We start from the raw sequence: 112,740 nt of genomic DNA, 5'->3' as shown, positions 1-112,740 counted from the left end.
GCCCTTCGTCGAGCTTGCGCAGGCGGGTGTCGAGATTGCCGCGCAGCGGTTCGATGCGCAGGTCGGGCCGCAGTGCGCGCAGCAACGCGACGCGGCGCAGGCTGGAAGTGCCGACCACCGCGCCGTGCGGCAGTTCGTCGAGCGAGGCAAAACGGGGGGAAACGAGCGCGTCGCGCGGGTCTTCGCGTTCCAGCACGCACGGCAGCACGAAGCCTTGGGGAAGGTCCATCGGCACGTCCTTGAGCGAATGGACGGCGATGTCGGCGCGCCCTTCCTCGAGCGCGAGCTCCAGTTCCTTCACGAAGAGGCCCTTGCCGCCCACCTTGCTCAGCGTGCGGTCGAGGATCTGGTCGCCGGTGGTGGTGAGGCCCAGCAGGCTGACCGTGTGGCCTCTTTCCTGCAGCAGCGCCTGCACGTGTTCGGCTTGCCACAAGGCCAGCCGGCTTTCGCGCGTGGCGATCACGATATTGCTCAAGGCCGTTCCCAAAAGTACATCTTTCAAACCGCCGGAATGCTAGCATGTTGCGCCGCAACAACGCAGGCGGCGCACCCATTCAAGACCAGGAAAAAAATCGAATGAAAGCCAGCAAGACAACTGCTCCTCCCAAGCGCCGCCAGGCCGAAGACCAGCCGCTGATCGACGATATCCGACTGTTGGGCCGCATCCTCGGCGACGTGATCCGGGAGCAGGAGGGCGAAGAAACCTATGCGCTTGTCGAGAAGGTGCGCACGCTGTCGGTGGCATTCCGCCGCGACGCCGACCACGCCGCCGACCGCGCGCTGAAGAACCTGCTCAAGGGCCTGAGCGCCGCGGAAACCGTGCGCGTCATTCGCGCCTTCACTTACTTCAGCCACCTGGCCAACCTGGCGGAAGACCGCCACCAGATCCGCCGCCGCACCGAAGCCGAGCGCGCCGGCGAAACCGCCGAAGGCGACCTGCAGACCGCGCTGGCCCGCATCCGCAAGGCCGGCGTGAAGCCCGACGAGATCGTGGCCTCGCTGGCCCACAGCTATGTGTCGCCGGTGCTCACGGCGCACCCGACCGAAGTGCAGCGCAAGAGCATCCTGGACGCCGAGCGCGCCATCGCGCAGCTGCTCACCGTGCGCGACGAAATCAAGCTGCGCCAGAGCGCCTACGCCGGCGGCAAGGACGCGCTCTCGCCAATCGAGTTCGCGGAGAACGAAACGCAGATGCGCATCCGCGTCACGCAGATCTGGCAGACGCGCCTGCTGCGCTTTTCCAAGCTCACCGTGGCCGACGAGATCGAGAACGCGCTGAGCTACTACGAAGCAACCTTCCTGCGCGAGATTCCGCGCGTGTACGCCGACCTGGAGAAGGCGCTGGCCCAGGGCGGCCACGCGCCTTCGGTGGCGCCCTTCCTGCGCATGGGCCAGTGGATCGGCGGCGACCGCGACGGCAACCCGAACGTCACCGCCGAGACGCTCAACTACGCCCTCAGCCGCCAGAGCGAACTGGCGCTTCGCCACTACCTCACCGAAGTGCACTACCTGGGCGGCGAGCTGTCGCTGTCGGCCACGCTGGTCGACGTGACGGTCGAGATGCAGGCGCTGGCCGAGCGCTCGCCCGACACCAGCGAACACCGCAAGGACGAGCCCTATCGCCGCGCCCTCACCGGCGTCTACGCGCGCCTGGCGGCCACGCTGCGCGAGCTCAGCGGCGGCGAGGCGGCGCGCCACGCGGTCGCGCCGCAGAACCCGTACGCCACCGCCGAAGAATTCCTGGCCGACCTGCGCACCGTCGAGGAATCGCTCGACGAGAAGCACGGCAGCGTGCTCGCGGCGCCGCGCCTGCGTCCGCTGATCCGCGCGGTGGAAGTGTTCGGCTTCCACCTGGCCACGGTCGACCTGCGCCAGAGCTCCGACAAGCACGAGGCCGTGATCGCCGAGCTGCTGGCCACCGCGCGCATCGAGCCCTCGTATGCCTCGCTGGCCGAAGAGGCCAAGCAGACGCTGCTGCTCAAGCTGCTCGACGACGCCCGCCCGCTGCGCGTGCCCGACGCCGACTACTCGCCGCTCGCCAGGAGCGAACTGGCCATCTTCGCCGCGGCCCGCGCCGCGCGCGCGCGCTACGGCGCGGCGGCCATCCGCCACTACATCATCAGCCACACCGAAACGGTGAGCGACCTGCTCGAAGCCCTGCTGCTGCAGAAGGAAGCGGGCCTGCTGCGCGGCGCGATGAACAGCAACGCGACCTGCGACCTGATCGTGGTGCCGCTGTTCGAGACCATCGAAGACCTGCGCAACGCCGCGCCCATCGTGCGCGCCTTCTATGCGCTGCCCAACATCCAGGCGCTGGTCGAACGCTCGGGCGCCGAGCAGGACGTGATGCTCGGCTACTCCGACAGCAACAAGGACGGCGGCATCTTCACCAGCAACTGGGAGCTGTATCGCGCCGGCATCGCGCTGGTGGCGCTGTTCGACGAGCTCAACAAGAAGAAGGCCAACCCGATCCGCCTGCGCATGTTCCACGGCCGTGGCGGCACGGTGGGACGCGGCGGCGGCCCGAGCTACCAGGCCATCCTCGCGCAGCCGCCCGGCACGGTGCGCGGGCAGATCCGGCTGACCGAGCAGGGCGAAGTCATCGGCTCGAAGTACGCCAACCGCGAGATCGGCCGGCGCAACCTCGAGACGCTGGTGGCCGCCACGCTGGAGGCCACGCTGCTGCCGCAGGGCAAGCTGGCGCCCGCCGCCTTCCTGTCGGCCGCGGGCGAGCTTTCGGCGGCGAGCATGGCCGCCTACCGCAAGCTGGTGTACGAGACACCCGGCTTCGGCGACTACTTCTTCGGCTCCACGCCCATCCGCGAGATCGCCGAACTCAACATCGGCTCGCGCCCCGCCTCGCGCAACCCGAGCCACAAGATCGACGACCTGCGCGCGGTGCCTTGGAGCTTCAGCTGGGGCCAGTGCCGCCTCACCATTCCGGGCTGGTTCGGCTTCGGCTCGGGCGTCGAGCAGTTCCTGGCGGCTGCCGGCAACGCCGCCGGCAGGAAGGAGCGCCAGGCGCTGCTGCAGCGCATGTACGAGCAGTGGCCGTTCTTCCGCACGCTGCTGTCGAACATGGACATGGTGCTGGCCAAGAGCGACCTCGCGCTGGCCTCGCGCTATGCCGAACTGGTGACCGACCGCAAGCTGCGCCAGAAGGTGTTCTCGATGATCGATGCCGAATGGCACCGCACGTCGGACGCGCTCACGCTCATCACCGGCGCGAAGCAGAGGCTGGAGGGCAATGCCGAGATGCAGCGCTCGGTGCGCCACCGCTTCCCGTACATCGACCCGCTGCACCACCTGCAGGTCGAGCTGATGCGCCGCTACCGCGCGGGCGACGGCGGCGAGAGGCTGCAGCGCGGCATCCACATCTCGATCAACGGGGTGGCGGCGGGGCTGCGCAACACGGGTTGACAACGCAGCGGCGCTTCGCTGTCGAAAGGGGCGCCTTGTGCGCCCCTTCCTACGTGAACACGCGGCAATGAGGCACCCGTAAGGTCATTTAAAGGCGTACGGTCGGGCACGTTCAAAGTTCTCGCAATTGCGCGGCAGCTCGAAGTCGTCAAAAGGAGCCCGTTGCCATGCCCGTCCCGCAGTCCCTTACCCATTCGCAGATCGATTTCGTCGGCAGCGATTTCGAAGCGCTGGCTTCCCACATGCGCCACTGCGCGCGTGCCCACGGGCGATGGTTCTCGGTGCGCAGCCACATGCAGCGCGTGCGCGCGCTGGCTGCCGGCCGGATCGTGACGATGGCCTGCGTGGCAGTCGTCCTGGGCGTCGGCCTGCTTTCCCTCACTTGAGCGCCGCAGCCGTTGTCGACCGCCTCGAGGGGCTCAGTCACTACGCCCGTACCCTCCTGCTGGGCCCGCACGACCCGGTAGCGCCTCCGATCCGCGCCGAACTCTTCGGCGCACAACGCTTCGAACAGCACGGCCACAGCCTGGCCCGCGCCCAGGTGGTGGAAGACGACCACCGCAGCACCCACCAGGCCGCGGCTTTTTTTCCGCGCGTGGACGAGAACCTCGCCTCGCTGCGCAGCGCCTTCGACTACATCGCGCTGACATCGTTCAGCGGACGCTACGTGTCGCCGGCCGCCGAATGGCTGCTCGACAACTTCCACCTGGTCGAGGCGCAGCTGCAGCAGATCCATGACGGCGTGCCGCGCAGCTACTACGCGCGGCTGCCCAAGCTGGCCTCGCCGCCGCTCGCGGGCTTGCCGCGTGTGTACGGCATTGCCTGGGCCTACGTGGCCCACACCGACAGCGTGCTCAACAAGACGCTGTTCACCGCCTTCCTCAATGCCTACCAGGACGTCGACGAACTGACGCTCGGCGAGCTCTGGGCGCTGCCCACCACCCTGCGCGTGGTGCTGCTGGAGAACCTGCGGCGCATGGCCGAGAGCATCGCCGAGAACAAGGTTGCGCGCGAAGTCGCGCATGCCGCGTGGGACGGCGCGGCCAAGCTCTCCGAGCAGGACCTCGACGTGCTCTACCGCGCGCTGCAGAGCCACGGCCTGCAGGACAACTACCTCACGCAACTGTGGCAGCGCCTGCCAGTGGAGCGCACCGACGACACGCCCGCGCTGGTGCGTTGGACCGAACAGCACTGCCCCAACGGCCCGGCGCTGATCGGCGAGGCGCAGAACGCGCAGGCGGCCGCCAACCTGACGGTCGGCAACATCATCACCACGCTGCGCATGATCGGCCAGGTCGAGTGGAGCGACCTGATCGAGCCGGTGAGCCGTTCGCTGCGCGTGCTGCGCGAGCTGCCGAGCTTCGCGAACGAAAGCGAGATCACGCGCCAGCAGATCACGCATGCGATGGAGCAGGTGGCGCGCGGCACCCAGCGGCCCGAGCGCGAAGTGGCGCAGGCCGTGGTGCGGCTGGCCGCCGCCGCGCCGGCCGAGGACGCCGGGGCCGAGACCGGCCGGGCCGACGGCACCGCGGGCTACTACCTTTTCGGCCAGGGCCGCCCCTCGCTGATCGCCGCGCTGCAGGCAGGCAGCCCGGCTGGCAGCGCCGCGCCGCGCGCGGAGCGACTGGGCCGGCCGCGGGGCCGCCGCGGCTGGCGCCTGCCCGTCTACGTGGGCTCGGTGGCCCTCGGCACCGCCTTGCTGCTGGCCTGGGTGGTGCACGGCCTGCCGCACCGCGAAGACTGGACCACCGTCCTGGCGCTGGTGCTGCTGGCGTGGCCGCTGTCCGAGGCGCTGATCGCGCTGGCCCAGCGCATCATGGCGGAATCGGTGCGCGTGCAGGCGCTGCCGCGCCTCGACTTCGCCGCCGGCATTCCCGAACGGCACCGCGCCCTCGTCGTCATTCCCACGCTGCTGAGCTCGACCGCCGGCAACGCGCAGCTGGTCCACCGGCTCGAACTGCACTGGCTCTCCAACCGCGAAGCCCACGCGCAGTTTGCGCTGCTCACCGACTGGGCCGACGCCGCGCAGGCCCTGCTGCCCACCGACACGCCGCTGCTCGAAGACGCACTGCAACGCATCGCCGCGCTCAACGCCAAGTACCCGCCGGCCGAAGGCGCCGCACTGCGCTTCCTGCTGCTGCATCGCCCGCGCACCTGGAGCGACACCGAGCAGCGCTGGATGGGCTGGGAGCGCAAGCGCGGCAAGCTCGAGATGCTGGTTCGCCTGCTCGCGGCCGGCGACGCCAGCGGCTTCCTGCCGCTCGCGCCGGGCCAGCAGCTCGCCGCCGGCCGCACGCCCTACGTGCTCACGCTCGACAGCGACACCGGCCTGCCGCCCGGCGCGCTGCGCGACCTGGTGTCGATCGCGGCCCATCCGCTCAACGCGCCCGAGGTCGATGCGAGAAGCCGGCGCGTGGTCGCGGGCTTCGGCATCCTGCAGCCGCGCATCGTCACACCGTTCCCTATGCGCAACGAGCGCTCGCCGTACCACTGGATGTTCGCGGGGCAGTGCGGCCTCGACCCCTATGGCAGCGGCGCGTCGGACATCTACCAGGACGTGTTCGGCAGCGGCTCCTTCACCGGCAAGGGCCTGCTCAACGTGCGCGCCCTGCACGCCACGCTCGACCACCGCCTGCCCGACGGCGCGGTGCTCAGCCACGATCTGCTCGAAGGCACGGTGGCGCGCTGCGCGATGGTGAGCGACGTGGTTCTCGTGGAGGACCATCCGCACCATGCCGGCGTCGCGGCGTCGCGCGTTCACCGCTGGGTGCGCGGCGACTGGCAGCTGCTGCCGCTGATGTGGCGCGCCCACCGCTTCGGCATCGACGCACTGGGGCTGTGGAAGATGAGCGACAACCTGCGCCGCTCGCTGGTGGTGCCGGCTTCGTTCGCGCTGCTCGCGCTGGTGATCTTCACGCAGGCCGTGCCGCTGGGCTGGGCGCTGGCGGCAGTGGCTTCGGCGCTCATGCTCGGCCCGCTGCTCGGCGCGCTGGCCGGGCTGGTGCCTACGCGGCGCGCCATCGAGCTGCGCCACTTCTTCGACGTGGGCGCGGTCGAGCTGCTGCGCTCCATGGCGGGCGCTGCATGGCAGTTCGTGCAACTGGGTGCGCAGACGCGGCTGCTGCTCGACGCCTGGTTCCGCGCGACGTGGCGGCTGGTCGTGAGCCGGCGGCACCTGCTCGAATGGACCACGGCCGCTCAGGCGCAGGCGCAGGCCAGCCAGCAACTGGCGCCGTTCCTGCGCAAGGAGGCCGTGAGCAGCGTGCTGTGCCTCGTGCTCGCGGTGGCCGCGCACTGGAGCGCCTACCCGGTGGTCGGCCCCCTGCTGTTCCTGCTGTGGGCGCTTGCGCCCGTGGCGGCCTGGTGGAGCAGCCGCGTCGAAGCGAAGGCGGCCGACCCGCTCAGCGCCGGGCAGCGCACCTACCTCGACAAGCTCGCGCACGACACCTGGCGCTTCTTCGAGCACGTGGTGGGCCCGGAGGACAACCACCTGCCGCCCGACAACCTGCAGCTGGAACCGCAGCCCACCATCGCGCACCGCACATCGCCGACCAACATCGGCATGTACCTGCTCGCCGCCTGCTGCGCACGCGAGTTCCGCTGGATCGACACCGCCGCGCTGCTGGCGCGCCTCTCGGCCACGCTGGACACCGTGGATCGCCTGCAGAAGCACGAGGGCCACCTCTTCAACTGGTACGACACGCAGACGCTCGCGCCCCTGCCGCCCCGGTATGTGTCGAGCGTGGACAGCGGCAACTTCGCCGGCCACCTGGTCACGGTGGCGCAGGCCTGCCGCGCGTTCGCGGCCGAAGGGGGCCAGCCGCAGGAAGCGGCCGCGCTCGAGGAACTGGCCCTTCGCTGCGACCTGCTGCACGACGGCATGGACTTCAGCGGCCTCTACGACGCCAAGCGCCACCTGTTCCACATCGGCCTGCGCGTGGAAGAGAACGCGCTCGACGCCAGCTACTACGACCTGCTGGCCTCGGAATCGCGTCTGCTGAGCTTCCTGGCGATCGCCAAGGGCGACGTGCCGCGCCGCCACTGGATGGCGCTGGGCCGGCCCTTCCTGCTGGTGGGCTTCCAGCCCAGCCTCAAATCATGGTCGGGCTCGATGTTCGAGTACGTGATGCCCGCGCTCGTGATGACCGAGCCCGAAGATGGCCTGCTGCAGGTGGCCAACGTCGCCGCCATCGCAGAGCAGCAGGCCTTCGGCCGCGCGCAGAACCTGCCGTGGGGCGTCTCGGAGTCGGCTTACTTCGGGCAGGACCATTCGCTGGCCTACCAGTACTCGCCCTTCGGCGTGCCGCGCCTGGCGCTGCGGCGCACGCCGCCGGCCGACCGTGTCGTGGCGCCCTATGCCAGCGCGATGGCGGCGCCGTTCGCGCCCGAGGCGGCGGTGGTCAACCTGGAGCTGCTCGAATCGCTCGGCGCGCGCGGCGAGTTCGGTTTTCACGACGCAGTCGACTTCACCGTCTCGCGCCAGACCGAAGGCCAGGACTTCACCGTGGTGCGCAACTTCATGGCGCACCACCAGGGCATGTCGCTGGTGGCGCTGTGCAACCTGCTGTGCGCCGACGCGCCGCGCCGCTGGTTCGGCAGCGCCGCGCTGGTGCAGGCGCACGAGTCGCTGCTGCACGAACGCACGCCGCGCCAGATCATCGGCAGCGCCGACCCGCGAACCCCGCCCGAGCCCGGCCAGGCCGAGCTGGCGCCGCTGTTCCAGCCCCGCGTGGTCGACCCGATGGCGCCCGGCTTCCAGCCCACGCACCTGCTGTCGAACGGCCGCTACACCGTGTCCCTGCGGGCCAACGGCGCCGGCGTGAGCCGCTGGCATGCGTTCAACGTCACGCGCTGGCGCGACGACCCGCTCCGCGACAGCTACGGCACCTTCTTCTACCTGCGCGACGAGGGCCGGCAGACGCTGACCTCCCTCACCGCCCTGCCCGCCCCCGGCGACGGCTGGCGCTACCGCACCCGCTTCCTGGCCGACCAGGTGCAGTTCGACGCCACCGGCCCGGGCCTGCAGGTGCGCACCACCGTGCTCATCAGCCCGGAAGACGACACCGAGCTGCGCAACATCACGCTGCACAACGCGGGCGACGAGACACGCACGCTCGAGCTGCTGTCGTACTTCGAGCCGGTGCTGTCGAACCCCAAGGCCGACGAGGCGCATCCGGCGTTCGCCAACCTGTTCGTCGAGTCGCGCTGGGAGCCGGCATGGCGCGCGCTGCTGATGTCGCGCAAGCCGCGCCTGCACGGCGACGCGGTGGCCGCGGCCGCGCACTTCCTGGCCTCGGTGGACGCCAATGTGCTGTCCGTCGACTGCATGACCGACCGGCGCGCCTTCATCGGCCGCAACCGCTCGCTGGCCGATCCGGCGCTCGATGCGCAACCGCTCGCGCACAACGGCCGGCCGGTGAACGGCCTGGACCCCATCGCCTGCCTGCGCGTGCGCCTGTCGCTCGCGCCGGGCGCCACCGCGCGCCTGAGCTTCGCCACCGCCGCCGCGCAGAGCATCGAGGCGCTGATGCCCGGCATCGACCGCTACATGCAGCCCATGCACGTGGAGCGCGCCACCCGCATGGCCGCCACGCTGGCGCAGGTGCGCCTGCGCGACCTGAGCATCGCGCCCGCGCAGAACGTGGCGCTGCAGGACCTGACGACCATCCTCACCTACACCACGCCGCGCGTCATGAGCGACCGCGGGCTGATCGACCTGCGGCAGATCTGGCGCTTCGGCATTTCGGGCGACAAGCCCATCGTGCTGGTGCACATCCACTCGATGATCGGCATGGGGCTGATCAACACGCTGCTGCGCGCGCAGCCGTGGTGGGGCTTCGGCGGCGTGGCCTGCGACCTGGTGGTGCTCAATGGCGAACCCAACTCCTACCTGATGCCGCTGCAGCGCGAGATAGAGACGCTGCGCTCGCGCGTGGCGCAGCAGACGCAGAACAGCTTTCCGCGCAACGACACGGCCGGCTTCTACCTGCTGCGCGACCAGGACGTGGTGCCCTCCGAGAAGGCCGCGCTCTCCAGCCTGGCGCGGGTGGTGTTCACGGCCGAGGGGCGCTCGCTCGAGATGCAGGTGGCGGCGCTGCACGAGGCCCGAAACGAGGCCCGCAACGACACGTCCCCGGCCGCCGACGATGCCGCCGCCCCGCGCGGCGTGCCGCTGCTGTCGCACACCGCCGCCGCGCCTTCTGCCGGCGCGCCCACCGGCGAGTTCGACGCCGCCACGGGCGAGTTCCACTTCGAGGTCGGCCCGGACCGCCGCACGCCGCGGCCGTGGATCAACGTCATCGCCAACGCGAACTTCGGCTTCCAGGTGTCCGAGTGGGGCACCGGCTTCACCTGGGCCGGCAACAGCCGCATGCACCAGGTCACGCCGTGGTCGAACGACCCGGTGCAGGACCCGGCCTTCGAACACTACCTGCTGCAGGACGTGGCGACCCGCGAGATGTTGCCGCTCACGCCCGCAGGCAGCGGCGACGGCGAGTCGCGCCACCGGGTGCGGCACGGCCAGGGCTACACCGTGTTCGAGTGCCGCCAGGGTCCGCTCATGCTGGAAACCACCTTCTTCGCGGACCGCGACGAGGCCGTGAAGATCGTTCATGTGCGCGTGCGCAACGAGGGCGGCGGCCAGCGCAGGCTGCGCGCGCTCTCGATGGTCGAGTGGCAGATGGGCGCGGCACGCGGCGAGCGCCGCACCGTGCATTGCTGGAAGCCCGAGGACCAGCCGGCCGTGTTCGGCGAACAGCGCGAGTCGAGCGCGGGCTTCGGCGGCAGCGCGGCCTTCCTGCTGCTCGCGGGCCTGCCCGGTGCAACGCAGTGGACTTGCGACCGCAACGAGTTCTTCGCCGGGCGCGGCATCGTCGAAGTGCCCGACGCACTGGGCCAGCGCGCGGGCAGCGGGCTCGACGCATGCGCGGCCATCGGCGGCGAATTCGTCGTGGCGGCGGGGGAGACGGCGAGCTTCAGCTTCGTGCTGGGCCACGCCGACAACGCCGAGGCCGCACTCGCGCTCGCACGCCGCTGGCGCCAGCGCGACGTGCCCGAGGCACTGGCGCAGGTGCGCGCCTTCTGGGACGAACTGCTCGGCCGGCTGCAGGTGCGCACGCCCGATCCGCTGTTCGACGCGCTCGTCAACCGCTGGCTCGTGTACCAGACGCTGGCCTGCCGGCTCTGGTCGAAGGCCGGCTTCTACCAGGCCGGCGGCGCCTTCGGCTTTCGCGACCAGCTGCAGGACGCGATGGCCTTCGCGCTCACCGATGCGTCGCGGCTGCGCGAGCAGATCCTGCTGAACGCGGCGCGGCAGTTTCCCGAAGGCGACGTGCAGCACTGGTGGCACATGCCCGGCGGTGCCGGGGTGCGCACGCATTTCTCCGACGACCTGCTGTGGCTGCCCTATGCGTCGGCGCACTACGTCGAGGTGACGGGCGACGCCTCGCTGCTCGACGAGACCGCCGGCTTCATCGAAGGCCCCGCCATCCCGGACGGTGCCGAAGACGCCTACTACGCCCCGCAGCGCAGCGGCGAGACGGCCAGCATCTACGAGCACGGCGCGCGCGCCATCGACCGCAGCCTGAAGACCGGCGTGCACGGCCTGCCGCTGATGGGCACCGGCGACTGGAACGACGGCATGAACCGCGTCGGCAACGAAGGCCGCGGCGAATCGGTGTGGCTCGCATGGTTCCTGTGCAGCGTGGTGGCGCAGTTCGCGCCCCTCGCGCAGGCACGCGGCGACCACGAACGCGCCGCGCGCTGGACGGCCGCGCGCAGCGGCTGGATCGCCGCGCTGCACGACGCCGGCTGGGACGGCGCCTGGTTCCGCCGCGCCTTCTTCGACAACGGCGCGCCGCTGGGCTCGTCGGCCAACGACGAGTGCCGCATCGACCTGATCGCGCAGGCATGGTCGGTGCTCTCGGGTGCTTCGGACGATGCGCACACCGGACCGGCGATGGCGTCGTTGAAGAAGCTGCTGCACGACGAGCCGGCCGGCCTGCTGCGGCTGCTGACACCGCCCTTCGCCAATTCGCCCAACAACCCCGGCTACATCCAGGCCTACCCGCCGGGCGTGCGCGAGAACGGCGGCCAGTATTCGCACGGCGCGGTATGGGCGCTGATGGCGCAGGCCCACCAGGGCGACCACGAGGCGGCATGGCAGAGCTTCGAGGGCCTGAGCCCCGCCCACCGCGCGCGGCATCCCGTGCGCGGGCCGGCCTACGAACTGGAGCCCTACGTGATGGCGGGCGACATCTACGGTTCCGCGCCTTACCTCGGCCGGGGCGGCTGGAGCTGGTACACCGGCTCGGCCGCATGGCTGCACCGCGCGGCGGTGGAGTCGCTGCTGGGCCTGAGCGTGAAGGGCCGGCTGCTTTCGCTGGCACCGCACGTGCCGGCGCACTGGCCGGGCTTCGAGATCGCGTTGCGGCTGGGCGCGCGCGCGCTCACGCTGCAATGGGGCGATGTGCCGGGCGCCGCAGCGCCGACGCAGCACCTGGCGGCCGGCGAATGGATCGACTGGCAGGCGCTGCCGGCGGGCGCGGTGCTGCGCGTGGCCTGACGGTGCCCGCGCTGGCCTAGACTCGCAACCCACCCCCACACTGCGACCGATAAAGGAAAAGCCATGAAGGGCTCCTGCCTCTGCGGCACCGTCCGGTACGAGGCCACGCGCCTCGCCGGCCCCATCGTCCACTGCCATTGCCAGACCTGCCGCAAGGCGCACAGCGCGGCCTTCACCACCACCGCGCGCGCCGACCGCGGCGACTTCCGCTGGACCGCGGGCGAAGAAGCGATCGGCTCCTTCGAATCGACGCCCGGCAAGCTGCGCCACTTCTGCACCCGCTGCGGCACGCAGCTGATCGCCGAATGGGTGGCGCAGCCGCAGGTGATATTGCGCGTGGGCTCGCTCGACGAAGACCCGGGCGAGCGGCCGTCGATGCACATCTGGACCTCGCACGAGCAACCATGGCTGGACCACGAAACCGATATTCCCTCCTACCCGGAAGCGGCGCCGCCCAAGCCATGAGCACCACCAGGATCCAGTTCCGGCGCAAGCTGATCGTCGCCATCCTGCTGTGCGTGGCCGTCGGCGGCGCGGTGGTGCGGCACTACGCAACGCCCGGCAGCACCACGCGCGACATCGCCACGCTGCTGATGGTGCTGTGGGTGCCGATCATCGGCAACGTCATAGCGTGGCTCATCGGCAAACGGCCGCGCCGCGCGCCCAGGCCGGTGACCGATGCGCCTCCGAGCTTCGACACGCTGGGCACCTTCACGCCGCATGCGCTGGTCGAGCTCACCTTCCGCAAGCCGGCCATCCCGTCGCAGGACGTGCCGGTGGCGCCGGGCGAATACCGCTGCGCGCTGGTGCTCGACAAGGAAGGCTTCTCGGCACGCTGGGTGGTGCCGCCCGGCGACGCACTGGAGCGCGGGCTGCCTGCATCGCTGGCCATCGAATTCCTGTCCCCGGCCCTGGCACGGCCGCGCTTTCCCGAGGGCACGGCCTTCCGCGTGCTGATCGGCGATTCGTTCATTGCCGACGGGCGCGTGCTGCGCGCAGAGGCCTGAGGCCTGCAACCGGGTGGCGATAGCCACCAGGACCCCCGATTGTTCGCCGCAGGGAAACTGACTACTGCCGGCCGGCCCCTTTGTCGGGAAGGCGACGCCTCGCACACTCCAATGCCCTCTTACCAGCATTGGCGCGTGCGCCGCCGGTGCGTCTCCAGGACAGCATTCCATGATGAATTCACCCAGCAGCAACCCGTGCATCGACGACGTCTGCGCAGTGCCGGCGGCCCCGGCAGCGCCAGCGGTGGCGGCCACCCGCTCCGCATGGCTCGCGGTCGGCTCCATCGCGGTCGGCACTTTCGCGATGGTCTCGACGGAGTTCATGCCCATCGGCCTTCTGACCGACATCGCGCGCGGCCTCAACGTCTCCGACGGCACGGCCGGCCTGATGGTCACGATGCCCGGCGTGCTGGCCGCCTTCGCCGGGCCGGCGCTGATCGTCGCCTCGGGCAAGCTCGACCGGCGCACCGTGCTGATCGCGCTCACCACGCTGCTCATCGCGTCGAACCTGCTGGCCGCTTTCGCGCCCAACTTCGCCACCATGCTCGTCGCGCGCCTGCTGCTCGGCCTGTGCGTGGGCGGCTTCTGGACCTTCGCGCCGGCCGCCGCCACGCAGCTGGTGCCGCATGCTGCGCAGGCCCGGGCCATGTCCTACGTGCTGGCCGGCGTGTCGGCCGCCACCGTGCTCGGCGTGCCGGCGGGGTCGTTCCTCGGCACGCTGTTCGGCTGGCGCGCCTCTTTCGCGGTGACGGGCGCGCTCGCCACGGTGGTGCTGCTGGTGCAGCTGTGGCTGCTGCCCGCGATTCCGCCGGTGCGCGCCATCGGCGCACGCGACCTGCTCACGCCGCTCACGCGCCGCATGGCGCAGGTCGGGCTGCTCGCGGTGCTGTTCTTCATCGCCGGCCACTTCGCGGCCTACACCTACCTGAAGCCGCTGCTGCAGCAGGTGTTCGGCCTCGCGCCCAACTCGGTGTCGACGCTGCTGCTGGTCTACGGCGCGGTGGGCTTCATCGGCACCTTCCTGGGCGGCAGCCTGGTGGCACGCAGCGTGCGCGCCACCACCCTGCTGGCGGCGCTGATGCTCGCGACGGCGCTGCTGCTGTCGACGGTGATCGGCACCGGCTTCGTGCCGGGCGCGGTGGTGGTCGTGATCTGGGGCGTGGCCTTCGGCCTGATCCCGGTGGCGCTCACCGGCTGGATGATGGAAGCCGTGCCCGACGCACCCGAAGCCGGCCAGGCGCTGCTGGTGAGCGGCTTCCAGGTGGCCATCGCCTCCGGCGCGCTGATCGGCGGCGTGACGGTCGACAACCACGGCATCTCCAGCGCGATGGTGCTCAGCGGCGCCTTGGTGCTGGTCGCAGCGCTGATCGTCGGCACGCTGGGCCGTGCGCGCGGCGGTGCGCCGCTGGCCGCGATTCCGGAATAATTTCTTGCGCCTAGCGGCGGCCGGGCTTGCCGGCCGCCACGATGGCATCGAGCACCACGCGCAAGGCCTTGCTCACGGGCTTGTCCCGCCGCAGCACGACGGCCAGCGTGCGGTGCATGCGGGGGTTCAGCCGGCTGGTCTTCAGCTCGGGATGGGCGCCGCGCCCCGCCATCGACATGCCCGGCACGATGGCATAGCCGAGCCCCGCCGCCACCATTTCCTTCATCGCCTCGACGCTGCCCAGTTCCATCACGGGTTGCGGCTGCAGGCCATCGGCGGCGAACCAGCGGTCGACCAGCTTGCGCGTGTTGGCCGCGGGCTCGAACAGCACGAGGGGCAACGCACCCAGGTCGGCCGGCGCCACGCGCGCCTTCAGCGGCGCGACATCCGCGCGGCCGATGGCGACGAACTCGTCCTCCAGCACCGGCATGGCGGCCAGTGCACGGCCCGCGGCGGGCAGCGTGACCAGCGCGAGGTCGAGGCTGTTCTCCTCGACCTTGCGCGCCTGGTCTTCGGTGTTGCCCGTGCTCACCACCACGCTGAGCGCCGGGAACTGCTCGCGCAGCGTGCGCAGCACCGCCGGCAGGAAATGCAGGCAGGCCGTCGCGCCCGTGCCCAGCCGCACACGGCCCGTGACGCCGCTCGCATGGTCTGCCAGTGCATCGACCGCGTTCTCCACCGCGCTCCCGATGTGCTGCGCGTGGCGCAGCAGCTCCATGCCCGCCGGCGTGGCCTTGGCGCGCTTGCCGACGCGCTCGATCAGGCGCACCGACAGCCGGCGTTCGAGCTGGCGCACCTGCAGGCTCACGGCCGGCTGCGAGATGCCGAGCCGGTCGGCGGCGGCAGAGAAGCTCCCCGTTTCGATGACCAGCACGAAGGAGCGGAGCTGGTCGAGGTTGAGCGTCTTTTCCAAAGTATTCCTTATGCCCCGTATAGCTCACCCAAGCTTCACTTATCGATGATCGGTCGTCAAGATCGAGCCCATGTCATCGCCATCCATCGCATCCACCGCCGTCGCGGTCATCGACGCCGAGCCCCATCACATGGCCGCCGTGCAGGCCATCTACAGCCACTACGTGCTGCACGACCTGTGCTCCTTCGAGGAAGAAGTGCCCACCGTCGAGCAGATGCGAGCGCGCCGCGCCGAAGTGGCCGCGCGCGGCCTGCCCTACCTCGTCGCGCTGAAATGCGGCGAGGTGGTCGGCTATGCCTACGCCACCGCCTACCGCGCGCGCTCGGCCTACCGGCACACGGTGGAAGACTCGGTGTACGTGGCGCAGGGCATGCACGGCCACGGCATCGGCACCGCCCTGCTGCGCGCCGTGATCGAGCGCTGCACCGCCGGCGGCTTCACGCAGATGGTCGCGTGCGTGGGCAACAGCGCCAACTTGGGCTCGCAGCGGCTGCACGGCAGCCTGGGCTTCGAGCAAGTGGGCGTGCTGCGCGAGGTGGGCTTCAAGTTCGGCCAGTGGGTGGACACCGTGCTCATGCAGCGCGCGCTGAGCTGAGCCTGGCGCATGGCCAAAGAGACCGCCGCGCCCGCGCGCGGGTGATGATGGCCGCGATGCTCGCGAGCCTTTGCATGTACTCTGCGCCATCGCCGATTCGTCGGTCTACTCGACCGCGCTGGCCGACGTGGTGGCGCCGCACCGGCTGGGCGTCGCGCGCCGCCCTCGCCCACCTCGCGGGAACTGTGCGCCGGGCGCAGGGCCGCCCCGGCCTATTCCCCCAGCAGCTCCCCGATCGGCTGCAAATCTTCCACCCGGTCGCAGATCGCCTTGATCACCATGGTGATCGGTATGCCCAGCAACAGGCCCCAGATGCCCCAGAGCCAGCCCCAGAAGATGACGCCCACGAAGACCGCCACCGGGTTCATGCGGCTGGTGCGGCTGGTGAGCCAGGGCATCAGCAGGTTGCCGATGATCGTGTGGATGCCCAGCGAAACGCCGGCCACCACGATGCCCATCTGCAGGCTGTTGAACTGCAGGAAGGCCACCAGCCCCGCCGCCACCAGCACGATCACCGAGCCGATGTACGGAATGAGGTTGGTCACGCCCGCGATGATTCCCCAGACGGCCGCGTTCTCCACCCCGATGACCCAGAACGCCAGGCCGGTGGCCACGCCCACCACCACGCTCACCAGGATCTGCACCAGCAGGTAGCGCTCGATGTTGCGGGTGATGTCGTCCAGCACATGGACGGTGACCTTCTTCTTCTGCAGGCTGGAGCCGGTGATCTTGATGAGCTTGCGGCGGAAGGTGTCGCCCGAACACAGCGCGAAGTAGGTGAGGAAGGCCACCAGCGTGAGCTGCCCCATCGCGCTCAGCAGGCCGACGGTGCCGCTGAGCAGGTAGTCGCGCACGTTGAAGCCGGGCCGCTCGATGATGACGCGCGCCACGCCCCGGCGCGAGGCGACCTTGGCCGAGTTTTCCTCGGCTGCCTTCTCGAGCTGCGCGGCGGCGGCCTGCACGCTCTCCAGCGGCGTGGCGCTGGCGTTCTTGTCGCGGCGCATGGCCTGGCCCAGCTTCTGCGCGGCGACCGGCAGCGAATCGAGCAGCTGCGAAGCGCTGCCCGACAGCGAATAGCCGGTCCAGCCGAGCCCGCCGAACAAGCCCATGAGGATCAGCGCCGCGCCGACCCAGCGCGGCAGCTTCCAGCGATGCAGCAGGTCGACCAGCGGCGACAGCGCGTAGGTCAGCAGCAGGCTCAGCATCAGCGGAATGAACACGGCCTGCCCCCACTGCAGCGCGAACACGCTGGCCAGCACCGCGAGCACCACCAGCGAGGCGCTGCGCACGTCGACGGGCATGTGCAGCATCAGGCGCTCGCGCTCTCGCTTTCGCGCGGGCGAGGAGGCCGGCGCTTCGGGGGACGGCGCGGCTTCCGGCGCGGGCACCGCAGCCGCGGCCAGCGCCGGCTCGGCGGCCGGAGGCTCCGGCACGGGCTTCGGGGTTTCGCCCGCGGATGCGTCGCGCTCGCCGGTCATCGCGCTTCCTTGATCACTTCGCGCACGGCCGCCAGCTGGCGCCGCGACACCGCGACGGGCTCGGGAACGGCGTCGAGCCTCAGCGCCCAGCCCTCGGCGTCTTCGCCGTCGTCGTATTTCTCGAGCGCGCGAATGGCTGCGCGCGCGACCAGCGCATTGCGGTGAACGCGCAGGAAGCGGTGCGGATAGCGCTCCTCGAACTCGTTGAGCGAGCCGTCCAGGATGTGGCTGCGCGTGGCGGTGCGCACGGTGAGGTATTTGTATTCGGACTTGAGGTAGAGCACTTCGGACAGCGGCACGCGCTCGGCGCGGCCCCGGTCCTGGATCAGCACGGTTTCCGGCGCGGCTTCGGCCTGCAGCGCGCGGCGCTCCTTCAGGAAGCGCTCGGCCTTCTGCAGCGCCTGCTGCAGGCGCTCGGCGCGCACGGGCTTGGTGAGGTAGTCGACCGCGTCGAGGTCGAAGGCCGTCACTGCGTGGGCCGCATGCGCCGTCACGAAAACCACCGCCGGCGCGTCGGCCCGGCTGCGCAGCGCGCGCGCCACCTCGATGCCGTCGATGCCGGGCATGTGCACGTCGAGCAGCACCAGGTCGAGCGCCATCGTGGCCAGCTGCTGCTGCGCTTCGGCGCCCTGCGCGGCTTCGGCCACCACCTCGGCGCCGGGCGAGCTGCAGTCGCGCAGCAAGGTGCGCAGGCGCGAACGGGCCAGGGCTTCGTCGTCGACGATGAGTGTCTTCAGTGTGCTCGTGTTCATGATTCAGCAGTCTCTGCGGGAATGGCGATGCGCACCCGGTAGTTTTTCTGGTCCATGCCTGCGCTGAACTGCATCTGCATGTCGTGCAGCAGGCGCAGGCGGTCTCTCACATTGGCCAGGGCAATGCCGTGGCCGCGCGGCAGCGGCTGGTCGGCCCAGCGCAGCGGCGGCAGGCTGTTGACCACCTCGATCACCACCATGGAGCCGCGCCGCTCGGTGCGGATGCGCAGCCTGGCGCCCTCGGGGCTGGGTTCCACGCCGTGCTTGATGGCGTTCTCGACCAGCGGCTGCAGCAGCAGCGGCGGCAGCCGCGCCTTGCTGGCGGCGGCGTCCAGGTCCCAGCGGATGCGCAGCCGGTCGCCGAAGCGCACCTGCTCGATGGCCAGGTAGCGCTCGGCCAGCGCGATCTCGTCGGCCAGCGTGCACGATTCGCGCGGGTCGGCCAGCGCCTGGCGGAACAGCTCGGCCAGGTCTTCCAGCATGGTCTCGGCCTTGGCAGGCTCCTCGCGCACCAGCGCGATGGCGCTGTTGAGGGTGTTGAACAGAAAGTGCGGGCGGATGCGCGACTGAAGCTCCTCGAGCCGGGCCGTGGTGGCGGCGGGCGTCTGCCCCTGCGCGCGCAGCACCATCGCGGCCATCACCAGCCCCGCGAACAGCGCGCCGGTGAGCGCGCTGGCCAGCCAGGGCGCGTTCGACAGCACCCCGGTGAGCCGCAGCAGCCCGCAGCCATAGAGCGCCGCGACGGCACCGAGCGCCCCGCCCGCAGCGTACTGCCAGTGGCGCGGCAGCCGGCGCAGCGGCTTCTTCAGCCCGCAGGCCGCCACCAGCCACAGCAGCGTCGCGGGCAAGGCACCCCCGGTAACGGTGGCCGCCTGCACCAGCCACTCGGCCGGCGAGGAAACCACGAACAGCGTGGCGATGGCCACCACCGCCTCCACGAACACCACCGTGCGCAGCACCACGCCGATGCGGCAGGCGTCGAACAGCGAAGGCACCCCGCGCAAGGCATTGCGCGCCCTCTCCGGCGATGGCGGGGACGTGGTGGAAGAGCTGGCCGATAAAATCGCCGGGTTGCGCATCGCGGACATCAGTTACATCGGGTGACCAACCCATTATTGCCTCCTGGACGGCTCCCATGACCCAAAACCAACTCGACAAGAAATCCGAAGCCTGGTCGGCACTGTTCTCAGAACCAATGAGCGACCTCGTCAAGCGCTACACCTCCAGCGTCTTCTTCGACAAGCGCCTGTGGCAGGCCGATATCCAAGGCTCCCTGGCCCATGCCGGCATGCTGGCCGCGCAGGGGATCATCGGCGTGCAGGACCACGCCGCGATCGAACGCGGGATGGCGCAGATTCGCGCCGAAATCGAATCCGGCGCCTTCGAATGGAAGCTCGACCTCGAAGACGTGCACCTGAACATCGAGGCCCGCCTGACCCAGCTGGTGGGCGACGCCGGCAAGCGCCTGCACACCGGCCGCAGCCGCAACGACCAGGTCGCCACCGACGTGCGCCTGTGGCTGCGCGGCGAGATCGACCTCATCGGCGACCTGCTGGTCGACCTGCAGAAGGCGCTGGTGGACATCGCCGAGAAGAACGTCGACGTGATCCTGCCGGGCTTCACCCACCTGCAGGTGGCGCAGCCGGTGAGCTTCGGCCACCACATGCTGGCCTACGTGGAAATGTTCAGCCGCGACGCCGAGCGCATGGGCGAAGTGCGCAGGCGCGTCAACCGCCTGCCGCTGGGCGCCGCCGCGCTCGCCGGCACCAGCTACCCGCTCGACCGCGAACTGGTCGCCAGGACGCTGGGCATGGACGGCGTGTGCCAGAACAGCCTGGACGCCGTGAGCGACCGCGACTTCGCCATCGAATTCACCGCCGCGGCCAGCCTGTGCATGGTGCACGTGAGCCGCATGAGCGAGGAACTCATCCTGTGGATGAGCCAGAACTTCGGCTTCATCCAGATCGCCGACCGCTTCACCACGGGCTCGTCGATCATGCCGCAGAAGAAGAACCCCGACGTGCCCGAGCTGGCGCGCGGCAAGACCGGCCGCGTGGTCGGCCACCTGATGGCGCTCATCACGCTCATGAAGGGCCAGCCGCTGGCCTACAACAAGGACAACCAGGAAGACAAGGAGCCGCTGTTCGACACCGTCGACACGCTCAAGGACACCCTGCGCATCTTTGCCGAGATGATCGGCGGCATCACCGTGAAGCCCGAGGCCATGGAAGCCGCCACGCTGCGCGGCTACGCCACCGCCACCGACCTGGCCGACTACCTGGTGAAGAAGGGCCTGCCCTTCCGCGACGCGCACGAGACCGTGGCCCATGCCGTGAAGGCCGCCACCTCGCACAAGGTCGACCTGGCCGAGCTGCCGCTGGCCGTGCTGCAGCAGTTCAACCCGAGCATCGAGAAGGACGTGTACGACGTGCTGAGCCTGCGCGGCTCGCTGAACGCGCGCAACATCCTGGGCGGCACCGCCCCGGCTCAGGTGAAGGCGCAAGTGGCGCGCCACCGCGCCCGTCTCGGTTGATCGGCTGATCGCGACCGAAGCGGCACCGTGTTCTACGCCATCCCGCTCGAGAACAGACCGAGCTGGCGCAACCCACCGTGGATGACGGTGCTGCTGATCCTCCTGAACATGATCGTGTTCTGGGGGCCGCAGCGCAGCGAGGAAAACGCGCGGGAGCGCGCCGCCGAGTACTACGTCAAGAGCGTGCTGCCCGCGCTGGAGCTGCCGCCCTTCGTCGAATGGCTGGAAAAGACGGACCCGAAGCGCGGCAAGCTGGCCCGGCGCATGCTGCCGCATGAAGAGGCCTATGCGCAGCTGCTGGAAGGCCTGCAGAACGACAGGAAGTTCCTGGCGAAACTGCGAGCCGACGAGATCGTCAAGCCCGCGAACCCGCGGTACGACGAATGGAAGCGCGACCGCCAGCATTACGAGGCGATGCTGCCCGCGCCCTTCACCGCGCGCTGGTCGCAGGACTACAGCAAGGATGCCGAGTTCAAGCCCTGGACCTGGATCACCGCCGCCTTCCTGCACGGCAGCACCGGCCACCTGCTGGGCAACATGCTGTTCCTCTTCCTGTTCGGCTTCTCGGTCGAACTGGCACTCGGCCGCGGTACCTACCTGACGTTCTATCTGCTGGGCGCCGTCGGCGCATCGCTGCTGGCCGGCTGGGCCTATGCCGGCAAGGAGGGCTACGGGCTCGGCGCCTCGGGCGCCATCTCCGCGCTGATGGGCATGTACGCGGTGATGTACCGCCTGAGGCGCATCCGCTTCTTCTACCAGCTGTTCTTCTATTTCAACTACGTCACCGCACCGGCCCTGCTGCTGCTGCCGGCCTGGATCGCCAACGAGCTGATGCAGCACTGGCTGGGCGGCCAGGGCATTGCGTACATGGCCCACCTGGGCGGGCTGCTGACCGGTGCGGCGCTGATGGCCGGCGCGCTGCTGCTGCGCCGCGTGAAGGCCCCCGAAGCGGCCTCCGCCCCCCAGCCCGACCGCTTCGACGAGCACGTGGCCGCCGCGCAGAAATACGGCGCCGCGATGAAGTTCGACCGCGCCTGCGCCGAATGGCGCGCCGCCGCCGCCCTGCGCCCCGGCGACGCCGGAACGCTGCGCGCCTGGTTCAACACGGCGCGGCTGCAGCCCGCGAGCGACGACTTCCACCATGCCGCGCGCCGCATCTTCCGCCTGCCCGCCACCGACCCAGCCACGCTCGCGCTGCAGCACGCCAGCTACAAGACCTACCTCGACCAGGCCAGGCCCGGCGCGCGCCTCAAGCCCGACGACATGGCGCGGCTCGCGCGCCGCTTCGCGCGCATTCGCGAGTTCGGAGACGCCGACAAGCTCTGCCGCATCCTGCTGAAGACGGCGCCTGACCACGCCGAGCTGCCCAACACGCTCTCGGCCTGCGCCAACGGCCTGCTGCACGCGGGCGAACGCGACCGTGCCGTGAGCCTGCTGCCCGACCTGCTGCGCCTGGCGCCCAACGACATGGTGACGCGCGCCCTGCAGCGCGCCTGAACACGACAGACGAAAAGGGAAAACCGACGATGCCCCAACCGACCCATCACAAGGCCTGGCAGCGCCACTGGCACGACGTATTCGACGCCGCGCTGGGCCCCGATGACAAAGAACCGCCCGAGAACGTCGACGAAGATCTCCGGCTGCAATTCGAGTTCGCCAGCCTCGACGCCGAGGCGCGCCGCCGGGCCTTCTCGGTCTTTCCGCGCCATGAGGAAATGCTCGCGCGGCTGCAGCAATACCAGTCGACGCCGGCGCGCGCCATCGGCCCCGACGAGGCCGTGCAACTGCTGCGCGACGGCCTGGCGCTGGTCGAGCCCATGGGCCTCGATGTGCCCGATGCGAACGGCCCCATCGAAGTGCTCGACACCAGCGCGACGACGCTGCTCAAGGCCTTCTCGGAGGCCGACAGCCCCTTCATCGAACTGCACGACGCGCTCGGCGAGATGGCCCTTCGCGAGACGGGCGAAGCCGGGCAGGACGCCTACCACTTCCTGGTCGAGCCGCTCTATCGGCTGGAGACTTCGTACCCGATCCTGCACTGGGTGCTCTGGCCGCTGTGCGCGCCACCCGGCGCGCCGGACGCCACCGAGGCCGACTACCGGCTGTGGCGCGGCGGCTGGTCGGCGGGCTGGGGCCGGGACCGGGTCTTCGTGTTCGACCGCCGCAAGGAATTCGGCCTAGCCTGACAGCGGCAGCGCGCGCCGCATCGGCAACAGCCGCGACAAGCCCCTCGGCGCCGAAAGGCCTTGTGTGTCCTCGCCTGCCCGCCGGTGGCACCGCACTTGCATCGCCGCTCTGTAAAGCTCGCTCGCGGCCGCGCGTTGCATTGAACTCGCAAGCGCGTGCCCGCTCCATTTGGGACCTCCGTCACTTCCCCTGCGCCATGCACGCCTGCAAAAACTCCCGTTTCCCGTTGCTCATGACCATCGCCGCGGTCTGCGCGCTCGCAACGATCGCCGGCTGCTCACGCACCGACAAGGGCGCGAGCGCCACCGCGAAGGCCGCCGCCGCACCGGAAAAGGAAGTCGGCACCGTCACCCTCAAGCACGAGACGCTGGCGCAGAGCACCGAGCTGCCCGGCCGCACCGCCGCGCCGGTCATCGCGGAGATCCGGCCGCAGGTCGGCGGCATCCTCAAGGAGCGGCTCTTCACCGAAGGCTCGCAGGTCAAGGCCGGCCAGGTGCTCTACCAGCTCGACCCGGCACCGCTGCAGGCGGCATACGCCAGCGCGCAGGCCAGCGTGCGCAAGGCCGAGTCGGCACTGGCCACCGCGCGCACCGTGGCGCGCCGCAATGCCGAGCTGGTGAAGATCGACGCCATCAGCCGGCAGGTGTTCGACGAATCCCAGGCCACCGAGCAGCAGGCCGAGGCCGACCTCGGCGTGGCCCGCGCCGCCGAGCAGACCGCGCGCATCCAGCTCGGCTACACGCGCATCACCTCGCCGATCACCGGCTGGGCCGAGCTGTCGACGGTCACGCCCGGCGCGCTGGTCACGGCCAACCAGACGGCGGTGCTGACCACGGTGCAGCAGCTCGACCCGATGCATGTGCACGTCACGCAATCGAGCAGCGAGCTGCTGCGGCTGAAACGCGAACTCGCCAGCGGCCGCCTGCAGCGCGCGAGCGACGCCGAGGCCCGCATCCAGCTGGTGCTGGAAGACGGCAGCAAGTACCCGCATGCCGGCCGCCTCACCTTCAGCGGCGTCACGGTCGATGCCGGCACCGGCAGCGTCACCCTGCGCGCGGTGGTGCCCAACCCCGACAAGCTGCTGATGCCCGGCATGTACGTGCGCGCCGTGCTGCAGGAGGGCACCGACGCCACCGCGCTGCTGGTGCCCCAGCAGGCGGTGACGCGCGCGCCCGACGGCAGCGCGTCGGCACTGGTGGTCGATGCGGAGAACAAGGTCGCCAAACGCTCCATCCAGGTCGGCCGCGCGGTCGGCACGCGCTGGCAGGTGCTCGAAGGCTTGGCCGCGGGCGACCGCGTGATGACCGAGGGCTCGCAGCGGGTGAAGGTGGGCGACAAGGTGAAGGTGGTCGAGCTCGGCGCCAAGGCCGCCAGCCCGGCATCCGGCCCCGTGGCAAGCGCGCAGCCCGACGCCGCCGACGCGGCATCCGACCCCGTGGCGCGCTGAGGTCCGGCCATGGCTCAGTTTTTCATCGACCGGCCCATCTTCGCGTGGGTGCTTTCCATCGTCGTCATGCTCGCGGGCCTGATGGCCATCCGCACGCTGCCGCTGGAGCAGTACCCCGACATCGCGCCGCCGCGCGTGTCCATCAACGCCACCTACACCGGCGCCTCGGCCAAGACGGTCGAGGACTCGGTCACGCAAGTCATCGAGCAGCAGATGAAGGGCCTGGACAACCTGCTCTACATGCAGGCGACCAGCAACTCGTCGGGCGTGGCGCGGCTGTCGCTCACCTTCGACGCCGGCACCAACATCGACGTGGCCCAGATGCAGGTGCAGAACAAGCTGCAGCAGGCCATGTCGCGCCTGCCGCAGCAGGTGCAGAGCCGCGGCGTCACCGTCACCAAGGGCGGCAACGACTTCCTGATGATCGTGTCGATGTACTCCGGCGACGGCAGCGCCTCGGCGGTGGACGTGGGCGACTACATCTCCAGCAACCTGGTGGACGTGATCAGCCGCATCGACGGCGTGGGCGAGGTGCAGACGCTGGGCACCGGCTACGCCATGCGCCTGTGGCTCGACCCCGACAAGCTGCGCAAATATGCGCTCATTCCCTCCGACGTGAGCGCCGCCATCACCGCGCAGAACGCGCAGGTCTCGGCCGGCCAGCTGGGCGCGCTGCCCGCGGCCGCCGGGCAGCAGCTCAACGCCACCATCACCGCGCGCAGCAAGCTGCAGACAGCCGAGCAGTTCGAGAACGTGGTGCTGCGCTCCACGCCCGACGGCGCCGTGGTCCGCCTGAAAGACGTGGCGCGCGTGGAACTGGGCGCGGAGAACCTCACCGTGCGCTCGCAGCTCGGCGGGCGCCCCGGCGCGGGCCTGGGCGTGGTGCTGGCCGACGGCGCCAACGCGGTGCAGGTGGCCGAGGCGGTGAAGGCCAGGATCGAGGAGCTCAAGCCGCTCTTCCCCAACCAGCTGCAGACCTTCGTGAGCTACGACACCACGCCCTTCGTGAGCGCCTCCATCGACGAGGTGGTCAAGGCGCTGCTGGAGGCCATGCTGCTGGTGGTGCTGGTGATGTACGTGTTCCTGCAGAACCTGCGCGCCACGCTCATTCCGGCCATTGCGGTGCCGGTGGTGCTGCTGGGCACCTTCGGCGTGCTGTCGCTGGCGGGCTATTCGATCAACACGCTTACCATGTTCGGCATGGTGCTGGCCATCGGCCTGCTGGTGGACGACGCCATCGTGGTGGTGGAGAACGTCGAGCGCGTGATGCACGAGGAAGGGCTCTCGCCCAAGGAGGCCACGCGCAAGTCGATGGCCGAGATCACGCCCGCGCTGGTGGGCATTGCGCTGGTGCTGTCGGCGGTGTTCATTCCGATGGCTTTCTTCGGCGGCTCAACCGGGGTCATCTACCGGCAGTTCTCGATCACCATCGTCTCGGCGATGGCGCTGTCGGTGTTCGTGGCGCTCACGCTCACGCCGGCGCTGTGCGCCACCCTGCTCAAGCCGGTGCACAAGGGCGAACATGCGGTGCCGCGCCGCGGGCTGCTGGGGCGGCTTGACCGCTTCTTCGCGGCCTTCAACCGCGGCTTCGACAGGAGCGCGGACCGCTACGAAGGCATCGTCGGCGGCATCGTGCGGCGCGGCAAGCGCAGCCTGGTGGTGTACCTGCTGATCGCGGGCGTGATGGCGCTGCTGTTCATACGCCTGCCCACCTCGTTCCTGCCCGACGAAGACCAGGCCTTCCTGCAGGTGCAGGTGACCCTGCCGCCGGGCGCCTCGAATGCGCGGCTGCAGCCGGTGGTCGAGCAGGTGCAGCAGTACTTCGGCAAGCAGGCCGAGGTGCTGAGCGTGAACGTCATCACGGGGCAGAACGGCGACCAGAGCTCGGCGCGCGCCTTCGTCAAGCTCAAGGACTGGTCCGAGCGCACCGGCGCGGGCCAGTCGGCGGCCGAGCTGGCGCGGCGCGCCAACAAGGACCTGTCGACGGTGCGCGATGCGCGCGTCTTCGTGCTGCTGCCGCCGGCGGTGCGCGGGCTGGGCGCCAACGCGGGCTTCAACTTCCACCTGAAGGACATCAACGGCCTGGGCCACGAGGCGCTGGTGAAGGCGCGCGACCAGGCCATCGAGCTGCTGGGCCAGCGGCCCGAAGTCGCCAACGTGCGCAGCAACAACCTGGACGACACGCCCGAGTTCGCGGTGGACATCGACGACGCGCGCGCCGGCGCGCTGAGCCTGGCCACGTCGGACATCGACAGCACGCTGTCGAGCGCCATGGGCGGCACCTACATCAACGACTTCCTCGACAAGGGCCGCGTCAAGCGCGTGTACATGCAGGGCGACACCGACTTCCGCATGCTGCCCGCCGACATCGACCGCTGGAGCGTGCGCAACAGCCTGGGCCAGATGGTGCCGTTCCCGTCGTTCTCCAGCTCGCGCTGGAGCTACGGCTCGCCGCAGCTGCAGCGCTACAACGGCAGCCCGAGCTACGAGTTCGTGGGCGACGCGGCGCCGGGCGTGAGCTCGGGCGACGCCATGGCCGCGGTGGACGCGGTGATGAAGCAGATGCCGCCCGGCATCGGCTACGAGTGGACCGGCGCGTCGCTGCAGGAGCGGCTTTCGGGCGCGCAGGCGCCGCTGCTCTACGCCATCTCGATCCTGTTCGTGTTCCTGTGCCTGGCCGCGCTGTACGAAAGCTGGTCGGTGCCGTTCTCGGTGATCCTGGTGGTGCCGCTGGGCATCGTGGGGGCGCTGCTGTTCACCAGCCTGCGCGGGCTGAGCAACGACGTGTACTTCCAGGTCGGCCTGCTGACCACGGTGGGGCTGTCGTCGAAGAACGCGATCCTGATCGTGGAGTTCGCCAAGCAGCTGCAGGAGCAGGGCAAGGGCGTGGTCGAGGCCACGCTGCAGGCGGTGCGCCTGCGGCTGCGGCCCATCCTCATGACCTCGCTGGCCTTCGGCTTCGGCGTGCTGCCGCTGGCCATCGGCACCGGCGCGGGCGCGGGTGGCCGCCAGTCGATCGGCACCGCGGTGCTGGGCGGCATGGTGGTGGGCACCGCGCTGGGCATCTTCTTCGTGCCGCTGTTCTTCGCGCTGATCCGCGGCTGGCTGGAGGGCCGGCGCAAGGCCAGGCCCGCGCAGGAAACCGTTGCCGGTACCACGGCTGAACAGGGAGGCCACTGATGACGAAGCGCGCATTCCCCCTGCGCTCGCTGGCCCTCTCGGCCATGGCCTCGGCCGTGCTCGCGGGCTGCGTCAACCTCGCGCCCGAATACACCGCGCCCGCATCGCCGGTGCCGCAGGCACTGCCCTCTTCCGGTGTCGAGGCGCCGACGCCGATCGACGTGGGCTGGCGCAGCTTCTTCGTCGAGCCCCGGCTGCGCGGCACCATCGAGCTTGCGCTCGCCAACAACCGAGACCTGCGCGTGGCGGCGCTCAACATCGAGCGCGCGCGGGCGCAGTACGGCATTGCGCGCGCCGGCCTGTTCCCCACCGTGGAAGCCGGCGCCAGCGGCAGCCGCTCGCGCACGCCGGGCAGCCTGTCGACCAGCGGCGAGGCGCGCATCGGCTCGCAGTACAGCGCCGACCTCGGCCTCACCAGCTACGAGATCGATTTGTTCGGCCGCGTGCGCAACCTCGGCGAATCGGCGCTGCAGAGCTACTTCCAGACCGAGGAGACACGGCGCAGCACGCAGATCAGCCTGGTCGCATCGGTCGCGACCGCATGGCTGCAACTGGCGGCCGACGAGCAGCGCCTGCTGCTCGCGCGCAACACGCTGGAGAGCCAGCGCAAGTCTTTCGACCTGGTGGAGCGCAGCCACCAACTGGGCGCGCAATCGGGCCTGGCGCTGGCGCAGGCGCGCAGCACGGTGGACGCCGCGCGCGCCGACGCGGCGGCGTTCGACAGCCAGGTCGAGCAGGACCGCAACGCGCTCGCGCTGCTGGTCGGCGCGATGCCGCCGGCCGACCTGCTGCCTGCGGCGCCCGCTTCGGACACCGCGGCACCGGCCACCGCCGCACAGCTGCTGGTGCCGCCGCCGGGCCTGCCCTCAAGCGTGCTGCAGCGGCGCCCGGATGTACGCGCCGCCGAGCACGCCCTGCGCGCGAGCAATGCCGACATCGGCGCCGCGCGTGCGGCGTTCTTCCCGCGCATCGCGCTCACCGCGTCGGCGGGCACGGCGAGCAGCACGCTGTCGGGCCTGTTCGCGGGCGGCAGCAAGGCCTGGAGCTTCGCGCCCTCGATCAGCGTGCCGATCTTCGACGGCGGCGCCAACCGCGCCAACCTTCGGGTGGCCGAGGCGCAGCAGAAGATCCAGATCGCCACCTACGAGAAGACGGTGCAGACCGCCTTCCGCGAAGTGGCCGACGCATTGGCCGAACGCCGCACGCTGGCCGAGCGGCTCGACGCGCAGCGTTCGCTGCTGGACGCCACCTCGCGCAGCTTCGAGCTGTCGCAGTCGCTGTTCAGGAGCGGCGCCAGCAGCTACCTCGACGTGCTCGACGCGCAGCGTGCCTTCTACGCCGCGCAGCAGACGCTGATCGGCCTGCAGCTCACGGAGCAGACCAACCGGCTGACGATCTACAAGACGCTGGGCGGCGGCTGGGAAGAGAGTTGACGGGAGGCCTGAGCGGCCGCCTTCACCACAGGTCGGCGCGGGTCTGCGCGAGCGTGCTGACGCACTGGTCGACGGCCTTGGCGCGCTCTTCGCGAAGGCGCTGCCAGTTGTCGGCCTTCCATGCGGTCCAGGCCACCGGTTCGGACTGATAGAAGCAGTTGGCCGGCATGGGCGGAAGTCCGAAGCGCGGGCTCGCCAGTGCCAGCCCCGCGCGGAATTGCAGGCGGTACAGCTCGTCGGTACCCGACAGGTTCTCGTAGATCAGGCGCCAAGGGCCGGGGTTGACCGGCGCGTCGGCCACGGCCGGCAGCCTGGCCGCGGACTCCATGTCCTCGCGCGTCCATCCGGTTTCACTGCGGCCGCGCTGCAGCTCTTTCCACGCCCGGGCGGCATAGACACGGGTGGCGATATCGCCGAGCGCCTCCGGCAATTCCTTCATGCCGGGGTTGCCGGCCCATGCCTGCCCCGCCAGTTCCGAGACCGGGTCGCCCGACAGGTCGTCCTTGGAGAAGCCCTGCGCTCCGACGACGGTGCCTCCTGCCACGGCCGATGCCAGCACGCTGATTGCAACCTGCGCCGCCACCGCGCCGCCCGTATGGTCGCGGCGCACCACCCGAAGCTGGTCGAAGCCCTCGGGGTACGACTTGCCGCGCAGGCGCACTTGCGTCTTGCCCACGGGCACGAAGCCGTCGGCTGCCGCATAGCTGCCGAGCGCTGGCGCCGCAACGGCCGCTTCCTGCGGCAGCTTCGCGGCCAGCGGCGGCTGGGTGGTCACGCAGGCGCTGAGCAACAACGCGGCGCCCAGTGCCACGGGTCGCATCGCCGCGGCGCGCGCGGACGTCTTTTCTTCTTTCCTTCTCATTGGTCCTCTCTGGTTTTTCTCTCTTATTGCGCGGCCGGCGTGGGCCGCAGCAGCCAGCGCACTTCCTGCGTCTGCTCGCTGTTCGGGTAGCGCGCCTCCATCGTCGTGAGGATGGGCTGCGCCATGTCGGCGCGGCCCAGCCCCTGCACCAGCGCGCGGACCGCCAGTTCATACGCCTGCGGAATCGCCTCGTGGCCGCGGAAGCGCTTGTCGAAGCCCGACAGCAGCGCCAGCGTGGCGTGCGCGTCGCCGTTGCGCCATTCGGCGCGCGCCATCGCGATCACCATGGCGGGGTCGTCGAGCGAAAAGGTCTTCTCGCGCTCGCGGCAAACCTTGAAGACCTTGAGCGCCTCGGAAGCCATGTCGCGACGCATCAGCAGCGGAATGAAGCGCCGCGCCTGGTCGAGCATGGTGTCCTTCTTCTCCGGCATCATGGCCAGCACGCGGTGGTAGCGGCGCTGCGCGGCAAGGTCGTCCGACGCTGCCGTGCGCTGCGCTTCGTAGGCGGTGCCCAGCGCGGTGGCCAGGTCGCCCTCGGTGATCAGCTGCGCCACCTCGGCGTCGGTGCGCTGCGCGGCGACCTGCTCCGGCGTGCGGCGGTCGGCCGGGGCGCCGCCGTCCAGCTCGCTGCCCGGCGCGGCATCGAAGCCGAAGGCGTCGTGGTGCTGGAACATCACGTAGCCCAGCAGGCTCGCCATGACCCAGCCGAAATAGATGAATGCGAAGTTGGCGATCGGCAGCACGATGCGCCCGTCGAACATCGGCAGCACCAGCGCCAGCGCCACCTGCGCGCCCGAACTCAGCAGGAAAAGGAAGAAGCACAGCAGCGCATACGGCCAGCCGATGATGCGCATCGTGTCCATCACGTGGCCGGGGTTCATGGCCTGGAAGAAGCTGCCCGACTGCACCAGCACGATCACCGCCGCCGGAAAGGTGAAGGACATGACGAACAGCCCCGCCGTGCCGAGGATGGGCGAGTACCAGCCGAGCCAGCCGATCAGGAAGGCCTGCACCATCGTGATGGCGAAGAGCTTCCACGGCAGGTAGGTCCACTCGTCGCTCGACTCGCGCCCGAAGTCGGCCGAATCGCGGATGCCGCGCGCACCCAGCGCGATGATCTTGAAGCTGTAGCGGCTGGCCGCCAGCATGATGCCGATCTCGATGATGACCAGCGCCAGCGCGTCGGGCAGGAAGAACACGCCCTCGAACAGCAGGCTGCAGAAAGACAGCAGCAGGCCGTAGGCCAGCGGGCGCAGCTGGAACGGAAAGGCGAAGAAACTGTTGAGCCGGTGCCAGAACGGCGGCGGCGGCGGCAACACATCTCGGATGATCATGGCTGTGCCTATTTGAAGAAGTCGCTCTGCGTCATGGTGCCGGCGCCGCCCATCCGCATCACGGTGGCCTCTTCGGCATGCACGAGGCGCATCTGGCCCATCTCGCGCTCCAGTCGCTGGGTGAAGCTGCTCCTGTACTGCAGCACCGTTTCACCCATCTTCAGCACGCTGGTGCCCTTGACGACGGCGCTCCTGCGGTCGGAGGCCACCTGGATGTCGCCGAGGTCGTAGTCGTACTCGATGGTGAGGATGCCGCCCATCTTTTCGCCGGCCAGCCTGAAGGTCTCGAAAGCCTCGCGGGTCGCCTTGCAGGCCTCGTCGCGGTCATGGGAGCGCTCGACCGTGTGGCCCATCACCGTGGTCCTGCTTTCGATCCGCGCCTTGCGGCTGAGCTGCTTGCACAGCAGGTCTGCGTCGCGCGAGTAGATGGCATGGGCTTCCTTGCGGTAGTAGTCGTGCACCATCGACTCGTCGAGCTTGCGGCCGCCGACGAAGAAGTACCACGCGCCCACGCAGAGCGCCGCGACGATCGCGATTTGCTTCATTTCTCTTCCCCGACCGTGTGCGGTCCCTCGATTTTTCGGGGGCAGTATACGGTCACACAAGCACACAAAAGTTTCGAACGCTTGCGTTCAGACGGCCGACAGGCCAGCGGCCTTCCGTCTGAATCCGACCCGGGGAACCGCCCGTATATCAGGCATGCGCCCCCATGCCCGACAATCGTTGGATGACAGTACCCAGCCCCGACGCCGAACTGATGGCGCTGATCGACCGGATCGGCCATCGCGACGAAGCCGCCCTGCGCCTGCTCTACGACCGCACCTCGCCCAAGCTCATGGGCCTGGCGATGCGCGTCGTGCGGCAACGCGAGTGGGCCGAGGACGTTCTCCAGGAAGCCTTTCTGACTGTCTGGCGAGTCGCGGGCGACTATCGCTCCTCGCTCAGCCCGCCGCTGGCATGGCTGGGCCTGATCGTTCGCAGCCGGGCGCTCGACCTGTTGCGCCGGCGCACCACCGACCGCGCCCAGCTCACCCAGGAATTCGACGAGCTGATGGCCGACACACTCGAATCGGACGCGCCCAACCCGGCGGATACCGCCGATGCCAGCGAACAGGCATGGGCGCTGCACCAGTGCCTCAGCCAGCTCGAGGGCCGGCAGCGCGAGGTGGTCAGCCTGGCCTACCTGCGCGAAATGAGCCACGGCGAACTGGCCGAGCAGCTCAAGCTGCCGCTGGGCACGGTCAAGACATGGATCCGGCGCGGGCTGGAGAAACTGCGCGTCTGCATGGGACGCTTTGCATGAACGCGATGACGACGACGAAGGCGGTCCTCCCATGAATCTCATCGCACATCCCGAATTGCTCGAGCTGCTGGCCGCGAGCCATGCCCTCGGCACCCTGCGCGGAGGCGCCCGCCGCCGCTTCGAGGCCCTGGCCCGCGAGCAGGCGCCGGTGCGCGCTGCGGCGCTGGTCTGGCAAGGCCGGCTCGCCAGCATGACCGAGCTGCAGCCCTCCGTCGTGCCCGACCCCGCGGTGTGGACCCGCATCCGCAACATGATCGACGCCGAGCAGGCCAAGATCGCCATCGAACGCCAGCGCGACGCCGCCAATGCGCGCGACGACGACAGGTCCCGGCAGCCGCGACAGGGCGGCTGGCTGCGCAGCCTCGCGCTCTGGCGCGGCGCCACGGCGGCCGGCGCGCTGGCCACGGTGCTGGCCGTGACGGTCGGCCTCAACCTGCGCGACCAGCTGCACAACGCCCCCGCGGTGCAGTACGTGGCCGTGCTGAACGACGACAAGGACGCGGCCTCGATGCTCGTGACCTTCGACCCCAAGAAGAAGCAGCTGGTGCTGCAGCGCGTGGGCGGTTTCAAGGAGAGCGACGACAAGTCGCTGCAGCTCTGGGCCCTGCCGCCTGGCGGCGCGCCGCGCTCGCTGGGCGTGCTCGACAACGCGCCGGGCCTGCGCCTTGCCGCGTCGGAGTCCGACGTGCATGCCGTGCCCACGCTGGCCGTCACGCTCGAAGCCAAGGGCGGCGTGCCGCCGGGCAGCGGGCCGAAGGGACCGGTCGTGTTCAAGGGCGCGCTGATCGAGAAAACCATCTAGGCCGGGCGGCTTGCCTGTCAACGGCCGCGGGCCCTGGGGCGTCGTGGTAGAAAACCCCGCCCGCCCTTCGTACTTCTTCCCGTCCTTCCGATGCCTTCGATGAAAACCGCGCTCGCCGCGGTCGCCCTGCTGACGGCGGCACTCGCCGCCCAAGCCCAGCCCGCATTCTTTCCCCAGGAATCCGAGACGGCCGCAGCCGAGGCCGCCTCCGCGCGCGACTACCTGGCCGCCAAGGAGCGCTGGCACAACGAGCTCGCGGCATTCGCACGGGCCGACCAGGAGCGCTTTCCCGCCCCCGGCGGCGTGGTGTTCGTCGGCAGCTCCACGGTGCGCATGTGGACCCGCCTCTCGCAAGATTTCGCCCGCGTGCCCGGCGGTGTCGTGAACCGCGGCTTCGGCGGCTCCACGCTGAACGACTGCAGCCTGTTCGCGCGCGACCTCGTGGTGCGCTACAAGCCGCGCCAGGTGGTGGTCTACGCCGGCGACAACGACCTGGCCGAGGGCCGCACGCCGCTGCAGGTGCTCGACAGCTTCGCGCGCTTTGCCAACGCGGTGCGCGCCGAACTGCCCGACACGCGCATCAGCTTCGTCTCGGTCAAGCCCAGCCCCTCGCGCGAACATCTGCTGCCGCAGATCCGCGAGACCAATCACGTGATCTCGGCCTACCTCAACCTGCTGCCCAACAGCGAATACATCGACATCTACACGCCCATGCTCGGCGCCGACGGCCGCCCGCGCATGGAGCTGTTCCGCAGCGACAAGCTGCACATGACGGACGAGGGCTACCGGCTATGGCATTCGGTGATCGCGCCGCATTTGCCGAATCCTTGACTCGCCCCCAGGTCAGAGGCCTCAGGCCCGTGCCGGCTCCGTCGGCACGTCGTCCGCCGGCGGCGGCACGTCGGCCCCGCGCGTGAAGCGCGCCACGCAGTACATCCCCGAGAACACCGCCAGCAGCAGCAGGCCGTCGCCCCACCAGGGCCGCGCGGTCTGGCTGTCGCCGTAGAAGGCCAGCACCAGCAGCACCGCCACGAGGTGCGCGCAGAACACCGGCAGCGACGCCGAGCCCATCGCTTCCAGCCAGTGCAGCCGCGGGATGCGGCGCATGAGCCACGGCCCGAAGCGCACCGCCAGGATGCCCAGCGCCACCAGGTTCACCAGCCGCAGCGGGCCGAGCTGCCACTTGTCGAACAGCAGGTTCAGCTCCACGTCGCCACCGAACGGCGCCTGCCCGTTGATGCCGTGGTGGCGCCAGTACAGGCCGTAGAGCGCTATGCCGGCCGCCAGCAGCAGCACCCACACCGGAAAGTTCAAAGGCTTCGCGCCCGGCCCGTTGCGGGTGGCGCCGATGCACAGGCCGGCGAACCACAGGAACTGCCACGCGTAGGTGTTGAACGCGCCCATCTCGTGGAACGGCACCGGCACGCCGAGGTAGTGCACGGCCAGCCCGTAGACCCATTCGCTCAGGCCGAACTGCGCCGCGGCCCACACGGTCGCGCTCACCGCCATCACCCACGACCAGCCGTGGCGCATGGCAAAGGCCAGCACCCACGGGCTCATGAGCATGAAAAAGATGTACATCGGCAGGATGTCGAGCAGCGCCGGCTCATAGATCAGCAGCAGGCCGTAGATGAAGCCCTCGCGCGGCTCCGCGAGGTAGTAGGACACCAGGTTCTTCACCGCCGGCTGGTCGATGTGCAGCCCAAGCGCCGCGATCACGGTGAACAGAAACAGCAGGATCGCCGCCTGGCACAGGTAGACCTTGAGCACGCGGCGCCAGAAGGCCTGGCGCATCGAGTCCACGCCGCGCGCATAGCCGATGCGGCTGTACACCAGCCCGGCCACGAAAGCCGACAGCAGCACGAAGCCCTCGGCGGCTGAAACGAAGCCGAAAGGCTGACCCAGCGGGTCGGTCAGTCGCGTGGGCAGGTGGGTGACGGTCATCAGCACGAGCATCAGCCCGCGCAAGGCGTCTATTTCCCAGTAGCGTTTCATCGGTCGGCGGCGAGGTCTTGGTGGCGGTCCGCGCGGCACACGCACGAGGGCCTCGATTGTAAGAAGACTGGCGTACCCGCGCCGTGGACACGAAGGACATATGACCCATGGCACTGTCGAATCGTCGTCCAAATCGGCTACGCTGCGCGCTGCCTCTAGGTGGAGATACTAAAAAGTGACCCGTTTCCTTCCAACATTGCTCCTGGCCGGCGGCGCGCTCCTGTCCGGCCCGGGCCATGCCCTGCAGATCACCAGCCTCACGCCCCAGGGCGAAGTGGCGCGCGTGCGCCAGATCGTCGCCAAGTTCGACCAGCCCGCCGTCAATTTCGGCGACCCCAAGGCCCCCGCGCCGCTGTCGGTGAGCTGCACCGACGCGCAGGCCGGCAAGGGAACCGGCCGCTGGACCGACGCCAAGGCCTGGGTCTACGACTTCGAGAACGACCTGCCTCCCGGCGTGCGCTGCACCGTCACGCGCATTCCCACTTTCAAGCCCGCCAGCGGCGAGCTGACCGGCCCGGAGCGCTACCAGTTCAACAGCGGCGGCCCGTTCGTGCGCAGCTACATGCCGGGCAGCTACAGCCGCATCGACGAGCAGCAGATGTTCGTGCTCGAACTCAACGGCGCGGCCACGCTCGACAGCGTGCGCCAGAACGTGTGGTGCTCGGCCGACGGCGTGGGCGAGCGCATCCCGGTCAAGCTGCTCGACGGCGACCAGCGCGCCGGCCTGCTCAAGGCCTTCGGCCGCGACAAGGCGGCCGAGAAGGAACCGCTGCGCTTCGTCACCATGCAGTGCAACCGCACGCTGACGCCCGGCGCCAAGGTGCAGATCGTCTACGGCAAGGGCGTCGCCACGCCCTCCGGCGTGCCCAACAACGTGGAACGCCGCCTCGAGTTCCAGGTGCGCGAGCCTTTTGCCGCGTCGTTCACCTGCGAACGCGAGAACGCACAGGCCGCCTGCCTGCCGCTGCGCCCGATGCAGCTGACGTTCAATGCGCCGGTCACGCGCAAGCTGGCCTCGCAGATCCAGCTCAAGGGCGACAAGACCATCAAGGCCAAGCTCGACAACGACGGCGGCACGCAGAGCGACGACGACGTGGTCAACAGCGTGAGCTTCGAGCCCCCGCTGAGCGAGAGCACCCAGTTCACCATCGAGCTGCCCTCCAGGTTCGAGGACGCCTCGGGCCGCCCGCTGGCCTCGCCCGGCAGCTTCCCGATGAAGGTGGCCACCGGCATGATGCCGCCGCTGGCCAAGTTCGCCGCCTCGCCCTTCGGCGTGGTCGAGCGCCTCGCCGAGCCCGACACCCCGGCCATGATGCCGGTCACCGTGCGCCGCGTGGAGCCGCAGCTGATGGTGCAGGCGCTCACGCCCGGCAAGGTCAGCGACATGAACCCGAAGACCGACGCGGAAATCATCGCGTGGTTCCGCAAGGTGCGCCGCTACGACAACTTCACCATCTCGCGCGAACAGGCGCGCAAGGACGTCAAGGGCCCGCTGCCCCCGGTGATCGACAAGGACGACCGCACCACGCTGCAGACGCGCATGCTGTCGCTGCTGTCGGGCCAGGCGGGCGTGAAGACGCTGGACATGCCCAAGTCGGATGCCGGCGATCCGCGCCCCTTCGAAGTCATCGGCGTGCCGCTGACGCCGGGCTTCCACGTGCTGGAGATCGCCTCGCAGAAGCTGGGCGAGGCGCTGCTCGACGAGCGCTACAACGCCGGGCGCACGATGTACGTGCGCACCACCGCGCTGGCCACCAACCTGGCCGTGCACTTCAAGCTGGGCCGCGAGAACTCCATGGCCTGGGTGACCACGCTCGACAAGGGCAAGGTCGTGGCCGGCGCAGAAGTGCGCGTGTCCAGCTGCGACGGAAAGGCCGTGGCCAGCGGCACCACCGACGCCAACGGCATCGTCATGCTCAACGGCATCTCGCCGCAGGCACCGTCGTGCAACGGCCCTAACGAATACGACAGCGGCGCCTGGTTCGTCAGCGCCCGCGCCAAGGACGACAAGGGCGTGGAAGACCTCGCCTTCACCTGGAGCGACTGGCAGCGCGGCATCGAGCCCTGGCGCTTCAACGTGCCGACTAACCTGCAGGCCGAGCCCGACCGCATCGCCCACACCATCTTCGACCGCACGCTGCTGCGCGCCGGCGAGACGGTGTCGATGAAGAGCCTGATCCGCACGCAGACCAGCAAGGGTTTCGGCCTGCCCGAGAACCGCCCCGACACGCTGGTCATCACCCACGTGGGCAGCGGCCAGCGCTTCACCCAGCCGCTGAACTGGCGCAAGACCGCCACCGGCGGCCTGAGCGCGGAGAACAGCTTTGCCATTCCGCCCGCCGCCAAGCTCGGCGTGTACGAAGTGATGCTGCGCACCGGCGGCGGCAAGGACGGCGACAGCGAAGGCGACGGCGATGAGGGCTATGGGCGCAGCTTCGGCACCGGGATGTTCCGCGTCGAGGAATTCCGCCTGCCCGTGCTCGAAGGCCGGATCACGCCCACCGAGAAGAAACCGCTGGTGGCCGCCACCAGCGTGCCGACCGACGTTCAGATCAACTACGTGGCCGGCGGCGGCGCGGCCAACCTGCCGGTTCGCGTGTCGGCCATGGTGCGCGGCAAGAGCCTGAGCTTCCCCGACTACGACGCCTTCAGCTTCAACCCGCCGCGCGCCACCCAGGGCGACGCCAGCGATCCGGCGGCCGCGGTCTCCGCCGCTGCCGAAGCCGGCTCGGGCGAGGAAGACATCAACAGCGTGAACGACACCCGCGTGATCGCCGACAAGCTGCCGCTCACCCTCAACAAGGACGGCGCCGGCAAGGTCACCATCGACAAGGTGCCGAAGGTCAAGGCCGCGCGCGAGCTGCTGCTCGAAGCCACCTACGCCGACCCGAACGGCGAGGTGCAGACCATCCGCAGCACGCAGACGCTGTGGCCGGCTTCCGTCATCGCGGGCATCAAGACCGAGGGCTGGGTCTCCACCGCCCAGAAGCTGAAGTTCCAGGCGCTCGCGCTCGACCTCGCGGGCAAGCCGCAGGCCGGCGTGACGCTGAATGTGCGCGCCGTGGCGCGCATCACCACCACCAGCCGCAAGCGCATGGTGGGCGGCTTCTACACCTACGACAACAAGACCGAGACCAAGGACATCGGCACCGTCTGCAGCGGCAAGAGCGACGCGCGCGGCCTGCTGCTGTGCGAGTCGGAGCTGAAGGAAGCCGGCGAAGTCGAACTCATCGCCAGCGCCACCGACAGCGAAGGGCGCGACGCCAAGGCCGTCAGCTCCGTCTACGTGACGAAGCAGGGCGAACTGTGGTTCGGTGGCGAGGACAACGACCGCATCGACGTGCTGCCCGAGAAGAAGAGCTACCAGCCCGGCGAGGTCGCCAAGTTCCAGGTGCGCAGCCCGTTCCGCTTCGCGACCGCGCTGGTCGCCGTGGAACGCGAAGGCATCATCGAGACGCACGTGGTGCAGCTCGACGGCAAGGACCCGACCGTCACCCTGGAGGTCAAGCCCGAGTGGGGCCCCAACGCCTACGTGAGCGTGCTCGCCCTGCGCGGCCGCCTGCGCGAAGTGCCGTGGTACAGCTTCTTCACCTGGGGCTTCAAGTCGCCGCGCGAGTGGTGGACGGCCTTCTGGTACGAGGGCAAGGAATACGTCGCGCCCACGGCGATGGTCGACCTGAGCAAGCCCGCCTATCGCCTGGGCATGGCCGAGATCCGCGTGGGCACGCAGGCCCACCAGCTCGACGTGACCGTCACCAGCGACAAGCCCAGTTACCCGATCCGCAGCAAGGCCCAGGTGACCATCAGCGCCAAGCTGCCCGACGGCAAGCCCGCCGCCGGCGCCGAAGTGGCGCTGGCTGCGGTCGACCAGGCCCTGCTGGAGCTGATGCCCAACGACAGCTGGAACCTGCTGACCGCCATGCTGCAGCGGCGCAGCTGGGGCGTGAGCACCTCCACGGCGCAGATGGAAATCGTCGGCCGGCGCCACTACGGTCGCAAGGCCGTGCCCGCGGGCGGCGGCGGCGGCAAGGGCCAGACGCGCGAGCTGCTCGACACCCTGCTGGTGTGGAACCCGAAGGTGGTGCTCGACGCCAACGGCCAGGCCGTGGTGACGGTGCCGCTGAACGACGCGCTCACCACCTTCAAGATCGTGGCCGTGGCCGATTCCGGCGTGGGCCTGTTCGGCACCGGCCAGGCGAGCATCCAGGCCACGCAGGATCTGCAGATCATCAGCGGCCTGCCGCCGCTGGTGCGCGAGGACGACCAGTTCCGCGCCCAGATCACGCTGCGCAACACCACGCAGAAGCCGATGAAGGTCGAGGCCACGCCGCGCGCCACCCTGCTCACGCTGGAGCCGCAGACCGTGGACATCCCGGCCGGCGAAGCGCGTGAAGTCGCATGGAACGTGACCGCGCCCGCGCAGCTCGCGCAGACGCGCGCCGAAGCCATCCTTTGGGAAATCGAGGCCAAGGACACCATCGGCGGCGCGCGCGATGCCCTCAAGGTTCGCCAGCGCATCGTGCCCTCGGTGCCGCTCACGGTGCAGCAGGCCACGCTGGTGCAGCTCGACGGGCCGTTCACGCTCGACGTGGCACCGCCCGCCGACGCCCTCCCCGGCCGCGGCGGCCTGAAGCTCGCCCTGCAACCCAAGCTGGCCGAAGGCCTGCCGGGCGTGCGCGACTGGTTCGCCAACTACCCCTTCATCTGCCTCGAACAGAAGACCAGCAAGTCGGTCGGCCTGCGCGACGCGAAGATGTGGCAGGGCGTGCTGGCCCAGTTGCCCACTTACCTGGACAGCGACGGCCTGGCCAGCTACTTCCCGCCGCGCGACGGCGAGGCCAACCGCGGCAGCGACATCCTCACGTCGTACCTGCTCGCGGCCACCAACGAAGCCGCCGCGCTCGACCCCGCCTTCGCGCTTGCCGACGACGTGCGCGCGCCGATGGAGTCGGGCCTGATCGCCTTCGTCGAAGGCCGCATCACGCGCGACTTCTGGAGCCCGCGCAAGGACCTGGACGTGCGCAAGCTCGCCGCGCTCGAAGCGCTCTCGCGCTACGGCAAGGCCAAGGGGAGCATGCTCGGCAGCATCACCATCGCGCCGAACCAGTGGCCCACCAGCGCGGTGATCGACTGGCTCAACATCCTCAAGCGCGTGAACGACGTGCCGCAGCGCCAGCAGCGCCTGGAAGAAGCCAACAACGTGCTGAAGGCGCGCCTGTCCTATCAAGGCACCAAGCTGATCTTCAGCACCGAGCAGGACGACTACTGGTGGTGGCTGATGACCAACGGCGACGTCAACACCGCCCGCCTGCTGCTCAGCGTGATGGACGACCCGGGCTGGAAGGACGACATCGGCAAGCTCGCCAACGGCTTCATCGGCCGCCAGCAGAACGGCGCGTGGCACACCACCACCGCCAACCTGTGGGGCGGACTGGCGCTGGAGAAGTTCAGCAAGGTGTTCGAGAGCACGCCGGTGTCGGGCGTTACCGCCGCCACGCTGGGCGCGGTGAAGGCGCAGGTCGACTGGAGCAGGGTCGAGCGCGTGAAGGCCAGCGACCCGGCCGGCGCGCCCAACCAGACCACCTTCTTCGGCGCGCCCGCCTCGCCGGGCAACCTGAAGAACAACACGATGTTCCTGCCGTGGGCGGCATCGCCGTCGGGCGCGCCGGTGCGCGACACGCTGCTGGTGACGCAGCAGGGCACCGGCAAGCCGTGGCTCACGCTGCAGTCGATTGCCGCCGTGCAGCTGAAAGCGCCGTTCGCGGCCGGCTACGCCATCAAGAAGACCGTCACCCCGGTCGAGCAGGCCGTGGCCGGCAAGTACACGCGCGGCGACGTGCTGCGCGTGAGCATCGAAGTCAACGCCAGCGCCGACATGACCTGGGTCGTCATCAGCGACCCGATTCCGGGCGGCGCCACCATCCTGGGCAGCGGCCTGGGCCGCGACTCGCAGATCGCCACGCAGGGCGAGAAGAAGAGCGGCGCGGGCTGGCCCGCGTTCGAGGAGCGCAGCTTTGAGGCATTCCGCAGCTACTACGAGTACCTGCCCAAGGGCGTGGTGAAGATGGAATACACCGTGCGCCTGAACAACGTCGGCGACTTCGCGCTGCCGCCGAGCCGCGTCGAAGCCATGTACGCGCCGGAGATGTTCGGCGAGACGCCGAACGCACGGGTGAAGGTGGAGGCGGCGAAGTAAGCCGCTTCGCCGCCGCCGATTCGAAAGGGAGAACACAGTGGGCCTCGCAATCAGCATCGGCGTGCTCGTCGATCTGCTCGAACACGATCCCGAAGGAGCCGGATGGCTGCAGGAGGAACTGGCGGTGGTGAACAAGGTGCTGGCGGCGGCGGGCCTTCCGCCGCACGCCGAGCCGCGTGAACTGCCGCCGCTGCACTCGCGTGCGGCCATCGGCGGCTTCCCGTACTCGTTCATCCACTACCTGCGCCGGGCCTATGCGCACCGCGCGAATTCGCCCGGCTGGATGGCAACGCCGGTGGAAGACGGTGTCGACCCCTCGGAAGATCCGGTGGTGGAAGACGTGCTCTACAGCTCGGAGAGCCACCTGGTCTGCCACTCGGACGCGGAAGGTTTCTACGTGCCGGTCGATTTCGACGAGGTGCTGTATTCCGAACCGGACGACGACAAGCAATTGGCCGGCGGCATGCTCGGCTCGTCCTACCGCCTGCGCGACGAACTGGTGCTGGTGGCGCCCGCGCTCGGCATCAATCTCACCGACGGCGAGCTGTCGGACGAGGAAGTGGCGCGAATCGGCCGGCTGATCGACGCCGACGAAGGCCTCTACCGGGAATACGTTTCGTGGCTTCGGCTCTACGAAGCGGCCCGGCTGAGCATTGCGCACAAGACCGCGATTGTTTTTAACTGAGCGACCCCGGAGGCCATGAAGATGAAGAAGCCCGTCCGCATCGGCCGCGCGCCTCTTCATCCGGCTTCCACGCCGACGACGCCACAAGACGAGGCCCTGGCGTGCTCCAAGCCATGGGACACGCTCGAAGAAACGGCCTCGCCCGACGTTCGATACTGCGGCGATTGCCGGAAGAACGTGTCCTGGGTGGACACGCCGGAGCAGATGCATGCCGCGGCCATGCAAGACCTCTGCATCGCTGTCGAGCAAGGCAGCCTTCATTTCAAAGAGCGCAATGACACCATGAGCCAATCCCCCGCCGCACGCCAACTTGCCACCGTCACCCTGCTCGTGCGCGACTACGACGAAGCCATCCGCTTCTTCACCGAAGCGCTGCACTTCGAGCTGCTCGAAGACACACCGCGCGGACCCGGCAAGCGCTGGGTGGTGGTCGCACCCGCGCGCAATGCGGGTGCGGCGCTGCTGCTGGCCAAGGCAGTGACCGACGACCAGGAAGCCGGCATCGGCAAGCAGGCCGGCGGCCGCGTCTTCCTGTTCCTTCACACCTCGGACTTTGCGTCCGACCACGCCCACATGACATCGCACGGCGTCCGCTTCCTCGAGGAGCCGCGCCACGAGCCGCACGGCACCGTGGCGGTCTTCCAGGACCTCTGCGGCAACAAATGGGACCTGATCCAACCCAACGACGACGCCTAGCGACGAAATGAACAACATCCGCCTCGCGCTCGCAGGACTTCTGCTGCCCTTGTCTGCACTGGCCGCATCGGGCGATGCGCCGGTGTCCGTCGACTACCGCTACCTGACGGAGTCCTCCGCGCAATCGATCCGCCTGGAATGGCGGGTGTTTTCCGACCCGAACAGCAACTGGTCCGGTGGCTACGTCAGGTACAAGGGTTCGTCGCGCGTGATCACCATCGTCCCGGTCAAGAACGAAGTCGGCGACAAGCCCGAAGGCCGTCCGTGGGAATACATCACCACCTGGGCCGAGATCGTCGACGGCCGCATCGCCGGCCAGTACGTGGTGACGACCCAGGGCGCGAACGTCTACGGCTTCGGCTACAAGAACCTGCGCAGCGGCAAGCAGTATTCTTTCTCGCAGGACCTCGGCTCCGACGACGGCAGGAAGTGCAGCTGGTAGGCGCCTGAATCGGCCGCATCGGCCTAAACTGCCTGTCCCCTCTTCCTCAGGAGACAGGCCATGACCACGCTTGAAATCGCGAACCAGCTCGTCGCGCTATGCCGGCAGGGAAAGTTCGAAGACGCGAAATCGCTCTATGCCGATGACGCCGTGAGCGTCGAGGCCGGCGCCCCGCCCGGCCAGCAGCGCGAGGCGGTGGGCCTTGCGGCCATCGAGGCCAAGGGCAAGTGGTGGAGCGACAACCACGAGGTGCATTCGTTCAAGGTCACGGGCCCGTGGCCGCACGACGACCGCTTCATCGTCGGCTTCGAATTCGACGTGACCATGAAGGCCACCGGCCAGCGCTTCAAGATGGAAGAAGCGGGCCTGTACACGGTGCGCGACGGCGCGATCGTGCGGGAAGAGTTCTTCTACTCGATGGGCGGTTAGCCGCCTCCCGCGGCCGGCGCAGCGGTTACGCCGGTTACGGCAGTGACGACAGGCATTGCCGCCCGCGTTGTGCGGGCGCGAGGGCGGCTGGATGATTCGCGCCGTCACAACTCCGCTCTCGTGCTTTCATGCCCTCTTCCACACCCGACGAACAACGCCGCGCCATGCTGGTACGCGGCAGCGCAACCGTCGCCGCTCTCGCCACCGCGTGGCATGGCGGCCTGGCCCATGCAGCCACCGCATCCGATGCTGCCCAACAGGAACGTGCGGACCTCGCCCGCCACTTCACCGCCGCGGGCACGCCCGGCACCTTCGCGCTGTTCGACGCCGCCACGGCCAAGCTCACGCTGGTCGATGCCAGGCGCGCGGGCCAGCGCTTCGTGCCCGCGTCGACCTACAAGATTCCCAACAGCCTGATCGCGCTGGAGACCGGCGCGGTGAAAGACATCGACGAAGTGCTGCCCTACGGCGGCAAGCCGCAGCGCCGCGCGGAGTGGGCGCACGACATGAACCTGCGCGACGCGATTCGCGTGTCGAACCTGCCGGTCTACCAGGGCGTGGCCCGGCGCATCGGGCTGGCGCGCATGAAGGCGTGGATCGCGCGCCTGCACTACGGCAACGAGGCGCTGGGCGACGTGGTCGACCGCTTCTGGCTCGACGGTCCGCTGAAGATTTCCGCGATCGAGCAGGCGCGCTTTCTCGCGCGGCTCGGGCTGCGCCAGCTGCCGCTGTCGGCGCGCACGCAGGACATGGTCCACGACATCACCCTCGTCGAAAAAACGCCCACGCACGCGCTGCACGCCAAGACTGGCTGGTACTACAAGCCGCCGGAATCCCTCGGCTGGTGGGTGGGCTGGGTGACGGGCGCGGACGGCGGCGTGAAGAGCTTCGCGCTCAACATGGACATGCGCCGCGACGAGGATGCGCCGAAGCGCATCACGATCGGACGTGCGCTGCTGGCCGAGCTGGGCGTGATGCCGGACGCATCGCGCTGAGGCGGCACGACATGCGCCGCACTCACCTCATCGCATGGGCCATTGCCCAATTGGCCCCACTGTTCACCGCAGCCTGTGCGCAGGCCGAGCCGCTGAGCTTCGCCACGCCGCCGGCCGAGATCGCCGCACGCGTGATGCGCGACGCGCCCGGCAGCATCGTGGTCGGCGTATTGCGCCAGGGCGAAACACGCTTCGCGATGCAGCGCAACAGCGTCGCGCAGGCGGGCCCGGTCCGGGAGATCGCCGCCGATGGCCAGCCGATCTTCGAAGTCGGCTCGATCAGCAAGCTCTTCACGGGCGTGCTGCTGGCGCAGGCGGTCGAGCGCGGCGACCTGTCGCTCGACGACACGCTCGGCACGCTGCTGGCCGGACAGGTGACGCTGCCGCGGGAGACCGCGAGCGTCACGCTTCTCCAACTGGTCACGCACACGGGATGCCTGCCCGGCATGCTGCCGGCTCCCCCGATGGCCGAAGGCGGCAACCCGTTCGCGCACGCCGATCGCGCGCGTTTGCTTGCCGGCCTGTCGACGCTCAGGCTCGACCGCGTGCCACCCTGCAACGGCCCCTACAGCAGCCTGGGCCTCGGCCTGCTCGGGCAGGTGCTTGCGGACCGCTACGGCAAGCCCTGGGAACTGCTGGTGCAGGAGAACATCGCCGTGCCGCTGGGCATGAAGGACACGATGCAGCACCTCGGCCCCGAGACCGGCCGCCTGGCGCCCGGCTACGAGGACAGGACACCACGCGCGCCTTGGGACTTCGATGCGCTGGCGGGTGCCGGCGCGTTGCGCTCCACGGCCGCCGACCTGCTGGTGTTCGCGCGTGCGCTCATGGCCGGCCGCAAGGGTCCGCTGGGCGCCGCGGCGGAACGCGCGCTCACCCCGCTGGGCCACAGCGACATCTACGAGCTGGGCTACGCCGTGCGCATCCGCGAGAACGCCGGACGCAGGCTCTACTTCCATACGGGCCAGACCGGCGGCTATCGCGCGCTGCTGGTGTTCGCGCCGGCCACGCAGGAGGCCGCGGTGATGGTTGCCAGCAATGCGTCGGCCGGGGCGGCGCGCATGGCGGACGACATCACCCTGCCGCCGCCGGCACCCGCCAGGCGCCGATCCTCGCGCTGACCGGAACGCCCGTTCCGCCGCACGGCGCTTGCGGGTCGGCCATGAGGGCCCTGGGCGCACCGCCGCATCGAATACCGGCAAAATGCCCCGAGGTGCCCTCATGAACACAAGATTTGTCGAAGCCTTCCTCTGGGCCGCGCGGCTGGGCAGCTTCCGCGCTGCCAGCGACCGGCTCCACATCACGCAGGCGGCCGTGTCCAACCGCGTCGCCTCCCTCGAAGAAGACATCGGCGCGCGCCTGTTCGAACGCGATGCGCGCGAGCTGCGGCTCACCCCGGTCGGCGTGCGGCTCATGGACTACGGCGAACGGCTGCTCGAGCTGCGCCGCGAGATCGTCTCGCTCGGCCGCCCGCGCGAAGACCTACTCGGCCTCGTGCGCATCGGTGCCATCGAAACAGTGGTGCACACCTGGCTGCTGGGTTTTCTGACCAACCTGCGCTCCACCTATCCGGGCATCGAGGTGCAGCTGACCTCCGAGACCACGCTGGCCCTGCATCGCGGCCTGCGCGAAGGCGCGCTCGACATCGCGCTGCAGACCGACCACATCGCCGGCGCGGGCATCGTGAGCACGCCCTGCCTGCCGATGCCGATGGGCTGGGTCGGCGCGCCGGCGGCGGAGCCGGCGCAGACCGTCGACCAGCTGCTGCGCCAGCCCGTGCTGACCATGAGCCCTGGCTCGCAGCCGCACGAGGCGCTGAAGAACCTCTACCGCTCCGTCGGCATTCCGCTGGGCAAGGTGCATTGCGTGAGCTCGATCTCCGCGCTGGCGCGGCTGGTGAAGGCGGGCTTCGGCAATGCGCTGGTGCCGCTGCCGCCGGTGTACGAATACGTGGCCGCCGGCGACGTGCGAATCATCGAGTGCGACGCGCTCATCTCGCCGCAGCGGCTGGTGGTGAGCCACCTGGAAGCGGCCGATTCCGACGCCATCCGCCTGGTGGCCGAGCTGGCCTGCCGCGCGTCGGACCAGTTCACGGCCTCCGCCAACGCACCAACCTGGCGCGGAACGACAGAGGGTTAACCCTCAAAACAGCGCATTCGTGCCCCATGAGGGGGCCAGTAATTCTTGTGGCTGTCGCCCAGAAAAACTCGTTTGTGACAGCACGGCACTGCGGCGGAAGATCGCGCCTTCATTTTTCGAAGGCCCGCCCGCCCCTGTGCCGCCATGACTGCAACCGACCCCCTCCTCTCTCCTGAAAACACCACGGCGAACATCAACGGCCTGCTGTTCGTCGCCTCCGACGTCGACCCCGCCGACGACGCCGACTTCAACCGCTGGTACGACCGAGAACACGTGGAAGAGCGCGTGCGCGTCCCGGGCTTCCTGTCGGGCGCGCGCTACTTCTCGCTCGAGGGTGGACGCAAGTACCTGGGCCTGTACCGCACCGAATCGCTGGCGGTGTTCCGCTCCGCCGGCTACCGCGCCGCGTTCGAGAAGCAGACGCCGTGGTCGGTGGCCAACCTCGACCGCATGCGCCAGCCGATCCGCCGCGTGTGCGCCGTGCAGGCCGTCACCGGCTTCGGCAGCGGCAGCCATGCCGTGGTGCTGCCGCTGGCCGCGGCCGCCAACGCGCAGGCGCCGGTGGCCGGGGCGGAACGCGCCGGCCGCCAACTGGCAGCGCAGGCAGGCTTCGTGCAGTCGTACCTGCTCGTGCCCGACGCCGCGCTCAGCACGCCGCTGCCGCGCGAAGCCACCGAAGGCCGCGTGCTGCAGCCGATGCTGGTCGTCGAGACCAGCAGCGCCGAGGCCGCCCGCGCCGCGCGCGCCACGGCCGCCGCCGCGCTCGACGCCGACCCCGCCAACGGCTGGCTGCTCGCGCTCGGCTGGAAGCTGAGCGCGGCCGAGCTGCGCTGAACCGATCCGACTTTCATGTCTTCACCGAACAAAGGTATCTCCATGACCGAACATGTTCTTCCCACGCCGGCCGCCTCCGGCACCGCGCCCGATGCGCCGTCCGCCAAGATGGGCCGGCTGGCCATGGCCAGCTCCATCGGCACCACGCTGGAGTGGTACGACTTCACCGTCTACAACATCATGGCGGCGCTGGTCTTCAACGCGGTGTTCTTCCCGTCGTTCGACCCGCTGACCGGCACCATCCTGGCCTTCTCGACCTACGCGGTCGGCTACATCTCGCGCCCGCTGGGCGGCGTGGTGTTCGGCCACCTCGGCGACCGGCTGGGCCGGCGCTTCGTGCTGGTGGCCACGCTGGTCATCATGGGCGTGTCCACCGGGCTGATGGGCCTGCTGCCCACCTACGCGGCCTGGGGCATCTGGGCGCCCGTGGCGCTGGTGGCGCTGCGCTTCGTGCAGGGCGTGGCGCTCGGCGGCGAATGGGCCGGCGCGGTGCTGCTGTCGATGGAACACGGCAAGCCCGACGAGCGCGGCCGCAATGCCTCGTTCACGCAGGTCGGCCCGTCGTGCGGCACGCTGATCGGCACCGGCTTCATCGCCATCGTGTCGGCATGGCTGAGCCCTGAAGACTTCCAGAGCTGGGGCTGGCGCATTCCGTTCATCTCCAGCGTGGCGCTGGTGCTGTTCGGCCTGTGGCTGCGCCGCGGGGTCGACGAGACGCCGGTGTTCCGCGAGATGGAAGAAAAGAAGGCCACCGCCAAGACGCCCATCAAGGAAGTGCTCACGCAGCACTGGCGCCGCCTGCTGGTGGCCGGCGGCTCGCGCATCGGCTCCGACGTGCTGTATGCGCTGGTGGTGGTGTTCACACTGACCTACGTGACGACGGTGCTGCACCTGTCGCGTCCGCTGGCGCTCACCGCCACGATGATCGGCGCGGCCTGCAACGCGATCGCGGTGCCGTGGTTCGGCAGCCTATCGGACCGCATCGGCCGCCGCCCGGTCTACATTGCCGGCGCGCTGCTGGGCATGGCGTGGGCCTTCGTGTTCTTCGTGCTGATGGACAGCGCGCACCCGGTGGCCATCTGCGCGGCCGTGGTGGTGGGCCTGCTGATCCACGCGATGATGTACGGCCCGCAGGCCGCTTTCGTGACCGAGCAGTTCCCCGGCCGCGTGCGCTATGCCGGCGCCTCGCTGGCCTACACGCTGGCGGGCATCCTGGGCGGCGGCTTCGCGCCGCTGATCATCGCCAGCCTGTTCAAGTCTTGGGGCAGCACGGTGGCCGTGTCGCTTTACGTGGTGGCCGCGCTGGGCGTCACGCTGGTCGCCCTGGTGGTGGCGCGCGAGACGGCCAAGCGCCCGCTGGAAAGCTGAGGTGGGCATGAGCTTGCGTTTTGCCTGCGAAGCCGTCGAAGCCGACGGCACCCGCACCACCGCCCTGCACACCGTCGCGCCCAGCGCGCTGGTGGTGGCCGGCTGGACAGGCCGCGACGTCGCGGCCATCGAACACCACATCGAGGAACTGGCCGCGCTCGGCGTGCCGCGCCCGTCGAGCGTGCCGCTGTACTACCGCGTGGCCGCGCAGCTGCTGACGCAGTCGCCCGCCATCGAGGCGCTGGGCGACCAGAGCTCGGGCGAGGCCGAACCGGTGCTGTTCTTCTCGAACGGCGAATGGTGGCTGAGCGTGGCCTCGGACCACACCGACCGCCATGTGGAGAGCTACTCTGTCGCCGTGTCCAAGCAGATGTGCGCGAAGCCGGTGGCAGAGACCGCCTGGCGCTGGCGCGACATCGAGGCGCACCAGGACACGCTCGAGCTGCGCTCGCGCATCTTCGAGGACGGCCGCTGGGTCGACTACCAGCGCGGCACGCTGGCATCGATCCGTCCGCTGGCGGCACTGCGCGAAGGCATGGCCCATGGCGGCGCCGCGCCCGAAGGCCTGTTCATGACCTGCGGCACGCTCGGCGCGCTGCCCAACGCGAAGGGCGAAGGCATCCGCCCCGCCGCGCAGATGGAAATCGAACTGCACGACCCGCTGCTGCGCCGGCGCATCGTGCATCGCTATGCGGTCGAAGCACTGCCCGTGGTGGCCTGACGATGAACGACGACTTCACCATTTCCGCCCTGCGCGCACGCATCGCGCGCGGCGAGCTGTCGCATGAAGCGCTGGTCGGGCAAGTGCTCGAAGCGGCAGCGCAGCCCGCCGCGCGGCATGTGTTCACGCGGCTCTATGCCGATGGCGCACTCGCCGCCGCGCGCCATGCCGATGCGGCGCGCAAGGCCGGCGTGGCGCTGGGCCCGCTCGCCGGCCTGCCCGTGTCGGTCAAGGACCTCTACGACATCGCGGGCGAGACCACCATGGCCGGCTCCGCCGTGTGCGCGGGCGAGCCCGCGGCCGCGCACGACGCGGCCGCCGTCGCGCGGCTGCGCACGCAGGGCGCGGCCATCGTCGGCAAGACCAACATGACCGAGTTCGCGTTCTCCGGCGTGGGCATCAACCCGCACCACGGCACGCCGCACAACCCGGCCGACGCGCAGACGCCGCGCATCCCGGGCGGCTCGTCCTCTGGCGCGGCGGTGTCGGTGGCGCTGGGCCTCGCTGTGGCCGGGCTGGGCTCGGACACGGGCGGCTCCATCCGCATTCCCGCCGCGTTGTGCGGAATCGTCGGCTTCAAGAGCACGCAGTCGCGCGTGCCGCGAACAGGCGCCTTCGAACTCGCGCGCTCGCTCGACACCGTCTGCGCCATGGCCCGCAGCGTGGAAGACTGCCTGACGGTGGACGCCGCCATTGCCGACACGCCGCTCGCGGTGCGCCGCCGCCCGCTGCAAGGCATGCGCCTCGCGGTGCCGCGCACGCTGATGTTCGACGACATCGAGCCGGCCGTGGCCGCCGCCTTCGATCGCGCCTTGCAGACGCTGTCGAAGGCCGGCGCGCAGATGGTGGACATCACGCTGGCCGAACTCGCCGAGATCGCGACCGTCAATGCGCCCGGCGGCTTCTCGCCCGTCGAGGCCTCGGCCGTGCACCGCGAGCGCTTCGCCGCGAAGCGCGACGGCTTCGACACCCGCGTGGCCGCGCGCATTGCGCTGGGCACCGAGGTGCGCGCCGCCGACTACATCGCCATGCAGGACCGCCGGCGCGACTGGATCGGCCGCGTCGAGCACGCCATCGAAGGCTTCGACGCCCTGGTGTGCCCGACGGTGCCCATCGTCGCGCCGCCCATCGCCGCGCTCGCGGAAGACGCGGCCTTCTTCAAGGCCAACGGCCTGCTGCTGCGCAACACCTTCGCGATCAACCTGCTGGACGGCTGCGCATTCAGCCTGCCCTGCCATGCGCCGGGCGAACTGCCGGTGGGGCTGATGCTGGCCTCGGTGCGCGGCGACGATGCAAGGCTGGCGGCCGTGGCGCTGGCCGTGGAATCCGCGCTGCACGCACGCTGAACGCGGCGGCAGCCGAGGGCACCCGCGCTGTCGCCGCGGTGCCCGGTTCGGCTATCGTCTTGCGCATGAACCATGTCCTCGTCGTCCCCACGGCCGAATCCCATTTCGAGAGCCTGCACCGCGCGCTCGATGTGGTCGCCCGCGAGCACAAGTACCTTGCGCTGACCGAGGCGCCGCCGCTGGCGCAATCGATCGCCTTCTACCGGAACGTGATCGCCACCGACTTCCCGCACTTCGTGGCGGTCGATGGCGACAGGGTCGTCGGCTGGTGCGACGTGTCGCCGGTGTTCGGGCATTCGCGGGCGCACATCGGCGTCCTCGGCATCGCGCTATTGCCCGAGGCGCGCGGGCGGGGTCTGGGCGCCAAGTTGCTGCAGGCCGCCATCGACAAGTCCTGGACACGCGGGCTGACCCGCATTGCGCTGAACGTGCGCGCCGACAACCTGAACGCCAAGGCGCTGTACGAGCGGCTCGGCTTCGAACATGAAGGCATCGTGCGCCGCGCCAGCCTGATCGACGGCGTCTACCACGACGCCCATGCGATGGCCCTGCTTCGCTAGACTGGAACCAGGTCGTCATCGAACGGAGAGCGCCCATGTGCCGCAGCATCAAGACCCTCTACAACTTCGAGCCCCCCGCCACCGAGCAGGAGATCCGCGCCGCCGCGTTGCAGTTCGTGCGCAAGCTCAGCGGCTTCAGCGTGCCGTCGAAGGCCAACGAGGAGGCCTTCGAACGGGCTGTTGAAGAAGTGGCGGCAACCGCGGCGCGGCTGCTCGAATCGATGGTCACCACGGCCGAGCCCAAGGACCGCGCGGTCGAGGCCGAGCGCGCCAGGGCCCGGTCGGCCGCCCGGTTCGGCGCGGCACCGGAACAGGGCCGGTAAAAGCCCCGCCGCTGCCCGTCGGCGCGGCATTTGATATGGTGTTTGCCGGCCGCTCCAACCGACCGGGAGCTGCTCACAAGCACATGAAAAAGACCTACACCGGCGGCTGTCATTGCGGCGCCGTGCGATTCGAAGCCGACATCGACCTGAGCCTTGGCACCCTTCGGTGCAATTGCGCCATCTGCACCCAGACGCGCTTCTGGCCCGCCATCGTCGCGACCGATGCCTTCCGGCTTCTCGAAGGCGAATCCGAACTCAGCGAGCAGATGCTCGACACCCGCAACAGCCACTACATCGTCTGCAGGCACTGCCGCGTGCGCTCCTTCGGCGTGGGCCATTCGCCCGAGACCGGCACGACCGCCTACGGCGTGAACGTGACCTGCCTGGACGACGCGGACCTCGACGACCTCGCCAACTCTCCCATCCGCTACGTGGACGGGCACCGGGGCACCTGGCACGTCGCGCGCACGGCCATCGGCACCTGAGCGGCAAACGCGCCCTCCACATTCACCACAACCAACAGAAGACAGGAAGCACATGCCCATCGAACTCTGGCTCGCCTTCGTCGCGGCCTCCGTCGTCCTGCTGATCATTCCGGGGCCGACCATCCTCACGGTCATCAGCTATTCGATGTCGCACGGCCGCCGCGCCAACGTGCCGCTGGTGGCCGCCGTGGCGCTCGGCGATTCCACGGCGCTGGTGGTGTCGCTGCTGGGCCTGGGCGCACTGCTCTCGGCTTCGGCCTTCTGGTTCACCGTGGTGAAGTGGGCAGGGGGCCTTTACCTGCTGTACCTGGGCATCAAGCTGCTGCGCGCCGGCATCTCGCCCAGCGAAATGGCCAGGCCGGCGGCACCTGTGTCGCGCTGGCGGCTGTTCGCCAACACCTATCTGGTGACGGCGCTCAACCCCAAGGGCATCGTTTTCTTCGTGGCTTTCCTGCCGCAGTTCATCAGCCCGTCGGCGGACGTGACGCGCCAGATGTGGGTGCTGTCGCTGACCTTCGTGGCGCTGGCCACGACCAACGCCACGCTCTACGCAGTGTTCGCGGCCTCGGCGCGAAAGCTGCTGTCGTCGCCACGCGCACAGCGGCGCTTCAACCTTGCCGGCGGCTCGCTGCTGAGCGCCGCCGGCGTCTGGGCGCTGATGGCGCGCAGGCCCGGCTGAGGCGGCGCGAGTCCGGTCGCGTCAGTTGCGGTTCGGATTGTTCGGCGCGCGGTCGTAGCGGTTGGGCACGCCGTCGCCGTCCCTGTCGCGGTCGTAGCGGTTGGGCACGCCGTCGCGATCGCGGTCGGCCTGCGGGCGCGGCGGCGGCGGGCGGTCGTAGACCGGGGTCACGCAGCCGGCCAGGACGGCCGAGGCGGCCAGGATCAGCGCCAGTGTTTTCGTTGCCATGAAGTTCTCCTAGTAATGTTCGTGGAACCGGCGATCGCCTCCTGCGAGCCGGGGTGTGCGAACTTTGGAATGAAGCGCGCGCCGCCGCCATGAGGCCCGCGCCCCGTCCCCGGGTAGGCCGGCATCCCGATGTGCTTCGCGGAGAATGTCACCGCCACATACTTTTCGAAACGACGCTCTCCTTCATGCAGTTCGCGCCCTCTTCCTTCGACCGAAAGGCCCTGGCCTTCGCCCTGCTCGCAGCGGTTTGCGCGCAACCGGCGCTGGCCCTTGTGAGCTTCGAGGAAGTGAAGCGCGACTTCCGCTCGTCCGACACCGCCGTGGTCGACCGCAACGGCGAGCTGCTGCAGCGCGTGCGCACCGACCCCACCGTGCGGCGCGGCCAATGGACGCCGCTGGCCGACGTGTCGCCGGCCCTGCGCACGGCCATGGTGCTGAGCGAGGACAAGCGCTTCTACGAACACAGCGGCATCGACTGGCGCGCCGTGTCGGCCGCGGCCTGGGGCAACTTGTGGAACACCCGCACGCGCGGCGCCTCGACCATCACGATGCAGCTCTCGGGCCTGCTCGACGAGGACCTGCGGCGCGCCTCGGGCGGCCGCAGCTTCACGCAGAAGATCGGCCAGACCGTGGCCGCCGCGCAGCTGGAGCGCAACTGGCGCAAGGACCAGATCCTGGAGGCATACCTCAACACCGTGCCGTTCCGCGGCGAGATCGTGGGCATCGATGCGCTCTCGCGCACGCTGTTCGGCAAGGCGCCGAGCGGGCTCGATGCGCGCGAAGCGGCGGTGGCTTCGGCGCTGGTGCGAGCCCCCAATGCCAAGCCCGCGCTGGTGGCGCAGCGCGCCTGCGACGTGCTGCGCGCCATGGAGCCGCAGCAGAAGGTCGACTGCGAGGCACTGGACATGTTCACCAGCGCCGCCGTGCAGCGCCGGGCCTTCGAGCCGAACGAGGGCATCGCGCCGCATGCGGCGCGGCGGGTGCTGCGGGAACTGAGGGACGCGAATGCGGGGGCAGCCCCCACCCCGGCCCTCCCCCAGAGCGGGAAGGAGAAAGACAACAAGGAAGCGAGCGTGCGCACCACGCTGCGCGCGCCGCTGCAGCGCTTTGCGCTCGACACGCTGCAGCGCCACCTGCGCGAACTGCGCGACCGCCACGTGGAAGACGGCGCGCTCGTCGTGCTCGACAACGCCACCGGTGAAGTGCTCGCCTGGGTCGGCTCGTCGGGCCCGCTGAGCCAGGCCGCCGAGGTCGACGGCGTCACCGCGCTGCGCCAGCCCGGCTCCACCCTCAAGCCGCTGCTCTACGGGCAGGCCATTGCCGAGCGGCGCATCACCGCCGCTTCGCTGATCGAGGACTCGTCGGCGCAGATCAGCACCGCCAGCGGCCTCTACATTCCGCAGAACTACGACCGCCGCTTCAAGGGCCCGGTGTCGGCGCGCACCGCGTTGGCCGCGTCGCTCAACGTGCCCGCCGTGCGCACGCTGGTGATGGTGTCGCCCGAGGCCTTCGCGCGCGAACTGCGCGCCGCCGGCCTGCCGCTGCGCGAGAGCGGCGACTACTACGGCTACAGCCTCGCGCTCGGCAGCGCCGAGGTGTCGCTGCTGTCGCTCACCAACGCCTACCGCATGCTGGCCAACGGCGGGCGCTACGGCACCACGACGCTGACCGCGCGGCCTGCATCCAATCCAGCCGTTGCGGCCAACAACAAGGCCAAGGCCGCCGAGCCGCCGATGCTCGATGCGGGTGCCGCCTTCATCGTCGGTGACATCCTCTCCGACCCGAACGCCCGCACCCGCACCTTCGGCCTGGACAGCATCCTGTCCACCCGCTTCTGGACCGCCGTGAAGACCGGCACCAGCAAGGACATGCGCGACAACTGGGCCGTGGGCTGGTCGCAGCGCTACACGGTCGGCGTGTGGGTGGGCAACGCCAGCGGCGCGTCGATGTGGGACGTGAGCGGCACCAGCGGCGCCGCGCCGGTGTGGGCCGAGGTGATGCGCTTCCTGCACGCACGCGAGCCCAGCCGCGCACCCGCGCCGCCGCCCGGCGTGGTGCAGGCGCACGTGGAGTTCGGCCCCGGTGCCGACGGCGGCCCGCTGGAGGCCGCGCGCGACGAGTGGTTCCTGCAGGGCACCGAGCAGCCGCTGTTCGCGCTGGACACCGGCATGGCCGGCAGTGCAGCGTCGGCGCGCATCACCGCGCCGTCCGACGGCACCATCATCGCGGTCGACCCCGACATTCCGCCGCTGCGCCAGCGCGTGCGCTTCGAGTCGGAAGGTCGTGGTGTGCAATGGCGCATCGACGGCAAGCATTTCGCGCGCGGCAACAGCGCGCAATGGCTGCCCTGGCCGGGGCGCCACGTGATCGAGCTGGTCGACAGCACGGGCAAGGTGGTCGACCAGCGGCGCATCGAAGTGCGCGGCGCGGGCGTCGTGACCAAGAGCGCGAAGCGATGAGAGCGGGCTTCGCCAATCCGGCCGCGCACGGCTGGCTTCGGCTGGCCGCCTTCCTGATGCTGTTGGCCGCAGCGTTCGCGCTGTGCCTCCCCGCGCAGGCCAAGCCGGTGCCGGTGCCCGCGATGACCTCGCGCGTGGTCGACCTCACGAAGACGCTGAACACCGAAGACGCCAGCTCGCTGCGCGAGGACATTTCCGCCATCGAGCAACGCACGCAGGCCCAGCTCGCGGTGCTGATCGTGCCCACCACGGGGGAGGATTCGATCGAGCAGTTCGCCACGCGCGTCTTCGCGCAGTGGAAGCTCGGCCGCGAGGACGAGAACGACGGCGTGCTGCTGCTGGTGGCGCTGAAAGACCGCCGCATGCGCATCGAGGTCGGCACGGGCCTGGAAGGCCGCGTCACCGACATCCAGGCGGCCCGCATCATCGACGGCGAGATGACGCCGCGCTTTCGCAACGGCGACTTCGCGGGCGGCGTGAAGGCGGCGGTGCAGTCGCTGTCGGAGCTGATCAGCGCGCCGCAGCTGCAGGTGGTGGACGAAGAGCCACCGGCCGAGCAGCAGGACAGGGAGTCTTCGCCGCTGCACCGCGTGATCGACGCGTTCTCCACCGAGTCCAGCCAGTCGCGCATCAACACGACGCTGCTCGCGGTGATGCTCTGGACCATCGGCGTGGGGGTGTGGCACGGGAGCCGGCCGCGCCCGGCCGCGCCGCGCGTGGTGTCGCAAGGCAGCGGCAAGCGGGGCCGCAAGGGCCGGCGCGTGGACGCGCACCGGGCGCAGCGCGAAGGCGCACTCTGGGCCGACCTGAAGACCGAGCCGCCGTCGCCCGAGCGGCGCCGCTGGCCGACGGTGCTGGGCCTGCTCGCGGCCGGCCCTGTGGGCGCGACGCTGGCGCTGGCGAACCTCGCGATGCCGTTCGCCCTCTTCATGCCGGTCGGCTTCATGTATGGGGTCGGCTACCTGTCGGGCCGGTTCAGGACGGCGCGCTATGTGTTCATCTGCATCGCGCTGGCGATCGCGGGTCTCGTCGGGCTCGGCTTCTACCTGGGCGCGGACAAGGTGCCCTGGATCATCGGGGGCGTGATCGCCACCGCCGTGGTCGGCATCGGCCTCGCGGTGATCGTGGCGGGCGTGCGCATTCACTGGAAGCGCGGCGCGCTCGGCTTCATGGTGCGGCTCGCGCTGGTGACGGGCGTCATCGGCTTCGCCTTCGTCCAGCTGCGGCCGGGCCCGGAGCCGGACGAGACCTGGCTCGCCATGGCGCTGGTGAGCTTCATCGCGCTGGTGTTCGGGTTCTTCCCCGCCACGGGCAACGGCAGCGGCGACGACCACGACGACGACCGCGACAGCGGATGGAGCAGCAGCTCGTCGAGCAGCAGCAGTAGCAGCAGCAGTTCGTCGGACAGTTCCTCGTCCTCGGGCGGCGGCTCCAGCAGCGGCGGCGGCGCTTCGGGCAGCTGGTAGCCCTGGCTAGGACGACCTGAAGATGCTCAGGACGTAATCGACGAAGGTCTTGATCTTTGGGGAATTCCGGCGCGCCGGCAGGTAGACCAGGTTGATTTCCTGCGGCTTGAGCTTCAGCTGCGGCAATACCGGCAGCAGCAGGCCCCTGTCCACCTGCGGCTGGGCCAGCGACACCGGCAGCAAGGCAATGCCGCGGGACGACAGCGCCAGTTGCAGGATCAGTTCCATGTCGTCCGACCGGAAAGCGCTTTGCACGCGAACGCGATGGGTCTTGTCGACGGCCGCGAGGTTGACCTCCCGCTTGCGGCCGTCGGCGCCAGTGGTCAGGAACACATGCCGGGAGAAGTCCTGCAGGCTCTCGACGGCCGGATGGGGCGCCAGGTAGTCCGGCGTGGCGCAAAGCATCAGCGCTTCGTCTTTCAAGTGGCGCGCAACCAGTTCGTCGCACCCGTCGCGTCCGCGGCGGATGGCCACGTCGGCCTCGTCGCGGAAAAGGTCGGCGCGGTCGTTGCCGGTCTCGACCACGACCTCGAGTTGCGGATAAGCGGTCATGAACGCCGGCAGGTGGCTCATGAGCAGCGCCCTGCCGTAGTAGTGCGGCACCACGATGCGCAGCCGCCCCGTCACCGCGTTGCCGCCGGAAGACAGGTTGAGCATGACGTCGTCGAGGATGGTCAGCACATGCTGCGCCGCCACCAGGAATTCGCGCCCTTCCTCCGTGAGCGCGAAGCGCGTGGGGCCGCGATGCAGCAGCAGATGGCCCACCGTGGCTTCCAGCCGCTGGAGCTGGCGCGAGGCGGAAGCCTTGGGTACGTTCAGCACATCGGCGGCGGGGGTGAGGCCCCCCAACTGCGCGGCTTTCGTAAACAGCCGCACATCCGACAAAGAAAAGTCCTTCATTTCAGATTCGACGTGATCCGTTTTTCTTTTTCTCCCGGGCGCTCCCTGTTGGCGTGTTGGCGTGTTGGCGGGAGTGCCAGACGCCGAGCAGATGAAAATGAAACTTAAAGATTCACAAGTGACCTTTAGTTTCATTTTCCAGCACATGTCAGACAATTGGTAACGTTTAACTCAACCTTTCCCAAAGGTGGGGAAAAGTTCACTGTTTTGCCAAGAATCTTCGAATCCAACTTGCACAATCCAGCGGACAAGCTCCACGACCGTTGCGTGCTGCGAAAGCGAGCAACCACCGCGCTCGCAGCCCGGGCTTTGCACAGCGGGCAAAATTCGTCCAATCATTGAATGAATAGGCCCATCTGATGCTCGCTCAAGCCCCACGCACCTCCTTGGCGGATGCCGCCGCCGAAAGCATCCGCGCGGAGATCTCCGGCGGCCGCTGGGCCGTCGGCAGCCGCATTCCCATCGAGCCGCAGCTCGCCCTGCTGCTGGGCGTGAGCCGCGGCACGGTGCGCGAGGCCGTCAAGACGCTCGTGTCGCGCGGCCTGCTCGAAGTGCGGCAGGGCTCGGGCACCTACGTGCGCTCCGGCTTCGACCCCTCTTCCAGCCTGCAGAAAATGCGCCGCGCCAGCCTGCGCGACCAGTTCGAAGTGCGCCGCGCACTCGAGGTCGAAGCCGTCCGGCTCGCGGCGGTGCGGCACACGGCCCGCGACCTGCGCCGGCTGAGCACGCTGCTAGACAAGCGCGGGGTTCCCGACGAAGCCGACGACGGCGCCGGCTTCGTCGAACGCGACCTCGCCTTCCACCTGGCGATCGTCGATGTGTCGGGAAACCTCGCGCTGGCCGAGACCTGCCGCTTCATCACCGGCTACATCAAGGAAACGATCGCCAGCACCATGGGCACCGCGCTGCCCGAGCCCGACGAGGCGGCGCACCGCGCCATCATCGACGGCATCGCCAGCGGGGACCCCGACATCGCCGCCGCGGCGGTGCGCGCGTTCATGGCGCCGATGATCGACGCGCTGGCGCTGGGCACGGCATGAGCGCCGCCGCCCTCGAACGCGACGCCGCCGTTCAACGCACCCGCCTCCCGCAACCCGGCGCGGCCGAAGACCTGCTGATCGACGCCGAGGCCGACAACCGGCCCGCGCCGCAGCCCACGCCCGCGCCCAACCTGGGCCGGCGCATCCTGCTCGGCGCGAGCGTGGTGCTGATCGCGTTCAACCTGCGGCCGGTGTTCGCCAGCCTCTCGGTGGTGCTGCCGGAAATCATCAAGGCGACCGGCCTCTCGGCCACCGCCGCGAGCCTGCTGACCACGCTGCCCATCGTCTGCCTGGGCGTGTTCGCGCCGCTGGCACCGGGGCTCGGGCGCCGCTTCGGCACCGAGCGCACGCTGCTCGGCTGCATGGTGCTGATCCTGCTGGGCACGGTGCTGCGCGGCACCGGCAACATTCCGCTGCTGTTCCTGGCGTCGGCCATCGCGGGCAGCGGCATCGCGGTGTCGAACGTGCTGCTGTCGGGCCTGGTGAAGCGCGACTTCGCAAAGCAGGCGGCGCTGATGATGGGCCTCTACACCATGGCCGTGTGCGGCGGCGCCGCCAGCGCGGCGGGCCTCACCGTGCCCATCGAGCATGCGCTGGGCGGCGGCTGGACCATGGCGCTGGCCATGTGGGCGCTGCCGGCCGCGGTGGTCACTCTGGTCTGGGCGCCGCAGGCGCTGCCGGTCAAGGCGGTGGCGAGCGAATCGGGCTTCACGGTGCGCGGGCTGTGGCGCGACAGGCTGGCCTGGCAGGTCACCTTCTTCATGGGGCTGCAGTCCGCCCTCGCCTACATCGTGATGGGCTGGCTCGCGCCGATCCTGCGCGAGCGCGGCCTCGGCAGCGAGACTGCCGGCTACGTGGTGTCGCTGTCGGTCATGACGCAGGTGGTGACCTGCCTCGTGGTGCCGGCGCTGGCGGTGAAGCTGCGCAACCAGCGCGGCCTGGCCGTGGCGCTGGCGGTGCTCACGGTGGCGGCCATGCTGGCGATGCTGTTCGCGCCGCTCGGCGGCGTATGGCTGTGGGCGGTGCTGCTGGGCATCGCGCAGGGCGGCACCTTCGCGCTGGCGCTCACGATGATCGTGCTGCGCTCGCCCGACTCGCACGTGGCCGCGCACCTGTCGGGCATGGCGCAGGGCGTGGGCTACATGGTGGCCGCCTTCGGGCCGCTGGTGGCCGGGCTGCTGCACGGCTGGACGGGGAGCTTCCGCGCCTCGTCGTGGCTGTTCATCGGGCTGGGCATCGCGCTGGTGATCGCGGGCCTCGGCGCCGGCCGCACCAGGCATGTGGGCGCGGTGACGGTGCCGCGCGGCGCCTGATCTTCCTTGCCGCCTACTGCGGCCCGCCGCCGCAGAAGTCGGCCGCGCCGCCGCCGCTGCCATCGCCGGAAAAGCGCGAGCGCGTGCTGACGGTGGCGCTGGCCGGCACGTGCGCGGCCCAGTCGCTCTGCAGCCAGGTGAACTGCCAGCCGTAGGGGCCGCCGGCCTTTGCCGGCTCGCTGTAGGCGATGCGCAGGCTGCCGCTGCTTTCGTCGTGGCAGTGCTTCGAGGTCTTGTATTCCTTCTCGGTGAAGCAGGCGCGGATCAACTTGCTGCACGAGAACGGAACGCCTTCGTACGCGGCCTTGGCGGACGCGGGATCGGCATCGAGCGGCACGAAGTCGGCGGTGGAAAACGACGCGCCGCCGCCCGAATAGCTCTCGAACTGGCGCTGCAGCACCGCCACGGCCCAGCGCCCGTCGGCCAGCGGGTACAGGGCGGGCGCGAGCGAGCGCCGCACCTCGCTGTTGCCTGCCTCGCCCGCCTCGCCCTCCTTGACGGAGCCGGCGTACCCGGTGAAGTCGTACACCCGGTCGAGCTTCCAATCCGTCGCATCCGCCGCCCGCTTCAGCCGGCCCAGGGCCAGCGGCGCTTCCGACAGCACAACGTAGTCGCCGGCAGCGCCGCCGCGCGGACGATGGAGCGTCAGCGCCTTGGCGTCGCAGGGCTGGAGCAGCAAGGCGCACAGGTGGGCGCGCCATTCGGCATCGATCGACTCGGGCTGCTTCACCGCGACGAAAACCTGCGCCGCCGGGGCGGCAACCGCGGGCAGTGCCAGCGGCAGCGCGGCCAGCAGCGCCGCGGCAATGGGCATTTTCTTCATGGGGCCGATGGTAAAACCCGGGCCGTGAACTCCGCCCCAACCTCCACTCCCATCCTGCAACTGCAGGACATCGGCTTCGCCTACCCCGGCCAGAGCGCCATCGCATCCGGCTGGACCGCCTCGATCGGCCCCGGCGTGACGCTGCTCCATGGCGACACGGGCGCCGGCAAGTCGGCCCTGCTCCAGGTGATTGCCGGCGTGCTGCCCGCCAGCGGCCGGCTGACGGTGGCCGGCACCCGCCTGGACGCCTCGCCAGAGGCCTACCGCCGCCAGGTGTTCTTCGTCGACCCCGCCACCGACCGCTTCGACCAGCTCACCGCCCGCGAGTGCACGCGGCAGCTCACCGAAGGCGACACCGGCTTCGACCCCAACGCCTGGCAGGCACTGGTCGACGGCTTCTCGCTCGAGCCGCACCTCGACAAGAAGCTCTTCATGCTCTCGACCGGCTCCCGGCGCAAGGTCTGGATGGCCGCGGGGCTCGCCTCGGGCCGGCCGCTGGTGCTGCTCGACGAGCCGACCGCCGGGCTCGACGCCGGATCCACCCGCTGCCTCTGGAAAGCCCTTTCGGACATTGCCGGGCGGGGCCGCCGGGCCGTTCTGGTCGCCAGCGCGGCGCTGGTCGACACCGTGCCGCTGGCGGCTACCATCGCCCTGCCGCTGGATTGACAGAGCCTTTCGCGGGGAGATCGCTCCCCCGGATCGGCCACCCTCCCTCCGCCCGGCGACAATCGCTACCTCGTGAACTGATTCATCCCTGAAGTTCACGCCACCCGACAACCCAGGATTTACGGACGCAAGCGCATGAGCTCGAAGCAACCCACCATCGTCTACACCCTCACCGACGAGGCGCCCCTGCTGGCGACCTACGCGTTTTTGCCCATCATCCGCGCCTTCACCAATCCGGCCGGCATCGACGTCACCACCAGCGACATCTCGGTGGCAGCCCGCATCCTGGGCGAATTTCCCGAATTCCTGAGCGACGACCAGAAGGTGCCGGACAACCTGGCCGAACTCGGCAAGCTCACGCTCAAGCCCGAAGCCAACATCATCAAGCTGCCCAACATCAGCGCCTCGGTCGCCCAGCTCAAGGCGGCGATCAAGGAGCTGCAGGGCAAGGGCTACAAGATTCCCGACTACCCGGAGAACCCGACCTCGGACGAGGACAAGGACATCCGCGCGCGCTACAACAAGTGCACCGGCAGCGCCGTGAACCCGGTCCTGCGCGAAGGCAACTCCGACCGCCGCGCGCCCAAGGCCGTCAAGGAATACGCGCGCAAGAACCCGCACAGCATGGCCGAGTGGAGCCAGGCCTCGCGCTCGCACGTCTCGCACATGCACGGCGGCGACTTCTACCACGGCGAAAAGTCCATGACGCTTGACCGCGCGCGCAACGTCAAGATGGAGCTGATCACCAAGAGCGGCAAGACCATCGTGCTCAAGCCCAAGGTCGCGCTGCTGGACCGCGAGGTCATCGACTCCATGTTCATGAGCAAGAAGGCGCTGCTGGCCTTCTATGAAAAGGAAATCGAGGACGCGCACAAGACCGGCGTCATGTTCTCGCTGCACGTCAAGGCCACCATGATGAAGGTCTCGCACCCCATCGTGTTCGGCCACTGCGTGAAAATCTTCTACAAGGAAGCCTTCGAGAAACACGGCAAGCTGTTCGACGAACTGGGCATCAACGTCAACAACGGCATGGTCGACCTGTACACCAAGATCGCCACGCTGCCCCAGAGCACGCAGGACGAGATCAAGCGCGACCTGCACGCCTGCCACGAGAACCGCCCCGAGCTGGCCATGGTCGACTCGGCCAAGGGCATCACCAACTTCCATTCGCCCAACGACGTCATCGTGGACGCTTCCATGCCCGCGATGATCCGCAACGGCGGCAAGATGTGGGGCGCCGACGGCCGCCTGAAGGACGTGAAGGCCGTGATGCCCGAATCGACTTTCGCCCGCATCTACCAGGAGATCATCAACTTCTGCAAGTGGCACGGCGCCTTCGACCCCAAGACCATGGGCACGGTGCCCAACGTGGGCCTCATGGCCCAGAAGGCCGAGGAGTACGGCTCGCACGACAAGACCTTCGAGATCCCCGAAGACGGCGTCGCCAACATCACCGACCTGGACACCGGCGAAGTGCTGATGAGCGAGAACGTGGAGCAAGGCGACATCTGGCGCATGTGCCAGGTCAAGGACGCCGCGATCCGCGACTGGGTCAAGCTGGCCGTCACCCGCGCGCGCAACTCGGGCATGCCGGTGGTGTTCTGGCTGGACGCTTACCGCCCGCACGAGGCGCAGCTGATCACCAAGGTCAAGATGTACCTGCACGAGCACAACACCTCGGGCCTGGACATCCAGATCATGAGCCAGGTGCGCGCCATGCGCTACACGCTGGAGCGCGTCGTGCGCGGCCTGGACACCATCAGCGCCACCGGCAACATCCTGCGCGACTACCTGACCGACCTGTTCCCCATCATGGAACTGGGCACCTCGGCCAAGATGCTGTCGATCGTGCCGCTGATGGCCGGCGGCGGCCTCTACGAAACCGGCGCGGGCGGCTCGGCCCCCAAGCACGTGCAGCAGCTGGTGGAAGAAAACCACCTGCGCTGGGACTCGCTGGGCGAATTCCTCGCGCTGGCCGTCAGCCTGGAAGACCTGGGCCTGAAGACCGGCAACAAGAAGGCCTCCATCCTGGCCAAGACGCTCGACACCGCCACCGGCAAGCTGCTGGACAACAACAAGAACCCGTCGCCCAAGACCGGCCAGCTCGACAACCGCGGCAGCCAGTTCTACCTGGCGATGTACTGGGCGCAGGAACTGGCCGCGCAGACCGAAGACAAGGAACTGCAGGCGCTGTTCGTGAAGCTGGCCGACTCGCTCACCAGCAACGAGAAGAAGATCGTCGAAGAGCTGGCGGCCGTGCAGGGCAAGCCCGTCGACATCGGCGGCTACTACCTGGCCGACAAGACGAAGTTCGAGGCGGTGATGCGCCCGAGCGCCACGCTGAACGCGGCGCTGGCTTCGGCGCAAAGCTGACGCGCTGACGAAGCGATGAGCCCACGGGACGGCGGCAAGCGCCGTCCCGGCTCACTCGCGCAGAGCGAGGGACGGAACTAGACTGTTCGCCCCCTCAGCTCTTCCAGGCAGGCCCCTCATGAAATACCGTCTGCTTATTTCCCTCGCCCTGGCCTTCGCAGGCGCCGCCCACGGCGCCGAAGACTGCGAATCGCTGCGCACCCGCATCGAATCGAAGATCGCCGCCGCCGGTGTCGCGCGTTTCGCCGTCACCGTCGTCGATGCCAACGCAACGGCGGCCGGCCAGGTGGTGGGCAGCTGCGAACTCGGCAGCAAGAAGGTCGTGTACGAGCGCGACGTCGGGCCGGTGCGCGAAGGCGTCGCTCCCGCGCCTGCGTCGGGCGCGCCCTCCCGCGGCAGCGAGCCGATCCTCACCGAATGCAAGGACGGCACCGTGTCCGTCGGCGGCGACTGCAGGAAGCAGCCCTAGCAAAAAGCCGCCGCCCCCGGATCAGCCACCCCGGGCCTCCGGGTCCAGCAGCCCCATCTGCATGCCCTCGCGCACGGCCTGCGCGCGCGACTTCACTGCCAGCTTGCGGTAGATGTTCTTGACCTGCGCATCGACCGTGTGGGGCGAGCGGTAGCTCGTCTCGGCGATCTGCTTGTTGCTCAGGCCCTGGGAGACCATCCGCAGCACGTTGATCTCTCGCGGGGACAGCGAAGACCGCCCGCAGTCCGGGCCCGGCGGCTGCAGGCTGCGCACCCGCCTTGGCTTGGCGGGCGGCCGCACGGCAGCCGCGTCGGCCTTGACTTCGTGCATCTGGCGCGCATCCAGGATGCGCTGGGCGATCCGCGACGCCGTCGCCGTGTCGCCTTCCGCGACCAGCCGCATCAGGAAGGCCAGTTCGACCTCGTTCGCCTCGGAGAACAGCGAACCCACGGCGCCCGCCGCGGCCACGCAGTCCGCATGCAGCGCCTGCGCGGCCATGGACAGCGCGGCCGGCTCGGTGCCGCGCTTGCCCTCGCGCAGGGGTTCGGTGGGGATCCTCGTTGTTTTTTTATCGGACAGCATGTGTCGGCGCTCGCTCGAGAAGGGTGGAAAACTGCGAGACCCCTTGTCTCGGGGCCTCCGCGTGGCCCTGCAACCACGTCACCCCGAAGATTGCTTTCGTATGACAAACGGCCTTGACCGTGCGTCTCAGTTCTTGCGAGAATCCGCCGCAAATCCGTTACTTTTTGGCACTTTAGGTTTATTTTCAGATTTTCTGAGAGCCTGTCCGCCTGATTCGGAGCGTTTTTGATGGGCTTGCGCGAAACAGAAACCGTCTCCCGTTCCTCCCTGCGGAGCGGCATCTCCCACAGCCATTTCGACGTGGCTGCCGAACCTGCGCACCGGCAATTCCTGGCCTGGCGCGAGCGCGTGGGCCATGTGATCGACGTCGTCCCCTCGGCATCGGACATCGGCAAGCCGTTCCACGCGTCCATCGACCGGTACGAAGTCGGTGACATCGTCTTCACCGACTGCCGCTCCGACGCCATGCTGCTCGAGCGCTCGCTCGCGCGCATCTCCACCGACAACGTCCGCAACTACGCCTTCCACGTGTTCGCCGAAGGCGACGTCGACAGCGTGACCGTGCGCTCCTCGGCCCAGCGCGACGCACCGGCCGCGGCGAAATTCGTGGCGCTCGACATGGGCCAGCCGGTGCGCATGCATCGCAACGCCTGCCATGTGCTGACCTTCTTCGTGCCGGGCGCGATGGTGCAGGAGGTCTTTCCCGATCCCGCGGCCGTCCACGCCCGCACGATGCAGCCCGACTCGCCCATCGCACAGTTGGCGCTGGACCACACGGCCGCGCTCGGCCGGGAGATCGCGACGCTGAGCGCCCCGGCCGCCGAAAGCGCCGTGCGCGACGCCGTGCAGTTGCTGCTCGCGGGCTTCGGCAAGCAGGCGCGCCTGAGCGGCGGCGCGCGTGCAGCCACCCGCGCGGCGATGTTCGGGCAGGTGCGCCGCTATGTGCAGGCCAATTTGCATCGCGCCGACCTGTCTCCGGAGAACGTGCTGGCGGCGCTGCATCTTCCGCGCCCGACCCTGTACCGGCTGTTCCAGCACGAAGGCGGCCTGGGTGCGTACATGCGCCACCTGCGGCTGCGGCATGCGGCCGACGACCTCGTGCGCTATCCGCACATCATGGTGACCGACGTGGCCTACGGCGTCGGGTTCAAGAGCCCGTCGGACTTCACGAGGGCCTTCCGAAGGGCCTACGGCATGTCGCCGCAGGAGTTCAGGGCTTCGTCGGGCGCGCCTCACTGACCACCCGCGCGATCCACGCCAGCAGCACGGCGACGACCTCGTCGCGGTTGACCTCGTTGAGCGTCTCGTGGCGCGCACCGCCGAACACGTGGCTCGACACGTCTCGCAGCCCCGCCTCGCGGTAGCGCTGCACCAGCGGATAGAACCACTCGGCCTTGTTGCTGACCGGGTCCTGGTCGCCGATGAACAGGTACAGCGGCAGATCGGGGCGGATGCGCTGTCGCATCGCCTCGGGCGTCAGGTCCGCCAGCTTCGCGAACATCGAGCCCAGCCCCTCGGCCGAGACGGTGAAGCCGCACAGCGGATCGGCGATGTACGCGTCGACCTGCGCCGGGTCGCGGCTGAGCCAGTCGAACGGCGTGCGCACATCGGGCAGCGCGGCGTTCATGTCCTCCAGCTTGAAGCCGGACTGCAGCGCGGTACCCAGCAGGTCGAGCGCCGACGTGCCCGAAAGCACGGCCCCCGCCAGCAGCGCGCTGTGCTCGACGAGGTAGTACTGCGTGGCGAAAGAGCCCATGCTGTGGCCCAGCAGGATCAGCGGCAGCCCCGGGTGCACGCCGCGCACGTGGCGGCTCAGGAGCGCCATGTCGTCCACCAGGCCGGCGAAAGCGCGTGGACCGAACTCGCCCAGCTCGCCGCGCGCGGCGGCGCCCTTGCCGTGGCCCCGGTGCTCGTTGGCGTAGACGACATAGCCGGCCTCCACCAGCGCTTGCGCCAGATGCCGGTAGCGCAGCGAATGCTCGCCCATGCCATGCGCCAGTTGAATCACGGCGCGCTGCGTCGGGCCTTGCCAGCGATGCGCTTCGATCGCGATGCCGTCGTTGGAAGTCAGGTCGAAGTGCGTCTCTGTGCTCGGCATGCAGTGCTCCATTGAAAAGGGAACGCCATCCTAGGGGGTGGCGGGCGCAGCGAGGATCAGGGCTTTCCAGCTTCTTGCGCGCGGCGGGCCGCGAGCAGCCCCACCATCTTCTTCAAGGCTGCCTCCAGCGTGGGCTCGACGTGGATCGAGCAGGCCAGCATCAGGTTCAGCGGCTGGCCGAAGTCTTCGACGGCAATGCCGGTTCCGGTTTCGCGCAATACGCCGTTCGCGTCCACTTCGCACGGCAGCGCCGCACGCACGCGCCCTGCATAGCTGCCTTCGGGCACGCCATAAGCCACGACCGGAATCCCCAGAGCGACTGCGGCCCCCACCTCGAACACCGTGCCCGAGTCTGGCTCCAGTCCCCTGAAGCTGGCGAGATTGGCGAGAACGCCATCGGCGCCGCGAAGGCGCTGCATGTTGGCCTCGTAGATCTGCATCTCCGGAGTCTGCGTGCTCTGGTCTTCGTTGCCATCCGCAGGTAACAGGACCGCAAGGCCCGCGGCTTCGCAAGCCGCCTTGAGCCGGACGAAGTGCTCTCTCGCGTCAGGACGAAAGACATCCGGCCCGGCCAGGTAGACGCGCGGACGCGGCGCGATGTCGAGGGCTTCATTCATCGGCAAAGCATCGGCTATTTCCGGGCCGGGCTCAATCCCGGCGGCGTGACGGGAAGTGACAGGCAGCCAGATGCATTCATGGCGGATTGGGCAAGAAGTTCGCACGAAACGACTACCACCCAGCCCCTGTTTTTCTGAAGAATCGCTGCATCACCCAGGCTACGGTGCCGCTCTAGCGCGAAAGTACCAAACGGGGGCCCGAGCCAGCCTTTCCCCTTCGCATCGCGTTTTGCAGGATCAGGCAGAAACCGCGTTCGATCCGGATACCGCTTGCGGCCCTTGCCGCGAGAAACTTCCCGTCATGCCCGGCGCACGCTCATCTCTGGTGTGCGCCCCGCGGCCAACCGACCAGCACAAGGAGTTCTCCATGACCGCAATCCAGGAAAAAGTCGTCCTCATCACCGGCGCGAGCAGCGGTATCGGCGAAGCGACCGCGCGGCTGCTTGCGCGGCGCGGCGCCAAGGTGGTGCTCGGTGCGCGGCGCACCGACCGGCTCGCGGCGCTCGTGGCCGAGATCGAAGCCACCGGCGGCACCGCCAGCTTCCAGCGCCTCGACGTCACGCACCGGCCCGACGTGGAAGCATTTGCCGAGTTCGCCCTCGAGACGCACGGGCACATCGACGTGCTGGTGAACGCCGCGGGCGTGATGCCGATGTCGCCGCTGTGGAACCGCAAGATCGAGGAGTGGGAACTCATGATCGACGTGAACCTGCGCGGCGTGCTGCTCGGCATTGCGGCCGTGCTGCCGACGATGCAGGAGCAGGGCTGGGGCCACATCGTCAACGTGGCGCCGGTGGCGATGCAGGGCGTGTCGCCCGCCTCCGCCGTCTACCACGGCACGCAGTACGCGGTGAACGCGATCTCCGAGGGGCTGCGCCAGGAGCACGCCGGCCGCCTGCACGTGACGATGATCAGCCCCGACGTGAACGGCCCGGGCGACCCGCTGGCCGAACGCATCGCCAACAGCTACTCGCGCGAGCGCATGCGCACCAACCGGCGCATCGCGGTGCCGGTGGACGCGGTGGCCCGTTCGATTGCCGGCGCCATCGAGGGCTACGGCATCACCGTCGACACGATGCGGCTGCCCTACAGGCAGAAGCCGCATCCCGCCGTGTACGTGCAGTGATTCAGTAGGTCTTGTAGGGCAGGAACTTGCCCGACAGCACCACGTTGACCCGGTCGCCCTTCGGGTCGGCCTGGCGCTGGATGTCCATGCTGAAGTCGATGGCGCTCATGATGCCGTCGCCGAACTCCTCATGGATCAGTTCCTTGATGGTGGTGCCGTACACGCTCACCACCTCGTACCAGCGGTAGATGAGCGGGTCGGTCGGCACCGGCGTGGGCAGCGAGCCCTTGTAGGGCACCACCTGCAGCCATTTCTGCTCTTCCGGCGTGAGGCCGAAGATCTTGCCGACGACCTTGGCCTGCTTGTCGTCGAGCGTCATCTGGCCGAGGCAGGCGGCGGTGGTCCACTCCTTGGAGAGACCGACCTTCCTGGCCACGTCGGCCCACTGGATGCCCTTGCTCACCTTGACGGTGATGATCTTCTCCGTGACGTCGTTGCGGTTCATGCGGTCTCCTGTTTGAACATGCCGGAGCAAGCAACAGCCGTGCCGGAGGTCAGCGCAACTTGCGCTCCGCTTCCTTGATGGGCTGGTCGTTGATGCTCGCGAAGCGGCGCTGCATCAGGCCGTTCTCCGCGAACTCCCAGTTCTCGTTGCCGTGGCTGCGATACCACTGGCCCGCGTCGTCGTGCCACTCGTACTCGAAGCGCACCGCGATGCGGTTGTCCATGAAGGCCCATAGCTGCTTCTTCAGCCGGTAGTCGAGCTCGCGCGTCCACTTGCGCGAGAGGAACTCGACCACCTGCTCGCGGCCGTTGACGAACTCGGCGCGGTTGCGCCACTCGGTGTCGGGCGTGTAGGCCAGGCTCACGCGCACGGGGTCGCGCGAGTTCCAGGCGTCTTCGGCCGCCTGGACCTTCTTGATGGCCGATTCGAGGGTGAAGGGCGGCAGCGGGGGGCGTGATTCCATGAGAGTCTTTCAATGAAGTGGCAAGAGGGAATGCACCGCAATGTGCCACATGTAGACAGACCTGTCTACATGCCTACAATCGCACCATGGACATCTCCGCACTGCCGGCGCGCGAGCGCATCCTGCTCACCGCCCACGACCTCTTCTATGCCGACGGCATCCGCGCCACCGGCATCGACCGCGTCATTGCGACCTCGGGCGTCACCAAGGTCACGTTCTACCGGCACTTCCCGTCGAAGGACGACCTGGTGCGCGCCTTTCTCGACCACCGCCACGGCCTGTGGATGGCGTGGTTCGTCGACGCGCTGGGCCGGCGCGGCGCGCAACGGCGCATCGAGGGCGGGCAGGCGCTGATGGTGCTGGCCGACGTGATGGCCGAGTGGTTCGCCGACCCGGCGTTTCGCGGCTGCGCGTTCATCAACTCGGTGGTGGAGATCGGCGCCAGCGTGGCCGGCGCCACCGGCATCGCGCGCGAGCACAAGCGCGAGATGGTCGAAGTCATCGCGGGCCTGCTGCCCGATGTTCCGCAACGCATGGCGCTCGCGCAGGCTGCGGCGCTGGGCGTGGACGGCGCCATCGTCAAGGCGCAGATGGGCGACGCGGCACTGGCGCGCGAAGCCGTCGACGACCTGCGCCGGCTGCTCCAGGCACTGACGGCCACGCTCGCCGTCGCCTAGGCCGGAGCACTGGCAGCCGGGAGCGTTCGATACCATCGAACCCCGCAGCTTTAGCCGACAAGAAGATGGTTTCACCGCGCCTTCCCTCGACCCAGGGCCTCCAGGCCTTCGAGGCCGTCGCGCGCCTGCGCAGCGTGAACCTGGCGGCCGAGGAACTCAGCGTGACGCCCAGCGCGGTGAGCCACCGCATCCGCCAGCTCGAGCTTCTGCTGGAACTCAAGTTCTTCACCGGCAGCGACTTCAGCCTCAGCGCCGACGGCATGGCCTACCTGGCCCGCGTGCGCGAGGCCATTGCGGCACTGCAGCAAGTGCCCGGCCGCGAGCCGGCGTCGCAGATGCGGCGGCTGCGCGTGGCGGTCACGCCCACCTTCTCGCGGCAGATACTGCTGCCCCGGCTCGCGCGCTTTCGCGATACCTACCCGAACATCGAGCTGATGCTGCAGGTGACGGCGCCGGTGCGCAGCTCCACACTGGAAGAGGTCGACCTGGAGCTGCGCTTCGGCACCGGCCCGTTTCACGACCGCGAGTTCTGCCAGTTGCTGGCCGACGAGGTGTCGCCCGCGTGCAGCCCGGCGTACCTGCAACGCCACGGCCCGTTCGAGGACGGCTTCTCGACCGACGCCGAGGTGTCTCGCTCGCAGTTGCTGCGCACGCCGCTGGAGTCTTGGCGCACCTGGTTCAAGGCCTGCGGCATCGGCCTGCCCGAGCCCGCCAGCGGCCACCAGCTCACCGACCTGGGCCTGGCGCTCGATGCGGCGGCGGAAGACTTCGGCGTGGTGCTGATGCACCTGAAGCTCGGCAGCGCCTGGCTCGACAATGGCCGGCTCGTGCGGCTGTCGCCACGCAGCGTGCCTTCGCCCAACGCCTACTTCCTGTGCTGGCGGCCGGGCACCATGGAGCGCTGGGAATGCGCCACCTTCGTCGAGTGGCTGCGGCAGGCGCTGCGGGACTGAATTCTTTTCAGCCGAGGCCCCCGCTTTTTTCAGATGGCCCGCCGGGGCACCTGCCGATAATGGCCGGTTAGCCCCCGCCAACCCACAAAGACCATCCAGGAGACGCACCGTGCCCGACCTTTCCAAGATCACCAGCATCGAAGACCTGCGGGTGATCGCCAAGCGGCGCGTGCCGAAGATGTTCTACGACTACGCCGACTCCGGCGCCTGGACCGAGGGCACCTACCGCGCCAACGAAAGCGACTTCCAGAAGATCAAGCTGCGCCAGCGCGTGGCGGTGAACATGGAAGGCCGCTCGCTGCGCACCACCATGGCCGGGCAGGAAACCGCGATGCCCGTGGCCATCGCGCCCACCGGCCTCACCGGCATGCAGCACGCCGACGGCGAGATCCTCGGCGCCCGCGCGGCCAAGGCCTTCGGCATTCCGTTCACGCTGTCGACCATGAGCATCTGCTCGCTCGAGGACATCGCCGAGCACACCGGCCGCCACCCGTTCTGGTTCCAGCTCTACGTCATGAAGGACCGCGACTTCATCGAACGCCTGATCGAGCGCGCCAAGGCCGCCAACGTCACCGCGCTGCAGCTCACGCTGGACCTTCAGATCCTGGGGCAGCGCCACAAGGACATCAAGAACGGCCTCACCGCGCCGCCCAAGCCCACCATCAAGAACCTCATCAACCTCGCCACCAAGCCGGCCTGGTGCATGGGCATGCTGGGCACGAAGCGACGCACCTTCGGCAACATCGCGGGCCATGCCAAGGGCGTGAAAGACCTGTCGTCGCTGTCTTCGTGGACCGCCGAGCAGTTCGACCCCGCGCTCAGCTGGGCCGACGTCGAGTGGATCAAGAAGCTCTGGGGCGGCAAGCTCATCCTCAAGGGCATCATGGACGTGGAAGACGCGCGCCTGGCCGCCAACAGCGGTGCCGATGCGCTCATCGTGTCGAACCACGGCGGCCGCCAGCTCGACGGCGCGCCCTCTTCCATCGCGGCACTGCCCGCCATCGTCGAAGCGGTGGGCAGCGAGATCGAGGTGTGGATGGACGGCGGCATCCGCAGCGGGCAGGACGTGCTCAAGGCCCGCGCGCTGGGCGCACGCGGCACGCTCATCGGCCGGAGCTTCCTGTACGGGCTGGGCGCCTACGGCGAGGCCGGCGTGACGCGCGCGCTGCAGATCATCCAGAAGGAGCTCGACATCACCATGGCCTTCTGCGGCCGCACGAACATCGACGACGTCGATTCGAGCATCCTGCTGCCCGGCACGTTCTAGGGCCTGCGCGAAGGCCACTTCGGAGGTAGGCCGATGAGGCGCCGGCTGACACGGCGCCCCCACGTGCAGGCGCAGAATGTTTTGGCAACAACAACATCGCCCGCACGGCGGCAAAGGCACCATGAGCGCAGTCACGCCTACCCATGGAGGCCAGACGGCTTCCTCTTCTTCTTCGTCCCCACCGCACTACAGCGCCGAAGAAAAACGCCACCGCGTCTTCGCGATCATGGCGGCCTCCTCGGGCAACCTGGTCGAGTGGTTCGACTTCTACGTGTATGCCTTCTCGGCGCTGTACTTCGCGCCGGCCTTCTTTCCCAAATCGGACCCCACCGCGCAACTGCTGAACACCGCAGGCGTGTTCGCGGCCGGCTTCCTCATGCGGCCCATCGGCGGCTGGCTGTTCGGCCGCGTGGCCGACCGGCTCGGGCGCAAGACCTCGATGCTGATCTCCGTCACCATGATGTGCGGCGGCTCGCTCGTCATCGCGGCGCTGCCCACCTATGCGCAGATCGGCGCCTGGGCGCCCTTCCTGCTGCTCATCTGCCGCCTGTTCCAGGGCCTGTCGGTGGGCGGCGAATACGGCACCACCGCCACCTACATGAGCGAGGTCGCGCTGCGCGGGCAGCGCGGCTTCTTCTCTTCGTTCCAGTACGTCACGCTGATCGGCGGCCAACTGCTGGCGGTGCTGGTCATCGTGGCGCTCGAGCAGATGCTGACCGAGGCCGAGCTCAAGGCGTGGGGCTGGCGCATTCCGTTCGTCATCGGCGCCATCGCCGCCGTGGTCGCGCTGCTGCTGCGCCGCACGCTGCATGAAACGCAGAGCGCCGAGGCCCGGGAGAACAAGGAGGCCGGCAGCATCGCGGGCCTCTTCAAGCACCACACGCCTGCGTTCCTGACGGTGCTGGGCTACACCGCCGGTGGCTCGCTCATCTTCTATACCTTCACCACCTACATGCAGAAGTACCTGGTGAACACGGTGCACCTGCCGATCAAGACGGCGAGCTACGTCATGACCGGCGCGCTGTTCGTCTACATGTGCATGCAGCCGGTGTTCGGCGCGCTGTCGGATCGCATCGGGCGGCGCAACAACATGCTGCTGTTCGGCGGACTGGGTGCGCTGGCCACGGTGCCCATTCTCACGGCCCTGCAGCACACCACCAGCCCGGTGCTGGCCTTCGTGCTCATCATCTTGGCCCTGGCCATCGTGAGCTTCTACACCTCGATCAGCGGCATCGTGAAGGCCGAGATGTTCCCGCCCGAAGTGCGCGCGCTGGGCGTCGGGCTGGCCTACGCGGTGGCGAACGCCATCTTCGGCGGCTCGGCGGAGTACGTGGCGCTGGGCCTAAAGTCGCTGGGCCACGAGTCGGCCTTCTTCTGGTACGTGAGCGCGATGATGGTCCTCGCCTTCGTCGTCAGCCTGCGCCTGCCGCGGCAAGCCAGCTACCTGCATCACGATCACTGAGGGTGCAAAACCCCTTTGTTCGGGCAATTCAGACCCGAACCAAGGGGACATACTTCCGCCTCCTAGAGGAAAGAGGCATGAAGTCAAAGCTGGAAACAGCCATGGTGTGCGGCGTTGCCGTGCTCGTCTACGGCGCGCTGATCGGCGTGTTCGCGGCCTATCCACCAGCCGCCACCGGCGACTGGGCAGCCTGGGCCCAGGCCTTCGGCTCCGTCACCGCCATCGGCCTGGGGCTGTGGGTCGTGCAGCGTCAGCACACGCTGGAGATGCAGCGCCGCGAGGCACGCAAGCTGGCGGCCCGGCTTTCGATGCACCAGGGGGCGCTGCAACTGATCAACGCGGTTTATGTGGTCGCGGAGAAGGTCAAGTCGCACCCCGACGAAACCGCGCTCGACCTGCTTCACCTGTCGCTCGAAGTCGAAGGCATTACGTCGGCGCTGGCGAATGTGGACCACCTGCGCTTCGAAACCCCGCGTGCGATCGATGCGCTATTGGCGGCGCAGTCGGCTTCGAGGAAGCTGCTGGCGCATCTGCAGCGGGCTTATGACTTGTCTCTGGATGGGCGGGGGCACAAGTGGGCGCCGGTGAAGGAGTTTGCTGAGCAGGCCAGTGCTTTGGTGAGGCCGCCTATGGAGGCGTTTCGTGCGGAGCTTGCGCAGGCGCAGAAGTAGGCAGCGCCTGGAAGTGCTTCTCGGCGTGCTCGCAAGGGCTTTCTTCCTGCGTTCTCACAACTCAAATATCCGCGCCATCCCCACCCACTTCTCCCCCACAGGCGTCCAGGGCGTAGCCGCCTGAAACTTCCACATCAGCTCCTCCCACTCCCTGATCTTCGGGTCGCTCTTCGAAGCCAGCGCCATCGCCTCCGCGTCATACCGCGCGTCGTCCGTCTCCATCAGCATCACCATCCGCGTGCCCAGCCGATAGATCTCCATCGCAATCACGCCATGCGCGACAAGATGCGCGCGCACCTCGGGCCATATCTCGCGGTGATACGCCTCGTACTCGGCAATCAACGCCGGGTCGTCCTTGAGATCGAGGGCAAGGCAATGGCGCATGAAAACTCCAGTCCAAGAAAATCAGGTCAACGCTCGGTCCAGGTGCGTATACCCGCCGTCCACGAACACCCACTGCCCCGTCGTGTGCGAAGCGCGCTCCGACAGCAGGAACACGACGTTGTCCGCAATCTCCTGCGGGGTGGTCATGCGGTGCCCCAGCGGAATCTTGCTGGTGATCTCTTCCAGCTTGCGGTCGGGCTCGTCGAAGCCCGATATCCATCGCTGGTAGAGCGGTGTCATCACTTCGGCGGGAATCACCGCGTTCACGCGCACGCCGTCTTCCCGCAATGACGCGGCCCACTCGCGGGTCAGCGAAAGTTGCGCGCCCTTGGCAGCGGTGTAGCCGCTGGTGTTGCCCTGGCCGGTCACCGCCGTCTTCGACGAGATGTTGACGATCGCGCCCCTGCTCGCCTTCAGGTGCGGCAGGCAGTAGTGCGCCATCACGTAGCAGTGGATGAGGTTGCGTTCGAGCGAACCGACGAAGGCCTCGCGCCCGGCTTCCAGGCCCACGCTGTCGTTCACGCCGGCGTTGTTGACCAGCCCGTCGATGCGGCCGAACTCCGCGGCGGTGTCGGCCACGGCCTTGGCGCAAGCCGCCTCCTCCATCAGCTCGAACTGGAAGAAGCGCATGCGCGGCTGCAGCGCGCGCAGCGCTTCTTCGAACGGCGCATCGAGCGGGTTCTTGCCGCAGATCACCGGCACCGCGCCCTCGCTCGCCAGCGTCATCGAGATGGCAGCGCCAATGCCGCTGCCGCCGCCGGTGACGAGCACCACCTTGTCTTTCAGATGGAGGTCCATGGTCGTGCAGTGCCTTTCTGTTTTCTGTTCATCCGCGAAAGCGGTAGCGTTCCAGCGATTCGGGCTTCATGGTGATGGAGAAGCCCGCGCCCTTCGGCGGCATGTAGGCCGCATTGCGGATCTCGCAGGGTTCGATGAAGTGCTCGTGCAGATGGTCGACGTACTCGACCACGCGGCCTTCGCGCGTACCGGAGATGCAGAGGTAGTCGATCATCGACAGGTGCTGCACGTATTCGCACAGGCCCACGCCGCCGGCATGCGGGCACACGGGCAGCTTGTACTTCGCGGCCATGAGCATAACGGCAAGGATCTCGTTCACGCCGCCGAGGCGGCATGCGTCGATCTGCACCACGTCGATGCCGCCGCGCATGATGAACTGCTTGAACATGATGCGGTTCTGGCACATCTCGCCCGTGGCCACCTTCACGGGCGCCACGCCTTTGCGGATCTTGCGGTGGCCCTCGACGTCGTCGGGGCTGGTGGGCTCCTCGATGAACCACGGCCTGGCAAAGGAGAGTTGCCGCACCCAGTCGATGGCCTGGTCGACTTCCCAGACCTGGTTGGCGTCGATCATCAGGTGGCGCTCGGGGCCGAGCACCTCGCGCGCCACCGTCAGGCGGCGGACGTCGTCCTGCAGGTCGCGCCCCACCTTGAGCTTGATGTGGTTGAAGCCGGCGTCCACGGCCTCCTGCGCAAGCGTGCGCAGCTTCTCGTCGGAGTAGCCGAGCCAGCCGGCTGACGTGGTGTAGCAGGGGTAGCCCTCGGCCTTCAGCGTGGCGATGCGCCCGGCCTTTCCCTTCGCGGCTTCGGTGACGAGCGCCAGCGCCTCGTCGGGCGTGATGCAGTCGGTGATGTAGCGGAAGTCGATGCAGCGCACGAACGCCTCGGGGCTCATGTCGGCCACCAGCTGCCACACGGGCTTGCCTTCGGACTTGGCCCACAGGTCCCACATCGCGTTGACGACCGCGCCGGTGGCCAGGTGGATCGCGCCCTTGTCCGGGCCGATCCATCGCAGCTGGCTGTCGGAGGTCACGTGGCGCCAGAAGCGCCCCATGTCCTGCGCCACCCATGCAAGGTCGAGCCCCACCACCAGGTGGCGCATGGCCTCGATGGCGGCGCAGCAGATTTCGTTGCCGCGTCCGATGGTGAATGTGAGGCCGTGGCCCTCGAGCCCCGGCTGGTCGGTTTCGAGCACGACATACGCCGCCGAATAATCCGGGTCGGGGTTCATCGCGTCGGAACCGTCGAGCTGCTGCGAGGTGGGAAAGCGCACGTCGAGCACGCGCATCGATCGGACTGTGGTCATGTTCAGTCGTACAGTACGGCCGCGATCTTGGGGTCGGCGATGTTGGTCTTGTCGTACCAGAAGAACCCGGTGTCCACCACCTTCGGCAGCTTCTCGCCCTTGATCGCCTTCACCGCCATCTCCACGGTCTTGTAGCCCATGCCCACCGGATTCTGCGTGATGGCGCCGGCCATGCTGCCGTCCATGATCGCGTTCTTCTGCTGCTTGCCGGAGTCGTAGCCGATGATCACGACCTTGCCGTTGCGCTTCATCTCCTTCACGCCGTTGACCACGCCGATGGCGGAGCCCTCGTTGGCGCCGAAGATGCCCTTGAGGTTGGGCGATGCCTGCAGGATCGACTTGGTGATCTCGGTCGACTTGAGCTGGTCGCCGCCGCCGTACTGCACGCTCACGATCTTGATGTTGGGGTAGGCCGACTTGATGCGGTTGACGAAGCCGTCGCGCCGGTCCACGCCGGTGCGGCTGGTCTGGTCGTGCACCACCAGCGCCACTTCGCCGCTCTTGCCGATCAGCTCGGCCATCTTGTCGGCGGCCAGCGCGGCGGCGGCCTTGTTGTCGGTGGTCGTGGTGGTGACGGGTATGTCGCTGTCCACGCCGGAGTCGAAGGCCACCACGGGAATCTTCGCGGCCTGCGCCTTCTTCAGCAGCGGAATGGCGGCCTGGCTGTCGAGCGCGGCAAAGCCGATGGCCTGCGGCTTCTTGGCCAGCGCGGCGGAGAGCATGTCGATCTGCTTGTCGACCATCGCCTCGGTCTCGGGGCCTTCGAAAGTGACCTTGACCTTGAAGTCTTTCGCGGCCTGCTCGGCGCCCGACTTCACGGCCTGCCAGAACTGGTGCTGGAAGCCCTTGGACACGAGCGGGATGTAGACCTCCTGTGCCTGCTGCGCGTGCGCCGCAAAGCCCGACAGGCCGATGAGGGCCGCGCCCAGCGTGGTGGTGACTGCTCTTCTCTGGATCATTCGATGTCTCCTGTGGTTGTGAAAATCAGCTCAGTGCCTGCTGCCGCCGCGCCGGCGAAGGATGTCCGCGTACACGGCAAGAATGATGATCACGCCCGTGACCACGGTCTGCCACTCCTGCGCGACCGAAAGAATGCGCAGGCCGTTGGTCAGCACGCTCATGATGAAGGCGCCGATGATGGTGCCGACGATGGTGCCGGTGCCACCGCTGAGCGACGTGCCGCCGATGACCACCGCAGCAATCGCATCGAGTTCGTAGCCCTGCCCCAGCGCAGGCTGCGCGGAGTTCAGGCGCGAGGCAATCAGCAGACCTGCTATGCCGCAGATGCCGCCGCTCACCGTGTAGACCAGCACTTTCCAGAAATCGGTGTTCACGCCGGAGAGCCGCACCGCTTCCTCATTGCTGCCGAGCGCGAAGGTGTAGCGCCCGAGGATGGTCTTGTTGAGCACGATGCTGGCGGCAACGGCCACCAGGAACAGGATGAGCACCGCATTCGGAATCGGCAGCGACGGAACCAGGTAGCCGATCAGCGAGTCCTGCGAGATGACGGTGAAGCCCGGCGTGTCGTTGAAGTAGATCGGCTTGGTGCCCGAGATCACCAGCGACAGGCCCTTGAGCAGCATCATCATGCCCAGCGTGGCAATGAACGGCGGTATCTTGAGCTTGGCGATCAGCACGCCCGACACGAAGCCCGCCAGCGCGCCGAAAAGTATCGCGGCCGCAATGCCGAGCGCGAGCGGCATGCCCATGTAGGTGAGCACCACGCCGGCCATGACGGCGCAGAAGGTCATCAGCGTGCCCACCGACAGGTCGATGCCCGAAGTGATGATGACGAAGGTGCAGGCAATCGCCAGCACGCCGTTCACCGCGGTCGACTGGAGAATGCTCACCAGGTTGTCGGCCTGCAGGAACTGCGGCGACGCGATGCTGAAGAACACCATCAGCACGATCAGGCTGGCAAAGGCCAGCATCTTCTGCCGCGTGGCCGGACGAAAGAGCCGTGCCTTCAGCGAGAAGCCGGGCGTGGCAGCGGTGGTGGCGGTGGGGGTCGTCAAGGGGTGTCTCCAGTGTCGTCAGGTGGCGGTGGCGGCTTCGCGCCGGGTGGCGAGCTGCATGATCTTTTCCTGCGAGGCTTCGCGCCCCGCCAGTTCGCCGGTGATGCGGCCTTCGCACATCACCAGCACGCGGTGGCTCATGCGCAATATCTCGGGCAACTCCGAAGAGATGATCACGATGGCCTTGCCCTGTTCTGCCAGCGCGTTGAGCAGGCGGTAGATCTCGGCCTTGGCGCCCACGTCGATGCCGCGCGTGGGCTCGTCGAAGAAGAGCACGCCGCAGTCGCGCAGCAGCCACTTGGCAATCACGATCTTCTGCTGGTTGCCGCCGGAGAGCAGCCGCACCTGCTGCTGGGTCGAGGGCGTCTTGATGTTGAGCTGCTTCACGAAGCGCTCGCCCGCCGCGCTGATGGCGGCCTGGTCGATGAACATGCCCATCGACAGGAAACGCTTCATGTTCGGCAGCGCAATGTTGGTCTCCACGTCCATGCCGGTGGCCAGGCCGAAATGCTTTCGGTCTTCCGAGAGATAGCCGATGCCGTGCGCCACCGCGTCTTCGGGCGAGCGGATGGACACTTTCCTTCCGCGCACGAAGACCTCGCCGGCATCGATGCGGTCCGCGCCGAACACGGCGCGTGCAAGCTCGGTGCGCCCCGCGCCCATCAGCCCCGCAAAGCCCAGGATCTCGCCCTTGCGCAGCACGAAGCTGGCGTTGCGCACCATGGTGCCGCGGCAGATGCCCCGTGCTTCCAGCACCACTTCGTTGCCCGAGGTGTCGGGAAATTCGTTTTCCACGTCGGTGAGCCGGCGCCCCACCATCATGGCGATGAGCGAGTCCATCGGCGTCTCGGCCATGGGCACGGTGGCGATGTACTGGCCGTCGCGCATCACGGTCACGCGGTCGGCAATGCGCTTGAGCTCGTCCATCTTGTGCGAGATGTAGACCACCGCCACGCCCTGCGACTTGAGCTGCCCGATGATGCGGAACAGGTCGGCCACTTCCTCGTTGTTCAGCGCGGCGGTGGGCTCGTCCATGATGAGCACGCGCGAGTCGAAGGACAGCGCCTTGGCGATCTCCACCATCTGCTGCCTGGCCACCGTGAGTTCGCCCACCGGCGTGCGCGGGTCGAGCCGCAGGTTCATGCGCTCGAAGATGCGTTGCGTTTCCGCGCGCATGACCTCCTCGTCGATGAACAGTCCCAGGCGCCCGCGCGGCTCGCGGCCGATGAAGATGTTCTGCGCCGCGCTCAGGTGGTTCATCAGGTTGAGCTCCTGATGGATGATGCCGATGCCCAGCGCCTGCGCAGCGCGCGGGCTGTCGATGTCCACGGGCTGGCCGTCGAGCAGCACCTCGCCGGAGTCCTTGCTGTAGACGCCCGCGAGCACTTTCATCAGCGTGGACTTGCCGGCGCCGTTCTCGCCCATGATGGCATGCACCTCGCCTGGCTGCAGATCGAACTGCGCCTTGTCGAGCGCGCGCACGCCGGCAAATGACTTGCAGAGGTCGCGGATGGTGACGATGGATGGCATGGCGCGTTCAGTCCGTGGCAATGTCGTAGAAGCGCTGCGCGGTGCCTCGCCAGACTTGCGCCTGTTCGTCGGCCGACAGCTGTCCGATGAGGTTTTCGCTCACCGAGATCCAGCCCGCGTAGTCGCCGGCCAGCGTGAGGACCGGCCAGTCGCTGCCCCACATCAGGCGAGCGGGTCCGAAGCATTCGAGCAGGTGCTCCCATACCGGGCGCACCACGCGCACGGCCGCCTCGACGCTGCCGTGCGTCGACTGCGGCGCCTCGCCCCAGAGGCCCGAGAACTTGCAGCACACCTGCGGCAGCGCAGCGACTGCGGCGATCTCCTTGCGCCACTGCGCAAAGGCTTCGCTACCGTGCGCACCCACCGGCGGCTTGGCGCCGTGGTCGATCACCACGGGCAACCGCGGCCAGTCCTTCAGAAAGCGCAGCAGCGGCGACAGGTGCCTCGGCTTCACCAGCGCATCGAAGCGCAGCCCGAGCCGCACGAGCGCGCGCACCGCATCGGGATGCGGCATGCGCGCGATCCAGTCGTCATCGGGCAGGTCCTGCAGCATCGGCCGCACGCCCTTGAACTTCGGATGCCGCGCCATGCGCTCCAGCGATGCGGCGGCTTCGGGCCGGCCCAGGTCGACCCAGCCGACCACGCCGCCGATGATGTCGTGCGCGGCCGCGAGCTCATGCATGAAGCCGGTCTCGGCTTCGGAGTCGGCCGCCTGCACCAGCACGGTCCGCGTCACGCCATGCGCTTGCATGAGCGGCATCAGGTCTTGCGGCATGAAGTCGCGCACCAGCAGCTCCAGCGCCGGCACGTCGGCGCGCAGCCACGTGTAGTCGCCGCGCGCGGGCTGCCAGAAGTGCTGGTGCGAGTCGATGCGTGTGACCATGCGTTTCCAATCGTCGGCAGCTGGGCTGGGGTCCATGGCGGGGCTATTCATTCAGATCGCGAGGCCGTCGTCAATCGATGCGAACGGCAATGCGGCTTGGCGTTAGAACGTATGGCTGATACCGAAGTACGTGCCCGATTGCCGGCCGCCCGCGGGCGGGTTGTTGTTGGTGGCTTCCACCGAGAAGTTGGCCGTCGAGCTGTTGTAGACCTTGCCCACCGATGCATAGAGCAAGGTGCGCCTGGACAACGCATAGTTGGCGCCCAGCATGTACAGGTTGGCGCTGCCGGCGTTGCGGTTCTGCGTGACGCGGAACACGGAGCCGATCATGGTGAGCCAGGGCGTGACCTGGTAGTTGGCGCCGACCCAGTAGTGGTTGGCCTTGCTCGGCGCGGTGAGCGGTGCATCGGGCGCGGACAGGCGCTGGTAGCCGGCGAACAGCTTCAATGCATCGAAGGTCGCGGTACCGCCGAGCGTGAGTTCCTTCGACGTGAGGAACAGGTCCGAGTACTTGCCGTTCTTGTCGCGCGCCACGTCGTAGATGGCACGCACTTCGAACGAAGGCGCGGCATAGACCAGCGAGACGCCGTCCTTGCGCAGCTTGCTGAAGCCGTCGGTCTGCTCGCCGAGCCCGGTCTGCAGGGTGGCACTGAAGCCGCCCCAGGTCGGCGTGGTGTATTCGATGCCGTTGTCGTTGCCCTGCCAGTTGCGCCCGCGCACCAGCGTGGCGGTGCCGATGAACTGCTGGCCCGTCGGGTCGAGATACCAGACGTCGTTGGAGATCGACAGGTTCTTGCCGAAGACCAGCTTGCCCCAGTAGTCCTGCAGGCCGACATACGCGCGCCGGTTGAGCAGCAGGTCGGCGCCGTTGGGCTTGGCGGCAGGCAGGTCGAAACCACCTTCGAGCACGAACAGTGCGGTCATGCCGCCGCCCAGGTCCTCCGTGCCCTTGATTCCCAGCATGCTGGTACCCCACTGGTTGCCGGCGTGACGCCACAGGGTGCCGCCGCCGCGGCCGGACTTGTCGGCGATGTTGTTCTGGTAGTCGACACCGGCAACCGCGCGGCCGTAGAGAGTCACGCTGCTTTGGGCCTGCGCGCTCGTCGCGCCGAGCCCGAGGCAGACACATGCGACGCCGGCGTTGGCGATGGATCGGGAATTCAGCTTCTTCGTCATCTTCTCGTCTCCTTTTGTTGTTCCTGAACGGGGTATGAGGCGACCGGTCAAGGTCCCTGGTGTGTGACAGCTTTTTGGCCTTACCAATTGGCATGACCACTTTGCCATATTGCCGAATTGGCCTTACCAGAACAAACCCTTTTCGGGTTTTCCCGTGGAAAACAAGGGTGGCGGACGCAGATTGACTGTATTTACAGTGTCAAACTGGCATGACCAGATAGCCTCGCTGCGCCGCTGGGCACAGATCCAAATGCTTCCTCCCGCCAAACCCGCCGACACCCGGCGCCTCTATCAGCAGATCGCGGACCAGATCCGGACCTTCATCCGGGAGGGCAACCTGCCGCCCGGCGCGCGCTTGCCTCCGGAGCGGGAACTGGCATTGCAGCTGTGTGTGTCGCGGCCTTCGCTGCGCGAAGCGCTGATCGCCCTGGAGATCGACGGGCGCATAGAGATACGAATGGGTTCGGGCGTCTATGTCTGCGCGTCGCAAGACACGTCCGAGCGCGCAACGCCGGCGGTCGGCGAGAGCCCTTCCGAAATGATGCAGGCCCGCGCCATGCTCGAAGGCTCCGTGGTGACGCTGGCGTCGGCCCGCGTCACTTCACAGCAGCTCGAGCGCGTGAAGAACTGCCTGGAAGACATGCGCCAGGACGGCCTCCACGGCCGGTCGCAGCTAGAGAACGACCGGCGTTTTCACCTCGCCATTGCGGAGATGACGGAGAACTCCGTCCTTGTGCGGCTCGTGGGAGAGCTGTTCGACGGGCGGCACAGCCCGATCTCGTCGCGCATGAGCGCAAGCACCGAAGACTCGCAAGCCTGGAAGGCCGCGTTCGCCGAGCACGAGGCCATCTACCGCGCGCTGGAGGCGCGGGACCCTCAAGCCGCCGTGGCGGCGATGCTTCATCACCTGAGCGCATCGCATGCGCGATGGACGGGGGAAACGCAGGCATCCGTGCCCTGACCGGCACCTGCGCCCATCGCTGAAGCGCGGCGCGGTACGGCTATTCGGCGTACACGCCGGCCGCCTTGATGATCGGCGTCCACTTGGCGATTTCTTCGGTCACGAACTTCTTGTGGCCCGCGGGCTCGATGCGCCCGTCGGCCGCCACCACGGCGCCCAGCAGTTCTTCGCGGTGGATGAAGTCGGGGTCTTTCAGCGCGGTCTTCACCGCATCGCTCAGCTTCTTCAGCACCGGCGCGGGCGTGCCCTTGGGCGCATACAGGCCGTGCCAGATCGTGACCTGGAAGTTCTTCAGGCCGGCCTCGTCGAGCGTGGGCAGGTCTTTCAGCGCCGGCAGCGCGAGCCGCCTGGAGGTGGTCACGGCAAAGGCCTTGACCTTGCCGGACTGGATCTGCGGCGTGGTGTTGGTGGTCTGGTCGCACAGCAGGTCGATCTGCCCGCCGATCAGGTCGGTGATGGCCGGTGCGGTGCCCTTGTAGGGAACAGCGGTCATTTCGGTCTTGGTGGCGCTCTGGTAAAGCAGCCCGCACAGGTGCGAGGCCGAACCCACGCCGGCATTGCCGATGTTGATCTTGCCCTTGTTGGCCGCGATCCAGCTCGTCAGCTCCTTGTAGTTGGTGGCGGGGATGCTCGGCTTGGAGATGAGCGTCATCGGCACGTCGTTGACGATGCCCAGGTATTCGAAGTCGCTCTCCACCTTGAACGGCAGGTTGCGCACCAGGCTCGGCACGGTGGCCATCGCGATGTGGTTGAGCAGCAGCGTGTAGCCGTCGGGCGTGGCGCGTGCCACCTTGGCCGCGCCGATGGAACTGCCGGCGCCGGGCACGTTGTCGATGATCACAGTGCCGCCGCCCAGCGGCTTGCGCAGCGCCTCGGCCAGGTCGCGCGCGACGCGGTCGGTCGGGCCGCCGGCCGCGAAGGGCACGACGATGGTGATCGACTTGCCGGCCGGGAAGTCCTGCGCATGCGCGCCGGCGGCAATGGCGATCGCCGCGAGGGCGAACAGTTTTTTCATGAAGTCTCCGTTGCGTTGTCAAAAAAAGAAATTCAGGGCGCGCGCGAAGGCACGCGGCTTTCGAGCGCGGGCGGCTGCCATTGCGGCTGGATATGGCAGCCGTTCCTGCCGTCGGTGTCGAAGCGCGGCATCAATGCCCTGCACCGCTGCGCGAGGCCTTCGGGCGTGGGCTTCTCGCCCTTGTCGATCCAGTCGAGCAGCGCGGCAAAGAGCGCCGGGTATTCCGAATCGCTCAGATAGCTGTGCTCGCGCTCGCTGCTGAAGCTCTGCACCAGCAGGCTGCCGGTGCCGGCCGCGTCGCGGATGCGGCGGTACGCGTTCTCCAGCTCGACGAATGCCGTGGGGTCGTCTATCGCATGCAGGCCCACGGTCGGCAGCGAAGTGCGCCCTGTGGGCTGGCTGTCGGCCGCCAGCGCGCCCTTGGCCTGCGGGTCGGCCGCGTAGCGCAGCACGCCGGCATTGAGCGCCGCATCGTCGGCCGAGCCGCTGTAGACCGCGCCGATGTTGCCGAAGGGGTTGCGCCCGCCGAGCCGCTTCTGCACCAGGTCCTGGAACAGCCAGGTGGCCCACGTCAGGTGGCCGAGCAGCGAGCGCTCCTGGATCTTCACGACCGAAAGAATGGTCTTCAGGCGCGCGGCCTGCTCGGGCGTGCGCTGCGCGGCGGGCAGGCCGACGCCGGTGCATTCCTTCACGCGCGCGGCAAGGTCGGCGCGGGTGAGCTTCGAGTCGAGCGGCAGGCCCATCCACAGCGGGTACTGCGGCTCGTCGGGCTTCGGATGGTTGTGGCAGACGTACTGGTACACCACGCGCAGGTCGAGCCGGAAGTCGTAGGCGCTGTTGCCGCCGCCGAGCACGCCGCTGGTGAGCATCAGCCCGTCGTAGGGGCTCTTCGCTCCACCCGCGGGCGCATACAGTTCGGCCGCCTTCGCCGCCACGCCCGCGCCGTAGCTCTGCCCGTGCAGCAGCGTGCGATGCGGCTGGCCGAAGTGGCGCACGAAGATCTGGCGCAGCCGCTCGGTGTCTTCGGCGGCCATGGTCACGCCGTAGCCGCCGCGCCGGTAGGTGGCGCCGGCCCAGGCATAGCCGGCCTTCACGGTGACGGCCCAGCGCTTGAGGTCTTCCTCGCTGCGCTCGAGCTTGGGCGGACCGGTCTCGGGGCCGCCGTGGGCGTGCATCACGAGCACGCGGTTCGCGTTGTTCGCCCAGCCGCCCGGAATGGCGATCCAGTAGAGGGCGCCCGTGCCGTCCTCACCGGTATAGCAGCGGGTGGCCTCCGGCACCGGCGACGGGCAGGCAGCCGCCTGGGGCCCGGTGGGCGCCGCGTGGGCGGAAAGCATCGGCGCCGCGCCGATCAGCGCGAATGCCGCGAGGCAGAAGAGTCGTTTGTTCAATGGCGTACTCCGAATTCGAGCGCCGCGTTCGTCCCCGGGCTGGAGACGAAACCGAGGACGCCGCTGTTGAAGATGAAATTGCCCGGTCGGCCCGCATCGGCCTGCGCCACGCCGGGCACCGGCGTGTCGTAGCTCAGCCCCGCGGTCGCACCGCCGAGGCCAAGGTTGCCGCCGGCCACCGTGGCATCGTGGTTCTCGCCCTTGACGCTGACCAGCGCATAGCTGCCGTCGGCAACGCCGGCGGCAAGGCTCTGCTGCAGGCCATGCACGCGCATGCCGACGCTGGTGGCCGACTCGCGCACCAGGTGCAGCGGCACGGCAGCGCCGTTGACGAGGCCGATCACCATCGAGCCGGTGAGCGTGCCGCCGGTGGTCACGGCACCGCCGGTGGGCGAAGTGGTGAAGAGGTCGAAGGCGGCGCGCGCGGTGTTGTAGGCGACGTAGCCCTTCTCGGTCTGCGTGCAGTTGGCGTCGTAGACCATGAAGCCGCCCGAGACCGGGTCGCGGCAGTACTGGAAGGTGCCCGCGTTGCGCAGCCGCACCGACGAAGCGAAGGCATTGGCGCTGCCGGCGCCCTGCTGCACGCCCACCGCATTGAAGACGTTCGCCACCGGCTTGAAGTCGCCCGACACCGGCGCGGCCGAGAAGCTGTTCTGGAATGCCAGCAGCGGCGCGAAGCCTCCGCCGCTCGGCGCGTTCACGCCGCCCGACAGCACGCCGCCGGCGCCGAAGCTGAACACCGCCCCGCTCTCGGCGCTGGCATAGCTGCAGCTGCCTTCCGACACCAGCGAGCCGGTGCGCTGGGTGCCGGCGGCGCGCTGCAGGCTTGCGTCGATGGTCACGGTGTAGGCCATGGTGGCCGGGTCGATCTGCACGCGAAGTTCCTCGCCGAAGCTGTTGCCGCCTTTGTAGCTGGTCACGGAGGCGGGCAGGTTCGGGCAGGCCAGCGGGTCGCCGACTTCGGTCACGCAGCTGTAGTTGACGGCCGCGTCGAGGCTGCCGCTGCCACGGTACTTGGGCCACGACGGGAACTGGCACAGCGGACGCGTGCGGCCGTAGGTGCCGGCCACCGCATCCACCGCCACGCCGGTGGCGGGTGCGAGCCCGGCCTCCACCCAGCCTTCGAGCGCCGCCAGCGAATCCCAGTTGGGAATGAAGCTGCCGGTGCCGTGGCCCATGCCGGGCACGGTGTAGAAGCGCACGTTCTGGTCGACCGACGCCTGGCCCACCGTGGCGATGAGCTGCCTGTAGTAGTCGATGGTCGAGTTGGGGCTGATCACCTCGTCGGCCAGGCCGTGCAGCATGATGAGCCGGCCGCCGTGCGCGAAGAAGGGCGCGAGGTTCGGGTTGGTCGCGTCGGTGAGGTTCGACACCTCGGCCACGCGCGCGGCATGGCTGCCCGGGTCCAGCGGGTCGAAGGTCAGCGTGTCGAAGCCCGCGATGCGCGTGACGAAGAACTTCACCCACTGGTCGCCGGTGACGTACATGTTCGCATCGGACGACGTGGCCGGATTGCCCGGCACCTTGCGCGTGCCGAGATCACGCGTGGTGTAGGGGCCCGCCACCAGCGCGCCTTCGAGCAGGTTGTAGCCGCCCGCGCGCTTCACGCCGTTGGCCAGCGAATAGGTGGTGAAGTCCAGCGGCGACTCGATGGCGTGCACGGTGGCGATCTGCGCGTCCGACAGGCAGGTGTCGCCCGTATCGGCGCCGCCGCTGCAGCGCAGCGAGGCAATGATCTGCGCATTGAGCAGGCGGCAACTTTCGACGTTGCTCACGATGTTGTCGGCCGCGCCGTCGAGCTTGTCGCAGGCCTGCATCACGGTCCTCTGCACCAGCAGCGTCTTGGCCACGTTCATCCAGCCCGCGCCGCCGTTGTTGTAGAGCGCGCGGCCCACGGCCACGTTCGACAGCCGCGTGCCGGTGTAGTTGAGCGCGGGTTCGTTGGCGATCACGCCGTCGTAGTCCTCGGGCCAGCGCTGGATGTAGCTGAGCGCATCGCGCCCGCCGGTCGAGGTGCCCAGGAAGTAGGCGTGCTTCGGCTTCACCGCATAGCGCGCGAACACCAGCGCCTGCGCCACGTCGCGCGTCTTCTTGAGCGAATTGCCGCCGTAGTTGGCGAGCTGCTCGTCGTTGGCCGCGAACCTGCCGTCGGTGATGCTGCTCGACTGATGGCCGGAGTCGTCGCCGTAGGTGGCGTAGCCCAGCGCCAGCGGCGCGGGCTTGCCGGCGGGGCCGAAGCGGATGACCTCGGTGCCGTCGATGAGCACGCCGTCGAAACCGCCGCCGCCGAAGTGGATGGTCTTCTGGTTCCACTTCTCCGGCAGGTTCACCGCGAAGTTGATGACCGAGGCGCTCGGGTCGACCGGCTGGATGGTGCCGCGCACGCGGCAGTAGTCGCCGAGCGTGTTGCCCGCATCGCCCGCGGCCACCGGCGTGGCGCTGGTGACGGTGGCGCCCTGGGTGGGGAGGCTGATCAGCGTGGCAGGCAGGCTCTTGCCGTTCAGGTCGGCGCAGGCAACCACCGGTTGCACCGGCGCGGGTGGCTGGTTGTCCGGCGGATCGTTGGAGGGCGGGTTGTTGCCGCTTGCCGGGGGCGTGGCGGGCAGCAGGCCGACACCGCCGCCCCCTCCTCCTCCGCCACCACCACCGCAGGCGGCAAGGATCAGCGAAACCAGCGAAAGGCCGATCGCATACAGGACGGCACGAATCATCGATGCAGGGCGCGTTGTGCGCATGGGTTTGTCTCCGGCATGCGGCCTCGTCGGGCCGCTTGTTCTTGAATGGGCGGCCGGACGATAGATTCGGTGTGACTTAGGGTCAAATAAAATAAAAAGGCACTTTCAATACCAAAAACATATGGACATAAGGGCACTTCGCTACTTCGTGGCCGTCGCGGGCACCGGCCACATGACGCGCGCGGCCGAGCAGCTCGGCATCCAGCAGCCGCCGCTGAGCCTGCAGATCAAGGCGCTGGAACGCGAGCTGGGCATGCCGCTGTTCCGCCGCCACCCGCGCGGCGTGGCGCTCACCGACGCGGGCCGGCTGTTCCAGGCCGAGGCGCTGCGCATGCTGCAGGACATGGAGTCCATGAAGCAGCGCATGGCCCGCGTGGCCAAGGGCCAGGCCGGCACGCTGGCGGTCGGCTTCACCAGTTCGGCGGCGGCGCACCGCTTCATGCCCGAGGCGCTGCGCGCATTCCGCCGCGCCTACCCCCTGGTGGAACTGCAGCTGCGCGAGGACAACGCCGCCGAGCTCACCGAGGCTCTGGCCGCCGGGCGGCTGCACTGCGGCCTGCTGCGCGTGCCGGTGGCCCGGCCCGAGGGGCTGGTGTTCGAGACGATGCTGCGCGAACCGGTGCTGGTGGCCATGCCCAGCGACCATCGCTTTGCCCTCGCCCGCCCCAAGGCTTCGCGCCCGCTGCCGCTTGCCAGGCTGTGCGAGGAAGGCATCATCCTCGTGCGGCGTCCGGGTGCTCCCGGCCTCTATGCCGAGCTGCTCGCGCTGTGCCACGCCAAGGGGCTGCGCCCGCGCGTGGTGGCCGAAGTCGATCGCATGATGACCAACCTGAACCTCGTGGCCGCGGGCGTGGGCGTGTCGGTGGTGCCCGCCTCGATGACCGGCGTGCACGCGCACGCCATCGCCTACATGCGGCTGGCCGACGGCGGCCAGCTCGACGCGCCGCTCACGCTGGTGTCGCGCGCGGAAGAAGACAACCTGCCCGCGCAGCATTTCGCGGCGCTGCTGCGCAAGCTGGCAGGCGAGCACGCCGGCAACCACCCGTCGGCGCCATGAGCGCGCAGGCAAGACGCCGCTTCGCGCAGGGTGCGGGCGCCTTGCTCGCCGCTGCCTGCGCGGCGCCGGGCCTGCTGCGCGCGGCCCCTCCTGCCTGGCCGCAACGCGCGGTGCGGCTGATCGTGGTGTACCCGCCCGGCGGCGTGAGCGACGGCACGGCCCGCGTGCTGGCCGAACCGCTCGCACAGGCGATCGGCGCGCCGGTGCTGATCGAAAACCGCCCCGGCGCGGGCGGCAGCCTGGGCATGGACGCGCTCGCGCGTTCGGCGCCCGACGGCTGCACGCTGGCTTTCTCGGCCATCAGCCCGCTCACGCTGCATCCGCTGCTGGCGCGCGTGCCCTACGACCCGCAGCACGCCTTCGTGCCCGTGGCCAGCGTGATGCGCACGCCGGTGCTGGTGGTCGGCACGCCGGCCTTCGCGGGGCGCGGCTTCGGCGCGCTGATCGCACAGGCGCGCAGCCGGCCGGGCGCGGTGCGCTGGGCCACATCGGGCGTGGCCACCATCGGCCACATGGTGCTGGCGCAGGTGCGCATGCAAAGCCGCACCGACATCACGCACATCCCCTACCAGGGCGGCGGCCCGCAACTCAACGATGCGCTCAGCGGGCAGTTCGAGGTGCTGTCCACCAACGTGGCCGCGCAACAGCTGCAGTACATCGAGGGCGGCCGCTTCCAGCCGCTGGCGGTGGGCGCGCCCGCGCGCATCGAGGCCCTGGCCGAGGTGCCGACGCTGGCGGAACTGGGCTTCGAGAAGGCGAACCGCGATTCGCTCTTCGGCATCTTCGCGCCGGCGCGCACGCCGCCAGCGGTGGTGCAGCGGCTCAACGCCGAGATCAACCGCGTGCTGCGCAGCGACGGCGTGCGTGCGCGGCTGCGCGAGGCCTACAACCTGCCGGCCGGCGGCAGCACAGAAGATTTCGCGCGCGAGATCGCCATCGACCGGCGGCGCAACCGCGAGCTGGTGGCCGGCGACCGTTCGCAGTTCGACTGAGCGCGGCAGAGGCCGCGCCGTTCAGCCTTCGGCCCAGAGACGCGGATAGTCCTTCACGAAGCCGTCGGGCGTGGCGACCAGCACCGCGCTGTAGTCGAAGCGCCTTGCCTCGTAGGCGTACTCGGCTTCGCCGCGCCGCTCGTAGCGCTGCGCCAGTTCGCTCAGCACGCCGCCGTCCAGGTCCAGCCACGCGGCCGGGGCATCGGCACTCTCGCCCTTCTCGAGGTTGAGCCGCCGCAGCTGCAGCAAGTTGGTGGCGGGCGTGAAGCCCAGGTCCAGATCGACGCAATGCGACATGTCGGTCACGGCTTCGTCGTTGAGCTTCCAGTGGCCGCGCGCGTCTCGCGTGATCGACAGGTCGATGGCCGAGCCGCCGAGCCAGCCGCGCACGGTGCCCCATTGGGTGTGCCAGTGCAGGTCGCAGCGCACGCGGTAGTGCAGCTGGCCGATGCGGCCGTCTTCCATGCGGAACACGGCGGCACCGTCGAGTTGCCAGGCCGAGGCATTGCGTTCGAGGCGGCAGGCGTCGTGACCCGGTGCGTCGAGCCTGCGCCAGAGAATGGAGGCAACGGTTTGCATGGCGCGGATGATGGACCGGCATGCTGCGGTGCGCAAGCCTTGTCCCTTCGTCATGGCCGAAGAAAATTGGCCGCCGATGCATGCCGGACAATGCCGGGCACCATGACAAAGCTCCCCGCGGCGCTCGCGCTGCTCCTGTCCGTTTTCTTCTGCGGCGCCGGCCATGCCGCAGCCGCGCTGAAAGACGGCGACATCGTCTTCCACACCTCGCGCTCGGCGCAGAGCGTGGCAGTGCAGCGTGCCACCGGCTCGCGCTACAGCCACATGGGCATCGTGCTGATGCGGGGCGGCAAGCCCTACGTGTTCGAGGCGGTGTCGACGGTGCGCTACACGCCGCTCGCACAATGGACCGCACGCGGCAATGGCGGCCACTACGTGGTCAAGCGGCTGCGCGATGCCGACCGGCTGCTGACGCCGGGCGCAGTGGCCACGCTGCGCGCCCGCACCGCCGATTTCGAGGGCCGCCCTTACGACCTGACGTTCGAATGGTCGGACCAGCGCATCTACTGCTCCGAACTCGTATGGAAGCTCTACCAGCGTGCGCTGGGCGTGCGCATCGGCGAACTGCAGAAGATCCGCGAATTCAACCTGACGGACCCGGCGGTGCGCGCCAAGATGCGCGAGCGCTACGGCGACAAGGTGCCGATGGACGAGCCGGTGATCTCTCCGGTGGCGATGTTCGAGTCGCCGTTGCTCAGGACCGTCGAGACGCGCTGACGGTTTTTCAGGGCGGCGCTCACGCCGACGGGGTGCCTTGCTCCGCGAATGTCCCCCGGGCTTCGCCCTCCTCCTTTATTTCGCTGCGCAAGGCACCCCGCCGACGTGAGCGTTCAGAGCACCGGTTGATCGGCTCGCACAAGCGCTGCGTCCATCGTGCACAGGCCGCCGGGTGCTCCCCGCAGCGAAATAAAGGAGGAGGCCGAAGGCCGGGGGACATTCGCGGAGGGGAGTACCCGGCGGCCTGTGCACACGCCCTGAAAGTGCCCCCAAAAGCGCCCCTCAACAGGCAAGACAGTCCCACCCGCGAGACAATCGTTGCCGTGAGTTCCCAGCCCCCGTCAGCCCCGCGAATCCGCCGCATCGCCCACCTCGACATGGACGCCTTCTATGCGTCCGTCGAGCTGCTGCGCTACCCGCAGCTCAAGGGCCTGCCCGTGGTGATCGGCGGCGGCCGGCGGCGGGTGGACGAGGCCATCCGCGACCTGCCCGAGGGCGGCACCCTGGCCGACATTCCGGTCGACTCTTTTCCAAGGCTCAAGGACTACACCGGCCGCGGCGTGATCACCACCGCCACCTACCCCGCGCGCCAGTTCGGCGTCGGCTCGGCCATGGGGCTCATGAAGGCCGCCAAGCTGTGCCCGCAGGCCATCATCCTGCCGGTGGACTTCGACGAATACCGGCGCTTCTCGCGCGCCTTCAAGCAGGTCATCCTCGAAGTCGCGCCGCTCATGGAAGACCGCGGCGTGGACGAGGTGTACATCGACTTCACCGACGTGCCCGGCGGCCAGCGCGACGGCGGGCGCTCGCTGGCGCGGCTGCTGCAGAAGGCCATCTTCAGCGAGACCGGGCTCACCTGCTCCATCGGCGTGGCGCCCAACAAGCTCATCGCCAAGATGGCGAGCGAATTCAACAAGCCCAACGGCATCTCGGTGGTTTATGAAGACGACCTCGAATCGCGCATCTGGCCGCTGCCCTGCCGCAAGGTGAACGGCATCGGCCCCAAGGCCGACGAGAAGCTCAAGCGCTTCGGCATCGAGACCGTGGGCCAGCTCGCGGCGCGCGACCGCGACTGGCTCATCGCCAACTTCGGCAAGGCCACCGGCGCCTGGATGCACGAGGTGGCCTGGGGCCGCGACGACCGCCCGGTGGTGACCGAGAGCGAGCCCGTGTCGATGAGCCGCGAGACCACCTTCGACCGCGACCTGCACGCCGTGCGCAACCGCGCCGAACTGGGCGCGATCTTCACCAGGCTGTGCGAGCAGGTGGCCGCCGACCTGCAGCGCAAGGGCTACGTGGGCAAGACCATCGGCATCAAGCTGCGTTATGACGACTTCAAGATCGCCACGCGCGACCAGACCATCGGCCACTTCACCGCCGACGCCAAGACCATCCGCCAGACCGGCGGCCAGTGCCTGAAGCGCGTGCCGCTCGAACGCCCGCTGCGGCTGCTGGGCGTGCGCGTGGGCGCGCTGGCCAAGGCCGGCAGCCCCGAGGCGCTGGCGCCTGCCGGCAGCGCGCAGCGCGCGGCCTCGGAGCCGGTGGCGACCACGGCCTCTCTCTTCTGACGGGCGCCACCACCATGCTGAAACGCTGGCTCCGGAACACAGCATTCACACTGCTGGGGCTGGCCTCGCTGGTCGGGCTGTATGTCGCGGTCGCGTGCGCGCTGGTGTTCTGGCCGGCCAACGGCGCGAAGCCGGCGGGCGATGCACCCGCCGACGTACAGGCCTGGGTGCTGAGCAACGGCGTGCACACCGACTACGTGTTCCCGGTCCGCTCGGCCACCATCGACTGGCTGCAGGTGTTCCCGCTGAAAGACTTCAAGGCGCCGCCGCCCGATGCCGAGTACATCGCCATCGGCTGGGGCGACCGCGAGTTCTACCTGAACACACCCACCTGGGGCGACCTGACGGTCTCGCGCGCCTTCGGGGCGCTGTCGGGCGGCAACCGCTCGCTGCTGCACGTGAGCTACCTGCGGCGCGGGCAACTGGGCCGCGGCGCCTTCGAGCTGCCGCTGTCGCAGGCCCGGTACGCGCAGCTCGTCGGCCATGTGCGTGCGAGCCTGCCGCCGGGGCCGGCGCAAGCCATCGCGGGCGCGCACTACGACAGCCAGGACGCCTTCTACGAAGCCGAGGGCGCCTACAACCTCTTCGAGACCTGCAACACCTGGATCGGCCGCGGCCTGCGGCAGGCGGGCGTCACGGTGAGCCGCTGGACACCCTTCGACTTCACCGTGACCTGGCACCTGCAGCCGGCGCGGCCCTGACCAGGCAGGCTCAGGGCCTGGGCACGCCGCCCTGCCACTGCGGCCAGTTGGCCACGATGTGGTCGACCACGCGGCTGCCCACGCGCTCGACGTTCTCCACCGTCTCCGCAAAGCCGCCGGCCGTTTCGCCGGGGGCGGGGTCCAGGTGCTGCAGCGTGGTTTCCTTCGGGTTGCCCTGGTCGAAGTTGACCGCGCCGCGCAGGCTCATCACGCGGTCGGTGCCGTGGGTGCGCTTGATGACCAGCGTGATGGCGGCGGCCTCCATCTCGGTGATGACGTAGTCGTCCGCGCCGTAGAGCTTGGCGATGTACTGCGCCTGCTTCGACATGCCCGGGCCGTGGAAGAAGGTGTCGCCCGTCATGTGGGTGCCGGTGCCGACGAAGGGCGCGCGGCGGGCCGCCGCGTCGGGGTAGCGCAGGCGGTACTTGCGCGCCGACTCGGAGTCTTTCAGCGGCGTGTCGGCCGACAGCCTCATGGCCCAGCGCACGAGGTCGGGGTTGAGCTGGAAGCGGCGGTATTCCTCGTAGCCCTTGCGCGGCATGAAGGTCGGTTCGCCGGGCTTGTTTTCTTCAGGCGCCCAGCGGTGGCCCAGGTCGTAGTCGACCAGCCAGGTGCCCCAGTTCACTTCGCCGATGGTGCCGCGCGAGGGCGGCGTGCCGGCCACGCCGGAGATGACGTAGTAGGCCTGCGAAAAATCCAGCCGCGGGTTCAGCAGGATCGCCTGCATCGACGACGAGGAGTTGACCTTGCCCATGCCCAGCACCGCGCCGCACACGCCGTCGGTGTTGCAGTACACGGGCTGCAGCGCGCCGGGCACGGCGATGGGCTTGGCGTCTTTCCAGTAGCGCTCGTACCAGTGCTGGAACTCGCCGGCACGGTCGCCCGTGTTCTGGCCGATCTCGAACATGGCGGCGACGAACACCTTGACCTTCACGGGCGGTGCGGAAGCCGTGGCCGGCACGGCGGTGGAGGTAGAAGTGGAAGCGCAGCCCGCGGCAAGCAGCGCGGTTGCCGGCAGCAGGAGCCAGCGGGTACGGAAGGACGAAGGGCGAGAAGACATGGAGAAGCTCGATGAGGGAAAGAACAGACGGCCCGCATTTGCGGCGTCCTACAGGCCGTGATTGTCGGCGCTGGCAAAAACGGTGCGTACCACCACGCAAACCCCATGCCGGCCACTGTTCTTTCCACCTCTCCCGTGTCGCAGCCGTCCGCGCGGCCACCGTCGAAGCCCACGCCCATCGCCAACGGGCTGGTCTACGTGAACCCCGACATGCCGGGCATTCGCCGCCTGAAGCACGGCACGCGCTTTCGCTACCGCGACGCCAAGGGCCAATGGCTGCGCGACGTGGACGAAATCTCGCGCATCCGCATGCTGGCCATTCCGCCGGCCTACACCCAGGTCTGGATCTGCCCGCTGCCCAACGGCCACCTGCAGGCCACCGGCATCGACGCGCGCGGGCGCAAGCAGTACCGCTACCACGCCGACTGGCGCGTGATGAAGGACGAGACCAAGTTCGAGCGGCTCGAAGCCTTCGCGCTCGCGCTGCCGCGCATCCGTGCCCGCGTGGCGCGCGACCTGCAGGCCGACAGGAAAAACAAGGCGCCCGACCGCAGCCAGGTGCTGGCGGCGCTGGTGCGCCTGCTCGACACCACCCTGCTGCGCATCGGCAACGAGGAGTACGCAAGCAGCAACGGCTCCTACGGCCTCACCACGCTGCGCAACCGCCATGTGGACGTGCACGGCACCGCGCTGCGGCTGCGCTTCAAGGGCAAGAGCGGCGTGATGCACGAGGCCAGGCTGGAAGACCCGCGCGTGGCCAAGGTGGTGCGGCAGTGCCAGCAGTTGCCCGGGCAGGCCCTGTTCCAGTACGCGGGCGAAGACGGCGAGCTGCACAGCGTGTCGTCCACCGACGTGAACGACTATCTTGCCGAAGCCTCGCCCGGCGAACGCTTCACCGCCAAGGACTTCCGCACCTGGCACGGCACGGTGCAGGCCCTGGAGCTCACCCGGCTGGCCTGCGAGCCGGGGCGCAGCGCGACGGACGGCACCCGCTACCGCGCCAAGGACATCCTCGCGGCAGTCGCCAAGCAGCTCGGCAACACGCCGGCGGTCTGCAAGAAGGCCTATGTGCACCCGGCCGTGCTGGCGCTGGGCAGCGCGCTGTCGGACAACGATGAAGACGCCGCCACCGCGCTGTTCGAGAAGATCGCGGGCCGCAAGACCGCGCGGCCTTCACGCGGGCTCTATGCGGCCGAACGCCGGCTGCAGGCCTTCCTGCGCACGCACCGGCAAGCGCAGGCGCGTGCTGCGGCGGGCGACAGCCGCCGAGGCGGCAGGAAGGTTCAGGCCGCGGTGGCGAGCGCGAAGCGCACGCTGTCGCCGTCCACGGCGACGACGTAACCCAGGTCTTCCGCCAGGTTCTGCAGCGCGACGGCATCGATGGCCAGCGCGCGCGGCGCACGATGCGCATCGAGCACGGCGTCGGTGGCGCCCGCTTCGCGCGGCATTGCAGAAAGCCGCAGCGCATTGGCGCCTTCGGCCTGCACGCGGATCGTGCCGGCTTCGTCGGCACTGTCGTGCAGGTAGCCCAGCACGCCGAGGAACAGATAGCGCAAGGCCGCCGCCGCGGGCCAGCGTTGCTCGTCCTCGCTCGGTTCGAGCGCGGGGTCGATGTCGAGCGTCACGCCGTGCAGGTCGAAGGCCGCGCGCATCAAGGTCGTGCATTGCGCCACCAGCGCGCTGCGGGCGATGCCGTCGTCGGTGGTCGCCAGTTCCCAGTCGCGCAGCGAGCGGATGGCACCGACCAGTTCGGCCACCTGGTTGTCGATCAGCGCCACGCGCTCTTCGCAGGCGGCGGCATCGACGGTGGCTGCGCTGACCTGCCGCTTGAGCATCAGCAGCGCCATGCGGATCACCGAGACCGGCGCCGCCATGTCGTGCCGCAGGGCGGGCAGGGCCCGGGTGAGAAGTTCGTGGCGCACGCCTGCGGCGATCCAGCTGCGCGCACTGGGAGAAGACTTCATTGCGCGGCTGCCAGAGGCGTGGGGTTCATCGGCACGGTCACGGGTACTTCCTGAAACGAGAGGGAGTAACAAGTATCGTGCCCGGCTACCGCGCCGGGTGTAGGAGCGAGCCTACGAGCCTCAGGGCTTGCCCAGGTAGGTGCGCACGTCCTTCACCAGCACACCGGCGGCGGCGATGGCCGAGCGCAACTGCGCTTCGGTCACGCCCAGCGTCTGGGTCCAGTAGCGCACTTCGTGCGCCTCGTTCACGTTGATGCGGGCGGCGTCTGGCGGCCCGCGCTTGCTCAAGTCATCGGCCATGGTGATTTCCTTTGTAGAAGGAACCACGATGCGGCGCGCCCCGGAGGCGCGTGGAAGGACTGCGGCGCACCCGCTTGCAGGAAAACGCGAAGCGCCCGGCGGCACACCTGCCTACGCTGCGCGCAGCCGCGCCTGCAGTTCGCGCTTGAGCAGCTTGCCGTTGGGGGTGGTCGGCATGGTATCGATCACCTCGATGCGGGTGGGGCGCTTGTAGGGCGACAGGTGCTCCGCCAGGTGTGCGCGCAGCGCCGCCTCATCGAGCACCGCACCCGGCTCCAGCTCCACGAAGGCGACCACCTGCTCGTTGCCATCCGCCTCTGGCACGCCGACCACCGCGCACAGGTGCACGCCGCCGAAACGGCCGATGACCGCCTCGACCTCCGCCGGATAGACATTGAAGCCCGAGCGGATGATCATTTCCTTGAGTCGGCCGACCACGAACAGCGCGCCGTCGGGGCCGAAGCGCCCGAGGTCGCCGGTGGCGTACCAGCCGCCGGGGCGCATCACCTGCGCGGTGGCGGCCGCGTCGCGGAAATAGCCGAGCATGAGGCCCGGGCCGCGCAGCCAGATCTCGCCGGTGTCGCCTTGCGGCACGTCGCGCCCCTCGATCGACACGATGCGGGCCTCGCCGCCCTCCACCGCATGGCCGGCCGCCGTGTCCGAACGCGGGGCTTCCGTGCGCGTGAGGAACACCGAGCCCGCGTACTCCGAGAGCCCGTAGCCGTAGTGCAGCGGCTGGCCGAACAGCCGCTCCACGCGCTGCTTGAGCGCGGGGTCGAGCGGAGCCGAACCGGTGTACACGTAGCGCAGATGCGGAAAGCGCGGCACCACGCGCTCGCTGTCGATGTGGGCCAGCAGGCGCGCGTACATGGTCGGCGGCCCGAGCAGGTTGGACACCTGCTCGTGCGCCAGCGCCTGCAGCATGTCGGCCGGCGAGAAGCTGCCGCGCAGCACCAGCGAAGCGCCGCCGGTGAGCGCGGCCATCAGCACGGTGCCGATGCCGAAGATGTGCGTCATCGGCAGGAAGGCGTAGGCACGGTCGCGTTCGCTCAGCGCCCTCACGCCAGCCGACACCCGCCCGAAGTGCAGCAGCCCGCGGTGCGAGACCATCACACCCTTCGGCGTGCCCGAAGTGCCGGAGGTGAAGATGATGGCGGCGGTGTCGGCCAGGGCCGGGTCGGGCTCGGTGCGCGCTTCTTCGCGCGTTGCCGAGCGCATCACGCCCGCAAGCGAGGACGGCACCGCACCGGCGCGCCGGGCGTGCTGTTCGGCCGCCTGCGAAGCGCTTGTGGTGAAGCAGCAAAGGCGCGCGTCCGCCCGTTCCACGATCGCCGCGATCTCGCCCGGCGACATGCGCGCATTCACGCCGCAAGACCATGCGCCGATGCGGCTGCACGCCATCAGAAGCGCGATGTGCGCGGCGCAGTTCTCGGCCACCAGCACCACGCGGTCGGTCGGACGCACGCCGGCGTCCAGCAGGTCTTGCGTGGCGGTTTCGGCCATTGCCTGCAGCGCCGCGTAGGTGGTCGTGGCGCCGGGCTCGAAAAGAAAGACTGCCTCCGGCGTGCGTGCCGCGCGGGCCTCCAGCAGCTCGTGAATGCGTGATTGCCGCATCGCCTATTCCGCCTCGATGCCCTTGGACGCGGTGGCCCAGAGCTGCCGGTCCGACTTGCCCTTGGTAGCGAGCAGGTCGGCCGCGCCGGACCACACGTCGTAGCCCTGCTCGCGCAGGCGGCTCGCGATGTCTTCGCGCGCCAGCATCTTCTGCGCGGCGACATTCATGCGCACGACCAGTGCCGGGTCCATGCGCGCCGGGCCGTACAGGCCGAACCAGCCGCCCACGTCGTAGCCCGCCACGCCCGACTCGATCATGGTCGGCACCTCCGGCAGCATGCGGTTGCGCTGGCGCGAGGTGACGGCCAGCGCGCGCACCTTGCCGGACTGGATGAAGGGCTTGGAGGTCGCGATGATGTCGAACATCATCGTCACCGTGCCCGCCATCACGTCGGCCAGCGCGGGTGCGCTGCCCTTGTACGGCACATGGGTGAGCTGCACGCCGGCCATCTTCTCGAGCAGCGCGCCGCTCAGGTGGTTCGAGGCGCCCACGCCCGCCGAGCCGTAGAACACCTTGCCTGGCCGCGCTTTCGCATATTCGAGCAGCTCGGCCACGCTGCGCACCGGCACGTCGTTGTTGATGACGAGCACGTTGGTGTAGTCCACCAGCGGCGCGATGGGCACGAGGTCCTTCATCGGGTCGAACGCCATGTGCCGCTGCACGTTGGGGTTGATGGTGATGGTCGGGCTCGCGCCGAAGAACAGCATCGTGCCGTCGGCCGCGGCCTTGGCCACCGCGTCGCCGCCGAGCGAGCCGCTCGCGCCGGGCCGGTTGTCCACGATCACCTGCGTGCCCAGCGCCTGGCTCAGCGCCGGCGCGAGCAGGCGCGCGGCCCCATCCACCGGGCCGCCGGCCGAATAGCCGACCACCAGCTTGATGAGCGGCGGCAATGGCTGCTGCGCGAAGGCGCGGTGCGGCAGTGCGCCGAGTGCCGCGCCGCCGGCCAGCCCGGCCATGAGTTGGCGGCGCGAGAAGTGAGTCGATGTCATGAGCGTTGTCTCCTGTTGTTGATCTACAAGTCAGGCTCGAAAGCCAGGCAGGACTGTTCTTTCGTGAAACACCGCGGAACCGGCTTTGCCGGGCCGCAGGTGTTGCCCCCGGTAGGGGGTTGGCGAAGCGACACGAAGTGCGCGAAGACTGGGGGCGAGCCTCATGCAGGCAAATCGAGGACTTGCCGCGCGAGGATGTTGCGCTGTATCTCGTTGGTGCCGCCGTAGATCATTGCGGCCGTCGAACCGATGAGCGGCGAGAGCACGTTGAAGCTCTGCCCGTCGAGCACCTGGTCGCCGGCCACGGCGCCCTGCTCTTCGGCCGCCTCGACCAGCAGCGCGCCGATGCGGTGATAGGTCTCGCTGGCCCAGATCTTCAGCAGCGACACCGAAGCGGGCAGCGGCTTTCCGGCCCGCACGATGTTCGCGAAGCCCGTGTACGCCGCCGACAGGTCGAGCACGTCGAGCCGCAGCGCCGCGAAGCGCTGCGCGAACACCGGGTCGGCAAACAGCCGCCGCGCCTGCGCCAGCCGCGCAAGCTGCCCCAGCGCGTACTGCGACTGCTTGGGGCTGCCCAGGAAGATGCGCTCGAAGCCCAGCAACGCCTTCGCAATGGTCCACCCGCCGTGCAGCCTGCCGACCAGGTTTTCCGCCGGCACGCGCACGTTGTCGAAGAACACCTCGCAGAACTCCGGCTCGCCGGCCAGCGTGCGGATCGGCCGGATGGTGATGCCCGGCGTGCGCAGGTCGCACAGCAGGAAGCTGATGCCCTCCTGCTTGCGCGCGTCCTTGTCGGTGCGCACCAGCATGAAGATGTGGTTGGCGTCCTGCGCGAGCGTGGTCCAGATCTTCTGGCCGTTGACCACGAAGTGCTCGCCCTGCGCGTCGCGCGCCGGCATCGCCTCGGTGCGCAGGCCCGCGAGGTCCGAACCGGCATTGGGCTCCGAGTAACCCTGGCACCACACATGCTCGCCGCTGAGGATGCGCGGCAGAAAGCGCTGCTGCTGTTCGGGCGTGCCGTGCTGTATGAGCAGCGGGCCGATCATCACGATGCCCTGGTCGGGCGCGCGCGCCACGCCGTGCTGCTCCAGCTCCTCGATCCACGCGATGAGCTTGTCGGCCGGCAGACCCATGCCGCCGTGCGCCTGCGGCCATGCGGGCGCGATCCAGCCTTGCGCCGACAGCGTGAGATACCACTCGCGCATCTCGCTCCATCGCGCGCGGTGCGACAGGTAGCGAAGCTGCTGCGGATAGCGCTGCTGCAGGAAGGCGCGCACCATGCGGCGGAAGTCGGCCTCGGGCAACGCCGCCCAGTCGGCGGTGCGGGGGAATCCGCCCTGCCACTGCGCAGTGCCCGCTGCCGCCTCCGCATCGCGCGACAGCGATGCATGCCGGTGCCGGTGCGCGCTGGCATTGCCCAGCCAGGCCGACAGGCACAGCACGCGCTTGTAGAACAGGCTCAGGTCGCATTCCTGCGTGTAGCCGATGGCGCCATGCAGCTGCACCGATGCGCGCGAGGCCTGCAGCGCGGCCGCCGTGCAGCGCGCATTGACGCGGCTGGCCTCGGCCTCCATGCGCTCTGCCGTCGGTTCCTGCCCCGCCTGCGCCAGCACCTCGTCCAGCGTCGCCTTCGCCACTTCGAGGTGGATGAACATGTCGACGCAGCGGTGCTGCAGCGCCTGGAAGCTGCCGATGGGCTTGCCGAACTGCGAGCGCGTGCGCAGGTAGGCCAGCGTCTGCGCGAGCATGGCCTGCCCCGCGCCCAGCAGCTCGGCCGACTGCAGGATCTGCCCGCCCGCGAGCGCCCGGCGCAGCGCCTCCTGCGCGGCCGGGCCCTCGGCCAGCACAGCGTCGGCCGGCAGCCTGACGTGCTCGAAGCGCAGGTTCGACGCCTGGCTGCCGTCGACCAGCGGCACCGGCGTTTCGCTCACGCCCACGGTGCCGCGCGGCACCCACAGCAGCACCGCGTCGTCTTCGCCACGCGCCGACACCAGCCAGCCGCTGGCGGCGGCGCCGGGCAGCACCATGAGCTTTTCGCCCTGCAGCAGCACGCCGCCGGCATCGCCCGCCAACGCTTCGCAGCCGCAGGCCAGCGGCACCGCGCTGAGGTCGCCCGCGCTCTCCTGCCACGCCAGCGCCGGCAGGCTGCGGCCCGCGACCAGTTCGGCCAGCAGCGTATCGGCGCGCGGGGTGTGCAGCGCCGACAGCAGCAGCGCGCCGAGGCCAGCCACGGCCAGCAATGGCTCCGGCGCCGCGTGCTCGCCGGCCGCGCGCAGAATTTCCGCCGCACCGGCCAGCCCCAGCGCGAGGCCGCCGGCCGATTCGGGCGCCAGCATGCCGGGCCAGCCCAGGGCGGCGATGTCGCGCCAGCCTTCGGCCTCGTCGGCATCCGGTTGTTCCATGCGCTGGCGCCGCCGCTGGGTGGCGCGGCTGCGAACGAAGTAGTCGAGCGCCGATTCGCGCACCGCCGAAAGTGATTCAAGGTCCATCGCCGCAGCGTGCCCGAAGACCCCGCCGCCGAGCATTTGCATTTGCCGAAGGGAGGGTTTCGCATTCAGAGAGCCACCCCGCGCGAGGCGGGGCTAGATTCGGCGCATGACCACCAAGATCAAGAAATCCCTGCATACGGAGCTGGGCCACAGCACGCCCGACAGGATCACCGTGCGCGGGCGCGACCTGCCTTCGGAAATCCTCGGCCACCTCAACCTGGGCGACATGGCCTTCCTGGAGCTGACCGGGCGCATCCCGACGCCCCAGGAGTCGGTGACCTTCAATGCCATCGTCGTCACGCTGGTGGAGCACGGCATCACGCCCAGCGCCCTGGCGGCGCGCCTTACCTATGCGGGCGCTCCCGAAGCGCTGCAGGCCGCCGTGGCAGCCGGGCTCTGCGGACTGGGCACGGTGTTCGTCGGCAGCACCGAAGGCGCGGCCAGGATGCTCTACGAAGCAATCCCCTTCGGCGAGAAACCCACGCGCCCGCTCGCCGACATGGCGAAGGACATCGTGGCCGACCACCGCGCGCGCAAGCAGATCGTGCCGGGCCTGGGCCATCCGCTGCACAAGCCCATCGACCCGCGCACGCCGCGCCTGTTCCAGATCGCGGCGGAGAACGGGCTCTCCAGCCACTATGTCGCGCTGATGCAGGCGGTGCAGGAAGAAGCCGAGCGGGTGTCGGGCAAGTCGCTGCCGATCAACGCCACAGGTGCCATCGGCGCGATCGCGGCGGAGTTCGGTTTTCCCTGGAAGATCATTCGCGGCTTCGGCGTGATGGCGCGCGCCATCGGCCTCGTGGGCCATATCCTGGAAGAGATCGACGACCCGATGGCGGTGGAGATCTGGCAACGCGTGGAGAAGGAAGCCGGCGGCCCGCGCCAGGACTGAGCAAAGAACGATGAACAACGCCAACGACAAGAACTACCCCGACATCCGCGACGCCGTGCGCGACCTGTGCGCGCAGTTTCCCGATGCCTACTTCCGCAAGATCGACGAGGCGCGCGGCTACCCCGCCGAATTCGTCGATGCGCTCACCAAGGCCGGCTGGATGGCGGCGCTGATTCCGCAGGAGTACGGCGGCTCCGGCCTGGGCCTGACCGAAGCCTCGGTCATCATGGAAGAGATCAACCGCTGCGGCGGCAACTCCGGCGCCTGCCATGGCCAGATGTACAACATGGGCACGCTGCTGCGGCACGGCAGCGAGGCGCAGAAGCGCAACTACCTGCCGAAGATCGCCAACGGCGAACTGCGCCTGCAGTCGATGGGCGTGACCGAGCCCACCACCGGCACCGACACCACCAAGATCAAGACCACCGCCGTGAAGAAGGGCGACCGCTACGTCGTCAACGGCCAGAAGGTGTGGATCTCGCGCATCCAGCACTCCGACCTGATGATCCTGCTGGCGCGCACCACGCCGCTGGCGGACGTGAAGAAGAAGTCCGAGGGCATGTCGATCTTCATCGTCGACCTGCGCGAGGCCATCGGCAAGGGGCTCACGGTGCAGCCCATCCTGAACATGGTGAACCACGAGACCAACGAGCTGTTCTTCGAGAACCTCGAGATCCCGGCCGAGAACCTGATCGGCGAGGAAGGCCAGGGCTTCAAGTACATCCTGGACGGGCTCAACGCCGAGCGCACCTTGATTGCCGCCGAGTGCATCGGCGACGGCTACTGGTTCATCGACCGCGTGACGAAGTACACCAAGGAACGCGTGGTGTTCGGCCGGCCCATCGGGCAGAACCAGGGCGTGCAGTTTCCGATTGCCGAGGCCTTCATCGAAGTGGAAGCCGCGAACCTGATGCGCTACGAGGCCTGCCGCCTGTTCGATGCGCACCAGCCCTGCGGCGCGCAGGCCAACATGGCGAAGTACCTGGCGGCCAAGGCGAGCTGGGAGGCCGCCAATGCCTGCCTGCAGTTCCATGGCGGCTTCGGCTTCGCGTGCGAATACGACATCGAGCGCAAGTTCCGAGAGACACGGCTTTACCAGGTGGCGCCGATCTCGACGAACCTGATCCTGAGCTATGTTGCAGAGCACATGCTGGGCCTGCCCCGTTCGTTCTGAAGGACTTCCCATGAACTCCGTCGACCATCCGAGCAAGGTGCTCGCGACTTTCGCGGCCGAACTGCAGTTCGCCGACATTCCCGCCCCCGTGCTGCGCCGCACCGAGGACCTGATGCTCGACTGGCTGGGCTCGGTGCTGGCGGCCCGCACGGCGCGGCCCGTACGCAGCATCGAGCGCTTCGCCCGGACGATGGGCCCCGCGGAAGGCCCCAGCGAAATACTGACTTCGCGCCAGACCAGCTCGCCGCTGTTCGCCGCGCTGGTGAATGCGGCGGCCTCGCACTTCGTGGAGCAGGACGACGTGCACAACGGCTCGGTGTTCCATCCGGCCGCCGTCGTCATCGCGCCCGCGCTCGCGGTGGCGCAGAGCCTCGGTGCGAGCGGCGCGCAGCTGCTCACGGCCGTGGTCGCAGGGTATGAAGTCGGCATCCGCGTCGGCGAGTTCCTCGGCCGCTCGCACTACAAGACCTTCCACACGACGGCGACCGCGGGCACGCTCGCGGCGGCTGCTGCAGTGGGCCGCCTGCTGAACCTCACGCCGCAGCAGATGCTGCACGCCTTCGGCTCGGCCGGCACGCAATCGGCCGGCGTGTGGGAGTTCCTGCGCGACGCGGCAGACTCCAAGCAGTTGCACTGCGCGCACGCGGCGGCCAGCGGGCTGATGTCGGCCTACCTCGCGCAGGACGGCTTCACCGGCGCGGCGAAGATCCTCGAAGGTGCGCAAGGCCTGGGCGTGGGTATGTCTAGCGACGCCGACCCGGCCAGGCTCACCGACGGCCTCGGCACGCGCTGGACGCTGGCCGAAACCTCCTTCAAATACCACGCATCCTGCCGCCACACCCACCCCGCCGCCGATGCGCTGCTGCAGGTGATGCAGCAGAACAACCTGAAGCCCGCCGACGTGTCGCGCGTGACCACGCACGTGCACCAGGGCGCCATCGACGTGCTGGGCCGCGTCGATGTGCCGGCCACGGTGCACCAGGGCAAGTTCTCGATGGGCACGGTGCTGGGTCTGATCGCCGTGCACGGCCGCGCGGGCCTGGGCGAGTTCGACCGCGACTTCCTCGCGCCCGAGGTCTCGGCCTTCCGCGAGAAGGTGACGATGGAGCTCGACGAAGAGGTCGACACCGCCTACCCGGCGCGCTGGATCGGGAAGGTCAGCGTCCACACCACCGACGGCCGCAGGCTGCAGGGCCGCGTGGACGAGCCAAAGGGCGACCCCGGCAACAGCCTGGACCGTGCGGAGATCGAGGACAAGATGCAGCGCTTGGCGCACTACGGCGAAGGCGCCACCGCCGACGAGGCGAAGGCGCTGTGCGAGCAGGTCTGGAAGCTGGCCGATACGCCGCGCGTGGGGCGCTGGCTGATCGGCTGAAGCGGCTCAGGCGAAAAGTCGCCCCTGGCCAGGCACGCGCGGGTCGAGCCCGGCGGTGCCGACGAGGTCCCAGAAGCCGGCGGGCGAACTCGACACCACGGGCACCCGCAGGCGGGCTTCGACTTCGCGCACGGCATCGAGCGTGACCAGTCCGCCGCACGAGATGAGGATGCCGTCGGCGCCGGGCTGGGCTTCGAACACCTTCAGGCACAAATCGACCAGCACCCGGGTCGGCACTTCGCCCACGGCCTTCACGTCGGAGATGGAAAGGCCTTCGAGCGCGAGAGGCTCGAAGTCGCTCTGCTCCAGGTACTTGCGCAGGTGCTGGTTGACTTCATCGATGTACGCCGTGGCCACCGCCACGCGCCGCACGCCGAGGTGACGCAGTGCACCGACGATGGCGTTGCTCATGGTGGTGCAGGGCAATCCGGTGGCGCGCGTCATCTCGGCTTCGAGCTCCCGGTTGAAGGCCGCGCCGCGGAAGAAGCTCAGCGATGTGCCCATGAGCGAGACCACGCTCACGCCCTCTTCCTTGAGCGCCACGGCCTTCTCGACCACCGAGTCGATGACATCCAGATAGCCGCGCGTGGAAATCTCTCCGAGGCCCAGGCCTTTGGCACTGAAGCGGATGCGCTCGCCGTAGAGCAGCGGGCCGTCCACCGGCACTGCGCCGGCTGCGGGGGGGACTATCAGGCCGAGGTGGGGTGTTGTCATTTCAGTGTTTCGTGTTTTGTTTGTGGGTCTTTCGGGGCGTGTGCGAGCCGATCAACAAGTGCTCTGAGCGCTCACGCTGGCGGGGTACCTTGCGCAGCGAAATAAAGGAGGAGGGGCGAAGCCCCGGGGGACATTCGCGGAGCAAGGTACCCCGCCGGCGTGAGCAAGCCCCGAACAAAAAAACCTCAGTTCCCCTCAGCCACGATGCGCTGGTCAGAAATGATCTTCTTCCACCGCGAAGTCTCCGCAGCCATGTCCTTCCCAAGCTGCGATGGCGTTGAATAGGCACGCAGCGTGCCCTGCGCCGCGGCAGCAGCACCGGCCTCCGGCGTGTCGAGCACCGACTTCACCGCAGCCGACAGCTGCTCGACCACTTCGTTCGGTGTGCCAGCCGGCGCCAGCACGAAGATGCGCGGCGCCACGTCGAAGCCCGGCAACGCGTCGGCCAGCGGCGGCACGCTCTCCGCGCCTTCGAGCTTCGCCGTGTTCATCAGCGCCACCGCGCGCAGCTTGCCCGCCTTGGCCTGCGCCATGCCTGCCGTCGCGCTCACCACGCCAAGGGGAATCTGCCCGCCGATCACGTCCGGCACGATCTGCGCGGCGCCGCGGTACGGCACATGCACCACCGGACTGCCGGTGGATTGCTTGAGCATCTCGAAGCCCAGGTGCTGCACCGTGCCGACGCCCGACGTGGCATACGAATAGCGCGATGCATTGGCCTTGAGCTCCTTCACCAGTTCCGCGGGCGTCTTCGCGGGAAAGTCGTTGTTGGCGACGATCATCAGCGGCGAGATGAAGGCGCCCGCCACCGGCTTGAAGCTGGTGAGCGGATCGATGCCGATCTTCGGCTGCAGCAGCTTGGCGATGAGCAAGGCGCTGTCGCCCATCATCAGCGTGTACCCGTCGGGCGGCGCCTTGGCGACGAACTCGGCCGCGATGAGCCCCGTGGCGCCGGTGCGGTTCTCCACCAGCACCTGCTGGCCCAGCACCGCCGACAGGCGCACGCCGAGCAGCCGGGCCACCGCATCCACGCCGCCGCCGGCCGAATAGCCGACCACGAGGCGGATCGGCTTGTCGGGGTATTTCTGGGCGCGGGCCACGGGCGCCGCAAAGGCAAAGGCACCCGCAAGGCCCAGGGCCGCCATCGCGCGCAGTGCATGGCGGCGCTCGGGTCGATTCGCTTGTCTGGCTTTCATCTTGTCTCCGTTGTCTTGGTCTGAATCGCCGGCCGGCTGCTCAGGCCTTGCCCTTGCCGTGCGAGGTCGGCAGCTTCGCCAGCTCGCGCACGCGGTCGGCATTGGGAGCGAAGCCCAGGCCCGGCGTCTCGGGCAGCGTGAGCCAGCCCTGGTCGGGTACCGGCAGGCCGTCGAAGATCTGCTTGAGCATCTGCACCGCAACGTAGTGGTACTCGACCAGTCCGCCGTTCGACACGCCCGCATGCAGGTGCATGTTGTGGAAGGGCCAGGCGCCGCCGTTGTCGATGGGCACGTTGAAGGCCTGCGCCATGCCCGCGATCTTCAGCACCTGCGAGTAGCCGCCGGAGATGGTCACGTTGGGCTGCAGCACGTCGGCGGCCTGGTTCACCAGCAGGTCGCGGAAGCGGAAGGCCAGGCCCTCGTTCTGGCCGCAGGCCAGCGGAATGCGGGTGCGCGCGCGCAGCTGGGCCATCTGGCGCACGTCGTTCTGCGTGAGCGGCTCCTCGAAGAAGCTGATGCCGTAGGGCTCGATGCGGTGCGCCAGCTCGGTGGCGTGGAACAGGTCGAGGCCGCAGTTGGCGTCGACGTACAGCTTCACGTCGGGGCCCACGGCCTCGCGCACGGCCGCCACGCGGCGCACGTCCTCGGCGATGACCTCGTCGAGCGGGCGTGGCTCGTCGCGGCGCGCGAGCGCGTGGTTGCCGACGGTCATCTTCAGGCGCTGGAAGCCTTGGGAGACCCACAGCCTGGCGGCGGCGGCGAGCTGGTCGCGCTCGAAGAAGCCGAAGCCGAAGGTGGCGTACACCGGCACCCTGGCGCGCGCGCCGCCCAGCAGGCGCCACAGCGGCTGGCCGAGCGCCCTGGCCTTGATGTCCCACAGCGCGATGTCCAGCGCGGCGATGGTGTGGCTGGCATAGCCGGTCTGGCCGCGCGGCGAGAGCAGCCAGTAGAGCTTCTCCCACAGGCGCTCGGTGGCCATCGGGTCTTCGCCGATCAGCGCGGGGCCGGCCACTTCGCGCACGGCGGCGGCGATGATTTCTTCCTCGGTGATGGCGGTCATGCCGTGGCCGACGAGGCCGGTGTCGGTCTCGATCTCCGTAAGGCACAGCGACAGCGAGGTCTGCTTGTTCAGGCCGACCACGTCGATGGTCACGGGAATGTTCAGCGGCGTGGCGCTGACGCGAACGATCTTCAAGGGTGTCTCCTTTGGTTTGCGCGATCTTTGCGCGCGGGCCACGGGAGAACAATTCGTTTTTGGCGAGCGCGAGGCTTCGCGCGGCGCGAAGGCTGGCGCGCCCTCGCGTTCAGTCCGGCCGGCCGAGGTGCTCGAGCACGGAGCGCGCGGCCACGGTCAGGTCCTGCTGCCTGCGCACGCACAGCAGGTGCCGGCGCAGCGCCCAGGGCGCGTCGAGCTTCAGGCAGCGCAGCCGCAGTATCTGCAGCTGCGGCAGGATGGCCGCATAAGGCAGCACGCCGATGCCCACGCCCTGCTCCACCATGCGGCACACCATGTCGAAGCTGCCCACCTGCATGCGCACCTTCAGCGGCACCTGCGCTTCCAGCGCGGCGGCCAGCAGCACCCGGTGCAGCGCGGTGCCTTCGCGCACCACGATATGGTCGTAGCGCAGAACCTCTTCCACGCCGATGCGCTTGCGCCGGGCCAGAGGATGGTCGCGTGCGATCACCACGGCCAGTTCGTCGTTGCGGTACGGCAGGCATTCGAGGCCTTCGGCGGGCGTGTGGCTCTCGATCACGCCGATGTCGGCCAGGCCCGCCTGCACGGCCTTCACCACCTCGGTGCTGGCGCGCTCCTGCAGGTCGATCTTCAGCACCGGGTGCAGCCGCAGGAAGGAGCCGATCTGCGCCGGCAGGAACTGCGCGATGGTTGACGCGTTGGCCGTGATGCTGACCACGCCCGCCACGCCGTTCTGGAAATCGTCGAACTCGGCGCCGAGGCGGTCCATGGCCGAGAGCACGGCGCGCGCATGCAGCAGCAGGCCATGCCCCGCCGAAGTGAGCGTGACGCCGCGCGCATGGCGCACCAGCAGCGGCAGCCTGGCGCGGGCCTCGAGGTCGGAGATGCGCTTGCTGGCGGCCGCAAGCGCGATGTGGCAGCGCTTGGCGCCTTCGCTGATGCTGCCGTGGTCGGCCACGGTCACGAACAGGCGCAGCGACTTCAGGTCGGCGGACATGGCGTGCGCGCCCTCAGTGCGAAACAAGGTGGTCGAACAGCTCGCGCGCGGAAGCCGGCAGCTGCTCGCGGTTGCGCGCGATCAGCTTCAGCTCGCGCTCGGCCCAGGCATCGCTGAGCGCCACGGTCGAGATGCGCATCGCCATCGACAGGCGCTGCGCCGACGACGCCGGCAGCACGCCCACCCCCACGCCCGCCTCGATCATCAGGCAGATGGCCTCGAAGCTGCTCACCTGGATGCGCGGGTTGAAGCCCCGGCCCGCGAGCTCGGCGCGGCGCTGCAGGAAGCGGTGGATGGCGCTGCCGTGGTGCAGGCCCACGTGCTGCTCGTCGAGCGTTTCGGCGAAGGCCACGGAGGGCGCGCCCGCCAGGTGATGCGTGGTGGGCACCACCAGCACGAGCTGGTTGCTGCCGAAGGGGCGCGCGTCGAAGTCGCCGGTGTGCACGTCGCCCGCGAGGATGCCGATGTCGGCCTCGCCGTCGGCCACCGCGCGCACGATCTCCTCGCTCAGGTATTCGCGCAGGTCCACCTGCACGGCAGGATGCTGCGTGAGGAAGCCGGCCAGCTTCTGCGGCAGGTATTCGGTGATCGACGTGGTGTTGGCGAACACCCGCACATGGCCCTTGATGCCCTTGCCGAAGTCCTGCATGTCGCAGCGCAGGTGCTCCATCTGCTGCATCACGCGCTTGGCGTGGTACAGCACGGCCTGCCCGGCGGCAGTGAGCGTCACGCCCTGCGCGCTGCGGTGCAGCAGCTTGCCGCCCACCGCCTCTTCCATCTGCTTGATGCGGGTGGAGGCCGCGGCCAGCGAGATGCAGGCTTTCTCCGCACCGCGCGTGAGGCTGTGCGCGTCCGCCACGTAGACGAACAGTTTCAGGTCGAACAGGTCGAAGTGCAGGTTCACCGGGCGCGGGCACGAAGGAGGAAGGGAACGCGCATTGTCCGGCGAATGAAGCCGAAGCCGCGCCCGGACTGCTGCGGGTTTGTCCTCAGACCGGGTCCCAGCTGAACACGTCGGCCGAACGGTCCAGCGGGAAGAAGCTGGCACGCATCGCGGGCATGGCGTGCTCGGCGATGCTCTGCGGCGTCCAGCCCTCGGAGCGGTGGATGGAGCGCACCGGGCGCGGCTGGCTGATGAGCGAGATCTCGTTGTTGCGCACCGAGAAGATCTGCCCGTTGACCGCGCCGGCTGCATCGCTCGCCAGGTACACCGCGAGCGGCGCGACCTTGGCGGGCGTCATCTGCTTGATCTTGTCGACGCGGGCGCGCTGCTCGTCGGTGTCGGTGGGAATGGCGCCGATCATGCGGCTCCAGGCAAAGGGCGCGATGCAGTTGGAACGCACATTGAATTTCTGCATGTCCAGCGCGATCGACTTCGACAGCGCGACGATGCCGAGCTTGGCCGCCGAGTAGTTGGCCTGCCCGAAGTTGCCGATGAGGCCCGAGGTCGAGGTCATGTGCACCAGCGCGCCCGAGTTCTGCTCCTTGAAGTGCGTGGCGGCCGCGCGGCTCGCGTAATACGAGCCGTAAAGATGCACCTTGAGCACCGAGTCCCACTCGTCGACCGACATCTTGTGGAAGAAGCGGTCGCGCAGGATGCCCGCGTTGTTGACCACCGCGTCGATGCGGCCGAAGCTGTCGAGCGCGCATTGCACGATGCGCGCGGCGCTGGCGGCATCGGCCACGTTGTCGGTGTTGGGCACGGCCTGCCCGCCGGCCGCGCGGATCTCGTCGGCCACCTGCTGC

The 112,740-nt window shown here is 69.0% G+C and carries 98 protein-coding genes (2 of these 98 cut by a window edge); 57 read left to right on the top strand and 41 right to left on the bottom strand.

All coding sequences use genetic code 11. From position 1 onward, the window contains the following. Positions 1-475, bottom strand: partial view of a hydroxymethylbilane synthase gene (gene hemC, locus WIX39_RS11300; protein ID WP_234382752.1) — the 5' portion only. It extends 431 nt beyond the left edge of the window; only the first 475 of its 906 coding nucleotides appear in the window; its start codon is at positions 473-475; its stop codon lies beyond the left edge, outside the window. A 101-nt stretch (positions 476-576) separates the two neighbouring features. On the opposite strand from hemC, the gene ppc reads away from it, so the two are divergent. The 6 genes from ppc (at position 577) to WIX39_RS11270 (ending at position 14,416) form a co-directional block, all read left to right on the top strand. Beyond that, complete coding sequence (ppc, locus tag WIX39_RS11295) at positions 577-3,420, top strand: phosphoenolpyruvate carboxylase (protein ID WP_409195049.1); 2,844 nt, start codon at positions 577-579, stop codon at positions 3,418-3,420. Between the two features lie 167 nt (positions 3,421-3,587). After that, complete coding sequence (locus WIX39_RS11290) at positions 3,588-3,806, top strand: hypothetical protein (RefSeq protein WP_081270055.1); 219 nt, start codon at positions 3,588-3,590, stop codon at positions 3,804-3,806. Beyond that, positions 3,803-11,983 carry a GH36-type glycosyl hydrolase domain-containing protein gene (locus WIX39_RS11285; RefSeq protein ID WP_409195048.1) on the top strand — a complete coding sequence of 2,727 codons (8,181 nt, stop codon included), beginning with the start codon at positions 3,803-3,805 and terminating at the stop codon, positions 11,981-11,983. Before WIX39_RS11290 ends, WIX39_RS11285 begins: the two co-directional genes overlap by 4 nt. A 63-nt stretch (positions 11,984-12,046) precedes the next feature. Then, complete coding sequence (locus WIX39_RS11280) at positions 12,047-12,448, top strand: GFA family protein (protein ID WP_106935317.1); 402 nt, start codon at positions 12,047-12,049, stop codon at positions 12,446-12,448. After that, positions 12,445-12,990, top strand: coding sequence for a hypothetical protein (locus WIX39_RS11275; protein ID WP_106935318.1), 546 nt, complete (start codon positions 12,445-12,447; stop codon positions 12,988-12,990). The genes WIX39_RS11280 and WIX39_RS11275 overlap by 4 nt, the downstream gene beginning before the upstream one ends. Before the next feature lie 169 nt (positions 12,991-13,159). Continuing rightward, positions 13,160-14,416, top strand: coding sequence for an MFS transporter (locus tag WIX39_RS11270; RefSeq protein WP_081265847.1), 1,257 nt, complete (start codon positions 13,160-13,162; stop codon positions 14,414-14,416). Positions 14,417-14,426: 10 nt separating this feature from the next. Here the strand turns inward: WIX39_RS11270 and WIX39_RS11265 are convergent, their stop codons facing one another. Further along, the gene (locus WIX39_RS11265; RefSeq protein ID WP_106935319.1) at positions 14,427-15,350 is read right to left on the bottom strand and encodes a LysR family transcriptional regulator; all 924 of its coding nucleotides are present in this window, start codon (positions 15,348-15,350) and stop codon (positions 14,427-14,429) included. A gap of 49 nt (positions 15,351-15,399) precedes the next feature. On the opposite strand from WIX39_RS11265, the gene WIX39_RS11260 reads away from it, so the two are divergent. Further along, a complete protein-coding gene (locus WIX39_RS11260) occupies positions 15,400-15,924 on the top strand; it encodes a GNAT family N-acetyltransferase (protein ID WP_409195047.1) in 525 nt (174 codons plus the stop codon). Between the two features lie 212 nt (positions 15,925-16,136). Here the strand turns inward: WIX39_RS11260 and WIX39_RS11255 are convergent, their stop codons facing one another. Genes WIX39_RS11255 through WIX39_RS11245 form a run of 3 tightly spaced genes read right to left on the bottom strand, consistent with a single transcriptional unit; the run spans position 16,137 to position 19,158 of the window. After that, a complete protein-coding gene (locus WIX39_RS11255; RefSeq protein ID WP_106935321.1) occupies positions 16,137-17,402 on the bottom strand; it encodes an AI-2E family transporter in 1,266 nt (421 codons plus the stop codon). Beyond that, positions 17,399-18,154 (bottom strand): LytR/AlgR family response regulator transcription factor, encoded by a 756-nt coding sequence (locus tag WIX39_RS11250; RefSeq protein ID WP_081265843.1) that lies wholly within the window; start codon positions 18,152-18,154, stop codon positions 17,399-17,401. The genes WIX39_RS11255 and WIX39_RS11250 overlap by 4 nt, the downstream gene beginning before the upstream one ends. Further along, entirely contained in the window at positions 18,151-19,158 is a 1,008-nt protein-coding gene (locus tag WIX39_RS11245) for a sensor histidine kinase (RefSeq protein ID WP_234382887.1), read from the bottom strand. Before WIX39_RS11245 ends, WIX39_RS11250 begins: the two co-directional genes overlap by 4 nt. Here WIX39_RS11245 and WIX39_RS11240 point away from each other — a divergent pair. The 7 genes from WIX39_RS11240 (at position 19,103) to WIX39_RS11210 (ending at position 28,934) form a co-directional block, all read left to right on the top strand. Further along, positions 19,103-19,258, top strand: coding sequence for a hypothetical protein (locus WIX39_RS11240; protein ID WP_234383002.1), 156 nt, complete (start codon positions 19,103-19,105; stop codon positions 19,256-19,258). The genes WIX39_RS11245 and WIX39_RS11240 overlap by 56 nt on opposite strands. Before the next feature lie 31 nt (positions 19,259-19,289). Further along, complete coding sequence (argH, locus tag WIX39_RS11235; protein WP_081265842.1) at positions 19,290-20,687, top strand: argininosuccinate lyase; 1,398 nt, start codon at positions 19,290-19,292, stop codon at positions 20,685-20,687. 27 nt (positions 20,688-20,714) lie between these two features. Further along, the gene (locus WIX39_RS11230) at positions 20,715-22,184 is read left to right on the top strand and encodes a rhomboid family protein (RefSeq protein ID WP_106935322.1); all 1,470 of its coding nucleotides are present in this window, start codon (positions 20,715-20,717) and stop codon (positions 22,182-22,184) included. 29 nt (positions 22,185-22,213) lie between these two features. Further along, positions 22,214-22,873 (top strand): hypothetical protein, encoded by a 660-nt coding sequence (locus WIX39_RS11225; protein ID WP_081265840.1) that lies wholly within the window; start codon positions 22,214-22,216, stop codon positions 22,871-22,873. Positions 22,874-23,070: 197 nt separating this feature from the next. Then, positions 23,071-24,321, top strand: a complete 1,251-nt coding sequence (locus WIX39_RS11220; protein WP_106935323.1) for an efflux RND transporter periplasmic adaptor subunit — start codon at positions 23,071-23,073, stop codon at positions 24,319-24,321. A gap of 9 nt (positions 24,322-24,330) precedes the next feature. Continuing rightward, positions 24,331-27,501 (top strand): efflux RND transporter permease subunit, encoded by a 3,171-nt coding sequence (locus WIX39_RS11215; protein ID WP_106935324.1) that lies wholly within the window; start codon positions 24,331-24,333, stop codon positions 27,499-27,501. Then, positions 27,501-28,934 (top strand): efflux transporter outer membrane subunit, encoded by a 1,434-nt coding sequence (locus WIX39_RS11210; protein WP_106935325.1) that lies wholly within the window; start codon positions 27,501-27,503, stop codon positions 28,932-28,934. Before WIX39_RS11215 ends, WIX39_RS11210 begins: the two co-directional genes overlap by 1 nt. A gap of 22 nt (positions 28,935-28,956) precedes the next feature. Here WIX39_RS11210 and WIX39_RS11205 read toward each other — a convergent pair whose 3' ends face one another. From WIX39_RS11205 to WIX39_RS11195, 3 genes are read right to left on the bottom strand one after another with little or no spacing between them, the layout of a single operon-like run. Then, positions 28,957-29,796: a hypothetical protein gene (locus WIX39_RS11205; protein ID WP_155742378.1), complete on the bottom strand. Its 840-nt coding sequence runs from the start codon at positions 29,794-29,796 to the stop codon at positions 28,957-28,959. Between the two features lie 23 nt (positions 29,797-29,819). Further along, the gene (locus WIX39_RS11200; RefSeq protein WP_106935326.1) at positions 29,820-31,130 is read right to left on the bottom strand and encodes a hypothetical protein; all 1,311 of its coding nucleotides are present in this window, start codon (positions 31,128-31,130) and stop codon (positions 29,820-29,822) included. An 8-nt stretch (positions 31,131-31,138) separates the two neighbouring features. Further along, positions 31,139-31,675: a hypothetical protein gene (locus WIX39_RS11195; protein WP_106935327.1), complete on the bottom strand. Its 537-nt coding sequence runs from the start codon at positions 31,673-31,675 to the stop codon at positions 31,139-31,141. A gap of 164 nt (positions 31,676-31,839) precedes the next feature. On the opposite strand from WIX39_RS11195, the gene WIX39_RS11190 reads away from it, so the two are divergent. From WIX39_RS11190 to WIX39_RS11180, 3 genes are all read left to right on the top strand, one after another. Next, the gene (locus tag WIX39_RS11190; RefSeq protein WP_106935328.1) at positions 31,840-32,433 is read left to right on the top strand and encodes an RNA polymerase sigma factor; all 594 of its coding nucleotides are present in this window, start codon (positions 31,840-31,842) and stop codon (positions 32,431-32,433) included. A 31-nt stretch (positions 32,434-32,464) separates the two neighbouring features. After that, positions 32,465-33,235: an anti-sigma factor gene (locus WIX39_RS11185; RefSeq protein WP_081265832.1), complete on the top strand. Its 771-nt coding sequence runs from the start codon at positions 32,465-32,467 to the stop codon at positions 33,233-33,235. A 99-nt stretch (positions 33,236-33,334) separates the two neighbouring features. Beyond that, positions 33,335-34,066, top strand: a complete 732-nt coding sequence (locus WIX39_RS11180) for an SGNH/GDSL hydrolase family protein (RefSeq protein WP_081265864.1) — start codon at positions 33,335-33,337, stop codon at positions 34,064-34,066. Between the two features lie 21 nt (positions 34,067-34,087). Here WIX39_RS11180 and opgC read toward each other — a convergent pair whose 3' ends face one another. Next, entirely contained in the window at positions 34,088-35,230 is a 1,143-nt protein-coding gene (gene opgC, locus WIX39_RS11175) for an OpgC domain-containing protein (RefSeq protein ID WP_106935329.1), read from the bottom strand. Between the two features lie 175 nt (positions 35,231-35,405). Between opgC and WIX39_RS11170 the strand changes: the two genes are divergently transcribed. The 16 genes from WIX39_RS11170 (at position 35,406) to WIX39_RS11095 (ending at position 53,128) form a co-directional block, all read left to right on the top strand. Then, entirely contained in the window at positions 35,406-41,426 is a 6,021-nt protein-coding gene (locus tag WIX39_RS11170; RefSeq protein ID WP_106935330.1) for an alpha-2-macroglobulin family protein, read from the top strand. Positions 41,427-41,463: 37 nt separating this feature from the next. Then, complete coding sequence (locus tag WIX39_RS11165) at positions 41,464-42,111, top strand: hypothetical protein (protein ID WP_106935331.1); 648 nt, start codon at positions 41,464-41,466, stop codon at positions 42,109-42,111. A gap of 21 nt (positions 42,112-42,132) precedes the next feature. After that, entirely contained in the window at positions 42,133-42,807 is a 675-nt protein-coding gene (locus WIX39_RS11160; protein WP_234382759.1) for a VOC family protein, read from the top strand. Between the two features lie 7 nt (positions 42,808-42,814). Continuing rightward, on the top strand, positions 42,815-43,249 hold the full coding sequence (locus WIX39_RS11155) for a hypothetical protein (RefSeq protein WP_106935332.1): 435 nt from the start codon (positions 42,815-42,817) through the stop codon (positions 43,247-43,249). A gap of 60 nt (positions 43,250-43,309) precedes the next feature. Continuing rightward, positions 43,310-43,678, top strand: a complete 369-nt coding sequence (locus WIX39_RS11150; protein ID WP_081265827.1) for a nuclear transport factor 2 family protein — start codon at positions 43,310-43,312, stop codon at positions 43,676-43,678. 164 nt (positions 43,679-43,842) lie between these two features. Continuing rightward, positions 43,843-44,673 carry a class D beta-lactamase gene (gene blaOXA / locus WIX39_RS11145; RefSeq protein ID WP_081265826.1) on the top strand — a complete coding sequence of 277 codons (831 nt, stop codon included), beginning with the start codon at positions 43,843-43,845 and terminating at the stop codon, positions 44,671-44,673. A gap of 11 nt (positions 44,674-44,684) precedes the next feature. Further along, positions 44,685-45,794: a serine hydrolase domain-containing protein gene (locus WIX39_RS11140; RefSeq protein ID WP_106935333.1), complete on the top strand. Its 1,110-nt coding sequence runs from the start codon at positions 44,685-44,687 to the stop codon at positions 45,792-45,794. A 100-nt stretch (positions 45,795-45,894) separates the two neighbouring features. After that, positions 45,895-46,812 (top strand): LysR family transcriptional regulator, encoded by a 918-nt coding sequence (locus WIX39_RS11135; protein WP_106935334.1) that lies wholly within the window; start codon positions 45,895-45,897, stop codon positions 46,810-46,812. 144 nt (positions 46,813-46,956) lie between these two features. After that, positions 46,957-47,646, top strand: coding sequence for a DUF4286 family protein (locus WIX39_RS11130; RefSeq protein WP_106935335.1), 690 nt, complete (start codon positions 46,957-46,959; stop codon positions 47,644-47,646). A 42-nt stretch (positions 47,647-47,688) separates the two neighbouring features. After that, positions 47,689-49,014 (top strand): MFS transporter, encoded by a 1,326-nt coding sequence (locus WIX39_RS11125; RefSeq protein ID WP_081265822.1) that lies wholly within the window; start codon positions 47,689-47,691, stop codon positions 49,012-49,014. A 7-nt stretch (positions 49,015-49,021) separates the two neighbouring features. After that, a complete protein-coding gene (locus tag WIX39_RS11120; RefSeq protein ID WP_106937518.1) occupies positions 49,022-49,735 on the top strand; it encodes a DUF2848 domain-containing protein in 714 nt (237 codons plus the stop codon). A gap of 2 nt (positions 49,736-49,737) precedes the next feature. Next, the gene (locus WIX39_RS11115) at positions 49,738-51,081 is read left to right on the top strand and encodes an amidase (RefSeq protein ID WP_199851942.1); all 1,344 of its coding nucleotides are present in this window, start codon (positions 49,738-49,740) and stop codon (positions 51,079-51,081) included. A gap of 65 nt (positions 51,082-51,146) precedes the next feature. Continuing rightward, positions 51,147-51,641, top strand: coding sequence for a GNAT family N-acetyltransferase (locus WIX39_RS11110; protein WP_081265820.1), 495 nt, complete (start codon positions 51,147-51,149; stop codon positions 51,639-51,641). A 35-nt stretch (positions 51,642-51,676) separates the two neighbouring features. Further along, complete coding sequence (locus tag WIX39_RS11105) at positions 51,677-51,964, top strand: DUF2277 domain-containing protein (RefSeq protein ID WP_081265819.1); 288 nt, start codon at positions 51,677-51,679, stop codon at positions 51,962-51,964. Between the two features lie 83 nt (positions 51,965-52,047). After that, positions 52,048-52,449, top strand: a complete 402-nt coding sequence (locus tag WIX39_RS11100; protein WP_081265818.1) for a GFA family protein — start codon at positions 52,048-52,050, stop codon at positions 52,447-52,449. A 52-nt stretch (positions 52,450-52,501) separates the two neighbouring features. Next, on the top strand, positions 52,502-53,128 hold the full coding sequence (locus tag WIX39_RS11095) for a LysE family translocator (protein ID WP_081265817.1): 627 nt from the start codon (positions 52,502-52,504) through the stop codon (positions 53,126-53,128). 21 nt (positions 53,129-53,149) lie between these two features. Here the strand turns inward: WIX39_RS11095 and WIX39_RS11090 are convergent, their stop codons facing one another. Then, complete coding sequence (locus tag WIX39_RS11090; protein ID WP_081265816.1) at positions 53,150-53,356, bottom strand: thrombospondin type 3 repeat-containing protein; 207 nt, start codon at positions 53,354-53,356, stop codon at positions 53,150-53,152. Between the two features lie 185 nt (positions 53,357-53,541). On the opposite strand from WIX39_RS11090, the gene pbpC reads away from it, so the two are divergent. Beyond that, a complete protein-coding gene (pbpC, locus tag WIX39_RS11085; protein WP_081265815.1) occupies positions 53,542-55,815 on the top strand; it encodes a penicillin-binding protein 1C in 2,274 nt (757 codons plus the stop codon). Then, positions 55,812-57,281 (top strand): TPM domain-containing protein, encoded by a 1,470-nt coding sequence (locus WIX39_RS11080; protein ID WP_106935336.1) that lies wholly within the window; start codon positions 55,812-55,814, stop codon positions 57,279-57,281. The genes pbpC and WIX39_RS11080 overlap by 4 nt, the downstream gene beginning before the upstream one ends. Positions 57,282-57,287: 6 nt before the next feature. Here the strand turns inward: WIX39_RS11080 and WIX39_RS11075 are convergent, their stop codons facing one another. Beyond that, positions 57,288-58,181: a LysR family transcriptional regulator gene (locus tag WIX39_RS11075; RefSeq protein ID WP_106935337.1), complete on the bottom strand. Its 894-nt coding sequence runs from the start codon at positions 58,179-58,181 to the stop codon at positions 57,288-57,290. A 359-nt stretch (positions 58,182-58,540) separates the two neighbouring features. Here WIX39_RS11075 and WIX39_RS11070 point away from each other — a divergent pair, with 359 nt between their 5' ends. Further along, the gene (locus tag WIX39_RS11070) at positions 58,541-59,221 is read left to right on the top strand and encodes a FadR/GntR family transcriptional regulator (protein ID WP_081265812.1); all 681 of its coding nucleotides are present in this window, start codon (positions 58,541-58,543) and stop codon (positions 59,219-59,221) included. Next, positions 59,218-60,534 carry a CynX/NimT family MFS transporter gene (locus WIX39_RS11065; protein ID WP_409195046.1) on the top strand — a complete coding sequence of 439 codons (1,317 nt, stop codon included), beginning with the start codon at positions 59,218-59,220 and terminating at the stop codon, positions 60,532-60,534. Before WIX39_RS11070 ends, WIX39_RS11065 begins: the two co-directional genes overlap by 4 nt. Before the next feature lie 13 nt (positions 60,535-60,547). Here the strand turns inward: WIX39_RS11065 and WIX39_RS11060 are convergent, their stop codons facing one another. Beyond that, complete coding sequence (locus WIX39_RS11060) at positions 60,548-61,357, bottom strand: hypothetical protein (protein WP_409195045.1); 810 nt, start codon at positions 61,355-61,357, stop codon at positions 60,548-60,550. 24 nt (positions 61,358-61,381) lie between these two features. On the opposite strand from WIX39_RS11060, the gene WIX39_RS11055 reads away from it, so the two are divergent. From WIX39_RS11055 to WIX39_RS11045, 3 genes are all read left to right on the top strand, one after another. After that, positions 61,382-62,023, top strand: a complete 642-nt coding sequence (locus WIX39_RS11055; protein ID WP_409195044.1) for an ABC transporter ATP-binding protein — start codon at positions 61,382-61,384, stop codon at positions 62,021-62,023. Positions 62,024-62,158: 135 nt separating this feature from the next. Then, entirely contained in the window at positions 62,159-64,396 is a 2,238-nt protein-coding gene (locus WIX39_RS11050; protein ID WP_409195043.1) for an NADP-dependent isocitrate dehydrogenase, read from the top strand. 118 nt (positions 64,397-64,514) lie between these two features. Further along, positions 64,515-64,865 carry a DUF1161 domain-containing protein gene (locus WIX39_RS11045; RefSeq protein WP_409195042.1) on the top strand — a complete coding sequence of 117 codons (351 nt, stop codon included), beginning with the start codon at positions 64,515-64,517 and terminating at the stop codon, positions 64,863-64,865. A gap of 21 nt (positions 64,866-64,886) precedes the next feature. On the opposite strand, the gene WIX39_RS11040 is transcribed toward WIX39_RS11045, so the two are convergent. After that, positions 64,887-65,447, bottom strand: a complete 561-nt coding sequence (locus WIX39_RS11040; RefSeq protein WP_409195041.1) for a helix-turn-helix transcriptional regulator — start codon at positions 65,445-65,447, stop codon at positions 64,887-64,889. Positions 65,448-65,747: 300 nt separating this feature from the next. Here WIX39_RS11040 and WIX39_RS11035 point away from each other — a divergent pair, with 300 nt between their 5' ends. Continuing rightward, on the top strand, positions 65,748-66,686 hold the full coding sequence (locus WIX39_RS11035) for an AraC family transcriptional regulator (RefSeq protein WP_409195040.1): 939 nt from the start codon (positions 65,748-65,750) through the stop codon (positions 66,684-66,686). Here the strand turns inward: WIX39_RS11035 and WIX39_RS11030 are convergent. Together WIX39_RS11030 and WIX39_RS11025 are read right to left on the bottom strand one after the other, a co-directional pair. Further along, positions 66,658-67,545, bottom strand: coding sequence for an alpha/beta fold hydrolase (locus WIX39_RS11030; RefSeq protein ID WP_409195039.1), 888 nt, complete (start codon positions 67,543-67,545; stop codon positions 66,658-66,660). The genes WIX39_RS11035 and WIX39_RS11030 overlap by 29 nt on opposite strands. Before the next feature lie 56 nt (positions 67,546-67,601). Beyond that, positions 67,602-68,162 carry a nucleoside 2-deoxyribosyltransferase gene (locus tag WIX39_RS11025; protein WP_409195038.1) on the bottom strand — a complete coding sequence of 187 codons (561 nt, stop codon included), beginning with the start codon at positions 68,160-68,162 and terminating at the stop codon, positions 67,602-67,604. A gap of 367 nt (positions 68,163-68,529) precedes the next feature. On the opposite strand from WIX39_RS11025, the gene WIX39_RS11020 reads away from it, so the two are divergent. Then, on the top strand, positions 68,530-69,288 hold the full coding sequence (locus WIX39_RS11020; RefSeq protein WP_106937521.1) for an SDR family oxidoreductase: 759 nt from the start codon (positions 68,530-68,532) through the stop codon (positions 69,286-69,288). Between the two features lies 1 nt (position 69,289). Here the strand turns inward: WIX39_RS11020 and cynS are convergent, their stop codons facing one another. Then, positions 69,290-69,733: a cyanase gene (gene cynS / locus WIX39_RS11015; protein ID WP_081265803.1), complete on the bottom strand. Its 444-nt coding sequence runs from the start codon at positions 69,731-69,733 to the stop codon at positions 69,290-69,292. Positions 69,734-69,782: 49 nt separating this feature from the next. Further along, on the bottom strand, positions 69,783-70,196 hold the full coding sequence (locus WIX39_RS11010) for a DUF1348 family protein (protein WP_106935344.1): 414 nt from the start codon (positions 70,194-70,196) through the stop codon (positions 69,783-69,785). Positions 70,197-70,282: 86 nt separating this feature from the next. On the opposite strand from WIX39_RS11010, the gene WIX39_RS11005 reads away from it, so the two are divergent. The 5 genes from WIX39_RS11005 (at position 70,283) to WIX39_RS10985 (ending at position 75,226) form a co-directional block, all read left to right on the top strand. Beyond that, positions 70,283-70,873 (top strand): TetR/AcrR family transcriptional regulator, encoded by a 591-nt coding sequence (locus tag WIX39_RS11005; RefSeq protein ID WP_106935345.1) that lies wholly within the window; start codon positions 70,283-70,285, stop codon positions 70,871-70,873. A 65-nt stretch (positions 70,874-70,938) separates the two neighbouring features. After that, a complete protein-coding gene (locus WIX39_RS11000) occupies positions 70,939-71,826 on the top strand; it encodes a LysR substrate-binding domain-containing protein (protein ID WP_106935346.1) in 888 nt (295 codons plus the stop codon). A 109-nt stretch (positions 71,827-71,935) separates the two neighbouring features. Continuing rightward, entirely contained in the window at positions 71,936-73,093 is a 1,158-nt protein-coding gene (locus WIX39_RS10995) for an alpha-hydroxy acid oxidase (RefSeq protein WP_205367888.1), read from the top strand. 121 nt (positions 73,094-73,214) lie between these two features. Beyond that, entirely contained in the window at positions 73,215-74,555 is a 1,341-nt protein-coding gene (locus WIX39_RS10990; protein ID WP_106935348.1) for an MFS family transporter, read from the top strand. A 77-nt stretch (positions 74,556-74,632) separates the two neighbouring features. Then, positions 74,633-75,226: a hypothetical protein gene (locus WIX39_RS10985; RefSeq protein WP_081265797.1), complete on the top strand. Its 594-nt coding sequence runs from the start codon at positions 74,633-74,635 to the stop codon at positions 75,224-75,226. A gap of 54 nt (positions 75,227-75,280) precedes the next feature. Here WIX39_RS10985 and WIX39_RS10980 read toward each other — a convergent pair whose 3' ends face one another. From WIX39_RS10980 to WIX39_RS10945, 8 genes are all read right to left on the bottom strand, one after another. Beyond that, positions 75,281-75,610: an L-rhamnose mutarotase gene (locus tag WIX39_RS10980; protein WP_106935349.1), complete on the bottom strand. Its 330-nt coding sequence runs from the start codon at positions 75,608-75,610 to the stop codon at positions 75,281-75,283. A 21-nt stretch (positions 75,611-75,631) separates the two neighbouring features. After that, complete coding sequence (locus WIX39_RS10975) at positions 75,632-76,408, bottom strand: SDR family oxidoreductase (protein ID WP_106935350.1); 777 nt, start codon at positions 76,406-76,408, stop codon at positions 75,632-75,634. A gap of 28 nt (positions 76,409-76,436) precedes the next feature. Further along, positions 76,437-77,714 (bottom strand): L-fuconate dehydratase, encoded by a 1,278-nt coding sequence (locus WIX39_RS10970; protein ID WP_106935351.1) that lies wholly within the window; start codon positions 77,712-77,714, stop codon positions 76,437-76,439. 2 nt (positions 77,715-77,716) lie between these two features. Further along, positions 77,717-78,673, bottom strand: coding sequence for an ABC transporter substrate-binding protein (locus WIX39_RS10965; protein WP_081265793.1), 957 nt, complete (start codon positions 78,671-78,673; stop codon positions 77,717-77,719). 30 nt (positions 78,674-78,703) lie between these two features. Then, the gene (locus WIX39_RS10960) at positions 78,704-79,729 is read right to left on the bottom strand and encodes an ABC transporter permease (protein WP_106935352.1); all 1,026 of its coding nucleotides are present in this window, start codon (positions 79,727-79,729) and stop codon (positions 78,704-78,706) included. Positions 79,730-79,747: 18 nt separating this feature from the next. Further along, positions 79,748-81,259, bottom strand: a complete 1,512-nt coding sequence (locus tag WIX39_RS10955) for a sugar ABC transporter ATP-binding protein (protein ID WP_106935353.1) — start codon at positions 81,257-81,259, stop codon at positions 79,748-79,750. A gap of 7 nt (positions 81,260-81,266) precedes the next feature. Next, the gene (locus WIX39_RS10950) at positions 81,267-82,142 is read right to left on the bottom strand and encodes an amidohydrolase family protein (RefSeq protein WP_106935354.1); all 876 of its coding nucleotides are present in this window, start codon (positions 82,140-82,142) and stop codon (positions 81,267-81,269) included. Positions 82,143-82,244: 102 nt separating this feature from the next. Next, the gene (locus WIX39_RS10945; protein WP_409196341.1) at positions 82,245-83,306 is read right to left on the bottom strand and encodes a porin; all 1,062 of its coding nucleotides are present in this window, start codon (positions 83,304-83,306) and stop codon (positions 82,245-82,247) included. Between the two features lie 262 nt (positions 83,307-83,568). On the opposite strand from WIX39_RS10945, the gene WIX39_RS10940 reads away from it, so the two are divergent. Beyond that, positions 83,569-84,279: a FadR/GntR family transcriptional regulator gene (locus WIX39_RS10940; protein ID WP_409195037.1), complete on the top strand. Its 711-nt coding sequence runs from the start codon at positions 83,569-83,571 to the stop codon at positions 84,277-84,279. Between the two features lie 40 nt (positions 84,280-84,319). On the opposite strand, the gene WIX39_RS10935 is transcribed toward WIX39_RS10940, so the two are convergent. The 3 genes from WIX39_RS10935 to WIX39_RS10925 are packed head-to-tail and all read right to left on the bottom strand — an operon-like array spanning position 84,320 to position 89,420. Further along, positions 84,320-85,294 carry a tripartite tricarboxylate transporter substrate-binding protein gene (locus WIX39_RS10935; protein ID WP_409195036.1) on the bottom strand — a complete coding sequence of 325 codons (975 nt, stop codon included), beginning with the start codon at positions 85,292-85,294 and terminating at the stop codon, positions 84,320-84,322. Between the two features lie 32 nt (positions 85,295-85,326). Beyond that, complete coding sequence (locus WIX39_RS10930; RefSeq protein WP_409196340.1) at positions 85,327-86,631, bottom strand: hypothetical protein; 1,305 nt, start codon at positions 86,629-86,631, stop codon at positions 85,327-85,329. A gap of 50 nt (positions 86,632-86,681) precedes the next feature. Next, on the bottom strand, positions 86,682-89,420 hold the full coding sequence (locus WIX39_RS10925) for a tannase/feruloyl esterase family alpha/beta hydrolase (protein WP_409195035.1): 2,739 nt from the start codon (positions 89,418-89,420) through the stop codon (positions 86,682-86,684). Positions 89,421-89,541: 121 nt separating this feature from the next. Between WIX39_RS10925 and WIX39_RS10920 the strand changes: the two genes are divergently transcribed. Continuing rightward, positions 89,542-90,477 (top strand): LysR family transcriptional regulator, encoded by a 936-nt coding sequence (locus tag WIX39_RS10920; protein ID WP_106935358.1) that lies wholly within the window; start codon positions 89,542-89,544, stop codon positions 90,475-90,477. Beyond that, the gene (locus tag WIX39_RS10915; protein WP_106935359.1) at positions 90,474-91,469 is read left to right on the top strand and encodes a Bug family tripartite tricarboxylate transporter substrate binding protein; all 996 of its coding nucleotides are present in this window, start codon (positions 90,474-90,476) and stop codon (positions 91,467-91,469) included. The genes WIX39_RS10920 and WIX39_RS10915 overlap by 4 nt, the downstream gene beginning before the upstream one ends. 21 nt (positions 91,470-91,490) lie before the next feature. On the opposite strand, the gene WIX39_RS10910 is transcribed toward WIX39_RS10915, so the two are convergent. Further along, positions 91,491-92,048 (bottom strand): putative glycolipid-binding domain-containing protein, encoded by a 558-nt coding sequence (locus tag WIX39_RS10910; protein ID WP_081265858.1) that lies wholly within the window; start codon positions 92,046-92,048, stop codon positions 91,491-91,493. A 102-nt stretch (positions 92,049-92,150) separates the two neighbouring features. Here WIX39_RS10910 and WIX39_RS10905 point away from each other — a divergent pair, with 102 nt between their 5' ends. From WIX39_RS10905 to WIX39_RS10895, 3 genes are all read left to right on the top strand, one after another. Continuing rightward, on the top strand, positions 92,151-92,765 hold the full coding sequence (locus tag WIX39_RS10905; protein ID WP_409195034.1) for a YiiX family permuted papain-like enzyme: 615 nt from the start codon (positions 92,151-92,153) through the stop codon (positions 92,763-92,765). A gap of 377 nt (positions 92,766-93,142) precedes the next feature. Further along, a complete protein-coding gene (gene dinB / locus WIX39_RS10900; protein ID WP_409196339.1) occupies positions 93,143-94,333 on the top strand; it encodes a DNA polymerase IV in 1,191 nt (396 codons plus the stop codon). A gap of 14 nt (positions 94,334-94,347) precedes the next feature. Further along, positions 94,348-95,034, top strand: coding sequence for a TIGR02117 family protein (locus tag WIX39_RS10895; RefSeq protein WP_409195033.1), 687 nt, complete (start codon positions 94,348-94,350; stop codon positions 95,032-95,034). A gap of 10 nt (positions 95,035-95,044) precedes the next feature. On the opposite strand, the gene WIX39_RS10890 is transcribed toward WIX39_RS10895, so the two are convergent. Further along, the gene (locus tag WIX39_RS10890) at positions 95,045-96,094 is read right to left on the bottom strand and encodes a purine-nucleoside phosphorylase (protein WP_199851944.1); all 1,050 of its coding nucleotides are present in this window, start codon (positions 96,092-96,094) and stop codon (positions 95,045-95,047) included. Positions 96,095-96,199: 105 nt separating this feature from the next. Between WIX39_RS10890 and WIX39_RS10885 the strand changes: the two genes are divergently transcribed. Next, entirely contained in the window at positions 96,200-97,435 is a 1,236-nt protein-coding gene (locus WIX39_RS10885) for a DNA topoisomerase IB (protein WP_106937526.1), read from the top strand. Here the strand turns inward: WIX39_RS10885 and WIX39_RS10880 are convergent. The 5 genes from WIX39_RS10880 to WIX39_RS10860 all read right to left on the bottom strand — a co-directional run bounded on the left by WIX39_RS10880 (position 97,378) and on the right by WIX39_RS10860 (position 103,451). Next, a complete protein-coding gene (locus WIX39_RS10880; protein WP_106935362.1) occupies positions 97,378-98,058 on the bottom strand; it encodes a hypothetical protein in 681 nt (226 codons plus the stop codon). The two genes, WIX39_RS10885 and WIX39_RS10880, sit on opposite strands and share 58 nt — an antisense overlap. A gap of 120 nt (positions 98,059-98,178) precedes the next feature. Then, a complete protein-coding gene (locus WIX39_RS10875; protein WP_081265779.1) occupies positions 98,179-98,358 on the bottom strand; it encodes a DUF3606 domain-containing protein in 180 nt (59 codons plus the stop codon). Positions 98,359-98,469: 111 nt separating this feature from the next. Continuing rightward, positions 98,470-99,972, bottom strand: coding sequence for a class I adenylate-forming enzyme family protein (locus WIX39_RS10870; RefSeq protein WP_106935363.1), 1,503 nt, complete (start codon positions 99,970-99,972; stop codon positions 98,470-98,472). A gap of 3 nt (positions 99,973-99,975) precedes the next feature. Beyond that, positions 99,976-100,962 (bottom strand): Bug family tripartite tricarboxylate transporter substrate binding protein, encoded by a 987-nt coding sequence (locus tag WIX39_RS10865; RefSeq protein ID WP_106935364.1) that lies wholly within the window; start codon positions 100,960-100,962, stop codon positions 99,976-99,978. 161 nt (positions 100,963-101,123) lie between these two features. Continuing rightward, positions 101,124-103,451 (bottom strand): acyl-CoA dehydrogenase, encoded by a 2,328-nt coding sequence (locus tag WIX39_RS10860; protein ID WP_106937527.1) that lies wholly within the window; start codon positions 103,449-103,451, stop codon positions 101,124-101,126. Positions 103,452-103,557: 106 nt separating this feature from the next. On the opposite strand from WIX39_RS10860, the gene WIX39_RS10855 reads away from it, so the two are divergent. From WIX39_RS10855 to WIX39_RS10845, 3 genes are read left to right on the top strand one after another with little or no spacing between them, the layout of a single operon-like run. After that, a complete protein-coding gene (locus tag WIX39_RS10855; protein WP_106935365.1) occupies positions 103,558-104,343 on the top strand; it encodes a citryl-CoA lyase in 786 nt (261 codons plus the stop codon). A gap of 10 nt (positions 104,344-104,353) precedes the next feature. Beyond that, positions 104,354-105,517, top strand: a complete 1,164-nt coding sequence (locus tag WIX39_RS10850) for an acyl-CoA dehydrogenase family protein (protein ID WP_106935366.1) — start codon at positions 104,354-104,356, stop codon at positions 105,515-105,517. Positions 105,518-105,527: 10 nt separating this feature from the next. Then, positions 105,528-106,892, top strand: coding sequence for an MmgE/PrpD family protein (locus WIX39_RS10845; RefSeq protein WP_106935367.1), 1,365 nt, complete (start codon positions 105,528-105,530; stop codon positions 106,890-106,892). A 6-nt stretch (positions 106,893-106,898) separates the two neighbouring features. On the opposite strand, the gene WIX39_RS10840 is transcribed toward WIX39_RS10845, so the two are convergent. The 6 genes from WIX39_RS10840 to WIX39_RS10815 all read right to left on the bottom strand — a co-directional run. Next, positions 106,899-107,606, bottom strand: a complete 708-nt coding sequence (locus WIX39_RS10840) for an aspartate/glutamate racemase family protein (protein ID WP_106935368.1) — start codon at positions 107,604-107,606, stop codon at positions 106,899-106,901. A 185-nt stretch (positions 107,607-107,791) separates the two neighbouring features. Beyond that, positions 107,792-108,802, bottom strand: a complete 1,011-nt coding sequence (locus WIX39_RS10835) for a Bug family tripartite tricarboxylate transporter substrate binding protein (protein WP_409195032.1) — start codon at positions 108,800-108,802, stop codon at positions 107,792-107,794. A gap of 40 nt (positions 108,803-108,842) precedes the next feature. Next, entirely contained in the window at positions 108,843-109,997 is a 1,155-nt protein-coding gene (locus WIX39_RS10830) for a mandelate racemase/muconate lactonizing enzyme family protein (protein WP_106935370.1), read from the bottom strand. Between the two features lie 109 nt (positions 109,998-110,106). Then, positions 110,107-110,994: a LysR family transcriptional regulator gene (locus WIX39_RS10825; protein ID WP_081265770.1), complete on the bottom strand. Its 888-nt coding sequence runs from the start codon at positions 110,992-110,994 to the stop codon at positions 110,107-110,109. A 13-nt stretch (positions 110,995-111,007) separates the two neighbouring features. Beyond that, entirely contained in the window at positions 111,008-111,898 is an 891-nt protein-coding gene (locus WIX39_RS10820) for a LysR family transcriptional regulator (RefSeq protein WP_106935371.1), read from the bottom strand. Between the two features lie 85 nt (positions 111,899-111,983). Next, positions 111,984-112,740, bottom strand: partial view of an SDR family NAD(P)-dependent oxidoreductase gene (locus tag WIX39_RS10815; protein ID WP_106935372.1) — the 3' portion only. 149 nt of this gene lie beyond the right edge of the window; 757 of the gene's 906 nt are visible here — the last part of the coding sequence; its start codon lies off the right edge, out of view; it ends in the stop codon at positions 111,984-111,986.

The organism is Variovorax sp. AB1(2024), from assembly GCF_037482385.2.
Classification (GTDB): Bacteria; Pseudomonadota; Gammaproteobacteria; order Burkholderiales; family Burkholderiaceae_C; genus Variovorax.
This window is presented reverse-complemented; position numbering and strand designations above follow the sequence as displayed.

What these genes read in the sequence shown, in the direction of transcription:
- ppc (WP_409195049.1), top strand. Translation starts at nt 577, where the DNA reads ATGAAAGCCAGCAAGACAACTGCTCCTCCCAAGCGCCGCCAGGCCGAA.
- WIX39_RS11290 (WP_081270055.1), top strand. Translation starts at nt 3,588, where the DNA reads ATGCCCGTCCCGCAGTCCCTTACCCATTCGCAGATCGATTTCGTCGGC.
- WIX39_RS11280 (WP_106935317.1), top strand. Translation starts at nt 12,047, where the DNA reads ATGAAGGGCTCCTGCCTCTGCGGCACCGTCCGGTACGAGGCCACGCGC.
- WIX39_RS11275 (WP_106935318.1), top strand. Translation starts at nt 12,445, where the DNA reads ATGAGCACCACCAGGATCCAGTTCCGGCGCAAGCTGATCGTCGCCATC.
- WIX39_RS11270 (WP_081265847.1), top strand. Translation starts at nt 13,160, where the DNA reads ATGATGAATTCACCCAGCAGCAACCCGTGCATCGACGACGTCTGCGCA.
- WIX39_RS11260 (WP_409195047.1), top strand. Translation starts at nt 15,400, where the DNA reads ATGTCATCGCCATCCATCGCATCCACCGCCGTCGCGGTCATCGACGCC.
- WIX39_RS11255 (WP_106935321.1), bottom strand. Translation starts at nt 17,402, where the DNA reads ATGACCGGCGAGCGCGACGCATCCGCGGGCGAAACCCCGAAGCCCGTG.
- WIX39_RS11250 (WP_081265843.1), bottom strand. Translation starts at nt 18,154, where the DNA reads ATGAACACGAGCACACTGAAGACACTCATCGTCGACGACGAAGCCCTG.
- argH (WP_081265842.1), top strand. Translation starts at nt 19,290, where the DNA reads ATGACCCAAAACCAACTCGACAAGAAATCCGAAGCCTGGTCGGCACTG.
- WIX39_RS11225 (WP_081265840.1), top strand. Translation starts at nt 22,214, where the DNA reads ATGCCCCAACCGACCCATCACAAGGCCTGGCAGCGCCACTGGCACGAC.
- WIX39_RS11220 (WP_106935323.1), top strand. Translation starts at nt 23,071, where the DNA reads ATGCACGCCTGCAAAAACTCCCGTTTCCCGTTGCTCATGACCATCGCC.
- WIX39_RS11215 (WP_106935324.1), top strand. Translation starts at nt 24,331, where the DNA reads ATGGCTCAGTTTTTCATCGACCGGCCCATCTTCGCGTGGGTGCTTTCC.
- WIX39_RS11210 (WP_106935325.1), top strand. Translation starts at nt 27,501, where the DNA reads ATGACGAAGCGCGCATTCCCCCTGCGCTCGCTGGCCCTCTCGGCCATG.
- WIX39_RS11205 (WP_155742378.1), bottom strand. Translation starts at nt 29,796, where the DNA reads ATGAGAAGGAAAGAAGAAAAGACGTCCGCGCGCGCCGCGGCGATGCGA.
- WIX39_RS11200 (WP_106935326.1), bottom strand. Translation starts at nt 31,130, where the DNA reads ATGATCATCCGAGATGTGTTGCCGCCGCCGCCGCCGTTCTGGCACCGG.
- WIX39_RS11195 (WP_106935327.1), bottom strand. Translation starts at nt 31,675, where the DNA reads ATGAAGCAAATCGCGATCGTCGCGGCGCTCTGCGTGGGCGCGTGGTAC.
- WIX39_RS11190 (WP_106935328.1), top strand. Translation starts at nt 31,840, where the DNA reads ATGCCCGACAATCGTTGGATGACAGTACCCAGCCCCGACGCCGAACTG.
- WIX39_RS11185 (WP_081265832.1), top strand. Translation starts at nt 32,465, where the DNA reads ATGAATCTCATCGCACATCCCGAATTGCTCGAGCTGCTGGCCGCGAGC.
- WIX39_RS11180 (WP_081265864.1), top strand. Translation starts at nt 33,335, where the DNA reads ATGAAAACCGCGCTCGCCGCGGTCGCCCTGCTGACGGCGGCACTCGCC.
- opgC (WP_106935329.1), bottom strand. Translation starts at nt 35,230, where the DNA reads ATGAAACGCTACTGGGAAATAGACGCCTTGCGCGGGCTGATGCTCGTG.
- WIX39_RS11160 (WP_234382759.1), top strand. Translation starts at nt 42,133, where the DNA reads ATGAAGAAGCCCGTCCGCATCGGCCGCGCGCCTCTTCATCCGGCTTCC.
- WIX39_RS11155 (WP_106935332.1), top strand. Translation starts at nt 42,815, where the DNA reads ATGAACAACATCCGCCTCGCGCTCGCAGGACTTCTGCTGCCCTTGTCT.
- WIX39_RS11150 (WP_081265827.1), top strand. Translation starts at nt 43,310, where the DNA reads ATGACCACGCTTGAAATCGCGAACCAGCTCGTCGCGCTATGCCGGCAG.
- blaOXA (WP_081265826.1), top strand. Translation starts at nt 43,843, where the DNA reads ATGCTGGTACGCGGCAGCGCAACCGTCGCCGCTCTCGCCACCGCGTGG.
- WIX39_RS11140 (WP_106935333.1), top strand. Translation starts at nt 44,685, where the DNA reads ATGCGCCGCACTCACCTCATCGCATGGGCCATTGCCCAATTGGCCCCA.
- WIX39_RS11135 (WP_106935334.1), top strand. Translation starts at nt 45,895, where the DNA reads ATGAACACAAGATTTGTCGAAGCCTTCCTCTGGGCCGCGCGGCTGGGC.
- WIX39_RS11130 (WP_106935335.1), top strand. Translation starts at nt 46,957, where the DNA reads ATGACTGCAACCGACCCCCTCCTCTCTCCTGAAAACACCACGGCGAAC.
- WIX39_RS11125 (WP_081265822.1), top strand. Translation starts at nt 47,689, where the DNA reads ATGACCGAACATGTTCTTCCCACGCCGGCCGCCTCCGGCACCGCGCCC.
- WIX39_RS11120 (WP_106937518.1), top strand. Translation starts at nt 49,022, where the DNA reads ATGAGCTTGCGTTTTGCCTGCGAAGCCGTCGAAGCCGACGGCACCCGC.
- WIX39_RS11115 (WP_199851942.1), top strand. Translation starts at nt 49,738, where the DNA reads ATGAACGACGACTTCACCATTTCCGCCCTGCGCGCACGCATCGCGCGC.
- WIX39_RS11110 (WP_081265820.1), top strand. Translation starts at nt 51,147, where the DNA reads ATGAACCATGTCCTCGTCGTCCCCACGGCCGAATCCCATTTCGAGAGC.
- WIX39_RS11105 (WP_081265819.1), top strand. Translation starts at nt 51,677, where the DNA reads ATGTGCCGCAGCATCAAGACCCTCTACAACTTCGAGCCCCCCGCCACC.
- WIX39_RS11100 (WP_081265818.1), top strand. Translation starts at nt 52,048, where the DNA reads ATGAAAAAGACCTACACCGGCGGCTGTCATTGCGGCGCCGTGCGATTC.
- WIX39_RS11095 (WP_081265817.1), top strand. Translation starts at nt 52,502, where the DNA reads ATGCCCATCGAACTCTGGCTCGCCTTCGTCGCGGCCTCCGTCGTCCTG.
- WIX39_RS11090 (WP_081265816.1), bottom strand. Translation starts at nt 53,356, where the DNA reads ATGGCAACGAAAACACTGGCGCTGATCCTGGCCGCCTCGGCCGTCCTG.
- pbpC (WP_081265815.1), top strand. Translation starts at nt 53,542, where the DNA reads ATGCAGTTCGCGCCCTCTTCCTTCGACCGAAAGGCCCTGGCCTTCGCC.
- WIX39_RS11080 (WP_106935336.1), top strand. Translation starts at nt 55,812, where the DNA reads ATGAGAGCGGGCTTCGCCAATCCGGCCGCGCACGGCTGGCTTCGGCTG.
- WIX39_RS11075 (WP_106935337.1), bottom strand. Translation starts at nt 58,181, where the DNA reads ATGAAGGACTTTTCTTTGTCGGATGTGCGGCTGTTTACGAAAGCCGCG.
- WIX39_RS11070 (WP_081265812.1), top strand. Translation starts at nt 58,541, where the DNA reads ATGCTCGCTCAAGCCCCACGCACCTCCTTGGCGGATGCCGCCGCCGAA.
- WIX39_RS11065 (WP_409195046.1), top strand. Translation starts at nt 59,218, where the DNA reads ATGAGCGCCGCCGCCCTCGAACGCGACGCCGCCGTTCAACGCACCCGC.
- WIX39_RS11060 (WP_409195045.1), bottom strand. Translation starts at nt 61,357, where the DNA reads ATGAAGAAAATGCCCATTGCCGCGGCGCTGCTGGCCGCGCTGCCGCTG.
- WIX39_RS11050 (WP_409195043.1), top strand. Translation starts at nt 62,159, where the DNA reads ATGAGCTCGAAGCAACCCACCATCGTCTACACCCTCACCGACGAGGCG.
- WIX39_RS11045 (WP_409195042.1), top strand. Translation starts at nt 64,515, where the DNA reads ATGAAATACCGTCTGCTTATTTCCCTCGCCCTGGCCTTCGCAGGCGCC.
- WIX39_RS11040 (WP_409195041.1), bottom strand. Translation starts at nt 65,447, where the DNA reads ATGCTGTCCGATAAAAAAACAACGAGGATCCCCACCGAACCCCTGCGC.
- WIX39_RS11030 (WP_409195039.1), bottom strand. Translation starts at nt 67,545, where the DNA reads ATGCCGAGCACAGAGACGCACTTCGACCTGACTTCCAACGACGGCATC.
- WIX39_RS11025 (WP_409195038.1), bottom strand. Translation starts at nt 68,162, where the DNA reads ATGAATGAAGCCCTCGACATCGCGCCGCGTCCGCGCGTCTACCTGGCC.
- WIX39_RS11020 (WP_106937521.1), top strand. Translation starts at nt 68,530, where the DNA reads ATGACCGCAATCCAGGAAAAAGTCGTCCTCATCACCGGCGCGAGCAGC.
- cynS (WP_081265803.1), bottom strand. Translation starts at nt 69,733, where the DNA reads ATGAACCGCAACGACGTCACGGAGAAGATCATCACCGTCAAGGTGAGC.
- WIX39_RS11010 (WP_106935344.1), bottom strand. Translation starts at nt 70,196, where the DNA reads ATGGAATCACGCCCCCCGCTGCCGCCCTTCACCCTCGAATCGGCCATC.
- WIX39_RS11005 (WP_106935345.1), top strand. Translation starts at nt 70,283, where the DNA reads ATGGACATCTCCGCACTGCCGGCGCGCGAGCGCATCCTGCTCACCGCC.
- WIX39_RS11000 (WP_106935346.1), top strand. Translation starts at nt 70,939, where the DNA reads ATGGTTTCACCGCGCCTTCCCTCGACCCAGGGCCTCCAGGCCTTCGAG.
- WIX39_RS10990 (WP_106935348.1), top strand. Translation starts at nt 73,215, where the DNA reads ATGAGCGCAGTCACGCCTACCCATGGAGGCCAGACGGCTTCCTCTTCT.
- WIX39_RS10985 (WP_081265797.1), top strand. Translation starts at nt 74,633, where the DNA reads ATGAAGTCAAAGCTGGAAACAGCCATGGTGTGCGGCGTTGCCGTGCTC.
- WIX39_RS10980 (WP_106935349.1), bottom strand. Translation starts at nt 75,610, where the DNA reads ATGCGCCATTGCCTTGCCCTCGATCTCAAGGACGACCCGGCGTTGATT.
- WIX39_RS10975 (WP_106935350.1), bottom strand. Translation starts at nt 76,408, where the DNA reads ATGGACCTCCATCTGAAAGACAAGGTGGTGCTCGTCACCGGCGGCGGC.
- WIX39_RS10970 (WP_106935351.1), bottom strand. Translation starts at nt 77,714, where the DNA reads ATGACCACAGTCCGATCGATGCGCGTGCTCGACGTGCGCTTTCCCACC.
- WIX39_RS10965 (WP_081265793.1), bottom strand. Translation starts at nt 78,673, where the DNA reads ATGATCCAGAGAAGAGCAGTCACCACCACGCTGGGCGCGGCCCTCATC.
- WIX39_RS10955 (WP_106935353.1), bottom strand. Translation starts at nt 81,259, where the DNA reads ATGCCATCCATCGTCACCATCCGCGACCTCTGCAAGTCATTTGCCGGC.
- WIX39_RS10950 (WP_106935354.1), bottom strand. Translation starts at nt 82,142, where the DNA reads ATGGTCACACGCATCGACTCGCACCAGCACTTCTGGCAGCCCGCGCGC.
- WIX39_RS10940 (WP_409195037.1), top strand. Translation starts at nt 83,569, where the DNA reads ATGCTTCCTCCCGCCAAACCCGCCGACACCCGGCGCCTCTATCAGCAG.
- WIX39_RS10935 (WP_409195036.1), bottom strand. Translation starts at nt 85,294, where the DNA reads ATGAAAAAACTGTTCGCCCTCGCGGCGATCGCCATTGCCGCCGGCGCG.
- WIX39_RS10930 (WP_409196340.1), bottom strand. Translation starts at nt 86,631, where the DNA reads ATGCTTTCCGCCCACGCGGCGCCCACCGGGCCCCAGGCGGCTGCCTGC.
- WIX39_RS10925 (WP_409195035.1), bottom strand. Translation starts at nt 89,420, where the DNA reads ATGCGCACAACGCGCCCTGCATCGATGATTCGTGCCGTCCTGTATGCG.
- WIX39_RS10920 (WP_106935358.1), top strand. Translation starts at nt 89,542, where the DNA reads ATGGACATAAGGGCACTTCGCTACTTCGTGGCCGTCGCGGGCACCGGC.
- WIX39_RS10915 (WP_106935359.1), top strand. Translation starts at nt 90,474, where the DNA reads ATGAGCGCGCAGGCAAGACGCCGCTTCGCGCAGGGTGCGGGCGCCTTG.
- WIX39_RS10910 (WP_081265858.1), bottom strand. Translation starts at nt 92,048, where the DNA reads ATGCAAACCGTTGCCTCCATTCTCTGGCGCAGGCTCGACGCACCGGGT.
- WIX39_RS10905 (WP_409195034.1), top strand. Translation starts at nt 92,151, where the DNA reads ATGACAAAGCTCCCCGCGGCGCTCGCGCTGCTCCTGTCCGTTTTCTTC.
- dinB (WP_409196339.1), top strand. Translation starts at nt 93,143, where the DNA reads ATGGACGCCTTCTATGCGTCCGTCGAGCTGCTGCGCTACCCGCAGCTC.
- WIX39_RS10895 (WP_409195033.1), top strand. Translation starts at nt 94,348, where the DNA reads ATGCTGAAACGCTGGCTCCGGAACACAGCATTCACACTGCTGGGGCTG.
- WIX39_RS10890 (WP_199851944.1), bottom strand. Translation starts at nt 96,094, where the DNA reads ATGTCTTCTCGCCCTTCGTCCTTCCGTACCCGCTGGCTCCTGCTGCCG.
- WIX39_RS10885 (WP_106937526.1), top strand. Translation starts at nt 96,200, where the DNA reads ATGCCGGCCACTGTTCTTTCCACCTCTCCCGTGTCGCAGCCGTCCGCG.
- WIX39_RS10880 (WP_106935362.1), bottom strand. Translation starts at nt 98,058, where the DNA reads ATGAAGTCTTCTCCCAGTGCGCGCAGCTGGATCGCCGCAGGCGTGCGC.
- WIX39_RS10875 (WP_081265779.1), bottom strand. Translation starts at nt 98,358, where the DNA reads ATGGCCGATGACTTGAGCAAGCGCGGGCCGCCAGACGCCGCCCGCATC.
- WIX39_RS10870 (WP_106935363.1), bottom strand. Translation starts at nt 99,972, where the DNA reads ATGCGGCAATCACGCATTCACGAGCTGCTGGAGGCCCGCGCGGCACGC.
- WIX39_RS10865 (WP_106935364.1), bottom strand. Translation starts at nt 100,962, where the DNA reads ATGACATCGACTCACTTCTCGCGCCGCCAACTCATGGCCGGGCTGGCC.
- WIX39_RS10860 (WP_106937527.1), bottom strand. Translation starts at nt 103,451, where the DNA reads ATGGACCTTGAATCACTTTCGGCGGTGCGCGAATCGGCGCTCGACTAC.
- WIX39_RS10855 (WP_106935365.1), top strand. Translation starts at nt 103,558, where the DNA reads ATGACCACCAAGATCAAGAAATCCCTGCATACGGAGCTGGGCCACAGC.
- WIX39_RS10850 (WP_106935366.1), top strand. Translation starts at nt 104,354, where the DNA reads ATGAACAACGCCAACGACAAGAACTACCCCGACATCCGCGACGCCGTG.
- WIX39_RS10845 (WP_106935367.1), top strand. Translation starts at nt 105,528, where the DNA reads ATGAACTCCGTCGACCATCCGAGCAAGGTGCTCGCGACTTTCGCGGCC.
- WIX39_RS10840 (WP_106935368.1), bottom strand. Translation starts at nt 107,606, where the DNA reads ATGACAACACCCCACCTCGGCCTGATAGTCCCCCCCGCAGCCGGCGCA.
- WIX39_RS10835 (WP_409195032.1), bottom strand. Translation starts at nt 108,802, where the DNA reads ATGAAAGCCAGACAAGCGAATCGACCCGAGCGCCGCCATGCACTGCGC.
- WIX39_RS10825 (WP_081265770.1), bottom strand. Translation starts at nt 110,994, where the DNA reads ATGTCCGCCGACCTGAAGTCGCTGCGCCTGTTCGTGACCGTGGCCGAC.